This is a genomic window from Paenarthrobacter sp. TE4293 (assembly GCF_050435325.1).
In the GTDB taxonomy this organism is placed as follows: domain Bacteria; phylum Actinomycetota; class Actinomycetes; order Actinomycetales; family Micrococcaceae; genus Arthrobacter; species Arthrobacter nitroguajacolicus_C.
Genome location: NZ_JBNJRY010000002.1, coordinates 173015 through 287921, shown reverse-complemented (window position 1 = coordinate 287921; position 114907 = coordinate 173015). Strand labels below are relative to the sequence as shown.

110 protein-coding genes, 1 tRNA gene and 1 riboswitch (2 of these 112 cut by a window edge) are annotated in these 114907 nt (G+C 63.6%); of the genes, 64 read left to right on the top strand and 47 right to left on the bottom strand.

What is annotated here, in order from left to right; translation table 11 throughout:
• Both QF015_RS04700 and QF015_RS04695 read left to right on the top strand, forming a co-directional pair.
• Positions 1-590: the 3' portion of a phosphonatase-like hydrolase gene (locus QF015_RS04700; RefSeq protein WP_429387357.1), read on the top strand. Its footprint begins 82 nt before the window's first position; 590 of the gene's 672 nt are visible here — the last part of the coding sequence; its start codon lies off the left edge, out of view; the stop codon is at positions 588-590.
• A gap of 46 nt (positions 591-636) precedes the next feature.
• A complete protein-coding gene (locus QF015_RS04695) occupies positions 637-1077 on the top strand; it encodes a DoxX family protein (RefSeq protein WP_429387355.1) in 441 nt (146 codons plus the stop codon).
• A gap of 63 nt (positions 1078-1140) precedes the next feature.
• On the opposite strand, the gene QF015_RS04690 is transcribed toward QF015_RS04695, so the two are convergent.
• Both QF015_RS04690 and QF015_RS04685 read right to left on the bottom strand, forming a co-directional pair.
• Positions 1141-2211: a Gfo/Idh/MocA family protein gene (locus QF015_RS04690; protein WP_429387354.1), complete on the bottom strand. Its 1071-nt coding sequence runs from the start codon at positions 2209-2211 to the stop codon at positions 1141-1143.
• Positions 2212-2239: 28 nt separating this feature from the next.
• Positions 2240-3148 carry a hypothetical protein gene (locus QF015_RS04685; protein ID WP_429387352.1) on the bottom strand — a complete coding sequence of 303 codons (909 nt, stop codon included), beginning with the start codon at positions 3146-3148 and terminating at the stop codon, positions 2240-2242.
• Positions 3149-3372: 224 nt separating this feature from the next.
• Here QF015_RS04685 and QF015_RS04680 point away from each other — a divergent pair, with 224 nt between their 5' ends.
• From QF015_RS04680 to QF015_RS04670, 3 genes are read left to right on the top strand one after another with little or no spacing between them, the layout of a single operon-like run.
• Positions 3373-4470, top strand: coding sequence for a biotin/lipoyl-binding protein (locus tag QF015_RS04680; protein WP_429387350.1), 1098 nt, complete (start codon positions 3373-3375; stop codon positions 4468-4470).
• Positions 4471-4474: 4 nt separating this feature from the next.
• Entirely contained in the window at positions 4475-5251 is a 777-nt protein-coding gene (locus QF015_RS04675; protein WP_429387348.1) for an ABC transporter ATP-binding protein, read from the top strand.
• Positions 5248-6429, top strand: a complete 1182-nt coding sequence (locus QF015_RS04670; RefSeq protein ID WP_429387346.1) for an ABC transporter permease — start codon at positions 5248-5250, stop codon at positions 6427-6429. The genes QF015_RS04675 and QF015_RS04670 overlap by 4 nt, the downstream gene beginning before the upstream one ends.
• Here QF015_RS04670 and QF015_RS04665 read toward each other — a convergent pair.
• The 6 genes from QF015_RS04665 to QF015_RS04640 all read right to left on the bottom strand — a co-directional run bounded on the left by QF015_RS04665 (position 6407) and on the right by QF015_RS04640 (position 14125).
• A complete protein-coding gene (locus QF015_RS04665; RefSeq protein ID WP_310201866.1) occupies positions 6407-7099 on the bottom strand; it encodes an ABC transporter ATP-binding protein in 693 nt (230 codons plus the stop codon). The two genes, QF015_RS04670 and QF015_RS04665, sit on opposite strands and share 23 nt — an antisense overlap.
• A 2-nt stretch (positions 7100-7101) precedes the next feature.
• Positions 7102-8556 (bottom strand): ABC transporter permease, encoded by a 1455-nt coding sequence (locus QF015_RS04660; protein WP_310201864.1) that lies wholly within the window; start codon positions 8554-8556, stop codon positions 7102-7104.
• Between the two features lie 227 nt (positions 8557-8783).
• The gene (locus QF015_RS04655) at positions 8784-9881 is read right to left on the bottom strand and encodes a substrate-binding domain-containing protein (RefSeq protein WP_310201862.1); all 1098 of its coding nucleotides are present in this window, start codon (positions 9879-9881) and stop codon (positions 8784-8786) included.
• A 54-nt stretch (positions 9882-9935) separates the two neighbouring features.
• Positions 9936-11204 (bottom strand): multiple monosaccharide ABC transporter permease, encoded by a 1269-nt coding sequence (gene mmsB, locus QF015_RS04650; RefSeq protein WP_310201861.1) that lies wholly within the window; start codon positions 11202-11204, stop codon positions 9936-9938.
• 44 nt (positions 11205-11248) lie between these two features.
• A complete protein-coding gene (gene mmsA / locus QF015_RS04645; RefSeq protein WP_310201859.1) occupies positions 11249-12805 on the bottom strand; it encodes a multiple monosaccharide ABC transporter ATP-binding protein in 1557 nt (518 codons plus the stop codon).
• Between the two features lie 129 nt (positions 12806-12934).
• Complete coding sequence (locus tag QF015_RS04640; RefSeq protein ID WP_310201857.1) at positions 12935-14125, bottom strand: ROK family transcriptional regulator; 1191 nt, start codon at positions 14123-14125, stop codon at positions 12935-12937.
• A 308-nt stretch (positions 14126-14433) separates the two neighbouring features.
• Between QF015_RS04640 and QF015_RS04635 the strand changes: the two genes are divergently transcribed.
• The gene (locus QF015_RS04635; protein ID WP_429387341.1) at positions 14434-15282 is read left to right on the top strand and encodes a carbon-nitrogen hydrolase family protein; all 849 of its coding nucleotides are present in this window, start codon (positions 14434-14436) and stop codon (positions 15280-15282) included.
• 194 nt (positions 15283-15476) lie between these two features.
• Here QF015_RS04635 and QF015_RS04630 read toward each other — a convergent pair whose 3' ends face one another.
• From QF015_RS04630 to alr, 4 genes are all read right to left on the bottom strand, one after another.
• A complete protein-coding gene (locus QF015_RS04630) occupies positions 15477-16163 on the bottom strand; it encodes a hypothetical protein (RefSeq protein WP_310201855.1) in 687 nt (228 codons plus the stop codon).
• Between the two features lie 382 nt (positions 16164-16545).
• A complete protein-coding gene (locus QF015_RS04625; RefSeq protein WP_429387340.1) occupies positions 16546-17865 on the bottom strand; it encodes an MFS transporter in 1320 nt (439 codons plus the stop codon).
• A 341-nt stretch (positions 17866-18206) separates the two neighbouring features.
• Positions 18207-19814: a PucR family transcriptional regulator ligand-binding domain-containing protein gene (locus QF015_RS04620; RefSeq protein WP_429387338.1), complete on the bottom strand. Its 1608-nt coding sequence runs from the start codon at positions 19812-19814 to the stop codon at positions 18207-18209.
• Positions 19804-21051, bottom strand: coding sequence for an alanine racemase (gene alr / locus QF015_RS04615; RefSeq protein ID WP_429387336.1), 1248 nt, complete (start codon positions 21049-21051; stop codon positions 19804-19806). Before alr ends, QF015_RS04620 begins: the two co-directional genes overlap by 11 nt.
• Before the next feature lie 194 nt (positions 21052-21245).
• On the opposite strand from alr, the gene QF015_RS04610 reads away from it, so the two are divergent.
• Complete coding sequence (locus QF015_RS04610; RefSeq protein WP_429387802.1) at positions 21246-22676, top strand: amino acid permease; 1431 nt, start codon at positions 21246-21248, stop codon at positions 22674-22676.
• Positions 22673-24385 carry a flavin monoamine oxidase family protein gene (locus tag QF015_RS04605; protein WP_429387334.1) on the top strand — a complete coding sequence of 571 codons (1713 nt, stop codon included), beginning with the start codon at positions 22673-22675 and terminating at the stop codon, positions 24383-24385. The genes QF015_RS04610 and QF015_RS04605 overlap by 4 nt, the downstream gene beginning before the upstream one ends.
• Positions 24386-24470: 85 nt before the next feature.
• Here the strand turns inward: QF015_RS04605 and QF015_RS04600 are convergent, their stop codons facing one another.
• The 3 genes from QF015_RS04600 to purU are packed head-to-tail and all read right to left on the bottom strand — an operon-like array spanning position 24471 to position 26545.
• Positions 24471-24989 carry a gamma carbonic anhydrase family protein gene (locus QF015_RS04600; RefSeq protein WP_310201840.1) on the bottom strand — a complete coding sequence of 173 codons (519 nt, stop codon included), beginning with the start codon at positions 24987-24989 and terminating at the stop codon, positions 24471-24473.
• A 20-nt stretch (positions 24990-25009) separates the two neighbouring features.
• Positions 25010-25672 carry a class I SAM-dependent methyltransferase gene (locus QF015_RS04595; RefSeq protein ID WP_429387332.1) on the bottom strand — a complete coding sequence of 221 codons (663 nt, stop codon included), beginning with the start codon at positions 25670-25672 and terminating at the stop codon, positions 25010-25012.
• A 21-nt stretch (positions 25673-25693) separates the two neighbouring features.
• A complete protein-coding gene (gene purU, locus QF015_RS04590) occupies positions 25694-26545 on the bottom strand; it encodes a formyltetrahydrofolate deformylase (RefSeq protein WP_310201837.1) in 852 nt (283 codons plus the stop codon).
• A gap of 35 nt (positions 26546-26580) precedes the next feature.
• A riboswitch (ZMP/ZTP riboswitch) is annotated at positions 26581-26666 on the top strand.
• Between the two features lie 115 nt (positions 26667-26781).
• Between purU and glyA the strand changes: the two genes are divergently transcribed.
• The 8 genes from glyA (at position 26782) to QF015_RS04550 (ending at position 34284) form a co-directional block, all read left to right on the top strand.
• A complete protein-coding gene (glyA, locus tag QF015_RS04585) occupies positions 26782-28077 on the top strand; it encodes a serine hydroxymethyltransferase (RefSeq protein WP_429387330.1) in 1296 nt (431 codons plus the stop codon).
• A 133-nt stretch (positions 28078-28210) separates the two neighbouring features.
• Complete coding sequence (locus QF015_RS04580) at positions 28211-29104, top strand: bifunctional methylenetetrahydrofolate dehydrogenase/methenyltetrahydrofolate cyclohydrolase (protein ID WP_310201835.1); 894 nt, start codon at positions 28211-28213, stop codon at positions 29102-29104.
• Between the two features lie 200 nt (positions 29105-29304).
• Positions 29305-30381, top strand: a complete 1077-nt coding sequence (locus tag QF015_RS04575) for a sensor histidine kinase (RefSeq protein WP_429387328.1) — start codon at positions 29305-29307, stop codon at positions 30379-30381.
• Positions 30378-31043, top strand: a complete 666-nt coding sequence (locus tag QF015_RS04570) for a response regulator (RefSeq protein WP_429387326.1) — start codon at positions 30378-30380, stop codon at positions 31041-31043. The genes QF015_RS04575 and QF015_RS04570 overlap by 4 nt, the downstream gene beginning before the upstream one ends.
• 151 nt (positions 31044-31194) lie before the next feature.
• Positions 31195-31515 (top strand): SHOCT domain-containing protein, encoded by a 321-nt coding sequence (locus QF015_RS04565; protein WP_310201829.1) that lies wholly within the window; start codon positions 31195-31197, stop codon positions 31513-31515.
• A gap of 153 nt (positions 31516-31668) precedes the next feature.
• Positions 31669-32598, top strand: a complete 930-nt coding sequence (locus tag QF015_RS04560; RefSeq protein WP_310201826.1) for an ABC transporter ATP-binding protein — start codon at positions 31669-31671, stop codon at positions 32596-32598.
• 16 nt (positions 32599-32614) lie between these two features.
• Complete coding sequence (locus QF015_RS04555; RefSeq protein ID WP_310202467.1) at positions 32615-33454, top strand: ABC transporter permease; 840 nt, start codon at positions 32615-32617, stop codon at positions 33452-33454.
• On the top strand, positions 33451-34284 hold the full coding sequence (locus tag QF015_RS04550; RefSeq protein ID WP_011773963.1) for an ABC transporter permease: 834 nt from the start codon (positions 33451-33453) through the stop codon (positions 34282-34284). Before QF015_RS04555 ends, QF015_RS04550 begins: the two co-directional genes overlap by 4 nt.
• Positions 34285-34308: 24 nt before the next feature.
• On the opposite strand, the gene QF015_RS04545 is transcribed toward QF015_RS04550, so the two are convergent.
• Both QF015_RS04545 and QF015_RS04540 read right to left on the bottom strand, forming a co-directional pair.
• Positions 34309-34797, bottom strand: a complete 489-nt coding sequence (locus tag QF015_RS04545; RefSeq protein ID WP_429387323.1) for a pyridoxamine 5'-phosphate oxidase family protein — start codon at positions 34795-34797, stop codon at positions 34309-34311.
• A gap of 80 nt (positions 34798-34877) precedes the next feature.
• Entirely contained in the window at positions 34878-35339 is a 462-nt protein-coding gene (locus tag QF015_RS04540; protein WP_310201820.1) for a pyridoxamine 5'-phosphate oxidase family protein, read from the bottom strand.
• Between the two features lie 143 nt (positions 35340-35482).
• Here QF015_RS04540 and QF015_RS04535 point away from each other — a divergent pair, with 143 nt between their 5' ends.
• From QF015_RS04535 to QF015_RS04510, 6 genes are read left to right on the top strand one after another with little or no spacing between them, the layout of a single operon-like run.
• On the top strand, positions 35483-36049 hold the full coding sequence (locus tag QF015_RS04535) for a hypothetical protein (protein ID WP_310201818.1): 567 nt from the start codon (positions 35483-35485) through the stop codon (positions 36047-36049).
• A 10-nt stretch (positions 36050-36059) separates the two neighbouring features.
• A complete protein-coding gene (locus QF015_RS04530; protein WP_310201816.1) occupies positions 36060-36893 on the top strand; it encodes an exodeoxyribonuclease III in 834 nt (277 codons plus the stop codon).
• 20 nt (positions 36894-36913) lie between these two features.
• Entirely contained in the window at positions 36914-38038 is a 1125-nt protein-coding gene (trpS, locus tag QF015_RS04525) for a tryptophan--tRNA ligase (RefSeq protein WP_429387320.1), read from the top strand.
• Positions 38039-38042: 4 nt separating this feature from the next.
• Positions 38043-38720, top strand: a complete 678-nt coding sequence (locus QF015_RS04520; RefSeq protein ID WP_310201812.1) for a 2'-5' RNA ligase family protein — start codon at positions 38043-38045, stop codon at positions 38718-38720.
• Positions 38647-39732: a YihY/virulence factor BrkB family protein gene (locus tag QF015_RS04515; protein WP_429387318.1), complete on the top strand. Its 1086-nt coding sequence runs from the start codon at positions 38647-38649 to the stop codon at positions 39730-39732. The genes QF015_RS04520 and QF015_RS04515 overlap by 74 nt, the downstream gene beginning before the upstream one ends.
• Positions 39733-39754: 22 nt before the next feature.
• Positions 39755-39907 carry a hypothetical protein gene (locus QF015_RS04510; protein ID WP_310201808.1) on the top strand — a complete coding sequence of 51 codons (153 nt, stop codon included), beginning with the start codon at positions 39755-39757 and terminating at the stop codon, positions 39905-39907.
• Between the two features lie 23 nt (positions 39908-39930).
• Here the strand turns inward: QF015_RS04510 and QF015_RS04505 are convergent, their stop codons facing one another.
• Positions 39931-42162, bottom strand: coding sequence for a hypothetical protein (locus tag QF015_RS04505; protein WP_429387316.1), 2232 nt, complete (start codon positions 42160-42162; stop codon positions 39931-39933).
• 123 nt (positions 42163-42285) lie between these two features.
• Entirely contained in the window at positions 42286-43236 is a 951-nt protein-coding gene (locus QF015_RS04500) for a glycoside hydrolase family 43 protein (RefSeq protein ID WP_429387314.1), read from the bottom strand.
• Between the two features lie 109 nt (positions 43237-43345).
• Here QF015_RS04500 and QF015_RS04495 point away from each other — a divergent pair, with 109 nt between their 5' ends.
• Positions 43346-44647 (top strand): ABC transporter substrate-binding protein, encoded by a 1302-nt coding sequence (locus QF015_RS04495; RefSeq protein ID WP_429387313.1) that lies wholly within the window; start codon positions 43346-43348, stop codon positions 44645-44647.
• 4 nt (positions 44648-44651) lie between these two features.
• Here QF015_RS04495 and QF015_RS04490 read toward each other — a convergent pair whose 3' ends face one another.
• The 5 genes from QF015_RS04490 to sdhC form a co-directional block, all read right to left on the bottom strand.
• Positions 44652-45428, bottom strand: a complete 777-nt coding sequence (locus QF015_RS04490) for an alpha/beta hydrolase family protein (RefSeq protein WP_310201800.1) — start codon at positions 45426-45428, stop codon at positions 44652-44654.
• A gap of 114 nt (positions 45429-45542) precedes the next feature.
• A complete protein-coding gene (locus tag QF015_RS04485) occupies positions 45543-46325 on the bottom strand; it encodes a succinate dehydrogenase iron-sulfur subunit (RefSeq protein WP_026542862.1) in 783 nt (260 codons plus the stop codon).
• The gene (gene sdhA, locus QF015_RS04480) at positions 46325-48124 is read right to left on the bottom strand and encodes a succinate dehydrogenase flavoprotein subunit (RefSeq protein WP_429387310.1); all 1800 of its coding nucleotides are present in this window, start codon (positions 48122-48124) and stop codon (positions 46325-46327) included. The genes QF015_RS04485 and sdhA overlap by 1 nt, the downstream gene beginning before the upstream one ends.
• 97 nt (positions 48125-48221) lie before the next feature.
• Positions 48222-48698, bottom strand: a complete 477-nt coding sequence (locus QF015_RS04475) for a succinate dehydrogenase hydrophobic membrane anchor subunit (protein ID WP_026542860.1) — start codon at positions 48696-48698, stop codon at positions 48222-48224.
• 3 nt (positions 48699-48701) lie between these two features.
• A complete protein-coding gene (gene sdhC / locus QF015_RS04470; protein WP_089594138.1) occupies positions 48702-49082 on the bottom strand; it encodes a succinate dehydrogenase, cytochrome b556 subunit in 381 nt (126 codons plus the stop codon).
• A gap of 289 nt (positions 49083-49371) precedes the next feature.
• Here sdhC and QF015_RS04465 point away from each other — a divergent pair, with 289 nt between their 5' ends.
• From QF015_RS04465 to QF015_RS04345, 25 genes are all read left to right on the top strand, one after another.
• Entirely contained in the window at positions 49372-50469 is a 1098-nt protein-coding gene (locus QF015_RS04465; protein ID WP_429387801.1) for a mannose-1-phosphate guanylyltransferase, read from the top strand.
• A 110-nt stretch (positions 50470-50579) separates the two neighbouring features.
• Entirely contained in the window at positions 50580-51785 is a 1206-nt protein-coding gene (locus tag QF015_RS04460; RefSeq protein WP_310201794.1) for an amidohydrolase, read from the top strand.
• Between the two features lie 112 nt (positions 51786-51897).
• A complete protein-coding gene (locus QF015_RS04455; RefSeq protein WP_310201792.1) occupies positions 51898-52332 on the top strand; it encodes a MarR family winged helix-turn-helix transcriptional regulator in 435 nt (144 codons plus the stop codon).
• Positions 52333-52386: 54 nt separating this feature from the next.
• Positions 52387-52818 carry an organic hydroperoxide resistance protein gene (locus tag QF015_RS04450; protein WP_429387307.1) on the top strand — a complete coding sequence of 144 codons (432 nt, stop codon included), beginning with the start codon at positions 52387-52389 and terminating at the stop codon, positions 52816-52818.
• The gene (locus QF015_RS04445) at positions 52815-53828 is read left to right on the top strand and encodes an NADP-dependent oxidoreductase (RefSeq protein ID WP_310201788.1); all 1014 of its coding nucleotides are present in this window, start codon (positions 52815-52817) and stop codon (positions 53826-53828) included. Before QF015_RS04450 ends, QF015_RS04445 begins: the two co-directional genes overlap by 4 nt.
• A 245-nt stretch (positions 53829-54073) precedes the next feature.
• Positions 54074-55180: a BMP family lipoprotein gene (locus QF015_RS04440; RefSeq protein ID WP_429387305.1), complete on the top strand. Its 1107-nt coding sequence runs from the start codon at positions 54074-54076 to the stop codon at positions 55178-55180.
• A 133-nt stretch (positions 55181-55313) separates the two neighbouring features.
• Entirely contained in the window at positions 55314-56831 is a 1518-nt protein-coding gene (locus tag QF015_RS04435; protein WP_310201784.1) for an ABC transporter ATP-binding protein, read from the top strand.
• Positions 56824-58161 carry an ABC transporter permease gene (locus tag QF015_RS04430; protein ID WP_429387302.1) on the top strand — a complete coding sequence of 446 codons (1338 nt, stop codon included), beginning with the start codon at positions 56824-56826 and terminating at the stop codon, positions 58159-58161. Before QF015_RS04435 ends, QF015_RS04430 begins: the two co-directional genes overlap by 8 nt.
• Positions 58158-59447 (top strand): ABC transporter permease, encoded by a 1290-nt coding sequence (locus QF015_RS04425; protein WP_310201780.1) that lies wholly within the window; start codon positions 58158-58160, stop codon positions 59445-59447. Before QF015_RS04430 ends, QF015_RS04425 begins: the two co-directional genes overlap by 4 nt.
• 2 nt (positions 59448-59449) lie before the next feature.
• A complete protein-coding gene (locus QF015_RS04420; protein WP_429387299.1) occupies positions 59450-59854 on the top strand; it encodes a cytidine deaminase in 405 nt (134 codons plus the stop codon).
• Positions 59851-61161: a thymidine phosphorylase gene (locus tag QF015_RS04415; RefSeq protein WP_429387296.1), complete on the top strand. Its 1311-nt coding sequence runs from the start codon at positions 59851-59853 to the stop codon at positions 61159-61161. The genes QF015_RS04420 and QF015_RS04415 overlap by 4 nt, the downstream gene beginning before the upstream one ends.
• 89 nt (positions 61162-61250) lie before the next feature.
• A complete protein-coding gene (locus QF015_RS04410) occupies positions 61251-61901 on the top strand; it encodes a DedA family protein (RefSeq protein ID WP_429387294.1) in 651 nt (216 codons plus the stop codon).
• 193 nt (positions 61902-62094) lie between these two features.
• On the top strand, positions 62095-62775 hold the full coding sequence (locus QF015_RS04405) for a DedA family protein (RefSeq protein WP_310202465.1): 681 nt from the start codon (positions 62095-62097) through the stop codon (positions 62773-62775).
• A 37-nt stretch (positions 62776-62812) separates the two neighbouring features.
• Positions 62813-63955, top strand: a complete 1143-nt coding sequence (locus QF015_RS04400; protein WP_310201772.1) for an adenosine deaminase — start codon at positions 62813-62815, stop codon at positions 63953-63955.
• Complete coding sequence (locus tag QF015_RS04395) at positions 63933-64646, top strand: MazG nucleotide pyrophosphohydrolase domain-containing protein (protein WP_429387292.1); 714 nt, start codon at positions 63933-63935, stop codon at positions 64644-64646. Before QF015_RS04400 ends, QF015_RS04395 begins: the two co-directional genes overlap by 23 nt.
• Before the next feature lie 116 nt (positions 64647-64762).
• The gene (eno, locus tag QF015_RS04390; protein ID WP_429387289.1) at positions 64763-66043 is read left to right on the top strand and encodes a phosphopyruvate hydratase; all 1281 of its coding nucleotides are present in this window, start codon (positions 64763-64765) and stop codon (positions 66041-66043) included.
• Between the two features lie 131 nt (positions 66044-66174).
• Positions 66175-66975 carry a septum formation initiator family protein gene (locus tag QF015_RS04385; RefSeq protein WP_429387287.1) on the top strand — a complete coding sequence of 267 codons (801 nt, stop codon included), beginning with the start codon at positions 66175-66177 and terminating at the stop codon, positions 66973-66975.
• A gap of 68 nt (positions 66976-67043) precedes the next feature.
• Positions 67044-67727 carry a DUF501 domain-containing protein gene (locus tag QF015_RS04380; RefSeq protein ID WP_310201764.1) on the top strand — a complete coding sequence of 228 codons (684 nt, stop codon included), beginning with the start codon at positions 67044-67046 and terminating at the stop codon, positions 67725-67727.
• Positions 67724-68680 carry a Ppx/GppA phosphatase family protein gene (locus QF015_RS04375; protein ID WP_310201762.1) on the top strand — a complete coding sequence of 319 codons (957 nt, stop codon included), beginning with the start codon at positions 67724-67726 and terminating at the stop codon, positions 68678-68680. The genes QF015_RS04380 and QF015_RS04375 overlap by 4 nt, the downstream gene beginning before the upstream one ends.
• On the top strand, positions 68677-70068 hold the full coding sequence (locus QF015_RS04370; RefSeq protein WP_429387285.1) for a S8 family serine peptidase: 1392 nt from the start codon (positions 68677-68679) through the stop codon (positions 70066-70068). The genes QF015_RS04375 and QF015_RS04370 overlap by 4 nt, the downstream gene beginning before the upstream one ends.
• A gap of 38 nt (positions 70069-70106) precedes the next feature.
• Positions 70107-71561, top strand: a complete 1455-nt coding sequence (locus tag QF015_RS04365; RefSeq protein WP_310201758.1) for an NAD(P)/FAD-dependent oxidoreductase — start codon at positions 70107-70109, stop codon at positions 71559-71561.
• 90 nt (positions 71562-71651) lie between these two features.
• Positions 71652-72572: an N-acetyltransferase gene (locus tag QF015_RS04360; RefSeq protein WP_429387283.1), complete on the top strand. Its 921-nt coding sequence runs from the start codon at positions 71652-71654 to the stop codon at positions 72570-72572.
• A gap of 21 nt (positions 72573-72593) precedes the next feature.
• Positions 72594-72667: transfer RNA gene (locus tag QF015_RS04355), tRNA-Leu, on the top strand.
• A 222-nt stretch (positions 72668-72889) separates the two neighbouring features.
• A complete protein-coding gene (locus QF015_RS04350) occupies positions 72890-74248 on the top strand; it encodes an ABC transporter substrate-binding protein (RefSeq protein ID WP_310201754.1) in 1359 nt (452 codons plus the stop codon).
• Positions 74249-74390: 142 nt separating this feature from the next.
• The gene (locus QF015_RS04345) at positions 74391-75329 is read left to right on the top strand and encodes a lipid kinase (protein ID WP_429387280.1); all 939 of its coding nucleotides are present in this window, start codon (positions 74391-74393) and stop codon (positions 75327-75329) included.
• 55 nt (positions 75330-75384) lie between these two features.
• Here the strand turns inward: QF015_RS04345 and QF015_RS04340 are convergent, their stop codons facing one another.
• The 4 genes from QF015_RS04340 to QF015_RS04325 are packed head-to-tail and all read right to left on the bottom strand — an operon-like array spanning position 75385 to position 79396.
• Positions 75385-76155, bottom strand: coding sequence for an ABC transporter ATP-binding protein (locus QF015_RS04340; RefSeq protein WP_310201750.1), 771 nt, complete (start codon positions 76153-76155; stop codon positions 75385-75387).
• A complete protein-coding gene (locus tag QF015_RS04335; protein ID WP_310201748.1) occupies positions 76152-77144 on the bottom strand; it encodes an ABC transporter ATP-binding protein in 993 nt (330 codons plus the stop codon). The genes QF015_RS04340 and QF015_RS04335 overlap by 4 nt, the downstream gene beginning before the upstream one ends.
• A complete protein-coding gene (locus QF015_RS04330) occupies positions 77141-78109 on the bottom strand; it encodes a branched-chain amino acid ABC transporter permease (RefSeq protein ID WP_310201747.1) in 969 nt (322 codons plus the stop codon). The genes QF015_RS04335 and QF015_RS04330 overlap by 4 nt, the downstream gene beginning before the upstream one ends.
• A 9-nt stretch (positions 78110-78118) precedes the next feature.
• Positions 78119-79396, bottom strand: coding sequence for a branched-chain amino acid ABC transporter permease (locus QF015_RS04325; protein WP_310201745.1), 1278 nt, complete (start codon positions 79394-79396; stop codon positions 78119-78121).
• Positions 79397-79871: 475 nt separating this feature from the next.
• Between QF015_RS04325 and QF015_RS04320 the strand changes: the two genes are divergently transcribed.
• Entirely contained in the window at positions 79872-80780 is a 909-nt protein-coding gene (locus QF015_RS04320) for a Bax inhibitor-1/YccA family protein (protein WP_429387275.1), read from the top strand.
• Positions 80781-80899: 119 nt separating this feature from the next.
• Here QF015_RS04320 and QF015_RS04315 read toward each other — a convergent pair whose 3' ends face one another.
• Genes QF015_RS04315 through galT form a run of 3 tightly spaced genes read right to left on the bottom strand, consistent with a single transcriptional unit; the run spans position 80900 to position 84476 of the window.
• On the bottom strand, positions 80900-82138 hold the full coding sequence (locus QF015_RS04315) for an acetyl-CoA C-acetyltransferase (protein WP_310201741.1): 1239 nt from the start codon (positions 82136-82138) through the stop codon (positions 80900-80902).
• Positions 82139-82167: 29 nt separating this feature from the next.
• A complete protein-coding gene (gene galK / locus QF015_RS04310) occupies positions 82168-83328 on the bottom strand; it encodes a galactokinase (protein ID WP_429387272.1) in 1161 nt (386 codons plus the stop codon).
• Positions 83325-84476, bottom strand: coding sequence for a galactose-1-phosphate uridylyltransferase (gene galT / locus QF015_RS04305; protein ID WP_429387271.1), 1152 nt, complete (start codon positions 84474-84476; stop codon positions 83325-83327). The genes galK and galT overlap by 4 nt, the downstream gene beginning before the upstream one ends.
• A 98-nt stretch (positions 84477-84574) precedes the next feature.
• On the opposite strand from galT, the gene QF015_RS04300 reads away from it, so the two are divergent.
• The 4 genes from QF015_RS04300 (at position 84575) to QF015_RS04285 (ending at position 88746) form a co-directional block, all read left to right on the top strand.
• Positions 84575-85525 carry an aldose 1-epimerase family protein gene (locus tag QF015_RS04300; protein ID WP_429387268.1) on the top strand — a complete coding sequence of 317 codons (951 nt, stop codon included), beginning with the start codon at positions 84575-84577 and terminating at the stop codon, positions 85523-85525.
• A gap of 63 nt (positions 85526-85588) precedes the next feature.
• Entirely contained in the window at positions 85589-86869 is a 1281-nt protein-coding gene (locus QF015_RS04295) for an AI-2E family transporter (protein WP_310201733.1), read from the top strand.
• 3 nt (positions 86870-86872) lie between these two features.
• On the top strand, positions 86873-88111 hold the full coding sequence (gene ilvA, locus QF015_RS04290) for a threonine ammonia-lyase (protein ID WP_310201731.1): 1239 nt from the start codon (positions 86873-86875) through the stop codon (positions 88109-88111).
• 14 nt (positions 88112-88125) lie between these two features.
• On the top strand, positions 88126-88746 hold the full coding sequence (locus tag QF015_RS04285; protein WP_310201729.1) for a rhomboid family intramembrane serine protease: 621 nt from the start codon (positions 88126-88128) through the stop codon (positions 88744-88746).
• Between the two features lie 139 nt (positions 88747-88885).
• Here the strand turns inward: QF015_RS04285 and greA are convergent, their stop codons facing one another.
• Together greA and QF015_RS04275 are read right to left on the bottom strand one after the other, a co-directional pair.
• A complete protein-coding gene (gene greA / locus QF015_RS04280; RefSeq protein ID WP_026542824.1) occupies positions 88886-89380 on the bottom strand; it encodes a transcription elongation factor GreA in 495 nt (164 codons plus the stop codon).
• A 153-nt stretch (positions 89381-89533) separates the two neighbouring features.
• Positions 89534-89992: a DUF4307 domain-containing protein gene (locus QF015_RS04275; RefSeq protein WP_429387264.1), complete on the bottom strand. Its 459-nt coding sequence runs from the start codon at positions 89990-89992 to the stop codon at positions 89534-89536.
• 74 nt (positions 89993-90066) lie between these two features.
• Between QF015_RS04275 and mca the strand changes: the two genes are divergently transcribed.
• The 3 genes from mca to QF015_RS04260 all read left to right on the top strand — a co-directional run bounded on the left by mca (position 90067) and on the right by QF015_RS04260 (position 93565).
• On the top strand, positions 90067-90972 hold the full coding sequence (mca, locus tag QF015_RS04270) for a mycothiol conjugate amidase Mca (protein ID WP_310201724.1): 906 nt from the start codon (positions 90067-90069) through the stop codon (positions 90970-90972).
• A gap of 105 nt (positions 90973-91077) precedes the next feature.
• A complete protein-coding gene (locus QF015_RS04265) occupies positions 91078-91431 on the top strand; it encodes a hypothetical protein (protein WP_429387262.1) in 354 nt (117 codons plus the stop codon).
• On the top strand, positions 91409-93565 hold the full coding sequence (locus QF015_RS04260) for a thioredoxin domain-containing protein (RefSeq protein WP_310201720.1): 2157 nt from the start codon (positions 91409-91411) through the stop codon (positions 93563-93565). The genes QF015_RS04265 and QF015_RS04260 overlap by 23 nt, the downstream gene beginning before the upstream one ends.
• Positions 93566-93580: 15 nt before the next feature.
• On the opposite strand, the gene trhA is transcribed toward QF015_RS04260, so the two are convergent.
• Positions 93581-94222 carry a PAQR family membrane homeostasis protein TrhA gene (trhA, locus tag QF015_RS04255; protein ID WP_429387258.1) on the bottom strand — a complete coding sequence of 214 codons (642 nt, stop codon included), beginning with the start codon at positions 94220-94222 and terminating at the stop codon, positions 93581-93583.
• 107 nt (positions 94223-94329) lie between these two features.
• Here trhA and QF015_RS04250 point away from each other — a divergent pair, with 107 nt between their 5' ends.
• Positions 94330-95136, top strand: a complete 807-nt coding sequence (locus QF015_RS04250; protein ID WP_310201716.1) for an isoprenyl transferase — start codon at positions 94330-94332, stop codon at positions 95134-95136.
• 237 nt (positions 95137-95373) lie between these two features.
• Positions 95374-96768, top strand: a complete 1395-nt coding sequence (locus QF015_RS04245; protein ID WP_310201714.1) for a PhoH family protein — start codon at positions 95374-95376, stop codon at positions 96766-96768.
• A 168-nt stretch (positions 96769-96936) separates the two neighbouring features.
• Here QF015_RS04245 and QF015_RS04240 read toward each other — a convergent pair whose 3' ends face one another.
• Positions 96937-97581, bottom strand: a complete 645-nt coding sequence (locus QF015_RS04240; protein WP_429387254.1) for a GNAT family N-acetyltransferase — start codon at positions 97579-97581, stop codon at positions 96937-96939.
• 101 nt (positions 97582-97682) lie between these two features.
• Entirely contained in the window at positions 97683-98444 is a 762-nt protein-coding gene (locus QF015_RS04235) for a hypothetical protein (protein WP_429387252.1), read from the bottom strand.
• Positions 98445-98505: 61 nt separating this feature from the next.
• Here QF015_RS04235 and QF015_RS04230 point away from each other — a divergent pair, with 61 nt between their 5' ends.
• From QF015_RS04230 to QF015_RS04220, 3 genes are all read left to right on the top strand, one after another.
• Entirely contained in the window at positions 98506-99054 is a 549-nt protein-coding gene (locus tag QF015_RS04230; RefSeq protein WP_429387250.1) for a prepilin peptidase, read from the top strand.
• Positions 99055-99176: 122 nt separating this feature from the next.
• The gene (locus tag QF015_RS04225; protein ID WP_429387798.1) at positions 99177-99743 is read left to right on the top strand and encodes an META domain-containing protein; all 567 of its coding nucleotides are present in this window, start codon (positions 99177-99179) and stop codon (positions 99741-99743) included.
• A gap of 4 nt (positions 99744-99747) precedes the next feature.
• Complete coding sequence (locus tag QF015_RS04220; RefSeq protein ID WP_429387248.1) at positions 99748-100224, top strand: NUDIX hydrolase; 477 nt, start codon at positions 99748-99750, stop codon at positions 100222-100224.
• 2 nt (positions 100225-100226) lie between these two features.
• Here QF015_RS04220 and QF015_RS04215 read toward each other — a convergent pair whose 3' ends face one another.
• From QF015_RS04215 to QF015_RS04195, 5 genes are all read right to left on the bottom strand, one after another.
• On the bottom strand, positions 100227-101897 hold the full coding sequence (locus tag QF015_RS04215) for an MDR family MFS transporter (protein WP_310201704.1): 1671 nt from the start codon (positions 101895-101897) through the stop codon (positions 100227-100229).
• Complete coding sequence (locus tag QF015_RS04210) at positions 101894-102580, bottom strand: TetR/AcrR family transcriptional regulator (RefSeq protein ID WP_429387246.1); 687 nt, start codon at positions 102578-102580, stop codon at positions 101894-101896. The genes QF015_RS04215 and QF015_RS04210 overlap by 4 nt, the downstream gene beginning before the upstream one ends.
• 183 nt (positions 102581-102763) lie before the next feature.
• The gene (locus QF015_RS04205; protein WP_310201700.1) at positions 102764-104191 is read right to left on the bottom strand and encodes a class II fumarate hydratase; all 1428 of its coding nucleotides are present in this window, start codon (positions 104189-104191) and stop codon (positions 102764-102766) included.
• Between the two features lie 87 nt (positions 104192-104278).
• Complete coding sequence (locus tag QF015_RS04200; RefSeq protein ID WP_310201698.1) at positions 104279-104893, bottom strand: carbonic anhydrase; 615 nt, start codon at positions 104891-104893, stop codon at positions 104279-104281.
• A gap of 51 nt (positions 104894-104944) precedes the next feature.
• The gene (locus QF015_RS04195; RefSeq protein WP_429387243.1) at positions 104945-105640 is read right to left on the bottom strand and encodes a DUF4245 domain-containing protein; all 696 of its coding nucleotides are present in this window, start codon (positions 105638-105640) and stop codon (positions 104945-104947) included.
• 199 nt (positions 105641-105839) lie between these two features.
• On the opposite strand from QF015_RS04195, the gene glpX reads away from it, so the two are divergent.
• Positions 105840-106862: a class II fructose-bisphosphatase gene (gene glpX, locus QF015_RS04190; RefSeq protein ID WP_310202461.1), complete on the top strand. Its 1023-nt coding sequence runs from the start codon at positions 105840-105842 to the stop codon at positions 106860-106862.
• Positions 106863-107108: 246 nt separating this feature from the next.
• On the opposite strand, the gene QF015_RS04185 is transcribed toward glpX, so the two are convergent.
• Genes QF015_RS04185 through QF015_RS04165 form a run of 5 tightly spaced genes read right to left on the bottom strand, consistent with a single transcriptional unit; the run spans position 107109 to position 112735 of the window.
• The gene (locus QF015_RS04185; protein ID WP_429387241.1) at positions 107109-108044 is read right to left on the bottom strand and encodes a lipid II:glycine glycyltransferase FemX; all 936 of its coding nucleotides are present in this window, start codon (positions 108042-108044) and stop codon (positions 107109-107111) included.
• A 3-nt stretch (positions 108045-108047) separates the two neighbouring features.
• Positions 108048-109298 (bottom strand): mannose-6-phosphate isomerase, class I, encoded by a 1251-nt coding sequence (manA, locus tag QF015_RS04180; protein ID WP_429387240.1) that lies wholly within the window; start codon positions 109296-109298, stop codon positions 108048-108050.
• 52 nt (positions 109299-109350) lie between these two features.
• On the bottom strand, positions 109351-110967 hold the full coding sequence (locus tag QF015_RS04175) for an LCP family protein (protein WP_429387796.1): 1617 nt from the start codon (positions 110965-110967) through the stop codon (positions 109351-109353).
• Positions 110968-110987: 20 nt separating this feature from the next.
• Complete coding sequence (purE, locus tag QF015_RS04170) at positions 110988-111551, bottom strand: 5-(carboxyamino)imidazole ribonucleotide mutase (protein WP_310201691.1); 564 nt, start codon at positions 111549-111551, stop codon at positions 110988-110990.
• Complete coding sequence (locus QF015_RS04165) at positions 111548-112735, bottom strand: 5-(carboxyamino)imidazole ribonucleotide synthase (protein WP_310201689.1); 1188 nt, start codon at positions 112733-112735, stop codon at positions 111548-111550. The genes purE and QF015_RS04165 overlap by 4 nt, the downstream gene beginning before the upstream one ends.
• Before the next feature lie 191 nt (positions 112736-112926).
• Between QF015_RS04165 and QF015_RS04160 the strand changes: the two genes are divergently transcribed.
• A complete protein-coding gene (locus QF015_RS04160; protein ID WP_310201687.1) occupies positions 112927-113496 on the top strand; it encodes a GtrA family protein in 570 nt (189 codons plus the stop codon).
• On the opposite strand, the gene QF015_RS04155 is transcribed toward QF015_RS04160, so the two are convergent.
• Complete coding sequence (locus QF015_RS04155; RefSeq protein ID WP_310201685.1) at positions 113483-114178, bottom strand: TIGR03089 family protein; 696 nt, start codon at positions 114176-114178, stop codon at positions 113483-113485. The genes QF015_RS04160 and QF015_RS04155 overlap by 14 nt on opposite strands.
• 378 nt (positions 114179-114556) lie before the next feature.
• Between QF015_RS04155 and QF015_RS04150 the strand changes: the two genes are divergently transcribed.
• Positions 114557-114907 carry the 5' portion of a WhiB family transcriptional regulator gene (locus tag QF015_RS04150; RefSeq protein WP_429387237.1) on the top strand. 195 nt of this gene lie beyond the right edge of the window, so the window shows 351 of its 546 coding nt (coding positions 1-351); it begins with the start codon at positions 114557-114559; its stop codon lies beyond the right edge, outside the window.

Sequence of the window (114907 nt, the reverse complement as noted above, 5' to 3'; positions counted from 1 at the left end):
TTGAGGAAACCGGTGTCACCACCACACCCGAGGCCGTGCAGGAATGGATGGGCGCGGACAAGGTTGAAGCCATCACCGCTCTCATCGAGGCCGGTGGAGGCACTGCCCATCCCGCCACCGTGGCAGCCGCGTTCAAGCGTTTCAAGGAATTGCTCGTCGAGTTCTACGACGCCAACCCGCCCGTCGCACTGGAAGGCGTTGAGGACGCGTTCCGCGAGCTCCGCAGCCAGGGCATCAAAGTGGCGCTCACGACCGGTTTCTCCCGCGACGTCGCCGAGCCTCTCTTGGAGCGGCTGGGCTGGAGCGTGGACGAGGACAACCTGCTGGACACCGTCGTATGCTCCGACGATGTCGCCGCGGGCCGGCCCGCACCGCACATGATCCACCGGGCCATGGAACTGACCGGAGTGCAGGATGTCCGCGCTGTCATCGCCGCGGGGGACACGGTGAATGACCTCGCCGCCGCGAACAACGCCGGCGTGACCGCCGTCGGCGTCCTGACGGGCAAGCTGGGCCGCGACGATCTGGCCGCGCACCCGCACCACCACATCCTGGACGGTGTGAAGGACATTCCCGCGCTGCTTTCCTGACGTCCGGCGTTTGGCTCGCAGCGCCAGGCATGGAAGATTGGAAGGCGTGAAATTCCTTCACCCCTCACCCAAGTCCTCCGCCCGCGGCGTCACCATCCTGCGGGTGGTCTTTGGCGCGCTGATCCTGGTCCACGGTATCCAGAAGCTCCTGGCCGGGCACGCCGCGTTTGCTGCGTCGGTGGCTGCCATGGGCGTGCAGAAGCCGGAAATTGTGGCGTGGCTGGTCATCGCCGGCGAAGTGGGGCTTGGACTCCTGCTGGTGCTGGGGGCGCTGACCCGGGTGGCCGGCTTCCTCGCAGCGATCATGTTCGCAGGGATCTGGTTCGTGACAGAAGCGGGAAAGCCGCTGCTCACGGACAAGGCAGGCGTGACTGCCGAGCTCCTGATTATCTACGCAGCCATCTCGGTGGCTTTCGTGTTCCTGGGACCCGGTGCTTTGTCCGTGGACCGCAAACTCGCGCGGCAGCCCGCCCGCCAAGGACGTTAACGCACCTGGGTTAACTCACGACGGCGGCACGCGGCGCCGGGAGCAGCTCACCCCGGTGGCGGATCACCGCGCGTCGTTCGGGTACCGGATGCCGAGCTGGGAACGAACACCGTCGAAGAGGCGCATGACGTTGATGGAGTCCTCCAACGGCATCACTGGACTTTCAAGGAGCCCCTGCTGCACGCAGCGTGTCACTTCCCGGAGTTCGTAGGTGTAGCCGATGCCTACGACGTCAAAGTGCTCGTGCCGGGGCTCATCCCAACCGACGCGGATCACCAGTTCCCTCGGGTTGTTCACCGAGCCGACGGTCTGCAGGTACCCCAGCCCGCCGGCGACAGTGGCTGTTCGGGGTCCGTGCGCCATGAGTGACGACGTCAGCTGAACCTGGGCGCCGCTGGAATAGCCCAAGGTCAGGGCATTCTGGGTGTCCACGCCGTCCTCGTTGAGGGTGCCGATCGCGGTCACCGATTGCGGGAAGCCCAGTGTTCCCAAGGCCCAGAGCAGCGGGTAGACGGTGATATCCAAAAGTGCGCCGCCGCCATCGTTGAGCGCCCAGATACGCGCCGCGGGATCATAGGGCGCAGGGAAGCCGAGGTCCGCGCTGACCCAGTGGATCTGTCCGAGTTCGCCGGAGGCCGCGATCTCGAAGGCCCGCTGCATGCTCGGCAGGAAACGGCTCCACACGGCCTCCATGAAGAACACGTTGTTCTCCCGGGCCAGGTTCACCAGTTCAGTGGCCTCCCGGGCGTTGATGGTGAGGGCCTTCTCGCAGAGCACGTGCTTGCCGGCGCGCAAGGCCGCCGATGCGATCTGGAAGTGCTGGGCATGGGGCGTGGCCACGTAGACCACATCCACCGCAGGATCGTCGCAGAGCCGCTGGTAGCCGGGAATACCGCCGTCGTCCCCGTATCCCTTGGCGAAACCCAGCGTGTGCGCGAAAGCTTCCGCGGCGGCCTGGGTCCGGGAACTCACGGCGTAAAGCTCCGCGTCTTCCAGCAGTGCCAGGTCCTGGGAAACGCTGTTGGCGATGTTTCCCGTGGAAACCACTCCCCATCGCAACGGACGGCCAGTGGCCGACTTGGGATCCTGGTTGGTCTGGGTGGACAGCCATGGCACGGCGATAGGGAGAGTCATGTCTGACATCCTCTCATTTCGGCCGCCGCTAGCTGGGAAGTTGCAGTTGCTCCAGGTCAGCCAAGGTTCCCGTTGATTCGAACGTCAGCCTGACATTGACGTTGTACGCGCCAGGCCTTCCAAGGTCCGGTATCCAAACTTCAGCGACGCCGGCGTCATGGTTCGTGGTGGCCACGATCCTGTAGGCGAGGTTCTCAGCTTTCCAGCTTTCGGAGATATCAACGCCATCCAGGGACCAGGTCAGGAGCATCGGTACGTGGGCCAGTCCCGCGAGGTCCAGTCTCACGGCGACAGTCCACCCGAGGGGGTCCTTTCCCTGGGTACCGTCGATGACCAGCACTTCCTCCAAGGCCTTGACCAGTTCTGCTGCCACTTGGGCGGGTGGAAGCAGTTCGCCGGCGTCGTTGACGGTCACCGGTGGGAGGAGCGCGGGAAGGACTATGAGGGCTCCGGGAACGTAGCCTTCCAACACTTTCTGTTCCTTCACAGCGGACCGATACTCCTCCGGCGGACGGGAAGTGATCTTGGTTGCCATGGTGGGCGAGCCAGTGGACGTGCCCTGGGTGGTTGATGTTGTCACGGGGGTTGTGGGAAGAGTGGGGGTGATGGTCGCCGTGGACGTCGTCGGAGGAGCCGTGGTGGGCGGAACAGTGGTGGGAGTCGGCTTTGTGGTGCCGGTAGACGCGGCACGATCAACGGAATACGGCTCAAGGGCGGCTGCTGCGGCCGGGTTGAGTGTCAGATCCTTGCCCAAGTCAGCCGGGGCGAACGCCGCAAGCGAGGTCTGCTTAATGATGGTGAGCGATTCGATGTCGGCAACATCTTCGGTATTGGGCGGAATGATCCGGTCCCACAGGGCGATGATGCTGATGAGGGCTGCGGCAATGGCTCCCGCGGTAATGATCCATGTCTTGCCGCGTCGATGCCAGGGAGTCATTTTTCCTTTTTTCTTGTGTGCGGACACGCCCGCCACCTCCTGCCCCTGCTCACAGATTGCTCCCGCGCCGGAGCAGCGTCAACCCTGCGCGGCGATGAATCCCCGGCGACACGTAAGCATTCTGTCAAGTCACAGGAATGCCCCGCCGGCGGAATTTCCTCGCCTAGGCTTAGGCCATCATCCCTCGCAGAGGTTCTGTGGGGAGTTACCGAAATGGAGCAGGGATGGGTATTTTTCGGCGCGTCATTTTGCCGGTTGCCTGGTTGTTGGTTTTCGCGATTATCGCGGTGGCGTTGGTCAAGATCGCTTTTGTCGATGGTCTTGAAGCGTCCGGATCCGAGCCGGCGCCGCTGGCCCAGGTGGACATCCCGGTGGTCCCCGCCACCCGCGCCACTGTGACCAACACCGTGCAGATCAAGGGAACCGTCCAGAGCGACGCCGCCGACACCGTCCGGAGCACGTCCGCAGGCAAGGTCATCAAGATCTTTGTTGAACAAGGTGCTTCCGTGGCCAAGGGCGATGCCCTCTTCCAGGTCAAAGCGGAGCGGGCAGTCCAGGCACCACAGGTCTCCAAGGACGGCACGCCCAGTACACCCAAACCCGTGTACGACTACTTCAATATCGTTGCTCCGAGCGCTGGAACTTTGCAGTCCCTGACCACCCTCCTTGACCAACAGGTGACCGTGGGCGAGTCCGTGGGCACCATCGATCCCGGAACCTACACCGTGGCGGGCTCCGTTACAGCCGCCCAGCAGTACCGCCTGCTCGGCAAGCCCGGCCCCGCGGAGATTGCCTTGGTGGGCGGACCGGCGCCGTTCCAGTGCACCGAGGTGACGCTGAAGAACAACACGTCCGACGACGGCGGAGCGGCCACCGGCGGTTCGGCCACCGGAGGCGGAGGTGCCGGAATGGGCGTGGGCGCAGCGATCGCGGGACCTGGCGCCGGCGGGAGCCAGCCGGAAGAAGGTGGAACTCCCACGGGAACGCTGAGCTGTGCGGTCCCTTCAGACCAGCAGGTCTTCGCAGGGCTGGGAGCCACCATGACGGTTAGTGCTGGAGTGGCCCCCGACGTGGTGACGGTTCCGTTGACCTCCGTCAAGGGCAGCGTCAAGGACGGAATCGTCTGGATTGCCGGGCCAGGCGGAACAGGCGCTGCGCCCGAGCAGCGCACGGTCCAACTGGGCCTTAACGACGGAAGCGTTGTGGAAGTGACCTCTGGCCTGGCCGAAGGCGAGCAGGTCCTGGAGTTCGTTCCCGGTGCTCCGGCTGCCCCCGACCCCATGATGGGGCCGGGCCAGGTCGCCTACGCTCCGGCGGGCTAGGGCCATGGAAGAAGCATGGGAACGGCCACGTCGGGAAACCGCCAAGGTAACTGCCGAGGAAGCTGCCAAGGAAGCGCTGGTCAGCCTGCGATCAGTGACCCGGTCTGTCACGCTGCCGGATGAGCAGCAGCTGCATATCCTCAGGGGCATCGACCTCGAGGTGTACAGCGGCGATCACACCGCAATCGTCGGCCGTTCCGGTTGCGGCAAATCGACGCTGCTGAATTTGCTCGGCCTGCTGGACGTCCCAACGTCGGGGGAGCTGGAGTTCCTCGGCCAACCCGCGGACCGGCTCGGCAACAACGCCCGGGCACGCCTGCGCGGCTCCACCGTGGGCTTTGTGTTCCAGCAGTTCAACCTGTTGCCCGGACGCAGCGCCCTGGACAACGTGATCACCCCGTTGTTCTACGCCAAGGGCAAGGAGTTCTGGCGCCGCCGGGAGATCGCCATGGACATGCTGGACCGCGTGGGCCTCGCCGCCCGGGCCAACACCATGCCCAACATGCTCTCCGGCGGCGAGCAGCAGCGTGTAGCGATTGCCCGTGCCTTGGTCCGGAGGCCACGGCTCATCCTGGCTGATGAACCCACGGGAGCACTGGATGTGGAAACCGGCCAGTCCGTCATGGCACTGCTGGACACCGTCGCCACGGAAACCGCGGCAGCTTTGGTGACCATCACCCACGACACCAACGTGGCAGCCCTGGCCCGGGCCTGTTACCGGCTGGACTCCGGCGTGCTCAGTCCACTGTCGGTTCCCGCAGCAGCAGGTGTCAGCGCATGACCGGCTTTGTTTCCACGCTGGTTGAAGCGTGGCAGGAACTTCGCATCAATAAAGTCCGGATCCTCTTGGCCCTGATGGGCGTGGCGTTGTCCGTAGCGGCGTTGACCTCCGTGGTGGGCGTCGGAAATCTGGCCCGTGAAGGCTACAAGGTACAGTCCGAACGAAACGGCGGCCGGGTGGCAACGTTGTCGCTGAGCGTCAACGGACCAACCATGCCGGACCCGGCGAAACTCGAAAAGGCGTACCAAGGGATCCAGCAGCGCTACGGCATCACCACTTCCACCCACGTCGGCCAGACGCAAGCCGGCTTTCAATTTCCCCGCGGCGTGACCGCCGTGAGCATGACCATCGTGGACATCGGCTACGGCATCATCCACCGGGTTCCGCTCCAACAGGGAAGCTGGTTCGCTGCCGATGACGGTCAAAGGCTCGCACCCGCCGTCGTGGTTTCCGAGTCCTTCTACAACCAGGCGGGCAGGCCCAACCTCACCACCCATCCCACGGTGAGCATCCCCGGTGACCGGCCAGCTACGGCGGTGATTATCGGCGTCGTCCCTGATACGTACCCCGATACGCCGCCGTCCGCGTTCATCCTCAGTGAGGGTGCGGCCATGACGGGGATGGAACCGCAGACGTCCCAGTTTAAGATGTGGGTGGGCGAGGAGCAGTCCGACGCACTCAAAGCGGCGATCTCCGCCGACCTCCAAGGCCAGTTTCCCGGCTATTACGCCCAAGCCGACCGCATGGACTATGCGGCCTGGGGCGACCCTTTGGCTCCCGTGCAGTTGGTGGTGGGCGGTGTAGCCGGCTTGGTCCTGCTGCTCGGCGCCGTGGGGATGCTGAACATCTCCATGGTCACTGTGCGCTACAGGGTCCGCGAGATCGGCATCCGCCGCAGCTTCGGAGCAACGTCGGGCCGGATCTTTGTAGGCGTCATGATGGAATCCGTGGTGGCCACCGCGGTCGCCGGCGTGGCCGGGGTCATGCTGGCGGTCGCGGTGGTCAAGCACCCGTGGATTGAATCGAAGGTTGCGCCCGGCCTCACCGAGTACCCGGCATTCCCCATCGACGCCGCGCTCCTCGGGTTCGGTGCGGCTGTCCTGGTGGGCGCACTCGCCGGAGCGATCCCTGCGCTCGTGGCGGTGCGCGTCAAGGTCATCGACGCGATCCGGTTCTGACCTCCTCGGTGAGCCTGCCCTGCTGAAGCCGGAAGCAACGCTCGGTTTTCTGCGCCAGGCTGCGGTCGTGCGTGACCACCAGGATGGTGGTGTTGTGGTCGCGGCTCAGTGAGCTGAGCAGTTCGATGATGTGCTCGCCGGTTTGCTCATCCAGGTTGCCGGTGGGCTCATCGGCGAGGATCAGCTTCGGCTCGTTGGCCAGTGCGCGGGCGATCGCCACGCGCTGTTGCTCCCCACCGGACAGCCGGTTGGTCCGCCGGGAGTGCTTCTCGGGATCCAGCTGTACCTGCTCCAGCAGTTCCCTGGCCCGCTGCAGGCGCGCTGCCTTGCGGACACCCGCGAATTCCATGGGCAGCATGACGTTGTCCACAGCGCTGAGGTTGGGGATCAGGTTGAACTGCTGGAACACGAAGCCGATGTCGCGTCGACGGTACTCGGTCAGCTTGCCGTCCGGCAGTCCCGCCAGGCTGACGCCATCCACGACGACGTCACCTGAACTGGGCTTATCCAGCGCACCCAGGAGGGACAACAGCGTGCTCTTGCCGCTGCCGCTCTTGCCCACGATGGACGCCAGCGAACCCTTTTCGAGTTCGAAGCTCACACCGTTGACGGGTTTGATGGTCCGGTCACCGGACTTGAACTGACGGACCAGGTCCTTGACTACGATCACGGCTATTCTCCTCGGAGTACTTCAATGGGACGGATACGGGCTGTGAGCAATGCCGGGACCAGCGCACCGATGATCGCCACGGCAAACACGGCTGCGATGCCCGCGGCGAGCACACCGGGGGAGACGCTCGCGGTCACGGAGGTGAGCAGTTGCGACGCGCCACCGAACGGGCCGCCTTGTCCGCCGCCCGGGAAGCCGCCGCCACCAGGAACCGCGCCGTTTGGCATGGCCCCAGCGAGACCGCCGCCGCGCTGGGTGGTGGTTGCCGCCGTCGTGGTGGTGTTTGAACTGATGAGGGCGGATGCGATGCCGCCGCTGGCCAGAGAGGCAATCACCGCACCCACCACGCTGCCGAGGGCCACCAGAACCAGCGACTCGAGGACGAACTGGAGGCCGATGGTGCGGTTGCGGGCCCCGATCGCCTTCAGGACGCCAATTTCGCGGCGGCGCTCGCGGACCAGCATGACCATGATGAGCAGGATGATGATGCCGGCGGTGGCCAGGGCTGCGATGAACGCGATCAACGAAATGTTCTTGACGCTGTCCAGGGAACTGACGGCGGTTTCGAGGTTGCGCTGGCCTTGGGTCACGTCGGCTTTGTCCGTGCCCAGTGCTTCCTGGACGGCAGTCTTGGTGCTGTCCACGTTCTCCATGCTGTTGACCGTGACGATCATGGTGGACAGCTCATCCGGGGTTTCGGCCAGCGTCTGGGCTTCGGGGAGGGTGACGTAGACGGCGTTGTTGCCGAACGTGGTGCCGGCGTCGAAGATACCTGCCACGGTGAAGGTCTTGTCCTGGATGGTGAACGTGGAACCGACTGTCAGGCTGTTCTTCTCCGCAAGCGAGGTACCCACCAGTGCCTTGGCTTCGGCTGCGGCGTAGTCGCCCAGTCCAGTGCCGCTGGTGATGTTCAAGGCCTTGCCCGTGCTGTCGACCTCGGCGCCGATACCTGTTGCCGTGATCGGTAGAGTACGCGCGGGCTGAGTGGTCGTCCCGGTGCTGCCGGTGGTACCGCTCGCATTGTTGCGGTTGCCGAGCGTCCCGGCGTCGACGGCGGCAGTCAGGCTGGTGCTGACCGTCGCCTGCTGGCCGCCGGGGCCGAAGCCGCCGCCCGGGCCCTGCTGGGTGGTTCCGGTGGTTGAATCCGTGGTTGCTGTTTGGAGACGCAGTGCCTTGGTACCCACCACGGAGGTCACATTGGCGACCGACGCTGCAGTCTTAGCCTCCGCCGTCGTGAGTGGTTCGCCGCCGCCTTCAAAGCCTTGGCCGCCTGCCGGATTAACCGTCAAGGTGGTACCCACGGAAGCGTTGAGCTCCTGGACCTTGGCCCCCACGGCCTGGTTGGCCACGAGCATGGCCAGGGCCAAGCCGATGGCGACAGCCAGTACGGCCACCACCGCAGCCGTTCTGATTTTGTTGCGGAAGGCATTGCCTACGCTTCGGGCAAGGACGCTCACGTTTCTCCTCTTGACCTGCAGGTTTGTTGGACCCGCTGGACGCGGGCCGCAGATCCAAGACTGCTGAGTGCTGCTGTGCGGCACACCAGCCGAAGCTATGCGTGGGCTGTGAAAGCAGTTCCGGGTGCCTTCCGAAGGTAAAGCGAAAGCCAGAAGGCAAAGCGAAAGCCCCGGCCCGCCAGTGGCGGACCGGGGCTAGCTGTACTGCGGTATTACAGGGTGTTCAGTTACTTGGTGATCGGGCCGAGTACCGGATCGTCAACGTAAGCGGTCTTCACGTTCTCTGCGGTCACGATCTGCGGAGGCAGCAGGAACGCCGGAACGGTCTTGACACCGTTGTTGTAGGAGTCCTTGTCGTTGATTTCCAGTTCCTTGCCGGCCTGGAGGTCCTTCACCATGGTGATGGCGTGCTCAACGAGCTTGCGGGTGTCCTTGTTGATGGTGGAGTACTGCTCGCCTGCGATGATCGACTTCACGGACTCAACTTCGGAGTCCTGGCCGGTGACCACGGGGAGCGGCTTGCCGGCGGCCTTGACGGACGTCAGCACTGCACGGGCCAGGGTGTCGTTCGGGGACAGGACGCCGTCCAGGGAAGCGGTGCCGTAGCTGCCGGTGAGCAGCGTGTCAGCGCGACGCTGGGCGTTTTCTGCCTTCCAACCCTGGGTAACAGCCTGCTCGAACGAGGTCTGGCCGGAGACTACCTTGAGGGTGCCGTCGTCGATCTTCGGCTTCAGGACGCTCATGGCGCCGTCGAAGAAGACCTTCGCGTTGGCATCATCCGGGGAGCCGGCGAAGAGTTCGATGTTGTACGGGCCGGAAGGCTTCTTGGCCTTCATGCCGTCCAACAGGGCCTGGCCCTGCAGTTCACCAACCTTGAAGTTGTCGTAGGCCACGTAGTAGTCCACGTTCTCGGTGTTGAGGAGCAGACGGTCGTAGGCGATGACTGTGGCGCCGGACTCCTTGGCCTGCTGGAGCTGCGTACCCAGCTGGGCGCCGTCGATGGCTCCCACGATGATGACCTTGGCGCCCTTGGTGACCATGGCACTGATCTGGTTCTGCTGCTCGGAAACGCCGCCGTTGGCGAACTGGACGTCCGCCTTGAAGCCGGCGCCCGTGAGGCCGTCGTTGAACAGCTTCTCCGCGAGGACCCAGTTTTCACTGGTCTTCTGCGGAAGTGCGACGCCGATCAGCGAGTCCTTGGGGAACGCTTCCCCGCCTGCTGTGCTGCTGCTTGAGCCGCTGTCAGTGCGGCCGCAGGCTGTCAGCGCCAGTGCCGCGATGGCAGCGACTGCTGCTGCCTTTCCTGCTTTACCAAACATTCGCATATCTTGGTTCACTTTCTGTGGGGGTGGGGTGGAGCGAGTCTGTCAGGAAGCGGATTACGCTTCCTTGGAAATGACCTCTTTGGTGGAGGTGGTTTCGTCGGGCTTGATCTCGTTGTTGCGCTGGAAGTTCTTCATCAGCAGGCCGGTGATGGACCGCTTGCCCTGCGACTTGTTGTAAACATCGAAGGCGACGGCGGCCAGGAGCACCAGGCCCTTGATGATCTGGGTGAGGTCGGCGCCAACGCCCAGGAGCTGGAGGCCGTTGTTGAGGACGGCCATGACCAGGCCGCCGACGATCGAGCCAATCACGGTACCGACACCACCGGTGACGGCAGCGCCACCGATGAAGACGGCTGCAATGGCGTCCAGTTCCCAACCGACGCCGTCGAACGGGCCGGAAGCTGTGGAACGACCAACGAAGATCATGCCTGCCAAGCCGGCAAGGACGGACATGTTCAGCATGACCAGGAAGTTGACCTTTTTGGACTGCACACCGGACAGCTCGGCTGCGTGGCGGTTGCCACCCACGGCGTAGACGTGGCGGCCCAGGACGGTCTTGTCGGCGATGAAACCGTAGATGAGGACCAGGACGGCCAGGATCAGGCCGGGGATAGGGAAGGAAGTGCCGGGGCGGCCGGTGGCGAACAGGTACGTGGCGTAGAGGATTGCGCCGCAGATCAGGACCAGCTTGGTGACCTCGACCCAGAGCTCGGGAACGTCGGCGCCAAGTGCCTTAGCGGTAGCGCGGGCACGCAGGGACATGATGATCACGAAGGCCACGGCGATCAGGCCGAGCAGCACGGTGAGGTTGTTGAAGCCGGTTTCCGGTCCAATCTCCGGCAGGTAGCCGGAACCGAGGAACTGGAACTCTTTGGGGACGGGGATGGTGTTGGACTTACCGACGAACTGGTTGAACCCGCGGAACAGGAGCATGCCGGCCAGGGTCACGATGAAGGCAGGGATGCCCACATACGCCACCCAGAACCCTTGCCAGGCGCCGATCACGGCTCCCAGGACCAGTCCGAAGAGCACACCTGCCCACCAGGGGAAACCCCAGTCCCGCATGGCAAGGGCCACGAAGACGCCAACAAAGGCGGCAACGGAACCCACGGAAAGGTCGATGTGGCCGGCGATGATGACCAGGACCATGCCGATGGCCAGGATCAGGATGTAGGAGTTGCCGTTGAACAGGTTGATCACATTGCCGGGGGTGAGCGTACGGCCCTCGGTGAAGATCTGGAAGAAGACGATAAGTGCCACCAGGGCGAAGATCATGCCGAACTGGCGGGTATTGCCACCAAATAGCTTCTTGAGCGCGTTCATTGTTTTGGTCCTTGTGTCAGGAAGGGGCGAGGCTGGGCCAACGGTCAGGCGGTTTTGCGGGCGGAAGTCATGAGCTTCATGAGGCTTTCCTGGCTTGCTTCGTTCTTGTCCAGGACGCCGGTGATGGCGCCTTCGAAGATGGTGTAAATGCGGTCGGACAGGCCCAGGAGCTCGGGAAGCTCCGAGGAAATGACAATCACTCCCTTGCCTTGGTTGGCCAGCCTCTGGATGATGCCGTAGATCTCGTACTTGGCACCGACATCGATTCCGCGGGTAGGTTCATCCAGGATCAAGAGGTCGGGATCAGTGAACATCCACTTGGCCAGCACCACTTTTTGCTGGTTGCCACCGGAGAGTTTGGCTACGCCTTCCTCAACCGACGGGGTCTTGGTCCGCAGCGATTTCCGGTACTCCTCGGCAACGGAGAATTCCTTGCGGGTATCCACCACTGAGTAGTTGCTGATCTTGTCCAGGGCCGCGGCAACGGTGGTGGTCTTGATATCGTCCAGCAGGTTCAGGCCCAGCGACTTGCGGTCTTCCGTGACGTAGCCAAGGCCGGCATCAATCGCCTGGCGGACGCTGCGGAGATTGACAGGCTTGCCGTCTTTGTAGACCTGGCCCTTGATGAAGCGGCCGTAGGAGTGTCCGAACAGCGAGCGGGCCAGTTCCGTGCGGCCGGCGCCCATGAGTCCGGCGAAGCCGACGATTTCGCCGCGGCGTACGTAGAAGTTCGAGCCCTTGCAGATCAGGCGGTCCTGGATCTGCGGATGTCCCACAGTCCAGTCCTTGACCTCGAAGAAGACTTCGCCGATCTTGGGTTCGTGATCCGGGAAACGGGACTCGAGCGTCCGGCCAACCATGCCCTTGATGATGCGGTCCTCATCAACACCGTCCCGCTTGACGTTGAGCGTCTCGATCGACTTTCCGTCGCGGATGATGGTGATCTCGTCCGCGATCTGTTCGATCTCGTTGAGCTTGTGGGAGATGATGATCGAGGTGATGCCCCGGCCCTTGAGGCCCAGGATCAGGTCCAGCAAGTGCTGGGAGTCCGACTCGTTCAGCGCTGCGGTGGGCTCATCCAGGATCAGCAGGCGAACGGACTTGTTCAAAGCCTTGGCAATTTCCACCAGCTGCTGCTTGCCCACGCCGATTTCCTTGATGGGGGTATCGGGATCGTCCCGAAGACCCACGCGGGCCAGCAGTTCCAGAGAGCGCTTGCGGGCCTCGGCCCAGTCAATGACTCCCCACTTGGTGGGTTCGTTGCCCAGGAAGATGTTCTCCATGATGGACAGTTCCGGGATCAACGCCAGTTCCTGGTGGATGATCACGATGCCGGCGGCTTCGCTTGCGCGGATGTCCTTGAACTGCTGCGTTTCGGCCTGGTACACGATGTCGCCTGTGTAGCTCCCATACCCATAAACGCCGGAGAGGACCTTCATGAGCGTGGATTTGCCGGCGCCGTTTTCGCCACAGATTGCGTGGATTTCGCCGGCCATCACGCGCAGGTTCACATTCGACAAGGCCTTCACGCCCGGGAATTCCTTCGTGATCGAGCGCATCTCCAAAAGGATGGGATCACCTTGCGTGTCGAGGGATGTCATCAGCCCTTACGCCTCCAATGCATGACTTCGTTGTCGGCTCCGCAATGGCGGAGCTGTCTGATGAAAAAGTAAACTGGATCACCTATCTTGTCGTCAAGACTTGAACGCATGATCCAGCTAACGATTTCGTTACCTACCGGTAATACCTGCGTGCTGGAACACCAAAGCGGCCGCGCCCAAGGCTTCTGCGCGTGCCCCCAGGGAGGACATGGCGAGGTGTGTTGTCTCACCCACCACCGGTACGGCATGCCGCACCAGGCCCCTGCGAATGGGGTCCAGAAGAAGGTCGCCAAGGCCGGCCAAGGGGCCTCCCACCACGATCACCTCAGGGTTGATCAGGTTGGAGACGTTGCCCAAAGCGCGTCCCACCGCAAGTCCGGCGTCGTCCACCACGCGCTGGGTTGCGGAGTCGCCGGCGAGGCAATTGCGGACGATGTCCTGGGGTGTCAGCAGCGTCTCCTGACCGCGTCCCAGCAGCTCGATCATGGTGGTGGTGGACGCTATCGTTTCGAGGCAACCCCGGTTCCCACAGCGGCACACCAAGCCATGTTCGTGGATGGTTGCGTGGCCGATTTCTCCGGTGATGCCCACGTTGCCGTAGTACGGGAATCCGTTGAGGATCAGGCCTGCGCCGATGCCCGAACCGATCTTGAGGAACATCAGATTCGAGACCCCGCTGTGAGGGCCCCAGGTCACTTCGGACAACGCGCCAAGGTTGGCATCGTTGTCAACAAATACGGGGCAATTCAGTGCTTCCTCCAGCCTGCGGAGGATGTCGATGCCTACCCATTCGGGCAAGATGGCGCCCTGTGCCACGGTGCCGCTTCGCCGGTCGATAGGGCCGGGAATGCCTGCGCCAGCACCCACCACGGCGGTGCGGTCGATGCCGTTCTCTTGCAGAAGTCGTTCCAGCAGGCGGACTGCTGCGGCGATACCTTCTTCGGCTTGGTGGCCGAGTGGCAACTCGATGTAATCCTCGGCAATGACGTGATAGCCCAGGGAAGCCAGAACCACCCGCAAGTGGCGTCGCCCAAAGTCGATGCCGACGGCGACCGCACCGTTGCTGTTCAGCCGTACGTTGGTTGCCCGGCGCCCGGAACTGGTGGTCGGCTCCGTGGAGACGAGGCCGGCGTCCTGCATGATTTTCACGATGTTGGAAACCGTCGCGGTGGAGAGTCCTGTCTGCCGCGAAAGTTCAGCCTGCGTGGACGGCCCGCTCAACAGGCACTCAATAATGCGCTGCTGATTGAGGTGGCGGAGCGCGGACTGCGAGCCGGGTTTTCTGGGGTGGCTCTTCGTTGAGCGCTGCGTTGCGGGCATGACAAGAAGATTGCCCCACAAGGAACGTTGTAGTCAAGAAGTGAACACAAGGAGTCAACTGTCCGCGACATACTCCAACGCAAGAACATGGAATATATACCCCTTGTGAGGCCCGCTATGCACGCTATGAACGAGGATTTTCCTGTAGAGCGGGCCCCGCAACGGGAGAAGTTGCGGGCATTGCGTCCCGTTCCATGAGCGTGCGGGTCCAAATGCCCCACTCCACGCCCGGTTGCCGCGCCTACTCTGGAACCAGGAAATATCCGGGGACTCGTGAGCTCCGGGATCAGGCGACAACCAAGGTGGTAATGATGCTGCTCTCAGTCCTGCAGGCGAACGCTTCCGTCATGGACGTTGCTGCGAACCTGCGCACAATCGAGGACGCTGCCCAGCGCGCCGCCCAGGCGGGAGCCGGCCTGCTGCTCACCCCCGAGCTGTTCCCGGTGGGCTACGCTCCGCTGCGGCTCCACGCTGAACTGGACCCCTCGACGCTTCCCGCGATCCGTGAGCGCCTCGCCGACATCGCGCGCCGGCACAGTATCGGGCTGGTCTACAGCCTTCCAGCCGTCAGTCGGCCCGAGTCGGCGCACGACGACGACGCGCAGCCGGCTGACGCCCGCAACGGCTGGCACATCACGGCTACTCTGCTGGACGCCGCAGGCGCGGAGGTGCTCACCTACGCGAAGGTGCACCTCTTTGGCGCCGAGGAACACAAAGCGTTCGTGGCCGCCCAAGAACCTCCCGCCGTCGTGGATTTCAACGGGATCCGCACGTCGATGCTCATCTGCTACGACGTCGAGTTCCCGGAAGCCGTGCGCGCTGCCGCCATCCGCGGTGCCGAGCTTCTGCTGGTGCCAACAGCTCTTTCTGCCGGGTTCGACAACGTCCCGCAGGTTCTCATCCGGGCCCGCGCCCTGGAAAGCCAACTCAACGTGGCCTACGCCAACCACAGCGGGCATGAGGACATCTACAACTTCCTGGGCGGCAGCGTGGTGGCCGGCCCTGACGGGTCGTTGCTGGCCGCGGCGGGGGAGTCCCCAACGTTGCTGTTCGCGGAGGTCGGCACGGACACGGTGAAAGCCGCGCGCGACGAAGTCCCGTACCTGCGGGAACGCCGTCCTGAGCTTTACGACCGTTGGGAGCACGGCGGCTCCTGAGACGGCGTGCTGTGTAGCGTTTAGGGCATTTTGCGGTCGGGTCTTACAAGAATTCCGGTTTCCGGGATGGCAGAGATTCGCGGGCTCCGGAGGTGTTCAACGCCTGCTTGACCAGAACCAGGGACGACGAACCATGACCAGGAAAGTCGTGTTTCCGTCGGATTTCGATGACTATTCCTGCTGGCGTGTGACCGTTAGCTCCGGGTCGTGAATTGGACTTGGATGTGCTTGAGTTCAGTGCGTGGAAGCACTGCGGTGACGACGCCGCCTCCTGCCAGTCGGGCTCCGATGCCGTAGACGAACGGGTCCGTGTCGACCTCCGCGCCGGGCACATCGATTCCGTTGATTATGGTCCTGGCTTGGCCGTTGACCATCCGGCCGGTTACTGGGGGTGGGTGTTGGTCCCACGGTTTGCTGCCCGGCCAGAGCGCCTGCCGGTACTGGTTCATAAGGATGTGGTTGACATGGTCAGCCAGGAGGCTTTGAACTGAAGAGCGCTCGGACGGCTCACGGTGCCAGGTGGTTCGCACAGCCTCCCAAAGTTGCGGATAGCGCATTCGCTCCACTTGCTCGATCAGCCAAGGGGGCCGGGGCCATGGCGGAACTTCCTCAATCGATCTGCGTGTCTTCTCATCGAGGTCCGCCAGGTTAATGCGGTCTGAGTGGTCATCCGGGTTTCGCCAGAGCGTGTAGGTGATGCTCGCCGTCATTTCGCCGTATCCGCGATCATCCAAGGTGTAGGTCAGACCGACGGAGTCCGTGTCCTCCAGCGAGGGTTGGGGTATGAGCCCCAGCACCGGAGTAGGCATGAGTTTCAGGTTCTCGACCCATTCGGAACGGGGATCGGGGGCGTCCTCGGGAAGAATGCCAGCCGGTCTCATGCCTCGACTATGAACCAAATGAGGGCACCCTGTAAACGGGAACGCGTTTCGGCTTCCATGTCCGGCAATGGATCCTCGCCGCCCCGCACGTAAGAGGCGCAGCCGAGCCCGCCCAGAGATGGTTGCCCCGATAGGCGACCGGGTCGTATTGATAGCGGCCGCCGGCTTAAGGCCTTCCGGAAGCATGCGGTGCCCCTGGAAGCCTCCAGACTGATAGTTGATTCTGAGGCGGCGTCGATGTTGTGTTCGGATGCGGGAACTTTTCTGCGGGCATCGGACGCTACTAGTGCCTGAAAGCTTCATCGCTCTGCAACGAGCTGGCATTCCCGCCGTTGCAAGACCTGGCCCGGGACGCGGGGACGGTCTCCGTTCAGTCACGGTGTCAGTGTGAGAAGTCCGCTGAGATCTCGGCGAGGGTACGACCCTTCGTTTCAGGAGCGAGCCATTGCGAGAGGAGCGCCCCGAGCAGGGCGATTACGGCGGCTACCACCATGGTTAGGCCCATGCCGAAAGTGCTGATCGACCACGGCAGGGCGAACGTGCCGAGTGCGGCTCCGATGCGGCTGAAAGCCGCGGCAAACCCCATGCCCACGCCGCGGAGGTGCCCTGGGAATACTTCGGCCGGATAGACCTGGGTCATTGTGGTGTAGCCGGCATTGAAGAACGAGAAGGCGAGGAACAGGACCAGCACCAGGATCGCTGGTGCGTCCGCCCAGACTCCGATGACCAGTAGGATGCCTGCGCAGAGCCACTGCCCGGGCACGGTGAGGATGCGACGGCCGAGCCTGTCAACCAGAAGTACGGTGGTGACGACGCCCGCGGCTGCGAGTGCGGACAGTCCGACGCCGCCCGCCCACCCGCCGCCGAGGCCGATCTCTTTGAGCACATCGTCGGCAAAGGTGGCGATGGCGAAGTACGGTGTGACCGCGCAGAACCAGAAACCTGCGGTGAAGAGCGTGGTGCGCCAGTATTGCTTGGAAAACAGCATTCCGAAGGAGGCGTTCTTGATTTTGGTTTTGCTCTCCGCGGCTTGGGCCTCCTGGATCATTCTCAGATCCATCTCTTCGGTAATGCTCTCGCGCATCTGGGGCGATTCGACGTACTTGCGTGCGATCGCGAGTGCTTCGTCATGCCGTCCCTTAGTGATGAGCCAGCTTGGTGATTCGGGCAGGCCCAAGCGGGCGACGAACAGGACGAGCGCAAGTATGGTGCTGGTGCCGATGACGAGGCGCCATGGGGTGCCGGCGTCGTGCAGGACCGTGCCCACGATGAAGGCCACCATGAAGCCGACGTACCAGGCGATCAGAGTCAGCCCGAGCAACCTACCGCGGAGCTTGGGAGGGGAGAACTCCGAGAGCAAGGGCCCTCCGATTGAGTACTCGCCGCCAATTGCGACACCCATGAAGAACCGGATGATGGCCAGTTGGATCACGGCCCCGTCTCCGGAGGTTATGAAGAATTGGGCCGCGGAAGCGATCAGGAACAGGCCCATATCCACGAGGAACATGGGCTTGCGTCCAAATTTGTCTGTAGCCCAGCCAGCCAGTGGGGAGCCTACGAAAATTCCGACCAGGGGACCTGCTGCGATCATGCCGAGTGATAGTTCGTTGAGCTGGAGGTCTGTCCGCATGAGTCCGGCTACGGGTCCGATGATTCCGAGGATGTAGCCGTCGAGGAACATCCCGCCGATGAAGACAGCCACAAGCCGCACCATAAAACGGCGTTTGAACGTGGAGCTTGTCTCTTCTGAGCTGGAGGGGTGGACAGCTGCCGTCGCCCTGCTCGGATGATTCATTGAGATATGTTCCCTTCTGGCTTCAGCGCGAATCGCTGACGGCACCAGGGCGCCGCTTCCTGACGTTCGGACTGACGCAGTCCTTGGCAGCCGACGAGCGATGCTGGACTGGCATGACGCCAGCCGATACGGGGCCGGCGAGGTGATGACGGCGTCGTCACAACCCAGAGTCGATGGTGGCAGGATGTGACATACGACTCATATATTAGAACTTTAAGGGCACGTTCCACCCCAGTCAAGCTTTTTGCCTAAGAGACGTTCTCCGGGGAGGCTGCCACCAACTCCTCCGTGTACTGCAACGCGATCCACAGCTCGGCGCGCACCTGTGCCTGGTTGAGGTCCATGTCCAGCAACTCGCCGAGCACACCGATCTGCCGCCGCACACTGTTCCTGTGCAGCCCAAGAAGTTTGGCTGAACCATCCCAACTGCCGTTTTCGCTGAGCCAGCCGCGCAGGACGGCCAGCAGCGGATCGCGCCGGTCCGGTTCAAGCGAAAGCACTGGTGCGAGGAGCCGTTCGGCCAACATGGTTCCGGCTTCCCGTCCCAGGAGCCCGGCAACGGACCACGTCACTTCATCCACGCGGGCGCTCTTGCCGGTGGAGAGGACGCGGCTGCGGAGGGAACCGGCACGTTGGTAGGCCGCTGTGAGGCCAAGGAGTTCGGTCGGTTCCCCAATCACCAGTCGCCATCCCAGCTTCTCGATGTCAGCCAGCAACGCGTCGTCCACTTTCAGCCGGGTGATCGCTGCGAAACCATAGTCGGTGATCTCCACGAGCTTGGTGTCGAACAGCCGCCGCCACTGCAACAGCTCACGAACCGGCCCATCGTCAGCCGCGCCATCCACCCGGACGCCCTGGACCACCCGCATCTGCCCTGACCGGGTGGAGGACAAACTCTGCGCCAGCAGATCTTTGAGCCCGTTGATGTGCTTCGTCCCGCCTGACACCAATGAGTCCGGGTGCAGCAGCACCGCCGTCGCCAGTTGGCTCGGGGCCAGCGATCCGCTGGTCCGCTGCCGCACCAGCAGCTCCAACAGACCCACAGCCGCTTGCACCACGTTGTTCTGTGCCGGCGTCAGGGGTGCGTCCGAACCGAGGATCAGTGCACCGAGGTTGGCGTCCTTGGTGCTGCGCAGCGGGTGCCCGAACACCAATGCCGACCCCGGCTGCTCAAAACCGTCCATCTCCACGCGTGGACCGCTGCCGGACAGCAGCCGCTCCAGCATGGGTGCCAGCAATGAATGATCGACGCCGGTGCTTCCGCCGGCATTATGCCCGCGGGCCCTGACCCGCCCGTCTGCGCCAACAAGGACAGCCCACACCGGGACCCTTTGCACCAGCGCTGCGAGAAGTTCGTGTTCCGGTCTGGGGGAGAGGACTGCCCGCATGAGTTGGCGGTTGGTCTCGGCCAGCTGGCGGAAGACCCTGGCGTTGTCCGACTCCAGGAGCTGTGAGAACTCCAGCCCGATCGCAGCGAACGGCACGGACTCCGGTACCTCGAAAAGGGTGAGGTTGTGCTTGCGGCAGGCGTCGAGCAGGACCTGGGGAACGGCGTCGAAATAGGGCCTGATGCCGAACCCGAGCGCCGCGACTTTCGCCTCGACCAGCCGCCGTACATAGGCATCAACCTTGGCCGCCGAGCCACCCTTCCCGAGGAAAGGCAGCCCGGCGGTGAGCAGGAACTCGCCCTCCGGGAGGTAGGGCGTGGGGTCTTCGAGCTCGCTCGGTTCCACCCACCGCAGCAGCGAGGCGCCGCTGCCGCCGTCGTGAAGGATTTTTAACTCCGGCGGCAGCTGCTCCACAAACTGGTCGAGCGTGACGAAACTCAGGCGGGCGGTGGCGGGCTCAGGCGACATTGCCCCGCCCGTCGGTTGCCGTTTCCTGGTAGTCGGGGCACTCGTAGGCGCTGTTCTGGTCGGTGGCGCTGGCGTAAGCGCGGGGCAGGCGAGGCGCGATCCTGTTGATGATCTCGTCGCCGTGGCTGCCGATCGCGGCACCCCAGTCGTCGGCGCTCGCCGCCCCGGTGGACGGATCGCCGAACAACACCGCGGTATCGCCGACGTCGATTCCCGACGCATCCGGGCCCAGGTCCACCATGAACTGATCCATGCAGACCTTGCCGATCACCGGCACGCTGCGGCCCCCGATGTTCACCACGGATCGGCCACTGATGCCCTTGGGGATGCCGTCCGCGTAGCCGAGCGGGATGAGGCCGAGGTAGCGCGGCTCGTACGTAATGGCTTGGTGCTCGTAGCTCACGCCAGTGCCGGCCGGGACTTTCTTGACCATGACCAGGGGTGCCGTCACGCTGAGTGCGGGGCGCAATCCGAAGTCCGCCGGATCCAGATGATCAGCCGGGGCGAGGCCGTAGATGGCCAGGCCCGCGCGGACCATGTCGAAGTGGAATTCCGGCCGGTCCAGGATGTTGGCTGAACTGGAAACGTGCCGGAGTCCGGGGTCCAGCCCGGCTTCCCGTGCCTCGCTGACGGCATCCTCGAACTCCGCCACGGCAGTGGCATTGCCTGGATGGGCGGGGACATCGGCCCAGGCCAGGTGGGTCCAGAGACCCCGGACTCGCAGGGTGCCGTCCAGTTCCGCCTTGCGGGCTTGGGCGACGAGATCTGCCCAATCCTCCTTGCGCGCACCACCACGGCTCAGGCCGCTGTCCAATTCCAAATGCACGACGGCGGGACGGCCGAGGCGTTTCGCGATCCCTGCCAGCACCTCAAGTTGGCTGACGCTGCCGAGGGAGACATCGATGTCGTTTTCGAGCGCCTCAAGAATGGTGGAGCTTGTCTGGGATGCCAGATACAGCCAGGAAAGGATAGGTACTGTGATTCCCGCTTGGCGGAGAGTTATGGCTTCCGTGAGCTGGGCGGTTCCCAGCCAATCCGCCCCGGCGTCTATTGCGGTACGGGCCACTTCCACCAGCCCATGGCCATAGGCGTTCCCCTTCACCACTGCCATGAAATGCGGCGCCTCGGTGCGCTCCTTCAAAGCTTTGACATTGTCTGAAATCGCGGACAGGTCCACGGTGACCTGGCCCGATAGGGCGGCCGAAGCGGCCGCTTGATAGTGTGCATTACGTCTCATGGTTGAACACTATAGGTCATTTTGCACCGTGGTGAGAGGTGGCTCACATGCCAGTCTTGTGGAGGGGAAATCGAAACTACTTGGAAGGGACGTCAAGGGTGACTGTGCCTGTGAACACCGAAAACTCAGCGGCGGTGAGCGTCACGAGGCCTGGCCTCGGTGCGCAACTCCTGCGCCGCAAGCCAATCGGCCAGATGGTCAACGAAGCTGGAAGCGGCGAGGGCGGAACGCCCCTGGTCCGCAGCTTCGGCGTCCTCCAGCTGACCATGATCAGCGTTGGCGCCACTCTTGGCACCGGCATCCTGGTGATCCTTGGCGAATCTGTGCCTCTGGCAGGACCGGCCATCTGGATCTCGTTCGTCATCGCCGGCCTCGCAGCGCTGCTCTCCGCAGTGTCCTACGCCGAAATGGCCGGACTGGTTCCGGTGGCTGGATCCAGCTACTCCTACTCCTACGCCACGATGGGTGAAGGCATGGCCTGGATCTGTGGCTGGTGCCTCGTGCTGGAGTACGCGGTCTCTGTGGCGGCCGTAGCCGTTGGTGCAGGGCAGTACGTGAACGAGACCCTCGCCGCCTTCGGCCAATTCCTGCCGGATGCAATGAGCCAGCCGCCAGGCGACGGTGGCCTGGTGAACGTGCCGGCCATGGTCATCGTGGTCCTGGCCATGATCCTGCTGGTCCGCGGCGCCCGCGAGAGTGCCTGGATCAACACGGCGATCGTGATCATCAAGGTGGGCATCCTGATCTTCTTCTGCGCCGTGGCCTTCACCGCCTTCAACGCAGGCAATTTTGAACCACTCCTGCCCATGGGCGCCGCAGGCGTTTCCGCCGCCGCGTCCAGTGTCTTCTTCTCCTACATCGGCTTCGATGCCGCCTCCACTGCCGGCGAGGAAGCGAAGAACCCCAAGCGTGATCTTCCCCGCGCGATCATGCTCTCCATGGTGATCGTCACCAGCATCTACGTCCTGGTTGCTGTTGCAGCCATCGGCGCCCGCCCGTGGGGCTGGTTCGACGGTACGGAAGCTGCACTGGTGCAGATCCTGCACGAAATCACCGGTCAGCCGTGGATTGCCCTGGTTTTCTCCATCGGCGCGGTACTGGCCATCGCCAGCATCGTCCTGACCGTCCTGTACGGCCAGACCCGCATCATGCTCTCCATGTCCCGCGATGGCATGGTTCCCAAGATCTTCGGCCGTGTCTCCCGCCGTACCGGCACCCCGGTGGCCGGAACGCTGATCATCGGCACCGCCGTCGCCCTTACTGCCGGCCTGGTCCCGCTGGGTGCGCTGGCAGACGCCACCAGCATCGGCACGTTGTTTGCCTTTGCCTTGGTCAACGTGGCCGTGATCTACCTGCGGCGCAACCGCCCGGACCTCGAGCGGAGCTTCCGGGTTCCGCTGTACCCCATCACTCCAATACTGGGCACTGTGATGTGCGCCTACTTGATGCTCAACCTCGGCGCCGACACCTGGATCACCTTCGGGGTCTGGATGCTGGTGGGCATCGCCGTATACCTCGGCTATGGACGCCGGAACTCCAAGGTAGCCGCGCTCAGCGAGCGGGACTACCGTGAAATGACCACCAGGGCCGTGAGCCCGGAATCTGTGAAAGCAGCAAACTCATGACCATCGCCACCGAACTCCCGCTCATTGATAAACCAGGCGCATCCGGCGAGGACGCAGCCGCCGAGGCGCCCATCACCATGCTGAACCCGGACTTTCCTTTCAGCTACGACCACTACCTGGCACACCCTGACGGACTGGGCTCAGTCCCCGAGGAGCTCTACGGCACGGAAGTGGCCATCATCGGCGCCGGGCTGTCCGGGCTCGTTACCGCCTACGAACTCATGAAACTGGGCCTGAAGCCCGTCATCTACGAGGCCGACCAGATCGGTGGCCGTCTCCGCACTGCGAGCTTCCCCTCGGCCCCCGGCGTTGTGGCTGACCTCGGCGGCATGCGGTTCCCGGTTTCCGGCAAGGCGTTCTACCACTACGTGGACCTGCTCGGCCTGGACACCAACGACTTCCCCAACCCGATGGCACCGGCGACCTCCAGCACGGTGATCGAACTCGCAGGCAAGAAGCATTACGCCACCACGGCAGATGAACTGCCGGAGTTCTTCCGTGAAGTGGCCGATGCCTGGAAGGCCGCCGTCAACGACGGCGCCGCGTTCGCCGAAATGCAGGAAGCCATCAAAGCCCGCGACACCAAGCGGATCAAGGAACTGTGGAACGCGCTCCTGCCGGAACTCGACGAGCAGACGTTCTACGGCTTCATCGCCGCCAGCAAGTCCTTCAAGGAAGCCGGTTTCGCCCACCGGGAGGCATTCGGCCAGGTCGGGTTCGGCACGGGTGGATGGGACACCGACTTCCCCAACTCCATCCTCGAAATCCTCCGGGTCGTGTACACGGACGCAGACGATCAGCACCGCTCCATTGCGGGAGGAGCGCAAAGGCTCCCCGAGGCACTCTGGAACCACGCGCCGTCGGACCTCAAGCACTGGCCCCAGGGCACCTCACTGGCATCCCTGCACAGCGGTTCACCGCGCGGCGCCGTAGACAACATCCGCCGGGCAGAGAACGGCGACCTCGTGGTCCGCGAGAACTGGGGACGCGAAGCCACGTACCAGGCCGTCGTCACCACCTGCCAGTCATGGCTGCTGTCCACCCGCATCCACACCGAGGAAGCGCTCTTCCCCGCCGAGATGTGGACGGCAATCGAACGCTCGCACTACATGCAGTCGTCCAAGACGTTCGTCATGGTGGACCGGCCTTTCTGGAAGGACATCGACCCCGAAACCGGCCGCGAAGTCCTGTCCATGACGCTCACCGACCGCCTCAACCGGGCCACCTACTTGCTCGACGACGGTCCGGACAAACCCGCTGTGATGCTCCTGTCCTACACATGGAACGATGACGCCCTGAAATGGCTGGCCCTCAGCGCCGAGGAGCGCGTCAAGCTCATGCTGCACTCACTGGAGCAGATCTATCCGGGCGTGGACATCGCCAGCCATATCGTCGGCCAGCCGATCACAGTGTCCTGGGAGGCCGACCCGAACTTCATGGGCGCCTTCAAGGCCAATCTGCCGGGCCATTACCGGTACCAGCAACGCCTGTTCACCCACTTCAAGCAGGACCAGCTGCCCGGGCACCAGCGCGGTATTTTCCTGGCCGGTGACGACGTGTCCTTCACCGCCGGCTGGGCCGAGGGTGCAGTGACCACGGGGCTTAATGCTGTGTGGGGCGTAGTGAACCACCTTGGCGGCACGTCCGCCGTCGGAAACCCCGGCCCCGGCGACCTGTTGGATGAGCTCGGCCCGATCAGCCTGGACTAAACCCGCCACGACCCTTGCGTTGCGAGGCCCGCTCTGCACCTAATAACCTCCGGTTTGGGTGCAGAGCGGGCCTCGCATTCGTGCTTTAAGCGTGCATTTCCCGGTGCGCCGCTGCGAGTTCCTTGTAATGGGCTGCGTTGTGCTTCACGCCCTCGAACTCTTCGTCGGTGAGTTCACGGCGAACCTTGGCTGGAACGCCGGCCACGAGGGAGCGCGGGGGAATTACGGTGCCCTCCAGGACCACGGCTCCGGCCGCAATGAGCGAGCCCGTGCCAATCACTGCCCCGTTGAGGATGGTGGCGCTCATACCGATGAGGCAGTCGTCCTCCACCGTGCAGCCGTGGACCACTGCGCTGTGCCCTACGGAAACGCGCTCACCCACAGTGCAAGGGAAGCCGGGGTCTGCGTGGAGGACCACGTTGTCCTGGAGGTTGGAGCCTGCACCCACGCTGATCGCGGCGGTGTCTGCACGGACGGAGACGCCGTAGAAAGCGCTGGAGTCCTGGGCCAAGGTGGCCTTGCCGATGATGGAGGCCGTGGGCGCCACGAAGACGGATTCATGGATGGCCGGGGTGTCCCCGGCGAAAGTATAAGAGGGAGCCATAGGGCCCAGCATATTTCCAACTAGGGTGCAGGGGTGCGGAGGACCAGGAATTGGTAGTGCTGCACCCAGTTGCCCGCACCCGGGCCGGACTCCACGCCAACGCCCTCGGGCCAGATGCGGAAGTGCTCAATCGTGCCGTGCCCGCCGAAGATCCGCCGCACCGTGTCGTCACTGCGGCGGCTGAAGAAGCGCCGCGGTTCCTCGAGGTCCTCCGGGTTCAGGACTTCGTCGTCGTCACCTGACCAGAGTCCGACGGCGATCGGCGCACCAGGTGCGGTGACCCGCACGAGTTCGCGGACGACGTCGTGGATTCCGCTGTTGGGGACATGCAGGAGGGTGCTCATCGTCCACGCGGCAGGGAATACTGCATCGGGAAACGGGAGGCTCCGACCGCTCGCAACCGACACCTCAAGTCCGGCAGAGCGCGCCCTATGAATGCTCTCCGACGACAGATCCACTCCGGTGTAGTGCAGGCCCGCCCGGACAAACTCCACGCCCTCAACACCCGTGCCGCAGCCCAGCTCCAGCAAGGAATGCCGGTGCTCGGACTTCAGCAGTTGGATGAACCACTCCCGGCATTCAACGCGATGAGGAGTCAAAGGCCGGGTGTTCCGGACCGGAGCCTGGCGGTCATAGAAAACCGCCAGGTCAGCTTCGTGATCGGCCTCGGGAATGCCGTGCATACCCCCAGCTTAGAAGTGGTGCTAGTTGAACACCACGGTGCGGGTGCCGTCCAACAGCACCCGGTGTTCGGCGTGCCACTGGACTGCCTGCGCCAGCGTGCGGCCCTCTACGTCGCGGCCCATCTGGACGAACTGCGCGGCCGTGCGCGCGTGGTCCACGCGGATGACTTCCTGCTCGATGATCGGACCCTCGTCGAGGTCGGCCGTTACATAGTGGGCCGTAGCGCCGATGATCTTCACGCCGCGCGCATGCGCTTGGTGGTACGGCTTGGCGCCCTTGAATGACGGGAGGAACGAGTGGTGGATGTTGATGGCCTTGCCGTTCAACTCAGTGCAGAGGTTGTTGGAAAGGACCTGCATATAGCGGGCCAGGACGGTCAATTCCACGTCGTGTTCGGCGATGAGCTTCAGCAGCGCAGCCTCGGCCTGCGGCTTGGTTTCCGGCGTCACCGGGATGTGGTGGAAGGGGATGCCGTAGAAGTTGGCCAGCTCTTCGAGATCGCGGTGGTTGGACACGATGGCGGGAACCTCAATGGGCAAGGTTCCGGTGCGCTGCTGGAACAGGAGGTCGTTGAGGCAGTGGGCGTCCTTGGAGCACAGGATGATGGTGCGGACCTTTTCACCGACGGGGTTGATCTGCCAGGTCATGCCGAAGGATTCGGCCACCGGTCGCAGGGCAGAGGCCAGTTCGTCCTGGGTGCTCGACGTCGTTGCCTCCACGCGCATGAAGAAGTTGCCGGTGGTGGGGCTTCCGTACTGCTGCGAATCGGCGATATTGCAGCCTGCCTCAAGCAGTGCTCCCGCGACAGCGTGGACGATGCCGGGGCGGTCGGGGCAGGAGAGGGTCACAACGAAAGCGGTGGAGTCAGTCACACGGTCAAGCCTACCTGTGCTGCCTTGTTGTACTGTTAACGGGTCGCAACTGGCGTTGGGTGGACTACCACCAGGGAGCGGCAATCACGAAGACCACGGATCGTACGCCTGGGCCGAGGGTCATGTCTTACCGCAGCACGCACGTGACCGATCCCTCCGTAACCAAGGGGACGCGGGAATGCTGCTGCCGGTAGCCTGACCTGTAGCACCACCCGTTGCCTAGCCAGGAGATCTCCGTGTCTACCACAACCACTTCCGCGTCTGTCAGCAACCAGTCGCTTGCCGATCTCGATCCCGAGATCGCAGCAGTACTCAACCAGGAACTCGGCCGCCAGCGCGGCACCCTGGAAATGATTGCGTCCGAAAACTTCGCCCCCCGCGCCGTCATGGAAGCCCAGGGCTCGGTCCTGACCAACAAGTACGCCGAGGGCTACCCGGGCCGCCGCTACTACGGCGGTTGTGAGTACGTCGACGTCGCCGAGCAGCTCGCCATCGACCGCGTCAAGGAACTCTTCGGCGCGGAGTACGCCAACGTCCAGCCGCACTCCGGTGCCCAGGCAAACGCTGCAGCGCTCTCCGCCATGATCACCCCGGGTGACAAGATCCTCGGCCTGTCCTTGGCTCACGGTGGACACCTGACCCACGGCATGAAGCTCAACTTCTCCGGCAAGCTTTACAACGTAGCGGCTTACCAGGTTGAAGAAGACAACTTCCGCATCGACATGGACAAGCTCCGTGAGCAGGCCATCGCCGAGAAGCCGCAGGTCATCATCGCCGGGTGGTCCGCCTACCCGCGTCACCTCGACTTCGCCGCCTTCCGCTCCATCGCCGACGAAGTTGGCGCTCTCCTGTGGACGGACATGGCACACTTCGCCGGCCTCGTTGCAGCAGGCCTGCACCCGAGCCCGGTCCCGCACTCCGACGTCGTCACCTCCACCGTGCACAAGACCCTGGCCGGCCCCCGTTCCGGTGTGATCCTTGGCAAGCAGGAGTGGGCCAAGAAGCTCAACTCCAGCGTCTTCCCGGGCCAGCAGGGCGGGCCGCTCATGCACGTGATCGCCGCCAAGGCTGTTGCCTTCAAGATCGCAGGCAGCGAAGAGTTCAAGGAGCGCCAGGAGCGCGTTCTCGAAGGTGCCAGGATCATCGCTGACCGCCTGAACCAGGCCGACGTCGCCGAAGCCGGCGTCTCGGTCCTCACCGGCGGCACCGACGTTCACCTGGTCCTGGTTGACCTGCGCAACTCGCAGCTGGACGGCCAGCAGGCCGAAGACCTCCTGCACTCCGTGGGCATCACCGTGAACCGCAACGCTGTTCCGTTCGACCCCCGCCCGCCGATGGTCACCTCCGGCCTCCGCATCGGTACGCCGGCCCTGGCTACCCGCGGATTCGGTGCCACCGAGTTCACCGAGGTTGCCGAGATCATCGCCACCGCACTGAAGGCGGGCGCCGCCGCCGACGTCGAAAGCCTCCAGGCCCGCGTCGACAAGCTGGCCGCTGACTTCCCGCTGTACCCGCAGCACGAGCAGTGGTAAATCCGCGTTTCCGCGGATAAAGAAAGCATCACCCGGGCATTGAACCGGAGCTGACGGGATCCGCCGCCACATCTTCGGCGGCGGATCCCGTTGGCATGAGCCAACAGGTCACCCACCAGAAAGAGCAGATGGAATGACACAGTCCACCGCACAGATCCTTGACGGCAAGGCCACCGCCGCAGCCATCAAGGCAGAACTGACCACTCGCGTTTCCGTCCTCGCCGCCAAGGGAATCGTCCCCGGCCTGGGCACCATCCTGGTGGGTTCGGACCCCGGAAGCACCTGGTACGTCGGCGGCAAGCACAAGGACTGCGCCGAGGTTGGCATCCAGTCCATCCGCCGCGACCTCCCCGAGGACATCAGCCAGGAGGACCTCCTGAAGGTTGTCCAGGAACTCAACGAGAACCCGGAATGCACCGGCTACATCGTCCAGCTTCCGCTGCCCAAGCACATCGACCAGGACGTCATTCTCGAGGCTATGGACCCGGAGAAGGACGCCGATGGCCTGCACCCGATGAACCTTGGCCGGCTGGTGGCCAACGTCAACGGCGAGATGAAGTCCCCGCTGCCCTGCACGCCCAAGGGCTGCGTAGAGCTGCTCCGCCGCCACAACATTGAACTCAAGGGCAAGCGTGTCCTGGTGGTCGGCCGCGGCGTGACCATCGGCCGCCCGATCGGCCTCCTGCTCACCCGCAAGGAAGTCAACGCCACGGTCATCCTCGCCCACACCGGAACGGTGGACCTGCCGGCGGAACTGAAACAGGCCGACGTCGTGATTGCTGCCGCAGGCGTGCCGCACATGATCAAGGCTGAAGACCTCAAGCCGGGCGCCATCGTGCTCGACGTCGGCGTCAGCCGCGTGGACGACGGCAACGGCAAGGCTGTTGTCACCGGAGATGTGGACCCGGCCGCCGCCGACGTCGCCGCCTGGCTGTCCCCGAACCCGGGCGGCGTGGGCCCGATGACCCGCGCCATGCTGCTCGCGAACGTCGTGGAGAGCGCGGAACGCCAGGCTGGTATCGCCTAGTCCCCGCGAACACAGCAGGGCGCCTACTCCTCCGGGAGTAGGCGCCCTGCTCCGTTAACCCGACGACGCCGGACAAGCACCAAAGCTAGGCTCTGTGTATGCAGCCCCCTTTCCCTCAGTCCGGGCGGCGTCCGGGGCCCACGCGAGTCCCAGGGCAACGCCGGTTCGCTGGTCCGCCCACGAGTTTCATCGTCATCACGGTGGCCGTAGTCCAAATGGTGGGGACACTGTTTTCCGCCGGCCACCAGGATGCTCCGCGGCCCCTGGATGCGCTTGCGGTCCTGCTGCTCCTGGCCGGACCGGCGGGCTTGGCGTTCCGGAGGCGCGCGCCTCACGTGATGCTCCCCGTCGCGCTCCTTGCCACCGGAACGTACTTGGCGTTGGGCTACGCCTGGGGTCCGATCGTGCTGTCCCTGGCGTTGGCCATTGTCCTGACCGCCGCCGCGGGTCTTCGCTGGCAAGCCTGGACGGGTGCCGGAATCGCAGCCGCGGCGGTGGTCGCGGGTACTGCCATGACTGGCGACGACAGCTGGCCGGTGCGTGCCTCCGCGGGCGTGGCGTGGGCAGCGATCCTGGTCCTCATCGGGCAAGGCTTCCGACGTCGGAGCGAACGTTTGGCGGAATACCGGCGGCGCCACGAGGAAGCGCAGAAGGCCGAGCGCGACGAATACAGGCTCACCCTCGCCCGGGACATTCACGACGTCGTGGCGCACTCGTTGTCCATGATCAACGTGCAAGCGTCGGTGGCGCTCCACGTCGGTGCCGACGATCCGGAGAAGCTCAGGCCCGCCCTTGAAGCGATCAAGGCTGCCAGCAAGGAGTCGCTCACCGAAGTCCGCCAGCTCCTCGGCGTACTGCGGGAGGATGTCCCTCTGGCCCCGGCAGCGAGGCCCACCCTGGCCCGAATCCCGGAGTTGGTGAAGAATGCGGAGCTGGGTGGCCTCCGTGTCACGCTGCGGGACGACTCGGACCACCAGATCATCGGCCCGGCCCAGCAGGAGGCCGCGTACCGGATCATCCAGGAAGCCCTGACCAACGTCGGGAGGCACTCAGGTGCCCAATCCGCCGTCGTGCATGTCGCCCAAGCCGCCGGTCTGCTGACCGTGACCGTAGACGACGACGGCGGTGGCATGCGTGGAGCGCTCCCCGGCAACGGGCTCACGGGGATGCGGGAGAGGGCGGTCGCCTTAGGCGGGACGCTAGCTGTCCATGAACTGGAACCCGGCCTCCGCATCGAAGCCACCCTGCCGACAGAACCACAAGGAAACCTCCCATGATCCGCATCCTCCTCGCCGACGACCAGACCCTCATCCGCGCAGGCTTCCGTGCCCTCCTGGACGCGGAGCCGGACATGGAAGTGGTGGCCGAGGCCGGCACGGGCAGTGACGCTGTTCGCCTGGCCGCCCGCGACAAGCCGGACGTCATCCTCATGGACATCCGCATGCCGGACGACGACGGCCTGACCGCCAGCCGCAAGATTCTGGCCGATCCCAACCTGACAGGCACGCGCATCATCATCCTGACCACTTTCGAACTCGACGAGTACATTGCCGAAGCCGTGCGGGCCGGTGCCGCGGGTTTCCTGGTCAAGGACACAGAGCCCGCCGAACTTATCCGGGCCGTCAGGGTGGTCTACGACGGTGATGCACTGCTCTCACCGTCCGTGACCCGGCGCATCATGGCCCAGCTCGCGTCCCAGAGCCGGGCAGCCGCAAAAGTGGTGCCCTTGGCCCAGGTGACAGACCGGGAGCGGGAAGTGCTGGCTCTGGTAGGGGAGGGCCTGAACAATGCCGAAATCGCGGAACGCCTCTTCATCACGCCCCTGACCGCAAAGACCCACGTTTCACGCATCATGACCAAGCTGATGGTCCGCGACCGCTCCCAACTGGTGGTGCTGGCGTACGAATCGGGCGTGGTGAAGCCCGGCTGGAGCAGCTGATCCGCCAGAAGCCGTCTCCCGGCGGAGTAGCGCTGCGGCCCAAGGTGACTCCCGACGGCGGACGCCTCACGGTCCGCTGATCGGCAGACTCGAACCAGAGCCGAAAGACGGTTCACGCCGGGCACCGGCGGAGAGAGTTTGGATCACCGACATGTTCACAGCATTCACTTCCATCGTTGGGGAGACCACGACGCCCGGGGGAGCGCTGGCACAGGTGCCGGCCGCCGTCGCCGCGCATGGTCCGTGGGGAGACGGCGCAGCCTGGCCGTTCTTCCTGTTGTTCCCGCTGTTCTGGATCCTCGTGATCGGCACGCTCATTTTCGTGGGCCGCCGTACCTGGCGTCGAAACCATCACTGGGCCGCAACGCAAGGCGCCGAGAGTGTGCTGCGCGAGCGTTATGCGCGCGGCGAGATTGACGAGACCGAGTTCCGCCAGCGGTTGGAGGTCCTGCGCTCGCAGCCCAGCACCTAACCGATCCCAACGGAAATGAGAGGGTTCTTGCAGGAATATCTGCAAGAGCCCTTTCACATGTCAGTGGGCGCTACTAGTCTGCTGAGGGTGCACAATGAAGCAACACGCTCTCCGACACCCACACCGTCAGAATCGTCGCAAGCCAGCCTCGACATGAACCGACCCACCGTCATCAGCGCGCGGAACCTCACCAAGGCTTATGGTGACCTCACCGCCGTGGACAACATCTCCTTCGACGTACCGGCAGGGGAGTCCTTTGGCCTCCTGGGCCCCAACGGTGCCGGCAAATCGACCACCATGAAAATGATCGGTGGCGTATCCCAGCGCACCTCGGGCACGCTCACCATCATGGGCCTGGACCCGGAGTCGCACGGCCCGGAAGTCAGGGCGCACCTGGGCGTCGTTCCCCAGCAGGACAACCTCGACGAAGAGTTGAAAGTCCGCGAGAACCTGATCGTCTACGGCCGCTACTTTGGCTTGCCGATGAGCTACCTGAAGCCGAAAGCCGACGAGCTCCTTGAGTTTGCGCAGCTGACGGACAAGGCCAACGCCAAGGTTGACGCGCTCTCCGGCGGCATGAAGCGGCGCCTCACCATCGCCCGGTCCCTCATCAACGAGCCCCGGATCCTGCTCCTTGATGAACCCACCACCGGCCTCGATCCGCAAGCCCGCCACATCCTCTGGGACCGCCTGTTCCGGCTCAAGGAAAACGGCGTCACCCTCATCCTCACCACGCACTACATGGACGAAGCCGAGCAACTCTGCGACCGCCTGATCGTGGTGGACAAAGGCCGCATTATGGCCGAGGGTTCGCCCGCCAGCCTCATTCGCGAGCACTCGTCGCGCGAGGTACTCGAGCTCAGGTTCGGGTCCGAGCGGAACGCAACCATCGGCGTCGAACTCCATGGCATCGGCGAACGGCTGGAGACGCTGCCCGACCGCGTGCTCATCTACACGCACGACGGCGAGGCCGCGTTGGAACAGGTCCATGCGCGGGGGCTGCGTCCCATGACGTCGCTGGTGCGACGCTCCTCGCTGGAGGACGTGTTCCTTCGGCTCACAGGGAGGAGCCTCGTTGACTGACCCGGCGAACCAGCCAATCACGACGGCGGCGCCTCCGTTGCGGGCCCACCCACCTGAGGTTTCGGCCGCCAGGGCGCGGCGCTGGGGAGCGTTCTTCTACGCCGAGCAAGTGCTCCGGGTCATGCGCAATTACGGCTGGTCCGTGATCCTCTACAGCGTGGGGCAGCCTGTCGCGTACCTGTTCGCCATGGGAGTCGGCCTGGCCAGCTTGGTGGATGCCAACAGCGAGTCCGCTTTCGGTGGGGTCAGCTACCTGGAGTTCGTGGCTCCGGCGCTGTTGGTCTCTGCTGCGGTGATGACGGCCTCCGGCGAATTCTCGTATCCGATCATGGACGGCTTCAAATGGCGCAGGGTGTTCTACGGCCCCCACGCCTCACCGCTGGTTCCCGAACAAATCGCAAGCGGACACATCATGGCCAGCACCCTCAGGTTCCTCCTGCAATCGCTGGTGTACTTTGCGGTGGTCGCCATGTTCGGCGCTTCACCGAGTCCTTGGGGGTGGGTTGCGGCCCTTATTGCCACCGTATCTGCGTTGTCCTTCGGCCTGCCATTGATGGCCTACGCCGCGAGCATCACCCAGGACAAGGGCCAGTTCGCGCTGGTTCAGCGGTTCATCGTGATGCCGTTGTTCCTGTTCTCCGGGACGTTCTTCCCGCTCGATTCGCTGCCGCTCGCAGTCAGGTGGATCGGGTGGATATCCCCGGTGTGGCATGGAACTGAGCTGGGCAGGGTGTTCACCTACGGCATGGACCAGGACCCGGTGCTGACCATCATCCACGTCGTGTTCCTGCTGGCGACCGCCACTGTTGGCTGGTTGCTGGTCCGCCGCCAGTTCGTGAAAAGGATGGGCTCATGAGCGTCCTGACGGGTGGCCACAGCGCCACGGATCTTGCGCGTGAGCGGAAGTTCGGTTCCCTCTACTCGCGCAATGCCAAGGCCGTCGTGGGCCGCGGATTGATGGCGGCCAAGTCCAGCACGTGGCTGGTGATGGTCTCAGGTTTCTTCGAGCCAGTGCTGTTCCTGCTGGCCATGGGCGTGGGAATGGGCTCGATTGTGGGCACGGTGCAAGGCCCGGGCGGCGAGGAAATCAGTTACGCGGCCTACATTGCCCCGGCGCTGCTGGCCGTTTCGGCGATGAACGGAGCCATCTATGACTCCACGTGGAACGTCTTCTTCAAGATGAACTTCGCCAAGCTGTACCAGGGGATGCTCTACACCTCGCTGGGGCCGCTGGACGTAGCGATCGGCGAGATTTTCCTGGCTCTCCTTCGGGGCCTGCTGTATGCCACGGGATTCACCGCTGTCATGGGGGTGATGGGACTCCTCACCAGTTGGTGGGCCATCCTGGTCATTCCTGCGTCGGTACTGATCGCCTTCGGCTTCGCGAGTTTCGGGATGGGCATCACCAGCTTCATGAAGACGTTCCAGCAAATGGACTGGATCAACTTCTTCCTGCTGCCCATGTTCCTGTTCAGCGCCACGTTCTACCCGCTCAGCGTCTACCCGCAGGTCATCCAGTGGTTCATCCAGGCGATGCCCCTGTGGCATGGCGTGGAGTTGCTGCGGCAGATCAGTGTGGGGTCGTTCAGCCCGGCCACCGCTATCCACGTGGGCTACTACGTGGTGATGATTGCGCTGGGTATCATGCTGACCACCGGAAGGCTGCGCCAGTTGTTCCTCAAGTAGGGACAGCCGGCGCAGCCCCGGGAGTTACTCGAAGGAAGTCCGCCGGGCATCATTCGTTCTTGTCTTCCACAGATCTGGTGGATTGACCTTGAACCGGCGCCCTGTCAGCGCCTTCGGTATAAGCCTGATGTAGTTGTCTTTCGGCCCTGGTTGCCAAGGCTCAAGCCCCAGAGCATCGACTTCTGCTGTTTCGTCCGGATCAGTCATCAGCTCCGTATCGCCGCGGGCCACCACGCTCCAGGCTTCGCCCGTGGCGGCGTCGTATCCGTCAATTTCCAGCACGGCCGGCCGGGAGGCTTGTGCGCCCCACAGCTTCCGCCCAGGGCTGCTGCGGAACACGGGGTTGCGCTGAAACAGGACGTAATTTACCGGGAAGATCTCCGGATGGTCATCCACTATCAGGCCAATACGGCCGATGGTTTCAGCGGCCAGCAGATCCCAGCAGGCGTTGAAGGGCAGGTCCTGGACTTCATGGTGCGTGGATGAGCTGCCGATGTCCGGGGAGTCATTCATTATTACCTCTCGTAACCGCTTGGCTCGTGCATGGGTTCCGTGGCCTTGGGACGCCTCAACTGCGGCGTCGGGCGCAGGATTTATGGTGCCGTCTCGGGTTCCCTGGCCGGCCACCAACGCTTTGAATCGCTGATGACAAACCGCCGTCCGGTGAGCTCAGTGGGCGTGATGCGAAACAGAAAATCCTTGGTCCCTGGTTCCCATGGCGATAGATCGTGGGCTGCGCTTTCCTGGCTGGGGTCATCGGAGGGGATGGCTTCCGGCAGTCCTTTGGCTACGACGCTCCACGCAATGGTTCCGTAGGAATTGAAGCCGTCTGCTTCCAAGGCAACAGGCTCTGCGCCCATCAGTGCGTCCATTTTGGTTCCCGGCGCGGTCCTCAAGATCAAGGTCCCATCCTCCGGAAAATAGTTGACGGGAAAGATCTCGGGACCCGAACTGCCGGACAGAGCCAGCCGTCCCAAGGAGTTGGAACGCAGGAGTCTCCAACATTCGTGAACTTTCAGGATCTGTACCTCAGGTGGGTCTTCAACCGTGCTCATGTGCCGAGCATACATAGCGGGAGGGCGGAGACCTAGGGTGCCCAAGCCAACCGTCGCCACTAACTCAATTTTGCCCTTGAAACTCTGTTCGCCGTCCGTGGAAGCGGGCACAGGCACCTTTGCGCATTTGAGAGAATGGGTGCATGCAATCTCTCGGTGACCCGCACCCGTCCACGTCCCCCGCCGGTAAAGGCATCTTCAAGGGCTTCCGCATTGGCGGCCTGGGGATGACCGTCGTCATCATCGCGTTCCTGGTGGCCGTGATCTTTGCGGCCAACCAGAACGACGTTGTGGGCTGGGTCGTCGCAGTCGTGGCCTTCGGATGGCTGGCGCTGGCCACGTTCGTGGTGCTCAGCATCCGCAGGGCCGCGCAGCGTGCCGGTGCAAAGCTGACCGAAGCGCAAAATGCCTTCAACGCCGCAGCCGGCCGCGCGCCGTCGTCGTCCGCTGCTGACAGTGGCGGCACGCGCGTAGTAGCCGAACGCAGCAAGGCTGACGAGGTGCGCGACCTCAAACTGGACCACTCGTTCAAGATCGTCCAGGTACAGGTCCGTGTCGTCGATGAGGAGCGGGCCAAGGGCGGTGCTGCTGATCAGGACACCATCAACCGCGCGCTGGAAACCATCGCCATTACGGCCACCAACGCGCGCGACATGATCAAGTCCTCCGGCGGCTCGGACGAGCCCGTCGCCGGCACCATCATCGACTAGAGTGGACCGGGTGAGTACGGCATTGAAGAAGGACTTCCTTCGCATCGCGTCAGTTAACGTCAATGGCCTGCGGGCTGCCTACAAGAACGGCATGGCGGAATGGCTGGAGCCACGCGAGGTAGACATCCTCTGCCTGCAGGAAGTCCGCGCACCTGATGACATCGTCAGGAAGCTGATCGGCGAAGGCTGGCACATTCTCCACACCGAGGCTGAGGCCAAGGGCCGGGCCGGCGTTGCCATTGCTTCCCGCGAGGAGCCCACGGCCACCCGCGTCGGCATCGGCGACGACTACTTCGACACTTCCGGACGCTGGGTTGAGGCCGACTACACCGTCAGGAACAGTGCCGGCGAAGCCACCACGCTCACCGTCGTCAGCGCCTATGTGCACTCCGGAGAAGTGGGAACCCCCAAGCAGGACGACAAGTTCCGCTTCCTCGACGCCATGATTGTCCGCTTGCCCGAGCTCGCCAAGCACAGCGACCACGCTTTGGTGGTGGGCGACCTCAACGTCGGACACACAGAACTCGACATCAAGAACTGGAAGGGCAACGTCAAGCGTGCCGGCTTCCTCCCGGAGGAGCGTGCATACTTTGACCGCTTCCTCGGCGAAGAAATCGGATGGAGGGATGTCCACAGGGGCCTGGCAGGAAACGTCGCCGGCCCCTACACCTGGTGGTCCCAGCGCGGTAAGGCCTTTGACACTGACACAGGCTGGCGCATCGACTACCACCTGGCCACACCGGGCCTCGCTGCAGCCGCTTTCTCGGCTGTCGTGGACCGGGCGCCTTCGTGGGACACCCGCTTCTCCGACCACGCACCGCTGGTAGTCGACTACCGGCTCTAAGCTCCTTAAGGTATTCCTCCATGACTAGTTCCACCACGACTGAAACCGGCGCTTCCGTTGACGCTGCCGCCGAGCCGAAGCCGGTGACGTCCACCAAGCCGGCAGTTGGCGCCAAGCACCGCGTCCTGTCCGGCATGCAGCCCTCCGCCGACTCCCTGCACCTGGGCAACTACCTCGGCGCGCTGGTCAACTGGGTACGGATGCAGGACGAGTACGACGCCGTCTTCTTCATTCCGGACCTGCACGCCATCACCGTCCCCCAGGATCCGGCAGAACTTGCCCGCCGCACCCGGGTCACCGCAGCCCAGTACATCGCCGGCGGCGTGGACGTGGACAAGTGCACCTTGTTCGTCCAGTCGCAGGTCCCCGAACATGCCCAGCTCGCGTGGGTTCTGAACTGCATCACCGGCATGGGTGAAGCCAGCCGTATGACCCAGTTCAAGGACAAGGCGCAGAAGCAGGGTTCGGACCACGCCAGCGTGGGCCTGTTCACCTACCCCATCCTGCAGGCCGCGGACATCCTCCTGTACCAGCCGCATGGCGTGCCCGTGGGCGAGGACCAGCGCCAGCACGTTGAACTGAGCCGGGACCTCGCCAACCGCTTCAACAGCCGGTTCGGGGAGACCTTCCAGGTTCCCGAAGCCTTCATCCAGAAGGAATCGGCAAAGATCTACGATCTCCAGAACCCGAACGCCAAGATGTCCAAGTCTGCGGAATCACCCGCCGGACTGATTAACCTCCTGGATGATTCCAAGACTGTAGCCAAGCGGATCAAGTCGGCCGTTACGGACACCGAGACCGAGATCCGCTACGACCGTGAGAACAAGCCAGGTGTTTCCAACCTGCTGACCATCTACTCGGCCATCAGCGGAACACCGGTAGAGAAGATCGTGGCTGACTACCAAGGCAAGATGTACGGCCACCTTAAGGTCGACCTCGCGGAACTCGTCTCCGGACACTTGGCACCAATCCGGGAACGTGCCAACGAACTCCTGGCCGATCCCGCGGAACTCGATCGCCTCCTGGCCCTCGGCGCGGACAAGGCACGCGAGATTGCCTCAGCCACCCTCGCAGATGTCTATTCCAAGGTCGGCTTCCTGCCGTACCGGGGGGACACCAACCGAAGCGAACAGGGAGTCCGCTAACTCCATGTGCTCTGCTGGCCAGCTCAACGTCAAGACCGACACCCGCAAGGGTGTCGGTCCGGACGACTCTCGCCAGACCGCTGTCACCGGCACCGACTGCGGTGCCGGTGACACCATGTGCGTGGGCGTTATCCTCGGTTTTCCGCCGGAGATTGCCCGCGAGTTGCAGGAATGGCGGGCCTCCTTCGGTGATCCGATGGCCGAGGTCATTCCTGCCCACATCACGCTGATTACCACCACGCCCACCCAGGACTGGGCCGCGACCCGGGAACATGTCCGGGAAGTCGCACGGACACAGGAACCGTTCCACATCACGATTTCCGGCACGGGTTCCTTCCGGCCTGTCTCACCGGTGGTGTTCGTGAATGTGGAAGAAGGCTTTGAAGAGTGCGTGCAATTGCACGAAAAGCTTCAAACCGGCCCCCTGGAACGGATGCTGCCCTTCCCGTACCACCCGCACGTCACTGTGGCGCACGATGTGGCGCAGGAAAATCTTGACGAGGCCGAAACGGTCCTCAGAGATTACCGGGCGACCTTCCCTGTGGTTAGCATGGGACTTTACGAGCACGACACCAATGGAATTTGGCAGCTACGGGAAGAGCTCGACTTTGGCGGCGATACTGACGAAGAACAGCAAACGGATTCACGCCACGCAGGCGGACGCTCCTCCGCTTCCAACTGAGCTGGCCAAACTCAAACTTGAGCTGCTCCGCAAGAGGCAGGAATGGGGCCAGGCCAAACGTGCCGGTGAGGGCCTGCCGAAGAAAGCCGGAGCATTCTTTGCCCTCTTCATGGCCAGGCTGAACACCAACCGGGCCATGCGTTCCTTCCAGCACTACTCCCGGCAGCATGGGCCGCTGTTGAGTGCGGGCATTGGCTTCAACATGTTCTTCTCCGTGACAGGTCTGCTCACCACCGGCTTTGCGGTTGCGGGAATTGTTTTGGGGGGAAGCCCTGCGCTTCAGGACGCGGTCATCGACAGCGTCGCCGCGGCGGCCCCCGGACTCCTTCAAGTGGATGGCGGCGAAGGGCTGGTGGATCCGCAGTCATTGCTCAACCCGTCCGGACTTGGCTGGACAGCCCTGATCGCGGCGGTAGTCACCGTCTTCATCTCCCTGGGCTGGATAGCAAGCATCCGTGAGGGCATCCGGGGGATCATGAACGCCGATCCCTTGGTACGTAATGCTGTCCTCCAGAAGCTCATCGACGCCGGTACCCTGTTGCTCCTTGGAGTCATTCTGGTCATCAGCGCAGGCGCCTCCCTGATTTTTGGGACAGCGGCCGACTGGTTCATCGGTTTGCTGAAGTTGGACGAGGCAGTGGCCGCACCTATCGCCGCCACCGTCAAGATTGTGGTTCCCCTCCTGCTGAACTGCGCGACGGCGGCAGTACTGTTCCGTATCGCCGCCGGCCTGAAGCTGGGGAGGCGGGCGTTCCTTGAAACGGTGGTGCTCGCCGGCGTAGGGACGACTGTCCTTCAACTTTTCAGTACCGAGCTCCTGGCCCGGTCAGGAAACAACCCCGTTTTGGCTTCCTTTGCCATCATCATTGGCCTGCTGATCTGGTTCAACCTGGTGAGCCAGGTGTATCTCGTCTCGGCATCGTGGTCCGCCATTCGCGAGGCTGATACTGAGTCAGGCGAGACTCCGCGTAAGAAGGTCCTCGGGTCGCGCCGCGTGGCGCCCCGTACCTGACAGTCGTTTCCAGGGAGATGCCATGAACAATCAACTGTGGATCGGCTGCCTCCTCGGGGCTGCCGTGGGTTTGATCGTTGGGCAGCTGATCTTCAATTCACCCTTCCTGGGAATCCTCATCGGACTCGGGCTTGGTGCCTTGGCAGGGGCCGCGACGGGACCCCGCCGCGGATAGGGCGGTTGGGCCCGTTCCTGAGGCTAGGGGGCCCTAACCAGCCCTTCCCATACCACGGTCCAGTCGGCTGGAAACCCGGGGGCATGGCGGTCCGGGCCGTTGTCCCATCCAGCTGCCATGAGAGCGACAGCGGCGAGCAGCCCACCATTGCCTGGCAGGTAGAGCGGCAACGAGTCCGTCTGGCGGTTGTGCCCGTTGGGCAGGACCGTGTTCTTGCCCGCGCTCAGGAGGAGCGCATCCACTGCGGCCTCCGGGTCCTCAAGCCGTGCTGCGGTCATGGCCATCACCGGGTAGTCCCAGCCCCATGTACTGCCCCAGTCCCAGTCGGCCAGGACATCCGTCAGGGTGGCACGCATGATCTCCGGATCAATGATGTCAGTGCGGGGGAGGACACCGAGGGCGCACAGCATGGAAGGGTGATCCGTGCGGATAGTGAACGGCTCGACGTCGATCGCAGCATAGATGCCGTCAACCACCCGGGGCGGCACCATGCCTTCAGCTACTGCCGACCATCCCTCCACAGGCTCCAACCCGAGACGTTCCCGCCACGATGCTGCCGTTCGCAAGGCCCACTGCCAGTAGGCAAGCTCAAAGGTGGGATTGGTGACCTTTGCCCTGATGGAACCATAGCTTTCCTGCGCCGGAATGAGGGGCGGCCCCAGCTCGAACCCGCGGGTCGTGGGGTGCGCAAAGCTGGCCATGAAGGCAGCTGACTCGAACACGATCTCCGCGAATTCCTCGAGGACGTCACGGCTGGGATGTGCCCGGTACACCAGCTCGGCCAAGTGGATGGGATGGGGCTGCTGCCAGATCAGGAAGGTCCCGATAGGGCTCGGGCTTTCCCGGCCGTCAGGTCCCACCTGCTTGGGCCAGCGGACGCCGTCGAAACCCTGCGCTTTGGCGGTCTGGCGTGAGGTCTCCAGGACGCTCGAGTACCACCGCAACGACGGCAGGAGCAGCTCCGCCCTGTTCCAGTGTGCAAAGTGTGCGGCGTGCCACCAGTGCATTTCCACGTGGAAGCGTCCCCGCCACGAGTTGCATACGAGCCCCGTTTCCTGCGGCGGCAACGAACCCGAACAATTGATCGCGGTCAGGTACTGGGACAGGACGATCCTGCGTTCCAACTCTTTGGCGCGGGGATCATCGGTGGAGTCAAGCTCGATCGCCCCACCCGATGACCAAAAATCCGGCCAAGAGGTCCCGGACGCTGAGATGACAGCTCGTGCAGGTGAAAGCTCGACGCCGTCACGCCCCTCAGCGGGGCCGCTCACCTGAGGGGCCGCTATGGTCGGCCGGTTGTTGCCTCGTGGAAGGCAGTCACCGTCCGCGGTGGATTCGAAGGCAACGGAGAAGTCCAGGACCGTGGAGGTGTCCGGGCTTCCGGCCTGGATGGGGAAGATTCGGAGCTGGTGGCGATCGGTGTACTCCACTGCCAGGTTGGCGCCGGTGATCACCACCTGGTAGCGGGAATCGTCGAGTTCACGGTGGACACGCCAGGCCTTCGCGCCCGGGTGGGTTTCCGAGGTGGTGGGCTCGGCGAGCGTGGTGCTGTGGGCATCCGGCCGGTTCCAGTCCGCAGCGTCGTGCCAGGCCTCGGAACCGTAAGGGAAGCCGATGCCGACCACCAGGCCGGCAGCAAGCGCCGACGACTCCACGCGGAAGCCGAGCTCGTCCCGGGCGGGGTGGCACGCCGTCGTCACGGAGACGGGATATCCGGCCAGGGTAAAGCGGCTGGTCACTGTACCCGTCCAGAGGTCGAGCGTTTGCTCTGTGTCGGCGAGGTCGGCCGGTGTGAGGGGACGGTCGGTGCCGTCCCTCCTCCACCGGAACCCGATGCGCCCCAGATCGAGTCGATGCGCGTTGGCACGCAACCAGGTTTCGCCCAAGGAGGTGTCGGTTTCACGGTCGTTGACGATGTCGCCCACCATGTCCACGTAAGGGACCGGCCCCCGCGGGGAGTCGTAGAGGACAGTGGAGCCGGCGAGGTCATACGTCTGGGCAGGTGGAACGGAATGCCAACCCCACTGCGCCTGTGTACCCAGCAGCGTTCCCGGAGGCAGGTCATCACGCGCTCCCACGGGATAGTCCGTGGGGAGCGACTGCAGTCCGGTGAGATCCATGGTGAAGGCAAACTCGCCGTTGCCCACGGAGACGGGGCCTCGCGGATCCAGGTGCTGCTGCCGGACATTGTGTCGCTGGACCAGAATCCTGCGATCAATTGCCGGGGATTCCGAAGTCTTGCTGTGGCTGTGCACTGTGCACGCCCTCCTGATGCTGTCTGCTGTGACTGCTGCTGGGGATTATCCGGTCAAATCGGGTATCGGGGCCGGCTCCCCTGAGTGGTTGGGCCTGTAGGTGAAACCGTTTTCCGAAACGATTCAATACTTGTTCCTGCGTGAGTAGCTGTCAACCCTGGCATCTTCGCTGCCGTCGGCGGGCGCCAGAACTACCGTCTCTTCGCGTTCCAGCAGCGGGAAGAAGGCTGCCCGCTCGTCGGGTGTCTTGTTGGGCTGGTGCAAGGTAAGGAACAGGCTCCCATCCAGGCGGCGGCCGATCATTCCATGACCGCCGTCTGTGCTCCAGAGTGGTTCGGATTCCTGGGTCCACGGGCCCAGGATCGTTCCCGATTCGCTGCGGGCAATACCCATGGCGTAGCCGTGGTCGCCGAAGCTGGACCACAGCATGATGAGCCTGCCGCTGCTGAGTGGGAACAGGAAGGGACCATCCGTGACGTATACGGGAAACTCGCGGTCTTTTACCGAAGGGACGTCCAGCGCGCGGGACCACGGAGCCTCCGAGGCGCTGAAGAGGAAGATGGGCACGCCAACAGCCTCCCGAAGGTCCGGACTGAGCCGCTGGGCCATCATGGTGCCGTCGTGCACCTGCTTCCACTCGTGGCAAAAGACCATCCAGGGAGCCCCCTCCCCGTCCACATGGAGCGTGCCGTCCAGGCACTGCCAGTTACCTGGAGTGACGGGCCCCTCACTCCACGGCGCGTAGGGCCCCTCTGGTTTTTCGGCCGCAAGTATTTGCGTTCCCCGGAGAGTGCCGGGCGCGATGAAGGTGGCGAACATAAAATAGCGCCCTTGGTACTCATGAACCTCAGGAGCCCAGTACTGCTCCTGGCTCCAGAATCCGCGCGGCGGTCGGAACGCCTCAAGGGGACCCTCCCAGGCGACAAGGTCGCTGCTTCGGTAGCAGTCGAATCCTGTTGCCTGCCCGGACCAGATGTTCTTATCGGTGCTGCCGAAGAGCAGGTAGCTGCCGGATGCCCGGTGCGTGAGTACGAACGGATCCCGGATCTGGATCTGGTCCAAGCGCAAGGCCAAGTTGGTCTCCTCGGTGAAACAAATAGTTCATATCCAAAACTATTGACGAACATACACCATCTTGATACGTTTCAGGAACCGTTTTCTGAGCCTGAAAGAAGCTTACCCAATGACGCGTAAATCCCTCCGGCATATCCGCAAGTCCATAGCCTTCGTAGCAGCCGTCAGCATGTTCGGCCTGACGGCTGCCTGTTCCAGCCCATCATCCAACCAAGCCGAGGACGGCCCTGTGGAGATCCGGTTCTCGTGGTGGGGCAACGCCACCCGTGCCGAACTGACCAACAAGGCCATCAAGGAATTCGAGGCTGCCAACCCCAACATCAAGGTCAAGCCGGAGTACGGCGACATTGGCGGCTACTTTGACAAACTGGCCACCCAGGTAGCTGCCAACGACGCTCCCGATGTCATAACCATGGGCGGCGCCTACCCTGCCGAGTACGCCAACCGGGGCGCACTGCTGGACCTGTCCGAGGTTGACGGGTCCTTGGACCTCTCCAAAATGGATCAGGGAGCCCTGGAAAACGGGCAGGTCCAAGGCAAGCAGTACGGCGTTTCGACCGGTGCCAACGCGCTGGCAATCGTCGTCAACCCGGCCGTTTTCCAAGCGGCGGGTGTTGCCCTGCCGGACGATAGCACATGGTCCTGGGACGACTTTGCCAAGACCGCAGAGGACATCACCGCCAAGAGCCCCAAGGGTACGTACGGCACCGCGACTGTCCTCACCCATGATTCCCTGGACGCCTTCGCCCGCCAGCGCGGAAAGTCGCTCTACACCCAGGACGGCCAACTGGGCCTGGACAAAGAAACTGTGCAGGACTATTTCGACTTTTCCCTGAAGCTCAGTGAATCAGGTGCCGCCCCCAGCGCCTCGGAGACCGTGGAGAAACTCAACGTCAGCACGGAACAGACGCTCATGGGCATGGGCCAGGCAGGAATGATGCTCACTTGGACCAACTCACTGACAGCCCTGAGCAAAGCCTCCGGTGCAGAGCTGAAACTCCTCAAGCTCCCTGGCGAGACTCCCACACCTGGAATCTGGCTGCAGTCTTCGCAGTTCTATACGATCTCGGCCCGCAGCAAACACACGGACGCTGCAGCCAAACTGGTCAGCTTCCTGGTAAATAATGAAGCCGCTGCGAAGATCATCCAGAGCGACCGTGGCGTGCCCAGCAACTCCGGGATGCGCACGGCCATCCAGGATCTGCTGACACCGCAGGGCAAGGTGGAAGCCGCCTACATCGACCAGATCGGCAAGATGGACTTCGCGCCGACGTTCATCGGCCCCACCGGGTCCACTGCCGTTTCTGAGATTACGGCGCGCATCAACACCGAGGTATTGTTCAAGCGGCTGACTCCGGAAAAGGCGGCGGAGCAGTGGCTCAGCGAAAGCAAGGCCGCCATCGGCAAATAGCCTGTCAGCCGGCGTCGGGGACTTCCAGGTAGGGGTCCGCCCATGCGCTGATGATGCGGGCAACCCGTGCTGCCTGGCCCTTCCCGGTCAGGAGATGTTCGCTGCCTTCCAGGGAAATGAAGCTCCGGGGGTGCCGGGCAGTACGGAAGATCTCACTGGCGTTGTCGATTCCCACTGTGTTGTCGGTGGGGGAGTGCATCACCATCAGCGGCTTGTGGAGGGTGCGGATGCAGTCGCGCAGATCAGCGCGTTCCACGTCCTCCACAAAGTGGCGGCGAACCTCCATGGGGCGTCCGCCGAGGTCCACCACCGCGCTGCCATCGCGCAGGATGGCGTCAATTTCAGTGTCGAACATGTGCTCAACATGCTTTGGTTCGTACGGTGCCCCGACCGTCACCACGGCGTTCAGGCCGGGGATGTCGCGGGCCGCAGCCAACACCGCTGCACCGCCGAAAGAGTGTCCCACCAGCAACGAGATTCCCCGGCCCTGTTCCCGCATGAACTCCGACGCCAGGATGGTGTCGGCCACCTTCACACTGAACGATCCCGCCGACCATTCACCGGCTGAGCCTCCCAGGCCCAGGTTGTCGAAGCGCAGCATTCCCACGCCCTGCTCGGCCAGCCCCTTGCAGATGCGGGAGGCGGCAGGGCTGTCCTTGCCGAGAGTCAGGCCATGCGAGTACAGGCCCCAGCCCCGAACAGGGCCCTCGGGCACATCCACGATGCCTGCCAGCGTGTCGCCGGTGCTTCCCGTGAAGCTGATCTTCTCAGAGCGTGACACGCTGTCTCCTGGTAATTAGAGGGCCGGTTGCGGCCAGTGATTAACGACGACGGCGCCGTCACCATGAGTGGTGAGCGGCGCCGTCGTCGTACTGTTCTTTGGGTGAACGGCTGACTAGATCTTGCGGGACAGGATGGCCTGCTTGACCTCTGCGATGGCCTGTGTCACCTGGATGCCACGCGGGCATGCTTCCGAGCAGTTGAAGGTGGTGCGGCAACGCCACACGCCTTCCTTGTCGTTGAGGATCTCCAAGCGCATGTCGCCGGCGTCATCACGGGAATCGAAGATGAAGCGGTGTGCGTTGACGATCGCTGCCGGACCAAAGTACTGACCATCGGTCCAGAAGACCGGGCAGGAAGAGGTGCAGGCAGCGCACAGGATGCACTTGGTGGTGTCGTCAAAGCGCTCACGGTCCTCAACGGACTGCAGGCGTTCCTTGGTGGGCTCGTGGCCCTTGTTGATGAGGAACGGCATGACTTCGCGGAAGGACTGGAAGAAGGGTTCCATGTCCACGATCAGGTCCTTCTCCACGGGGAGGCCCTTGATCGGCTCGACGGTGATGGGCTTGGTGGTGTCCAGGTCCTTCAGCAGCGTCTTGCAGGCGAGACGGTTGCGGCCGTTGATGCGCATGGCATCGGAACCGCAAACGCCGTGGGCACAGGAGCGGCGGAAGGAAACGCTGCCGTCGATCTCCCACTTGACCTTGTGCAGGGCATCCAACACGCGGTCCGTGCCGTACATGGTCAGTTTGTAGTCATCCCAGCGTGCCTCGTCCGAGATCTCGGGGTCGTAGCGGCGCACGCGGAGCGTGATGTGGAACGTGGGGATTTCACCGTCGCCGGCGACGCTTGCCGGGAGCTCGATCTTGGAAGCGGGCTCTGCCATTTCGGTCGTCATTAGTACTTACGCTCCATCGGCTCGTAACGGGTGAAGATGACGGGCTTCGTCTCAAGACGGATGCCCGCGACGGATTCCGCGGAGGAATCTACGGTGACGGAATTGTCCAGGTAAGCCATGGAGTGCTTCATGAACTTTTCGTCGTTGCGGTCCGGGAAGTCCTCGCGGTAGTGGCCACCGCGCGACTCTTCACGGTGCAGTGCGCCCACGGTCATGACCTTGGCCATGTCCAGGAGGAAGCCCAGTTCCACGGCTTCCAGGAGGTCCAGGTTGAAGCGCTTGCCCTTGTCCTGAACGGTGACGTGCTTGTACCGCTCTTCGAAGGACGCGATGTCGCGAAGGACCTGCTCCAGGGATTCCTTGGTACGGAACACCTGCATGTTGGCATCCATGGTGTCCTGCAGTTCTTTGCGGATCTGAGCAACACGCTCGGTGCCGTTGCCGTTCAGCAGTCCGTCCAGGATTCCGCGGGTCATTGCCTCGGGGTCCTCGGGCAGCTCGACGAAGTCGGCCGTCTTGGAGTACTCCGCAGCGGCGATGCCGGCGCGCTTGCCGAACACGTTGATGTCCAGGAGCGAGTTGGTGCCGAGACGGTTCGATCCGTGGACGGACACACAGGCAACTTCACCCGCAGCGTAGAGGCCCGGGACGATCGTGTCGTTGTCCTGGAGAACCTCAGTGGTGATGTTGGTGGGGATGCCACCCATGGCGTAGTGGGCCGTGGGGAAGACGGGCACCGGATCCGTGAACGGCTCCACACCAAGGTAGGTGCGGGCGAACTCGGTGATGTCCGGAAGCTTGGCTTCGATGTGTGCCGGTTCAAGGTGGGTCAGGTCCAGGAGGACGTAGTCCTTGTTCGGGCCACAGCCGCGGCCTTCACGCACTTCGTTCGCCATGGCGCGGGCCACGATGTCACGGGGTGCGAGGTCCTTGATGGTGGGGGCGTAGCGCTCCATGAAGCGCTCACCTTCGGAGTTTCGCAGGATGGCACCTTCACCACGTGCACCCTCGGTGAGGAGGATGCCCAGGCCGGCCAGGCCGGTCGGGTGGAACTGGAAGAACTCCATGTCTTCCAGGGGGATGCCGCGGCGGAACGCGATGCCCATGCCGTCGCCCGTGAGCGTGTGGGCGTTGGATGTGGTCTTGAAGACCTTGCCCGCACCGCCGGAAGCGAAGACCACGGACTTGGCCTGGAAGACGTGAAGTTCGCCCGAGGCGAGGTCGTAGGAGACCACGCCGGCAACGCGCTTCTGCTTGTACGGGGTACCGTCCTCGCGCACTGCGTCTTCTTCGACGATCAGCAGGTCCAGGACGTAGTACTCGTTGTAGAACTCAACGTTGTGCTTGACGCAGTTTTGGTACAGCGTCTGCAGGATCATGTGGCCCGTGCGGTCGGCTGCGTAACATGCGCGGCGGACAGGAGCCTTGCCGTGGTCACGGGTGTGGCCACCGAAGCGGCGCTGGTCAATCCGGCCCTCGGGCGTGCGGTTAAACGGCAGACCCATCTTTTCCAGGTCCAGCACGGCGTCAATGGCTTCCTTCGCCATGACCTCGGCTGCGTCCTGGTCAACCAGGTAGTCGCCACCCTTGATGGTGTCAAAGGTGTGCCATTCCCAGTTGTCTTCTTCGACGTTGGCCAGTGCTGCACACATACCACCCTGGGCTGCACCTGTGTGCGAGCGGGTGGGGTAGAGCTTGGTCAGTACCGCTGTGCGTGCGCGCTGACCGGACTCGATCGCGGCGCGCATGCCGGCGCCACCTGCACCGACAATGACGACGTCGTACTTATGGACCTGCATACCAGATGCTCTCTCTTTCAAAATTCAGATGGTCGGCGGAGGCTGCTCCGCTACGTCAGGCGAACCGGTTCACTCCAAGGGAGTGCCGGCGTCGCCGCTACGGGGCCGGGCAGAATCCGCCAGGAAGCTGAACGCCGTCGACGACGGGGCACGGGTTGAAGGTGAAGATCACCAGCGTGCCGAGGATGATGATGACCAGGGTGGCCGCGTAGAGGACCATCTTGAGCCAGAAGCGCGTGGAATCCTTCTCGGCGTAGTCATTGATGATGGTGCGGACGCCGTTGGTGCCGTGCAGCATGGCAAGCCACAGCATGGCGAGGTCCCAGAACTGCCAGAACGGATCAGCCCACTTGCCGGCAACAAAGCCGAAATCGATGGCGTGGATGCCCTCGCCCACCAGCAGGTTAACGAAGAGGTGGCCGAAGATCAGCACCACCAGGACGATGCCGGAGAGGCGCATGAAGAGCCAGGCGATCATTTCGAAGTTGCCGCGGCTGGAGCCGGTGCGGTTGTACTTCGGAGCGATCTTCCCGGAACCGATTTTGCCGCTGCGCGGGCTTTCGATGGTTGTCATGGCTTAGTGGCCTCCCAGCGCGAGTGAAAGGTGGCGGATGGCGAAGCCGGCGAACGTGACCAGCCACAGCGCAAGCACGATCCACAGCATCTGGCGCTGGTACTTCGCGCCCTTCTTCCAGAAGTCGATGGCGATCACGCGCAGGCCGTTGAAGGCGTGGAAGATGATCGCTGCGACCAGGCCCGTTTCACCCAGGGCCATGAGGGGGTTCTTGTAAGCGCCAATGACGGCGGTGTAGGCCTCAGGGGACACACGCACCAATGAGGTGTCCAGCACATGGACCAACAAGAAGAAAAAGATCACTACACCTGTAATGCGGTGTCCAACCCAGGACCACATGCCTTCACGGCCGCGGTACAAGGTGCCAGCTGGTTTTGTCGGCACTGATTAAACCTTCCTGCAACACAGCGGCGCTGGCATGGGATCCACGCGGGGGGAACGCCTGCTGCGAGAGCACTCGTAGCTCACGCCTAAATCTAGGCTTCGCTCACAGCATATTCAATTTAGGACGGGCTTCTCTGCTTGTTAATTCCATGTTTCCTGCCAGTATTCAGGCGATTTTGCCTGCTTCCTGAGACGAACACCACATGCGTGGCGTACTGCGGGGCTTCGGGCTTGCGTCGGATAAAGTGTTGCGGTGAGTACAGAAGACGCGAAATACCCGGAATCGCCCATGAACCGCTTCCATGCGGTTATTCCGGCCGGCGGTGTGGGGACCCGGTTGTGGCCGCTCTCGCGGGCCGCTGCGCCCAAGTTCCTCCATGACCTGACCGGTTCCGGCAGTACCTTGTTGAGGGCCACCTACGACCGCCTTCAGCCCTTGGCAGGTGAACGGGTGCTCGTCGTGACGGGCGAGGCGCACCGTGCCGCTGTTTGCCGCCAGCTCCCGGAGATCGGCGACGACGAGCTGGTGCTCGAAAGCGAACCCAAGGACTCCGGTGCTGCCATCGGCTTGGCCGCCGCCATCCTGTATCGGCGCGATCCGGACACCATCATGGGTTCCTTCGCCGCGGACCAGGTCATCAGCCCGGACCACCTCTTCCAGGAAACGGTGCGCGAGGCGATCTACACAGCTGCCATGGGGAAGATCGTCACCATCGGCATCAAGCCCACGCACCCTTCCACTGGCTTCGGATACATCCGCTCGGGCGCTGCCCTCCACGTGGATGGAGCTCCGAACGCGCTTGCCGTGGCCGAGTTCGTCGAGAAGCCCAGCCAGGAAGTTGCCAACAAATACGTAGAAGCCGGGGACTACGTCTGGAATGCCGGCATGTTCGTCGCTCCCGTGGCACTCATGCTCAAGCACCTCGAAGCGAACCAGCCGGAGCTCTTCGCGGGCCTCCAGGAAATCGCCGAGGCCTGGGACACGCCGCAGCGTGCCGAAGTAACGGCGCGCATTTGGCCGACCCTGCCCAAGATTGCCATTGATTACGCAGTCGCCGAGCCAGCAGCGGCGGCCGGCGATGTCGCCGTCGTGCCTGGCACCTTCCGCTGGGACGACGTCGGTGACTTTGCCGCGATCGGCCGCCTGAACAACGCCGGCGACGTCGACGAAGTGACGGTGCTCGGTGAGGGCGCGCGCGTCTTCGCGGAGAATGCCAGCGGTGTGGTGGTCTCCGATACCAAGCGCGTGATTGCACTGATCGGTATCAAGGACGTCGTCATCGTGGACACTTTGGACGCGCTCCTGGTGACCACCAAGGAACACGCCCAGCTGGTCAAGGGCACCGTTGACGCCCTCAAAGCCAGCGGCGACACGGACGTGCTGTAACGCATCTGCTTATACCGTGAGCCACCTCTTTGGTTGTCCTGCGCCTGAACGCAGCGTAACCAAGAGGTGGCTTTCGTTCTTCGGGTGCCGCGGATGGCTAGAGTTGTGACGTGCGCAATTACACGACTGAAACCGAGCCCGCTCCCGTTGTGAGTCCTTGGGTTGATGAACTGCTTCCCGGACTCATCGATTTCCGGCGTGACCTCCATGCGCACCCGGAGCTGTCCTTCAAGGAATTCCGCACCACGGACAAGCTGGCGGAGCGCCTTGAAGCGGCCGGCCTGAAGCCCCGGCGGCTGGAAGGAACCGGGCTGACCGTCGACGTGGGGGAGGGGCCCATCGCCACAGCCCTCCGCGGGGACATCGACGCATTGCCGATCATCGAAGAAACCGGCCTGCCGTTCGCGTCCAAGAACCACGGTGTGACCCACGCCTGCGGCCACGACGTCCACACCACCGCCATGCTCGGCATTGCCCTGACGCTGCAGCGGATGCACAAGAACAATCCTCTGGGCGGCACGGTCCGGATCATCTTCCAGCCTGCCGAGGAAACCATGCCTGGCGGCGCACTGTCCTGCATCGAGCAGGGAGTGCTTGAAGGCGTGCCGCGCATTCTGGCACTGCATTGCGATCCCCGGATCAACGTGGGCCAGATCGGCACCCGCATCGGGGCCATCACGTCTGCCTCGGACACGATCAAGATCGAACTTTCCGGCCGTGGCGGACACACGTCCCGGCCACATCTGACCGAAGACCTGGTGTTCGCACTGGCCCAAATCGCGGTCAACGTGCCGGCTGTCCTTTCCCGCCGGGTGGACGTCCGCAGCGGCGTTTCGGTGGTCTGGGGCCAAATTTCAGCGGGTTCGGCGCCCAATGCCATTCCCGGCACGGGTTACATGGCCGGCACCATGCGCTGCCTCGACCGCGACGCCTGGCACAGTGCCGGCGAGCTGCTGGACGACGTGGTCAGGCAGGTTGCTGCACCGTATGGCGTGGACGTGCACCTTGAGCACACCCGCGGCGTGCCTCCCGTGGTGAACTCCGAGCATGAGACTGCCCTGATTGAAGCCTCCGCTCGTGCTGAATTGGGCGAGCACGCCGTGGTCCTCACGCCGCAGTCCATGGGTGGCGAGGATTTTGCGTGGTTCCTGGCGGACCTCCCCGGTGCCATGATGCGCCTGGGGACGCACACTCCGGGCGGGGAGGAATATGACCTCCACCGAGGTGACTTCATCGTGGACGAACGCGCCCTTGGCTATGCGATCCGCGTCCTGACCGCGGCAGCCCTCCGCACCATCCGCGACCTCGAGCAGTAAGCCCAACTGCGTCGCATTTAGGGCTCTCGTGAGCACCTGAATGCGACTCAGTGGGGTGCTTTCCCCCCCCAATGAGTTGTGCACAATTGAATTGTGCACTATCGTTTTATCCATGAGTGATGCACCCCGCCTCCGCCACCAGGTTTGCTTTGCGCTGTACTCGGCATCCAAAGCTGCGACCGCGGTTTACCGCCCCGTGCTGGAAGAGCTCGGCCTGACGTACCCGCAATACCTGGTGATGCTGGTCCTGTGGGAGCAGGAGCCACGGAGCGTTCGCGACCTCGGCGCTGAATTGGGTCTGGACTCCGGCACATTGTCACCCCTCCTGAAGCGCCTCGAAGGCCTGGGCCTGGTGGAACGCCGCCGCTCCGCCGAGGACGAGCGCCGGGTGGACGTGGTACTGACCGACGCCGGAACCGCGTTGAGCGGCCGCGCCCAGGCCGTGCCCCAGCGCCTCGCCGACGCCGCCGGCCTCTCTGCCGGCGAAATCGAGCAACTGCATGCCACCCTCGGCAAGCTCACGGCAGCCCTGAACAGCTCACTCTGACAGCCTCCCGGAAGACCCCGGGCCATCCATTCCCCGAAGAGAAACGGAAACACCATGAAGACTCTTTACACTGCCGAGGCACTGGCCTCCGGCGAAGGCCGCGACGGCAACGCCCGCACCAATGACGGCAAGCTGGATGTAGCACTCGCCAGCCCCGTGGAACTGGGCGGCAACGGCGAAGGCACCAACCCGGAGCAGCTGTTCGCAGCGGGCTACGCTGCCTGCTTCCACTCCGCCCTCCGCCTGGTAGGCCGCAAGGAGCGCGTCGACCTCAGCGAATCCGCCGTTGCTGCCAAGATCCACTTCGGCGCGTTGACGGACAGCGAAGGCTACGGCCTGGCAGCGGAGCTCGAGATCGCACTGCCCGCCCTGGACCGCGACACGGCAGAACAGCTGATGGCCAAGGCGCACCAGATCTGCCCCTACTCCAACGCAACCCGCGGCAACATGGCCGTGGACCTCAAGCTCGTCGAGTTCGCAGCATGAGCGCCGCCGCAACGGAAACCCGCGAAATCCAGCTGGCCTCCCGCCCCGTAGGGCGCCCCGCTCCGGAGAACTTCCGGCTCGCAACGGCACAGCTCCCCGAGCTCGCCGAGGGACAGCTCCTGGTCAAGAACCAGTTCATGTCCGTGGACCCCTACATGCGCGGCCGCATGAACGACGTCAAGTCCTACTCGGCGCCGTTCCGCCTCGATGCAGCGCTCGACGGCGGTGCGGTCGGCGAGGTGATCGCGTCCCGTTCGGACGCGCACAAGGTGGGTGACGTCGTCGTGCATCAACTCGGGTGGCGTGAGCACGCAGTGGTGGACGCGGCGGCCACGACCCCGGTCCCCAGCGGGCTGGCGCCAACCTCAGCATTCCTTGGTGCGCTGGGCATGACCGGGCTGACTGCCTATGCCGGACTGCTCAAGGTGGCAGAGTTCAAAGAAGGCGAGGTCGTCTTCGTGTCCGGAGCGGCAGGCGCCGTCGGTTCGATGGTTGGCCAGATCGCCAAGGCCATGGGCGCTTCCAAAGTCATCGGCAGTGCCGGATCGCCGGAGAAGGTCGCCCGCCTGCTGGAGCTCGGCTTTGACGCCGCCTTCAACTACAACGACGCCCCCGTGCTGGAGCAGCTCCGTGAAGCAGCGGGGGAGCGCGGCATCGACGTGTACTTCGACAACGTCGGTGGCGAGCACCTGGAAGCAGCCCTCGCCACGCTGACCGTCGGTGGTCGGGTGGCCATGTGCGGCGCCATCGCACAGTACAACTCCACGGAGCCCCCGGTTGCCCCGCGAAACCTGGCGGTGGCCATCGGCAAGCAGCTCACCCTGCGCGGATTCCTGGTGGGCGGACAACGACAGCACGCCGCTGAGTTCGCGCAGAAGATGGCCGGCTGGCTCGCCGACGGCAGTGTCAGCTACGACGAGACCATCGTGGATGGACTGGAGAATGCGCCGCAGGCCTTCATTGATCTCCTGGACGGTGCGAACACCGGGAAGATGCTGGTCCGCCTCTAATCCACGGATAAACACCGTGTGACTTGCACACCCGGCTACTGCTTGGTAACAAAAGGTCAACAATCTGACCTGGAGTGATCATTTGTGGTAGCTGGGTGTGTTCCAGGCCACTAGTGTTGGTGTCATCAATGCGCTTAGGCGCAGCTGCGAGCATCAGTGAAAACAGAATTTCTGCCTCAGGTATAGGAAACGGACACTCATTGACCATCCGTCGTAGCGCCAATCACTTTCTTCCTGGAGGAAAATTGAAGAAACCACTGCGTGCCACCCTGAAGCGCGGTTCAATGGCCGGTGTTGCAACCGTCGGCGCAGCAGCGCTCCTGCTGACCGGCTGTGGCCAGGCTCCCGACGCCGGATCCGGCGCCGCCACCAAGAGCGACTTTGTCGGATGCATCGTGTCCGACTCCGGCGGATTCGATGACCAGTCCTTCAACCAGTCCTCATTCGAAGGCCTCAAGAAGTCCGAGAAGGACCTTGGCATCACGGTGAAGTCCGCCGAATCCAAGGCCAACAGCGACTTCGAGACCAACCTCAACGGCATGGTCTCCGCTGGCTGCAACCTGACGGTTACCGTCGGCTTCCTCCTGGGCGATGCCACCAAGGCTGCTGCCGAGAAGAACACGGACAAGCACTTCGCCATCATCGACTTCGCCTACGACGCCCCCATCGCCAACGTGAAGCCGGTTGTCTACGACACCGCCCAGGCCGCCTACCTGGCAGGCTATGCCGCTGCTGCGACCACCAAGACCGGCAAGGTGGGTACGTTCGGCGGCATCAAGATCCCCACGGTCACCATCTTCATGGACGGCTTCTACGACGGCGTCCAGGCCTACAACAAGGCCAAGAACAAGACCGTCCAGGTTGTCGGCTGGGACAAGAACACCCAGGACGGTTCCTTCACGGGTGACTTCGAAAAGCAGGACACCGGCAAGCAGGTCACCATCAACCTGCTGGACCAGGGCGCGGACATCGTCATGCCCGTGGCCGGCCCGGTGGGCAAGGGTGCAGGCGCTGCACTCAAGGAAGCCAAGGCTGCCGGCAAGGACGTCAAGCTGATCTGGGTTGACTCCGATGGCTACCTGACGGCTCCCGAGTACAAGGACCTCATGCTGACCTCCGTGGTCAAGCAGATGGGCGAGGCCGTTGAGGCCGTGGTCAAGGATGACACCGAAGGCAAGTTCAGCAACGACGCCTACGTGGGCACCCTGGAGAACGACGGCGTTGCCATCGCTCCGTTCCACGACCTCGATTCTGCAGTTTCTGCCGAAACCAAGTCCGAACTCGACGCCCTGAAGGCCGACATCGTGTCCGGCAAGCTGGTAGTCGAATCGAAGGCAAGCCCTAAGAAGTAAGCAATTCCTGGACGCGCCGCCAGTACCGAGCCCCGGTACTGGCGGCGCGTTTTTGCCCTGACTAGGCTGAACCCAAAGCTCGTGGCTTTGGAGCTGTTCAGCTGTCCCTCGGACTCACAGAACGGTGGGAGTTGTGAAACTCGAATTGAAGGGGATCTCGAAAGCCTTCGGGACCTTCTACGCCAACCAAGACATAGACCTCGTGGTCGAATCCGGCCAGATCCACTGCCTTCTCGGCGAAAATGGCGCCGGTAAATCAACCCTCATGAACGTGCTGTACGGGCTGTATGAACCCACGGCAGGCCAGATCCTGGTGGATGACCAAACGGTCGCTTTCCGCGGACCCGGTGATGCCATGGCGGCAGGCATCGGCATGGTCCATCAGCACTTCATGCTGGTCCCCGTCTTCACGGTGGCAGAAAACGTGGCCCTCGGTGCAGAACCAACCACGTTCGGCGGTGTACTCAGCATCGACGAAACCCGGAAGAAGATCCGGGAAATATCCGACCAATACGGCTTCGACGTCGATCCCGACGCCTTGGTGGAGGACCTCCCCGTGGGTGTCCAGCAGCGCGTCGAGATCATCAAGGCGCTGGTCCGCGAAGCCAAGGTCCTGATTCTGGACGAACCCACGGCTGTGCTGACTCCGCAGGAAACCGATGAGCTTCTGGACATCATGCGCCAGCTCAAGGCCGGCGGCACGTCCATCGTCTTCATTTCCCACAAGCTGCGCGAAGTGAAGGCGGTATCCGATGTCATCACCGTCATCCGCCGCGGAAAAGTAGTGGGGGACGCTCCTCCATCGGCCTCGGCTACGGAGTTGGCCTCCATGATGGTGGGCCGTCCCGTCAGCCTGAGCCTCAACAAGGCTGCCGCCCAACCGAAGGAAACCACCTTCGTGGTGGAGAACCTGACGGTCCGCGCTGCCAACGGCACCAATGTGGTGGACGGAATCAGCTTCGACATCGCCCAGGGTGAGATCCTGGCCATCGCCGGCGTCCAGGGCAACGGCCAAACAGAACTGACCGAAGCCATCCTCGGCGTGCAGGAGCACGTCACAGGTTCGGTGACATTGGATGGCCGGCAGTTGCTGGGCCTCCCGGTCAAGGACGTGCTGCGCTCCGGCGTCGGCTTTGTCCCCGAAGACCGTACCGTGGACGGACTGGTGGGTCCGTTCTCGGTGGCCGAGAACCTGGTGCTGGACCTCTATGATCAAGCGCCCTTCGCCAGCGGCATCGGCATGAAGCCCGCGAAGGTCATGGAAAACGCCAAGGCAAAGATCGATGAGTTCGACATCCGCACACCCTCAGCGGGGGCTGCTGCCGGAACACTGTCCGGCGGCAACCAGCAGAAGGTCGTCATGGCCCGGGAGTTGTCCAGGCCATTGCGGTTGTTCATCGCCAGCCAGCCGACCCGTGGCGTGGACGTTGGCTCCATCGAGTTCCTGCACAAGCGGATCGTTGCCGAACGCGACGTCGGAACCCCGGTCATGATCGTTTCCACTGAACTTGACGAAGTCATTGAGCTCGCAGACCGGATTGCCGTGCTCTACAAGGGCAAGCTCGTGGGCATCGTTCCTGCTGGAACGCCCCGTGACACCCTCGGCTTGATGATGGCCGGCGTCGGCCCTGAAGGAGGCTCCGATGACTGAAAACCAGTCCAAGAACGAGCAAAAACCCGCCGAGTCCACAGCGGAACTCCGCGCGGCGGATGTCTCGCTCGATACCGCAGGCGGGATGCTGGAGCCGTCGATCGTCCCGGTTTCTTCCCAAAGCGGAGACTCAGGGGTGCAGCAGGGCAGCCTCATCCGCCGCATCGTGATGGGCAACGGATTTGTGTCCGTCCTGGCCGTCATTGTGGCGCTGTTCCTGGGCGGCCTGTTGATCGCCAGCACGGATGCCCAGGTCGCCAAGACCGCCGGCTACTTGTTCGCTCGGCCCACGGACTTCCTGAGCGCCTTGTGGTCCGCCATGACGGAGAGCTACGCGGCCCTGTTCCAGGGCGCTGTTTTCAATCCGCGTGAGGGCTTTAAGCCTTTGCTGGAAACCATGACCGTGGCAACCCCGTTGATCTGTGCCGGCCTCGGTGTTGCTTTGGCATTCCGTGCCGGCCTGTTCAACATCGGTGCGCAGGGCCAGATCATCATCAGCGCCACGCTCGCCGCCTATGTCGGGTTCGCCTGGCACCTGCCGTTTGGCCTGCACTTGCTGGTGGTCATCATCATGGGCGTTCTGGGCGGTGCCGCATGGGGCGCCATCGTAGGCATCCTCAAAGCCCGGACCGGCGCGCATGAAGTCATCGTGACCATCATGCTCAATTACGTAGCCTTGTTCCTGCTGGACTTCCTGCTGAACACGTCGGCGTTCCGGCGGCCGGGGGACAACAGCCCCATCTCGCCCCGCCTCGACGAATCGGCCACGTATCCAGTCCTCATCCCCGGATCCCGTCTCCACGTGGGCTTCCTGGTGGCAATAGCGCTGACCTACGGCGTGTGGTGGCTGCTGAACCGTTCCACCATCGGCTTCGAGTTCCGCGCAGTGGGTGCCAATCCCGTCGCAGCACGGACCGCGGGCGTCAAGGTACCCCGCGCCACGATCCTGGTGATGGCCATGGCCGGTGCCCTCGCTGCTTTCGGCGGCGTGGCGCAGGTGGCCGGTACCGAAAAGGTCCTGACAGGCGGCGTCGCTGCCCAGATCGGCTTCGACGCGATCACCGTGGCCCTGCTGGGCCGCAGTACACCGTGGGGAACGTTCTTCGCCGGCCTCCTGTTCGGAGCCTTCCGCGCAGGGGCGGTCCAGATGCAGATCCAGACGGGCACGCCCATCGACATCGTGCTGGTGGTGCAGTCGCTGATCGTCCTCTTCATCGCGGCCCCGCCGCTCATCCGGTCGATCTTCCGGCTCGAGCCCAAGAAGAAGACCAAGACACCCAAAGCGGCTCCCAAGGCTGCCCTCGTCAACGCCTCCGGAGGTGCCAAATGAGCGCGACAACCACCGCTCCGAAGTCGGGTTCAACGGCCCTGCCGGCTTTCAAGCCTTCCATGAAGGTCCCGCTGTCGCTTGGCATCCTGGCGCTCATCGCCCTGGTCTTCTTCGGCTTCCTGGGCCCGGACCAAACAGCGGAGATGAAGATCAGCGACGCCGGCGACGCTGTAGCAGTCCCGGCCCTCATGATTCCCGGGCAGGTGGGCGGCATCGTCTTTGGCATTCTCCTGCTTGCCATGGCCGCCTATTCGATCTACCTCTGGACACAGGGGGAACGTTCACCCAAATGGCTTCCCATCGCGTTTGCCGTGGTGTTCGTGTTCGCCTTGCTCGTCTGGATTGTGGCCGGCGCACGGCAGCCGTCCATTTCGTTGGCGGGCCTGGTTGCAGGTTCGGTAACGCTGGCCGTGCCGCTCGTTTTCGGCTCCTTGTCAGGTGTGCTGTGTGAGCGGGTGGGCGTGGTCAACATCGCCATTGAAGGCCAACTGCTGGGCGGGGCCTTCACGGCCGCACTGGTAGCCACCATGACCGGCAGCCCCTACATCGGCCTGATCGCGGCGGCTGCTGCCGGTGCCGCGGTGTCCATGGTGCTGGCGGTCTTCAGCATCAAGTACCTCGTCAACCAGATCATTGTGGGCGTCGTCCTCAACGTCCTGGTTTCCGGCCTGACGGGCTTCCTGTACGGCACGTTGATGGTTCCCAACAAGGAACAGTTCAACACCCCGGGCCGCCTCGATATCCTGCCGATCCCGTTCCTCTCGGACATTCCCATCATTGGGCCCATCCTTTTCGAGCAGTCCATCGCCGGGTACCTCATGTACATCGCCGTTGCCGTGGTGTGGTTCGGCTTGTTCAAGACCCGTTGGGGCCTGCGGGTCCGCGCGGTCGGTGAGCACCCGCAGGCTGCCGACACCCTGGGCATCAATGTCAATGCCACCCGCTTCTGGAACGTCACGTTGGGCGGTGCCATCGCAGGTATCGGTGGGGCCGTCTTCACTTTGGTGACCATCGACTCGTTCACCAAGGACATCTCCGGCGGCCGCGGCTTCATCGCCTTGGCAGCTTTGATCTTTGGCCGGTGGAACCCGATCGGTGCCTTCCTGGCATCGCTGCTGTTTGGTTTTGCCTACAACCTCCAGTCCATCCTGGGCATCATCGGCACTCCGGTGCCCAGCCAGTTCATGGCCATGCTGCCGTACCTGGTGACCATCTTCGCCGTCGCAGGTTTGGTGGGTAAGTCGCGGCCACCGGCCGCAAGCGGCATACCGTACGTGAAGGGTTGACGATGCCGGCGAATGACGTCGATTGGCATGCACTCGAAGAGGCGGCAAAGCAGGCCATGAGCCATGCATACGCGCCGTACTCCAAGTTCCCGGTGGGGGCTGCAGCCCTCACCGAGGACGGCCGGATCGTGACCGGCTGCAACGTGGAGAACGCCAGCTACGGGCTGACCCTCTGCGCCGAATGTGCTCTGGTGGGCCAGCTTCACATGACCGGCGGCGGCAGGCTCGCCGCATTCTATTGCGTGGATGGCCAAGGCAACATCCTGATGCCGTGCGGGCGCTGCCGCCAGCTCCTGTACGAATTCCGGGCGCCCGGAATGCAGCTCATGACCACGCAGGGCATCAAAACCATGGACCAGGTGCTGCCTGACGCCTTTGGTCCCGAAAACCTGGAGGAAACCACGTGACCAGCACTGAAGCGTTCGACGCCGTCCAGATCATTTCCATCAAACGGGACAAAGGCACGCTCACTCCTGAGCAGATCGACTGGACCATCGACGCCTACACCCGCGGCGTCATTGCAGAAGAACAGATGGCCGCGCTCAACATGGCCATCCTCCTGAACGGAATGGACCGTGCGGAGATATCGCAATGGACGTCAGCGATGATCGCCTCGGGGGAGCGGATGGACTTTTCGTCCCTGACAAGGCCCGACGGCGGCATGAAGGCTACCAGCGACAAGCACTCCACCGGGGGTGTCGGGGATAAGATCACGCTGCCGCTGGCACCATTGGTGGCTGTCTTCGGCGTTGCGGTACCGCAGCTCTCGGGCCGCGGACTGGGCCACACCGGCGGCACGCTGGACAAGCTCGAAGCCATCCCCGGCTGGCGGGCCAATCTGAGCAACGACGAGATCATGGCGCAGCTGCAGGACGTTGGCGCCGTCATTTGCGCGGCAGGCTCCGGGCTGGCTCCAGCCGACAAGAAACTGTATGCGCTGCGCGACGTCACGGGCACGGTGGAAGCCATCCCCCTGATCGCGTCGTCGATCATGAGCAAGAAGATCGCCGAAGGCACGGGCTCGTTGGTGCTGGACGTCAAGGTGGGCTCCGGCGCTTTCATGAAGGATGAGGCCCGCGCCCGCGAGCTTGCCGAGACCATGGTGGCCCTGGGCAAGGACGCGGGTGTGCACACCGTTGCGCTGATTACGGACATGTCCACGCCGCTCGGATTGACGGCCGGAAACGCGATCGAAGTCGAGGAGTCCGTGGAGGTCCTCGCGGGCGGCGGTCCGGAAGACGTCGTCGAACTGACCATCCGCCTGGCTGAAGAGATGCTGGCAGGTGCCGGCATCCACGACGCCGATCCGGCGGCGGCGCTGAAGGACGGGCGCGCCATGGATGTGTGGAACCGGATGATCGCAGCCCAAGGCGGAGACCCGCGGGCTGAGCTTCCGGTGGCGAAGGATTCCGAGGTCATTTACGCTCCCGCGGACGGTGTCCTGGTGGAATTGGACGCGCTGTCGGTTGGTGTTGCTGCCTGGCGCCTCGGCGCTGGCCGGGCACGCAAGGAAGATCAGGTCCAGGCCGGTGCCGGTGTGCGGCTGCACGCAAAGCCCGGCGCGCTGGTCCGGGCCGGTGAGCCGTTGATGACCCTCCTGACGGATACTCCGGAAAAGTTCGACCGGGCCAAGGAAGCGCTCCAGGACGCCGTGGTGATCGCCCCTGAGGGTTCACGCCCGGCGCATCAGCTCATCATCGACCGCATCGCCTAGGCTTAAGTGTTCCGGGCGGTCCTACACGGGACGGTCCGGAACACCAAGCCATCCGGCACCTGCGGGGAGCCGGCTACGTTAAGGAATTCGTGCAGGGCATCAACGATTTCATCCTCGCCGCGGCAGGGCAGCCATGGGTCTTGTTCCTGGTGCTTGCCTGCTGCGTGATCGATGGCTTCTTCCCGCCCATCCCCAGCGAATCCGTCGTCGTGGGCCTCAGCGCCGTCTCAGGCAGCAGCGGCTCACCGAACGTATGGTTGCTGGGCCTCATGGCCGCCCTGGGAGCGTTTTCCGGCGACAACATCGCATACATCATCGGCCACCGCATTGGTATCCAGCGGTGGCGTTGGATGAGGACCCAGCGCATGCAGGGCGCCTTCCGCTGGGCAGGCAACGAACTCCGACGACGGTCGGCCTCGCTCATCATGGTGGCCCGCTTTATCCCCATCGGCAGGGTGGCCGTCAACCTGACGGCCGGTGCAACCCACTTCAACCATCGGCGCTTTGTGGCCCTGACCGCCATGTCCGCTGTCTTGTGGGCGAGCTATTCGGTTGTCCTCGGGTACTTCTTCGGGGTTTGGTTCGAACACAACCACCTGCTGGGTGCCGTCATCGCGATAGTTGTCGCCGTGATCCTGGGCGTCATCATCGACCGCATCATCAGCCGGGTCCGTGGATCCGTGCCCCTGGACCGGAAAAACATTCCCGGGGAAGAGGTCCCGCCTCCACCCACGGTATGACGCCGGGGGCTCCGCAAGATCAGTCCCGCGGTTGACGACGGAACCGCCACAGCGCCAGTAGCGTTATACGTGTGATCCCAAGGCTGGGGCGTAGCGAACGACGTCCTGGCCGTGGGACACTAAGAGCGACTTTGGTCACAGTGTCAAGTCATATTCGTCTAGGAGCTACCACCGCGTGGAGTCTTTGAACCAAATGCTCGAGCATGCAGCCGGGCAGCCATGGATTTACCCGGTACTCCTGGTGTTCTTCTTCATTGACGGATTTGCCACCATCCTGCCCAGTGAAACAGCCATTGTGGGGCTTTCAGCGCTGTCCCTTCACAGCGGAGAGCCCAACCTGTGGATCCTCGGAACAACGGCCCTTATCGGTGCGATGGCCGGCGACAACATGGCGTACATGCTGGGCCGGAAAATTGGCCTCACCCGTTGGAAGTGGATGCGCCGTCCCAAGGTCCAGAAGATGTTTGCCTGGGCACAGTATGAGCTGGACAAGCGCGGCGCGGTCCTCATTTTCACGGCCCGCTACATCCCCTGGGGACGCGTGGCCGTGAACTACGTGGCCGGACAAACCGGATTCCGCCACCGGACGTTCTTCCTCTTGGATGCCTTCGCTTGTGTCACCTGGGTGGGCTACTCCATCGGCATCGGGCTCCTCGCCGGACAGTGGGTACACAACAACCCGCTGCTGGGTGTGGGCATCGCTGTGGCGTTCGCCGTGGTTCTCGGCATCGTGGTGGACCACGCATTGCGTTGGTGGCATAAGCACCTTGAGAAGAAGGACCACGCCAAAGAGGCCGCTGCCGGCAACGAAGCGGCGGTGGATCCCGCCGAAAAGGCGATTGCCGGCGTCGACCTCTCCAAGCCGGCAGGCTAGACACGCCCTGGGCGGTGGTGGGGACTACAGTTGATACGTGACTGAGCCCATACTTGACGCCGCCCCTGCCCTCGACTTCGACCTGAAAAGCCTCCCCAAGGTTTCTCTCCATGACCATCTGGACGGGGGCCTCCGTCCAGCCACCATCATCGAGCTTGCTGAAGCGGTCGGCCACACGCTGCCGTCCACCGACGCTGTTGCACTGGGTGAATGGTTCCGCGAGTCCGCCGACTCCGGCTCGCTGGTCCGCTACCTTGAAACGTTCGACCACACCATTGCTGTCATGCAGACCAAGGAAGGCCTGTTCAGGGTCGCCAAGGAATTCGTGGAAGACCTTGCCGAGGACGGAGTGGTGTACGGCGAAGTCCGCTGGGCACCGGAGCAGCACCTGCAGAAGGGCCTCACCCTCGACGAGGTCGTGGAAGCCGTCCAGACCGGTCTGGAGGCCGGTGTCGACGCTGCTGAGGAGCGCGGCCAGCAAATCCAGGTCGGCCAGCTCATCACCGCCATGCGCCACGCTGACCGTGGCCAGGAGATCGCAGAGCTCGCCGTCCGCCACCGCGCCAACGGTGCTGTCGGGTTCGACATCGCGGGTGCCGAAGATGGGTTCCTGCCCTCCCGTTTCAAGGACGCTTTCACCTATCTCGCTGAAAACAACTTCCCGGCCACCGTCCACGCAGGTGAGGCGGCAGGCCTCGAGAGCATCCAGTCCGCTTTGGTTGACGGCCGTGCCCTGCGCCTCGGCCATGGCGTGCGCATCGCCGAGGACATCTCGGTGGAGTTCGAGGACAACTCCGACGACGACGGCGAAGACACCATCGGCATGGTGACCATTGGCAGCGTGGCCGCGTGGGTGCGCGACCGTGGAATCGCCCTGGAGATCTGCCCGTCGTCCAACTTGCAGACCGGCGCCATTTCCGGCTTCGGCGAGGGCATCGAAAGCCACCCCGTGGACATGCTGTTCCAGCTCGGTTTCAACGTCACCATCAACACCGACAACCGCCTTATGAGTGGTGTCACCCTGACGGATGAGTTCGAGCTGCTCGTGGAAACCTTCGACTACGACCTCGATGACCTGCTTGAACTGACGCTCAACGCCGCCGAAGCTGCCTTCCTGCCGCTGGACGAGCGCGAAGCCCTGGTCGAGTACATCAACGATGCCTACGCCAACCTCGGCTAACGATCCTGGTCTCCCTGACCGGGCTTGCGAGGTTGGGGAGCTGCTGGGGACGATCGCTGCGCTGCGTGAACACTGCCCTTGGATGGGCGCGCTGACGCACGAGTCCCTGGTGGAATACCTGATCGAAGAAGCCTATGAAGTCGTGGATTCGATCGAGGCCGGTGACTCCCCGGTGAGGGACCACGAGCTCCGCGGCGAGCTGGGTGATGTACTGCTTCAGGTAGTACTCCACGCCCGGCTCGCCGAGGAGCGCGGCAGCTTCGATTTCGCCGACGTGGTGCGCAGCATCAACGCCAAGATGGTCCGGCGAAACCAGCACGTCTTCAAGGCCGATGGTTCCCTGCGGGAGACTTTCCCGGCCAGCGTCGAAGAAATCATCGTCAAGTGGGATGCCGCCAAACGTGCGGAGAAGCCCGGGCGGCAGGACCCTTTCGAGGGCATTCCGCCGCACCTTCCCGCGTTGGCGGCCGCACAGAAATCCTTGGACAGGGCAGCCCGCGCAGGGTTGACGGTTGACGCGCACTGCCCCGCGGCCGCAGTCGGACTTCCTGTCAGCCCGGCTTCGGAAGAAGCGCTGGGTGGGCTGTTGCTCGCCATCGTCGCGGACGCCAGGGAACAGGGCTTTGACGCCGAGCGGGCACTCCGTGCAGCCGTTCGATCGTTCCAGAACAGCCAGGCGCAGCCTTCATGACGTGAGCCGTTGGAAGCCGTGCCGTAACCTAAGCCACTCTCGACTACGCTAGTAGCGACGAGGACGTTGAGAATTTCCCTCCACATTCCTGTAATTCGCCCATAAGGAGCACATCCATGGCGCTTATCGATGCCATCCACGCACGCGAGATCCTTGATTCCCGCGGAAACCCGACCGTAGAAGTTGAGGTCCTGCTCTCCGACGGCCAGATCGGCCGCGCAGCAGTTCCCTCCGGTGCCTCCACCGGCGAGCACGAAGCCGTTGAGCTTCGCGACGGCGACAAGGGCCGTTACCTCGGCAAGGGTGTCCAGAAGGCCGTTGACGCCGTCATCGACGAGATCTCCCCGGCCCTGATTGGTTTCGACGCCACTGACCAGCGCAGCATTGACCAGGCCATGATCGACCTGGACGGCACCCCCAACAAGGGCAAGCTGGGCGCCAACGCCATTCTGGGCGTTTCCCTGGCCGTCGCCAACGCTGCAGCAGCCTCGGCCGACCTGCCGCTGTACAAGTACCTGGGCGGCCCGAACGCCCACGTCCTGCCGGTTCCGCTGATGAACATCCTCAACGGTGGCTCGCACGCGGACTCCGACGTGGACATCCAGGAATTCATGATCGCCCCGATCGGTGCCGAGACCTTCTCCGAAGGCCTGCGCTGGGGCGTTGAGGTCTACCACAACCTCAAGGCTGTCCTCCAGGAAAAGGGCCTCTCCACGGGCCTCGGCGATGAGGGTGGCTTCGCCCCCAACCTGCCGTCCAACCGCGCTGCACTGGACCTGATCCAGGAAGCCATCAAGAACGCCGGCTACACCCCGGGCACAGACATCGCCCTGGCACTGGACGTTGCATCCTCCGAGTTCTTCAAGGACGGTGCCTACCAGTTCGAGGGCAAGGCACTTTCTGCCACCGAGATGAGTGCCTACTACGCTGGGCTCGTTGCGGACTACCCGCTGGTTTCCATCGAGGACCCGCTGGACGAGAACGACTGGGAAGGCTGGAAGACCCTCACCGACACCATCGGCGACAAGGTCCAGCTGGTGGGCGACGACCTCTTCGTCACCAACCCGGTCCGCCTGCAGCAGGGCATCGATTCTGCTACGGCCAACTCCCTCCTGGTCAAGGTCAACCAGATCGGTTCCCTGACCGAGACGCTGGACGCCGTTTCCCTGGCCCAGCGCTCCGGTTACACCACCATCACCTCGCACCGCTCCGGCGAAACCGAGGACACCACCATTGCTGACATCGCCGTTGCCACCAACGCGGGCCAGATCAAGACCGGTGCCCCGGCCCGCTCCGAGCGCGTCGCAAAGTACAACCAGCTGCTGCGCATCGAGGAAGAACTCGACGACGCCGCACGTTACGCCGGCCGCAGCGCGTTCCCGCGTTTCAAGGGCTAGCCTTCAGCGAAAACCGGTAACCGGTGGCTATGGTGGAATGACCATGGCCGCCGGTTCCGTTTAACGCTGGCATGGTCAGAACAGCAAGCGCAGCAACCCGCCAGGCAAGCACCGGGCATTACAGGAGTGTCATGGCCACCCGTCGTCCAAAGGTCCCCAGGGCCGACGCCCTCGGCAGCCACTCCAGTGCAGGCCGCCCCTCCAGCGACACCCGCGCCGCCGGAGCCGGTCCTCGAACTGCCCCCAAGGGCACCGCCGACGCAGGGGCGATGGGCCACGGTTCCAACGGCGGCGATGTCATCAAGGCCGAGTTTGGCGGCACACGCACCGCCGCAAAACCCTCGACGCCGGCAGAGGGCGCCAACGCGCCTGCCGCCGCCCGGGGGGCCGCCGCTCCGAAGAATACGGCGGCCGGTAAGACGCCCTCTGCCAAGACCACAGCAGGCAGGTCCACGGCAGGCAAGTCCACGGCAGGCAAGACACCTGCCGGCAAGGCCCCGGCCAGCAAGTCCGCGGCCAAGGATGACCACGACCTTGACCCCGTACCGGCCAAGGCCTTTTCCGGCAGGATGCTGGCGCTGGCCGTGGTAATGATTGCCATCACCATCATGCTTGCGCCGACAGTGAAGATCTTCCTGGAGAAACGCGCCGAAATTTCCGCGCTGGAGGCTGAGATCGCCGGCCGGAAAGCCGAGCAAACCGAGCTCAACAAGCAGCTTTCCCGATGGCAGGATCCCAACTACGTGAAACAGCAGGCCCGCGACCGCATTAACATGGTTATGCCGGGTGAAACGGGTTACTGGGTGTTTGGGGGAGAAGAAGCCGCCGGCACGCCGGGTGGCCGCACCGGCTCCGGATCGTCTGCAAACCCGGAGAACCTGCCTTGGGTGGATGCCCTCTGGGAGTCAATCAGACGATCGGCAACTGACTAGACGCGGTGCCCGCCGCCGTCGTGTCCGCACGGGACACGGCACCAAGGGCAGGAAGGGTGGCAGCGCAAGTGGAAGAGAACACGGCAGCCGTGCCGCAGGAATCCCGCCAGCCATCAGCACACGATCTTGAGGTCCTGAGCCGCCAGCTCGGTCGACCGGTCCGGGACGTCGTTGAGATCCCCGCACGCTGCGTGTGCGGCAACCCGTTGGTGGCGGCCACCGCTCCGCGGCTTAGCAACGGAACACCGTTTCCCACCACGTTCTACCTGACCCACCCGGTGATTACCTCCGCGGTATCGCGGCTGGAAGCGGGCGGGCTCATGAACCGGATGAACGACCGCCTGACCGCAGACCACGATCTGGCCGACGCCTACCAGGGCGCCCACGAGGCCTACCTGCAGGCCCGTAACGACATCGCCGACCGGTCCGGAACGGGCGCTGTGCCCGAAATCGACGGCATCTCGGCCGGCGGCATGCCCACCCGCGTGAAGTGCCTGCATGTCTTGGTGGGCCACTCGTTGGCAGCAGGGCCGGGAGTGAACCCGCTGGGGGACGAGGCACTGGACGCCATCACCGAATGGTGGACCAAGGACCGCTGCTACTGCGACGGCGCCTGGGACACTGCGGGCGAGGCTCCTTCCAGGGACCTCAGCCGGCACGGCCCGCAGGGGTTGCCGGACATCGTGGGGCGCCCCGCGCCGGTGCGGAAATCGAAGACGGAAACCCCAAGCCACCAGGAAGGCACTGCATGAGCCGCGTGGCAGCAATTGACTGCGGAACCAACTCGATCCGCCTCCTGATCGCCGATGCTGCGGCGGACGGCGCACCGGGCCCCTTGGCCGACGTCGTTCGTGAAATGCGTGTGGTTCGCCTTGGCCAAGGTGTCGACGCAACGGGAGAACTGGCCCCCGAGGCTTTGGAACGCACGTTCGCAGCGACGCGTGACTACGCCGAGTTGATCAGAGTCCACGGCGCCGGGCGCGTCCGTTTTGCGGCCACGTCCGCAACCCGCGACGCCCGTAACCGCCAGGTTTTCGTTGACGGCATCCGGGACCTGCTGGGTGTTGAACCTGAAGTCATTTCCGGTGACGAGGAAGCTGCGCTGTCCTTCGCCGGTGCCAGCAGCGTCCTGCCGGCGACGGGCGAGGACCCCATCCTGGTGGTGGACCTCGGCGGCGGCAGCACCGAGTTTGTCCTGGGTGACTCCCACGGCGTGATCGCGGCCCGGTCGGTGGATATCGGCTGCGTGAGGCTCACTGAACGCCACCTTCGCAACGATCCCCCCACAGCCGCGCAGATCACCGCAGCAGAGGCCGACGTCGACGCCGCACTTGACCTTGCCGCGCAAACGGTCCCGCTTGACCGCGCCACAGCTGTGGTGGGCGTGGCAGGTTCCATCACCACCATCACGGCACACGCGCTGGGCTTGAGCGAATACCAGCCGGACCGGATCCACGGTGCGTCCCTGGATCTCGAAACCATCAGTGATGCCTGCACCAGCCTGCTGGAAATGACGCGGGACGAGCGCGCAACGCTTCCCTACATGCACCCGGGCCGCGTGGACGTCATCGGCGCAGGTGCACTGGTGTGGCGCCGTATCCTGGAGCGCCTGGCCAGCGTCAGCGATGGCAGGATCGCTGCGGCAGTCTCCAGCGAGCATGACATCCTCGACGGCATTGCGCTGAGCATCCGGGACGCCGAATGACGTTGCCTTTCCGCCGCACGCTCTCCGCCGCCCTGGCCGCGGCATTGGCAGGCGGAGCGCTTGCGGGTGCGTTGTTGACGGCTCCTGCGGCCTCCGCGGATGCCTGGCGCGATAAGGAGTTCTGGCTGAAGGAAACGGGAGTCACCAACGCCTGGCAGGTTTCCAAAGGCACCGGAGTCAAGGTTGCCATCATCGACAGCGGCATTGACGGAAACCACCCGGACCTGAAAGGCGCGGTGGTGGGCGGGACCGACGTGTCGGGGGCCGGGGCACCCAACGGGCAGAAGAGCATCGGCGCCAAGACCGAGCATGGCACCCTGGTGGCCACGATGCTGGCCGGCCGCGGCCACACGACCCCGACGGCGTCGCCCTCACCGACGGCATCGGCAACTCCACCGGGGCCCCCCACCGTACCGCCGGCCGGGGGACCGGACGGGATTACCGGCGTCGCGCCTGAAGCGGAGATCCTTGCGGTCTCAACCTGGCTCGGCTCACCCAACCCGGGTGGAAAAACGGACCAGGAGCAAATTCCGGATGCCGTTCGCTGGGCGGTGGACAATGGCGCCAAGGTCATCAACATCTCCCTGGGCAGCACTTCGCCGGACTGGCCGCAGAGCTGGGACGCAGCATTCCTCTATGCGGAGCAGAAGGATGTAGTGATCGTCGCCGCGGCGGGCAACCGTGTGGGCGGCAACGTGCAGGTCGGCGCCCCGGCGACCATTCCGGGCGTCCTGACGGTTGCCGGACTTGACGGTGAGGGGCGCGCCAGCGTGGACTCCTCGTCCCAGGGCATCAGTATCGGCGTAGCGGCACCGGCCGAGAAGCTGGTGGGCGGCATTCCCGGGGGCGGGTATGCCGAGTGGGCGGGCACGTCCGGTGCTGCCCCCATCGTTTCCGGCGTGGCGGCCCTCATCCGGTCCAAGTGGCCGGAGATGAGCGCCACCCAGGTCATCAACAGGATTGTCAGCACAGCCAAGGACGCGGGAGCTCCGGGCAAGGACCCCCTCTACGGTTACGGCATCCTCAACGCCGAGGCGGCCCTGAAGGAAGACGTGCCCGCCACCAGCAGCAATCCGCTGGGTTCCATTGCCGACTGGATCCGCGTCCACCGCCGCGGGGACTTCAGCACGCCGTCGCAGGCACCGGTGGCGAGTCCCACCAGTGCTGCACCGACGTTGGCCGATCCGACCGTCCCGGCTGCGAAGACGCCGGCGACCGTCGACGACGCACTGCCCGCCGCCGTCGTGCTGGGCTTCGGCGCCCTCTTCATAGCCTTGGTGACCGGTGCCGCGATTCAGTTGCGGAAGGTCTCCAAAAACCCTCCGGCTGTGCCCGAGGAGGCCGAAACAGGGGTGTTGGAAGCGGTTGATCCGCCCACCAAGAAGTAGTTAGTGAAGATTTTCACAAAGTACTGTACTCTGGACTCATGGCAACCACCCCAGAGCTCATTGACCGTCCCCGGGTTCTCGTCGTCGGCGGCGGCTACGTCGGCCTGTACGTAGCACTCAAACTGCAGAAGAAGATCGCGAACGCCGGTGGCATCGTCACCGTCGTTGATCCACTGCCGTACATGACCTACCAGCCCTTCCTCCCGGAAGTAGCCGGTGGCAACATCGAGGCACGCCACGCCGTCGTCTCCCACCGTCAGCACCTGAAGCAGACTGAGCTCATCCAGGGCCGCGTCACCAGCATCGACCACGCCAACCGCACCGCGGTCATCGCCCCGTCCGACGGCGGCGAAAACTTCGAAATCCCGTACTTCGACGTCGTCATCGCAGCAGGCGCCATCACCCGTACCTTCCCCATCAAGGGCCTCGCGGACAAGGGCATCGGCCTGAAGACCATCGAGGAAGCCGTTGCACTGCGCAACAAGGTGCTGGAGCGCATTGAAGCCGCTTCCACCATGACCGACCCCGCAGAGCGCGCCAAGGCCCTCACCTTCGTGGTTGTCGGTGGCGGCTTTGCCGGCATCGAGTGCCTCACCGAAATGGAAGACCTCGCCCGCGCCGCGGTCCGCAACAACCCGCGCATCCGCCAGGAAGAAATCCGCTTCATCCTGGTCGAAGCCATGGGTCGCATCATGCCCGAGGTCACCGCATCGCAGGCCGAGTGGGTCGTTGAGCACCTCCGCAGCCGCGGCATCGAAGTCCTGTTGAACACCTCCCTGGACAGCGCCGAGGGCAACCTCAAGCTGATCAACCTCCCGGACAAGACCCCGGCGCAGGAAGTTGAAGCTGACACCCTGGTGTGGGCTGCCGGTGTGCAGGCCAACCCGATGATCCGCTCCACGGACTTCCCGCTGGAACCCCGTGGCCGCGTCCGCGTCCTTCCGGACCTGCGCATCGCCGGCGACGAAGGCATCGTCGAGAACGCCTGGGCTGCCGGCGACATCGCCGCCGTGCCGGACCTCACGGGCAAGGGCCTGCCGGACGGTACTTGCGTACCCAACGCCCAGCACGCTCTCCGCCAGGCCAAGAAGCTCGCCAAGAACCTGTGGGCTTCCCGCTGGGACAAGCCGCTGCACGACTACAAGCACAAGAACCTTGGCGCTGTGGCCGGCTTCGGCGAGTGGAAGGGTGTCGCGAACATCAACCTGCTCGGCCGCATCGGCCTCAAGGGCGGCCTCGCCTGGCTGGCACACCGTGGCTACCACGGCATGGCCATGCCCACGGTTGAGCGCAAGTTCCGCGTGGTCTTCGGCTGGATCCTGGCCTTCTTCGCCGGCCGCGACACCACGCAGCTGATCGACCTCGACAACCCGCGCGGTGCCTTCGTTGCCGCGGCGACGCCGGCTCCCAAGCCTGCAGCTGCTCCGGCACCTGTTGAGGCCAAGCCTGCTGCCGAGGAAGCCAAGACTCCGGTAACTGCTGACGCCAAGTAGTACCCGCGCGACGGCGGCCACCTCCTTTCGGGGAAGTGGTCGCCGTCGGCGTTTAAGCAGGTGCGCCTGTGGCGCCCCTAGACTGTTGCCATGTCCGGTGAAACCGATCTGAAGACGCTCCTGGAATCGCTCCACCCCATAGCCCGCGACGGAGACTACGTGTACGCCCTATGGCCCCATGGCCGGCCATTGGAGGGTGGGATCGAAGCGGCGGTCCGCGAAGCGGAAGGCCTTACGGTGGTGCTTCGCCGGGACGAAGCCGACTCGTTGGGCCTCAGCTATGACTTCGTCGCCACGTGGATCACACTCCAGGTCCATTCGGCCCTTGAAGCAGTGGGGCTGACGGCCGCCGTAAGTGCAGCACTGACCCACGCCGGGATCAGCTGCAACGTCCTGGCTGGTTTCCACCACGACCATCTCTTGGTGCCGTCCGCCGATGCGGGCCGGGCCATGGATGTGCTCCGGCTCCTTGCGCGGGGCGTTGTCCTGCGGCCCGAGCGGCCGGAGGACCGCGAAGAGATCCTGGAACTGACTGCCCAGGCCTTCTCCATATCGCCGGTGACCGGTGAGCCCGTGGAAGGCACCCCGATTGAAGTTGGGCTGCTGCGCGAGCTGTTTGAATGCGACGAATACCTTCCGGAGTTCAGCATCGTGGCCGATATGGGCGGCGAGATCATAGGTTATGCCATCAGCACGCGGGGCTGGATCGGGGATCTGGAGCTCATTGCCCTGGGCCCCATCGGCGTGCTTCCTCCCTTCCAGAAGCGTGGCGTCGGTTCAGCACTGATGCGGGAGACGGCCGCCCGTGCCACTGCCGCAGGAGAGCCCGGCATTGCCCTGCTCGGCAGCCCCCTCTATTACCCCCGTTTCGGCTACGTGCCGGCAACGTCCCTGGGGGTGCAACCGCCCGAGCCGGTGTGGGGCGACCACTTCCAGTTACTGACGCTTCCGGGATGGCCCGACGGCGTCCGCGGCACCTTCCGCTATGCCGCGCCCTTCAACGGCCTGTAGCTGGGATACCATGGTGCGGGCGCCCCAGTAGCCCAATTGGCAGAGGCAGCGGACTTAAAATCCGCGTGTTGTGGGTTCGAGTCCCACCTGGGGCACAACAGCAGGTGAGAGCGTATTCTCCCTTCCGCTGTGCGTGTGACGTTCTCCGCGCAAATTCCCAGCCGGCTCGTAGATTCCCCACAGGCAACGAGTGTTATAGGGATGTGACCTGAATCACTTATGTTCGCCGGGCAATTGCACTAGTTTGAGTCTTAATCAGGAACACCTGAGTAATCGCATCAAAGGCAGTTCGCACCTTTCGATCGAGGAGACAACGCATGTTTGATCTTTCCCCAGCGGCGCCCCGAGCCGCCAAGCTAACAGCGCTTGGCATTGGGGTCGCTCTCTTGGCCACAGCCTGTGGTGGGTCGTCAACGCCCACGCAGACCGGGTCTTCATCCGCGACCTCCGCAGCGGGCATTTCATGCCCGGCGCCGAGCAGCGGGGCAGGAGCCGGCAACAGCCAGGCTGCCGCCACCACGGGACCTGTACCTCCCTCGACTACCACCACTGATACTCCACTGAAACTTGGATCGCTCCTGCCGACAACGGGGTCGCTGGCGTTCCTCGGCCCACCCGAAATTGCCGGCGTCAACCTCGGCATCAAGGAAGTCAACGACGCCGGCGGCGTCCTTGGCGCTCCGGTCTCGGTCGTTCACCGTGACTCCGGCGATACCAAGACGGATATCGCCACGCAGTCCACCACGGCGCTCCTCGGCCAGGGCGTCAGCGCTGTCATCGGCGCTGCATCTTCAGGCGTGTCCAAGACGGTCATCAACCAGATCACCGGCGCGGGAGTCATCCAGTTCTCGCCGGCAAACACGTCGCCCGACTTCACCACGTGGGACGACAAGGGCCTGTTCTGGCGTACCGCTCCCTCCGACGTCCTCCAGGGCAAGGTCCTGGGCAACTACATGGCCACCTGTGGCGCCCAGACCGTTGGCATGATCGTTCTGAACGACGCTTACGGAACCGGCCTCCAGAAGAACGTCAAGGAAGCCTTCGAGGCAGCCGGGGGCAAGGTCGTTGCTGAGGAACTCTTCAACGAAGGCGATTCCCAGTTCAGCAGCCAGGTAGACAAGGTCCTCGCGGCCAAGCCGGATGCCATCGCGCTGATCACCTTCGACCAGGCCAAGAGCATCGTCCCCCTGATCACCGGCAAGGGCATCAAGCCCACGCAGCTGTTCATGGTTGACGGCAACACCTCCGACTACAGCAAGGACTTCCAGGCCGGCACCATGAAGGGCGCACAGGGAACCATTCCCGGTACGTTCGCCAAGGACGACTTCAAGAAGAAGCTCCTCGCCATCGATCCCGCCCTGAAGGACTACAGCTACGCAGGCGAGTCCTACGACGCCGTGAACCTGATCTCCCTGGCTTCTGAGGCAGCCAAGAGCACCAAGGGCACGGAGATCGCAGCCAAGCTGAAGGAAGTCTCTGAAGGCGGCGAGAAGTGCACCAGCTTCGCTGCTTGTGTCACGCTCCTCCGCGAAGGCAAGGACATCGACTACGACGGCCAGTCCGGTCCGGTCACGTTCTCCGACGCAGGTGACCCCACCGAGGCGTACATCGGTATCTACGAATACCAGGACAACAACACCTACAAGCCGGTCCGTGAAGAGTTCGGCAAGCTCTAAGCCAAACGCAGCTTAGACCGCAGTCAGAACGGGCTCCCTTCCTCACGAGGAAGGGGGCCCGTTCTGCGTCAACCCCGTTCTGTGTCAGCCCCGTTGAGCGTCAACAAAGCTCCTCCACAGGCAGTGGACCTACCATGTCCACATGACGCCAACCCTCGAAGCCCGCTCCATCGCTGTAGTCATCAATGCCGGTTCTCGTAAAGGATCCGCAGTCCCTGCGTTGGTAACCCAGAGCCTTGCCAACGTGGAGCTCCCGGTCTCCGCGGTGTATACGGTGCCCGCGGGTGGGGACATCGGCCAGGTCCTCAAACAGGCTGTGAACGATGGCCATGATTTTTTGGTGGTGGGAGGAGGCGACGGAACGATTGCCTCCGCGGCCGGAATAGTAGCCGGTACCGACGTCGTGCTGGGTGTGCTGCCCTTGGGAACCGCCAATGACCTTGCCAGAACGCTGGAAATTCCCCGGGACCTGGGCGGCGCCTGCGCTGCCCTCGCCAACGGCAAAGTAGTGGATATCGACCTCGGACGGGCCAACGGCCGGCCCTTCCTCAATGTGGCGTCAGCGGGCCTGTCCGTAGCAGTCACCCAGACCCTCAATCCTCGCCTCAAACGGCTCGCAGGCCCACTGGCGTACGGCGTGGCTACCCTGCAGTCGTATGCGGGCCACCAGCCCTTCCACGCCCGCCTGGAGTTCCCCGAGGGTGACCACAAACCCGCGGAATTGGAGAACCTGCTTCAGGTGGCAGTGGGTAACGGAAGGTATTACGGCGGCGGCAACGCTGTCTCCCCGACGGCGGGGATCGACGATCACACCTTGGACATCTATGCGATCATGGCGGCGCCGCTAAGAGAGCAGCTAAAGATTGCGCGGTCATTCAAGAACGGCACATTTGTGGCGCACCCCAAGGTCTACCACCTGACCAGCCGGAATGTGCGGCTGGTGACCGATCCGCCGCTGCCGGTCAACCTCGACGGAGAGATTGCGACCAGCACACCCACGGACTTCACGGTTGAGCGTAATGCGGTGCATGTTGTGGTGCCGCGCCACAGCAGCAGCGCCACCTTTGAAGGGCGCGGCTGAAAACAGCGAAGGCCTGGTCCGGTGACACCGGACCAGGCCTTCGGGACTGACGGAGCTAGACCTCGTCCGCCAGGGTGCCCAGGTAGAGCTGGATGACCTTGGGGTCCTTCATGAGCTCACGGCCTGTGCCCGTGTAAGCGTCCTTGCCCTGGTCCAGGACATAGCCGCGGTCGCAGATCTGCAGGCAGCGCCGGGCATTCTGTTCCACCATGATCACCGAGACACCTGCGCGGTTGATCTCGTGGACCCTGAGGAAGGTCTCGTCCTGTTTGACGGGGGAGAGGCCTGCCGAGGGCTCGTCGAGGAGCAGTACAGCCGGATCCATCATGAGAGCCCTGCCCATGGCCACCATCTGGCGTTCACCGCCGGAAAGGGACCCTGCACGTTGCGCGCGTCGCTTTGCCAGCTCCGGGAAGAGACTGGTGACAAAGTCGAAGCGCTCCGCAAAGGCCTTGGGGCGCTGGAACATGCCCATCTGGAGGTTTTCTTCGATGGTCAGCGCAGCGAACACGTTATTGGTCTGCGGCACGAAGCCCACGCCTTGGGTAACCAGCTTGTTGGCTTTCAGCCCTGTGAGGTCCTGGCCCCGCACCACGACGGTGCCGGAGTGCACCTTCACCAGGCCGAACATGGCCTTCAGGAGTGTGGACTTACCGGCGCCGTTCGGGCCGATGATGCCAATCAACTCACCCTTGCGGGCCTCGATGCTGCAGCCGTTGAGGATGTTGACGCCGGGAATGTACCCGGCCACGAGGTTGGTGACTTTGACGACCGAATCTCCTGCCGAAGCATCTGCCGGAGCGGGCATTGCACTGGTGCTGCTCATTTCCCGTCCTCCTTCTTGGTTTCGACGATGTCGGACAAAATGCCGGCGTCTTCCGTACCCACTACCGATTCTTCATCGGCCTCGAGTTCTGCCTCGAGCACCTTGATGCCTTCAGCGTCGCCGAGGTCGACATCGTGGTGCGCGCCAAGGTAGGCGTCGATTACGGCCGGGTTCTTCATGACCTCGCCCGGAGGCCCTTCGGCCACCACCTTGCCTTCCGCCATGACCACTACCCAGTCCGCAATGTGCCGGACCATGTTCATGTCGTGCTCGACGAAGAGCACCGTCATGCCCTCCGCCTTGAGGTTCTTGATGTGGTCCAGCAGGGACTGCGTCAGCGCGGGGTTCACGCCGGCCATGGGCTCGTCGAGCATCACCAGCTTGGGCCGAACCATCAGGGACCGGGCCATCTCCAGGAGCTTACGCTGGCCACCCGAGAGGGAGGCAGCGTAGTCGTCCTTTTTGGCGTCCAGCTTGAACTTCTCCAACAGGAGGTTGGCTTGGGCCGTGATCTCTTTTTCGCGGCCTCCCCACATCCCTTTGAAGAGGGCCTTGGAAAGCCGTTCCCCGGGCTGGTCGGCCGCGCCGAGACGCATGTTTTCCATGACGGTCAGCTTGCCCATGACCTTTGTCAGCTGGAACGTGCGGACCATGCCCATCCGTGCCACCTTGTAGGAGGAGACGCCGGCCAGGCTGTTGCCTTCGAACTGCCACTTTCCCGTGTTGGGAGTGTCAAAGCCGGTGAGCAGGTTGAACAGCGTGGTCTTGCCTGCACCGTTGGGGCCGATCAAGGCCGTGATCTTGTGGCGCGGGATCTCAAGGTACTCCACGTCCACGGCGTTGATGCCGCCAAAGGACCGGGTGACATCCTCCGCCACCACGATGGGATCGCGCTTCTTGCAGCCGGGGGTATTTTCCCCGACGGCGATGGGCCGCGAATCGGTCATGTAGTCGATATTTTCGGTGTTGCGTTCGTTCGTCTCACTCATGCGAAAGCAAGCTCCTTCTTATTGCCGAAGACGCCTTGCGGGCGGAAGATCATCAGGAGCATCAGTGCGATGCCCACCAGGATGTAGCGCAGCTGGCCGGCCTGGACGGTGGTGAGCCACGTGATGACCCCTGATTCGATAAGGCCGTAGAGCAGGCTCTGGGTCAGTGACAGGACAACCCAGAAGATCATGGCTCCGATGACCGGCCCCAGAACGGTGGCCATGCCGCCGAGCAGCAGGCAGGTCCACAGGAAGAACGTTAGTTCAGTGCCGTAGTTGGACGGCTGGACAGCACCGCGGGGGAGCGTGAAGATCATGCCCGCCAAGGCGCCCAGCACACCACCGATGATCAGTGCCTGCATCTTGTAGGCATAAACGTTCTTGCCCAGCGAGCGGACAGCGTTCTCGTCTTCGCGGATGCCCTTCAGGACACGGCCCCAGGGGCTGCGCATGAGCAGCCACACCAGTACACAACAAACGATCACCAAGCCCCATCCCACAACGCGGATGAAGAAATCGCGGTTGTTCATGCCCATGTAGGACCCCTCGGGGAAGGGGTTCATGGCGTAGAACGTGTTTTCAAAGGCCGCCAAACCGTTGGCAGAGCCCGTGACCTTGGTGAGTTGGTTGGTCGTGACCACGTAACGGACAATTTCGGCCGCTGCGATGGTGACAATGGCCAGGTAATCGGCCCTCAGGCGGAGTGTGGGGATACCGAGGATGAAAGCGAAGATCACCGAACACAGGATGGAGATGATCAGGGCCAGGAAGAACGGCGCGTCAAACGTGAGGGTGGAGATGGCAAAACCATAGGCGCCCACCGCCATGAAGCCGGCCTGGCCGAAGTTCAGCAGGCCTGAGTAGCCGAAGTGCACCGCAAGGCCCAGAGCGGCAAGTGCGTACGCCGCCGTCGTCGGGCTGAATAATTCGCCAAGGGCGCTGGAGAAAATAAATCCGAAGTCCATGGCCCGCTCCTAACCCACACGCTCACGCCGGCCGAGGATACCCTGCGGTCGGAACAGAAGAACAACAATCATGATGAACAGCGCACCGACGTACTTGAGGTCGGCGGGAAGGCCGAACACGGTAGTCAGTTCCACGAAGATGCCGACGACGATCGAGCCGATCAAGGCACCGAAGACGGTTCCCAAACCACCGAGCGTGACGCCGGCGAAGATGAGAAGCAGGATCTGGGAGCCCATGTCGAAGGTGACGCCTGGGCGGTAGTAGGCCCACAGGATGCCACCGAGGGAGGCGAGGACGCCTCCGACGATCCACACGATGCGGATGACTGAGTCGACGTCGATGCCGGACGCAGCTGCCAGTGCGGGGTTGTCCGCCACGGCGCGGGTTGCCTTGCCGAGACGGGTCTTCAGCAGGACGATGCCGATCAGGGCGATCACCACGGCACTGATAACCAGTGACCAGAGGTTGTTCGGGGAGATGGACACAGGCCCGATCTGGATTTCCGCGCTTTGTGCGCCGGGCAATTGCTGGGTTGCGCCACCGAAGAAGAACTGGATGACGTAGCGGATGGCCAACGCGAGGCCGATGCTGACGATCATCATGGGGACCAGGCCCGAGCCGCGTTTTCTCAATGGACGCCAGAGCCCGGCGTCCTGGACGTAGCCGAAGAGCCCGCCACCTACCAGGGCAAGCAGGATGGCAAGCCAGAAGGGCAGCCCGAAGCCGTTGAACATGAAGACGAGGACAGCGCCCAGGGTCACCATTTCACCGTGGGCGAAGTTGGTCAGGCCTGTCGTTCCGAAGATCAGGGAGAGTCCGACGGAGGCGAGGGCAAGGAGGAGGCCGAAGCTCAGGCCCGCTACGAGGCGGTTGAGGAGGTTCTGGCCAAAGTCCTGTTGCTGCACCACGATGCCTTTACCGAAGGCGAAGATCACCGACAGGTTCGATGTCTGGCTGAACGTGACGTCGCGTGGATTGTCCTGGCCGTCAGCGAGTTTGATGCCATCCGGCAAGGTGGAGGTATCCAACTCAATGGTGTAGGTGCCCTGGACGGGAACGCCGATGCTCCATGCTCCGTTGGCGCCGGACGTGGCCTCGCCTTCAAAACCGTTGCCTGAAGCCTTGATTTTGACTCCGGGTATGGGGGCCCGGGCGTCGTCGCGGAGGAACCCGCTGATGTTGTTTTGGAAATTCGTCGCTGATGGCGAAGGCGATGGGGTGGTTGCCTCCGCCGCAGGGGCGGCGATCAACAGAACAGCGATGAGGGAAGCGAAAAGCGCCCCCACGACTCTCTGTAGTCCCTTGGACCGTCTGATGGACGGGTCGCGCAGTGTGCTTCTCAAAATGGAAACCTCCACAGTGGGGGTGGTCCCGGCTGCGCCATTGCAGCCGGTGCGAACGGTAAATGGGGCTTGTGAACAGTTCTTGCCTAGCTGCCTCGATTGTGATCTAAGTCACCCATGTGTGGCCTATGTTACCGCTCGCCGGACTGAATAAATGCCCAGTTCGGGGGTGCAAACATCGCGATCGGATAACAACTGTGAAGCTATGGGCAACCTGTGGTGAAGCTCCGCTTAAGTAAACCTTTGTTGTTTGAGGGTGTTTCTAAACGTTCGGACGGGTCCCCGCCGCTCCCACTCTTCCGTTTTCGTGTCACGGTTGCGTTTCGGCTGGGTGAACAAGGGAACTTTCCCTGCCCTGGACTCGTGGTAATTGGTACCGTGAACTATCACTTAGCCCTTTTTCAGGAGGACACCCGCAATGGCACTTGGCGGAAACCCAGTCTTCAACGGAAAGAATTTCCGTGGAGCAAAGCAGGCCCCGCCTGTACCGCAAAATCCCTACGGCCAGCAATTTAACACTGCAGGCCGGGCGCCCGGACAGGTCATGGACGGTCAAGCCGCATGGTCGGCCCAGCAGCAGAGCATGACCAGCGAGCAACTGCAGCAGATGTACAACCAGCCCGCTGCCGGCCCCGCCGACACCGGCCGTATGACCTATGACGACGTCATCATGAAGACCGTCGCCTGCCTCGTGGTCCTGGTGCTCGGTGCCGGCGTCACGCTGTTCGTGGCTCCCGGACTGTCGACCATGCTGATGATCGTTGGTGCGCTGGGCGGATTCGTTCTTGCCCTGGTCAACACCTTCAAGAAGCAGCCTTCACCGGCCCTGATCCTTGCTTATGCCGGACTTGAGGGCCTGTTCCTCGGTGGCCTCACCCGCATCCTCGATGGGATGTACCCCGGGGTCGGCCTCCAGGCCGTCATCGGAACCCTGGCAGTCTTCGGCGTCACGCTGGTGCTGTTCAGGAGCGGCAAGGTCCGCGCCACTCCCAAGATGGTGCGATTCTTCATGATCGCCACCATCGGCTACGCGGTCTTCGCCCTGATCAATATGGTCATGATGTGGACCGGCGCTGTGCAGGAGCCCTTCGGCTTGCGGACCAGCATGACGATTGCGGGCATCCCGCTCGGTGTCTTCATCGGTATCCTGGCCATCGGGCTGGCAGCCTTCTCGCTGATCATGGACTTCACCAGCATCGAGGAAGGCGTTCGTGCAGGCGCACCGGAACGCTACTCCTGGGTCGCAGCTTTCGGCCTGACGGTCACCCTGGTGTGGCTGTACGTCGAAATCATTCGACTGCTGGCCATCCTGCGAGGCGACGACTAGCAACGAACAGAAAGCCCCGAAGATTCGTCTTCGGGGCTTTTTGTGTCTTCGAGCGGGGATCCCGGCTGAAAGGGCAAAGAGCCGGGATCCGCCCCCTCGCGTCAGTTCAGCCGGGCAGGCTAGCGCAGCCGCTCGAAAACCACGGCCATTCCCTGCCCGCCGCCAACGCACAAGGTGGCCAGCCCCAGTGTTCCATCGCGTTCCTTCAGCCCGTTCAGCAGCGTGCTGGTCATCCGCGCCCCGGTCATGCCAAAGGGGTGTCCCAGGGCGATGGCGCCCCCGTGGACATTGAGCTTGGCGGGGTCGATGCCCAGTTCCCGTGCACTCGCCACGACCTGCACGGCGAAGGCTTCGTTCAGTTCCACGAGGTCGATGTCGTCCATGGTCAGCCCGGCCAGCGCCAGGGCACGCCGGGTCGACTCAACGGGGCCCATGCCCATGAGTTCGGGGGAGAGGGCGCTCACTCCCGTGGACACCACCCGGGCGAGGGGTTCGAGGCCCAATTCGCGGGCGCGTGTATCGCTCATGACCACTATGGCGGCGGCTCCGTCGTTGAGTGGGCACGCATTGCCGGCGGTGACTGTCCCCTCGGAACGGAAAACGGGCTGTAATGCGGAGACAGCCTCGAGCGTGACGCCGGCGCGGGGAGAATCGTCCTTATCCACCACGACCCCGTCCTTGCGGGTGTACGGAGTGATATCCCGGCGGTAGAACCCGGAGGCGATGGCTGCCTCGGCGCGGTTCTGGCTCAGGACGCCCCATTCATCCTGTTCAGCTTTGCTGATGCCGTACGTGGTGGCCACGTTCTCTGCGGTCTGGCCCATGGAGATGTAGATGTCCGGAAGCCGGCCACCCAACCGGGGGTCGGTCCACGGAATGTTGGATGCCGCACGGGCTGCCGTACGTTGCGCCGCCGCATTGAAGAGCGGGTTGTGGTTGGCGGAGTCCGTTTCGCCGGCGCCCGCCCAGTCCTGGTATCGGGAGACGCTCTCCACTCCCGCGGAGACGATCGCGCTGGCTTCCCCGGATCTGATGGCGTGGAAGGCCATCCTCAGGGTTTGCAGGCTCGAGGCACAGAAGCGGTTGATGGTGGCCGCCGGCACCTGGTCCAACCCGGCGAGGACGGCAACCACCCGTGCCATGTTGGAACCGGCTTCCCCGCTGGGTTCAGCGCAGCCCAGCAGGAGATCGTCCAGGCCCTGCCCTTCCCCGGCTCCGGGATCAAACCCGGGAAGCTTGGCAAGGGCGGCCTGCACCATGGCGGTGGCGAGGTCGTCGGGGCGTTCGTCCTTGAGGGAGCCCTTGAAGGCCCGTCCAATCGGGCTTCTGGCAGTGGAAACAATGACAGCCTCAGTCATGGGCACAGCTTACGCCCGCCGCCTGTTGATCAGGCCAGACGGCGGGCGCCTGCCGCCGGGGTCACCGTAAAGATGTCAGGTGCCGTGAAGCCGGCCCCGGCGAAGGAGCGTACGACGGCGTCCCGCACCTGCTGCTCCTGGCCCACCGGGGTCAAGGCGATGGCTGAGCCGCCGAACCCGCCGCCGGTCATGCGGGCGCCGATGGCACCGTTGGCCCGCGAGGTGTCCACCGCGAGGTCAAGTTCAGGGCAGGAGATCTCAAAATCGTCGCGCATGGAAACATGGCTCGCATCCAGCAGGGCGCCAATGCTGGCGGGCCCTTGGCTGGCCAGGACTTCCACTGTCTGCAGCACGCGGTCATTTTCGGTGACAACGTGGCGGACGCGCTTCAGCGTGGTTTCATCCAGCAGGCCGGAAGCTTCCTCCAAGCGTTCCACACCGACGTCGCGCAGTGCTGTGACGCCCAGGATCTCGGCACCCAACTCGCAGGAGGCGCGGCGTGACGCGTAACCGCCGTCGGCATGCGAGTGTGACACCTTGGTGTCAATGACCAGCAGGACCAGCCCTGAAGCTTCGGCGTCGAACGGGACCAGGTCCACGTGTTGATCGCGGCAATCCAGGAACACGGCATGTCCCTTGGCGCCGCGGAGGGAAGCTGATTGGTCCATGATGCCGGTGGGTGCGCCGACGTACACGTTTTCGGCCCGCTGGGTGGCGAGCACCAGGTCTTCGGCAGTGAAACCGGCGCCGGTCAACTCGTTGAGTGCAGAGATGACCGCGCATTCGATGGCGTGGGACGACGAAAGGCCGGCGCCAAGGGGTACATCGGAGTCAAGCAGCAAGTCGAAGCCCGGCACGTCAATACCGCGCTCCTTCAAAGCCCAGGCAACACCGAGCGGGTAGCGGGACCAGCCTGCTCCAGAGCCCGGCTCCAGATCTGAAAGGTCGGCCTCCACCAGCCCGTGCCCGCCGAAGGTGGACAACAAGCGCACCGTGGAGTCGCCGCGGAGGCGCAACGCCACCTTGGCCGTCCTGTCGATGGCGAAGGGCAGGACGAAGCCCTCGTTGTAGTCCGTGTGCTCACCGATCAGGTTGACGCGTCCCGGCGCCTGCCACACGCCGTCGGGAGTTGCACCGAACGTTTCCTCGAAGCGGGCGGCGAGGACGCCGGACTCGGTGGTGGTTGTCATGCTCGGGTGCCTTCCAGGGTCTTGGTGGAAGCCGGCGCTGCGGCGACGCTGCGGAGGCGCTCCGCCACGGCTTCCGGGGTGGTGTCGTTGATGAACGCTCCCATGGCGGCCTCTGAGCCGGCAAGGTACTTGAGCTTATCGGCCGCGCGGCGGGGAGAGGTCAACTGCAAGTGAAGCTGACCCGCAGGACGAAGGGCCGGATCCAACGGGGCTTGGTGCCATGCGGAGATGTACGGCATGGGGGTGGGGTAGAGGGCGTCGAGGCGCTTGAGCAGGTCAAGGTAGACGTGGGAAAGCTCATCTCGTTCCGCCCCCGTCAGCGCGGCGAGGTCCGGGACGCTGCGGTGGGGAACGAGATGGATTTCCAAGGGCCAGCGCGCGGCGAAGGGAACGTAGGCGCTGAAGTGTTCGGCCTCCAGCACCATGCGGCTGCCGTCTTCGCGTTCGGCCCTCAGGAGCGAGGCGGCGAGCGTCTCCTTCGCGTCGACGTCGTCGTAATACTTCCGGGCGACAGCACCGAGCTGGGCGGCGCGCGGTGTGACGTAGGGGTAGGCGTAGATCTGGCCGTGTGGGTGGTGCAAAGTGACACCGATGTCGGCGCCGCGGTTCTCGAACGGGAACACCTGCCTGATGCCCGGCAGTGCGCTGAGCGCTTCTGTCCGCTGCGCCCAGGCTTCGATGACCGTCCGGGCGCGTGTTTCGCCAAGCTCAGCGAAGGAGCCGGTGTGCCGGGGGGTAAAGGCAACCACTTCGCAGCGTCCGTACGCGGGGCCGGACGTGCCGTGTCCGCTGCTGCCCGGCCCGGGAAGTGGGGGAATGTCGCCCACAGCTGGGCCCAGAGAGGGGAAGCGGTTCTCGAACACCACGACGTCGTAGTCCGAAGCCGGGATCTCCGATGGGTTCGCCGCGGTGGTCGGGCAAATGGGGCACTGGTCTGCGGGAGGCAGGTGCGTCCGTGCCTGGCGGTGGGCGGCGACGGCCACCCAGTCACCCGAAAGGGCATCGTACCTGACTTCGCCGGGCTCGCCACGGGCCGGAAGGTGGCGGTGGTCCACCAACAATTCCGGTGTCCGCTCCGGAGTTCCGGGGTCATCGAAGTAGATCAGCTCTCGGCTGTCCGCAAGGCGGGTGCTGGTGATGCGACTCATGAATCCATTATTCCACGAGTGACCAAAAACGCATAGTTTCTAACAAAAGCTAACATTGTCCGCGCCTCGCTGCTTCCGTGATGCAGTACGGTATTGCCATGCCTGCCTCGCCATCTTCCGCCGATCGCACCCTCCCCTCCGAGTCCCGCCGCTTTGCCACGGGCCGCCAATTCGAGCTTCGCAGGGGCGATGCGCTCGCCGTGATCACCGAACTGGCCGCCGGCCTCCGCTTGTACTCCCGCGGCGGCGTGCAGTTGACGGAAAGCTACGGGGACGACCAGATTTCCCCCGGCGCCACGGGCATTACCTTGGCCCCCTGGGCCAACCGGGTGGAAGACGGGGTCTGGTACCTCGACGGCAAGAAGCAGCAACTCGACATCACCGAGGTCTCCCGTAACAACGCCAGCCACGGGCTCCTGCGGAACGCCGCCTACTCACTGGTGGACGAATCAGAATTCAGCGTGACGCTCGAAGCCACCATTTTCCCGCAGCACGGCTACCCGTTTCTGGTGCGGCACCGGGTTCGCTATGAGTTGGATGAAGACCTGGGGCTTCGCGTTTCGCAGTCGCTGGTCAATGAATCCCAAGCCAGTGCGCCCTTCGTCCTTGGCGCACACCCTTACCTGCGCCTCGGCGACGTCGCACCTGAGGACCTGGTCCTGACGGTGCAGGCCCAAACCCGGCTGGTGGCCGATGAGCGTCTGATTCCCCGCAGTACCGCCCCGGCGGATGGGCCCTACGATCTTTCGGCCGGAGCGTCGGTGGGGAACCTGTTGATTGACGTCGCCTTGACGGATTTGGCGTACGACGGCGGCGTGGCCCGCCACACGCTGACTGCCCCCGATGGCCGCAGCGTCAGCCTTGAGCAGGACGAGAACTGCCAATACGTCCATGTTTTCGTCACTGACACTTTCCCTGGCCGGTCCAAAGCCGTGGCTCTGGAACCGATGACAGGCCCGGCCAACGCCTTCAACAGCGGCGATGGCCTGCGATGGGTGCCAGTTGGTGAGTCGTTCACTATGACATGGGGGATCACTGCATCGCTCTAAGGCTTTTGTGCTTGCTCCGCGGGCCGGTTTCCCATACGGCGTGCCCTGCGGAATTATGGGTTCATGACGCCAACACCGGACGCCAAATCCCGCTCTGACCGCCAAATCGCCGAAGACATCCCTTACGGGGTGCGCATTGCTGCTGCCTGGTCGTGGCGGGCGGGACTGATCCTGCTCATGATCGGCGCGCTCGTTTGGCTGCTGGGCAAAGTCAGCTTCCTCATCATCCCGGTCATGGTTGCTGCCTTGCTGGCCGGTCTGCTGTATCCGGTGGTGGCGTGGCTGCGCAACCGCAAGGTGCCCAATGGGGCCGCCGTCGCTATCACCGTGGTGGGCTTCATCGGCGTCATCGCCGGCGCGCTCGCCTTGGTGGGCCGGCAGCTGGTCTCCGGCTTCGGCGAGCTCTGGCAGGAGGCCTTGGCGGGAATCCAGCAAATCCAGACGTGGCTGGCCGATGGTCCCCTCCATCTGACCGCTGACCAAATCGACCAGTACATTGCCGACGGCGCAAATGCCCTGCAAAACAACAGCAGCAGCATCCTCAGCGGCGCCCTGTCCTTCGGCAGCACCGCCGGGCACTTTGCCGCAGGACTTGTCCTGGCACTGTTCATCCTCATTTTCTTCCTGCTCGAAGGCAGCAGGATCTGGGGCTTCCTGGTGCGCCTCCTGCCCAAGGCCGCCCGACGGGCCACCGATGGTGCCGGGCGCCGCGGGTGGACATCCATGGTCAGCTACGTGCGCATCCAGATGTTCGTGGCGTTCGTGGACGCCGTGGGCATCGGCGTTGGTGCCGCCATCATCCAGGTTCCGCTGGCGCTTCCCTTGGCGGTCCTGGTGTTCATCGGCTCCTTCATTCCGGTGGTCGGTGCCTTGGTGACCGGGGCCATTGCGGTGCTGCTGGCACTCGTCGCCAACGGGCCCATCAACGCGCTCATCATGCTGGCAATCGTCCTGCTGGTCCAGCAGCTCGAAAGTCACATCCTGCAGCCCCTGGTGATGGGCAAGGCCGTGGCGCTGCACCCGGTCGCCGTGATCCTCTCAGTGGCGGCAGGCTCCTACCTCGCCGGCATCCCGGGAGCGCTGTTCGCAGTCCCGCTGCTTGCCGTAGTAAACACGGCCGTTCGGTACATTGCAGGCCGGACGTGGGAACATGATGAAGGATTGGGCGGTGTGGAGACACAACCGGCAGTTGCTTCCACGGGGCACGGCGGAGACGCCAACTTCAAGGATGTGCACCTTCCACTGCCCGAATCCCGCCTCGGTAGAGGCATCGCAGGCAAGAACAAGGCCGCAGGAAGCTCCTCTGCTGAGGGCCCTGCTGCCGACACCACCAAAGGAGAATAGTCAGTGAATACCCTCGAAACCCTGCCCGTCACGCTGGACGATGTCCTTAAGGCGCAGGAGCTGCTCGAGGGCATTATTACCAAGACTCCGGTGGAGTCGTCCCGTGCTCTTGGCAGCCTCGTGGGCGGCAACGTCTTTTTCAAGTGTGAGAACCTGCAGCGCGCCGGTTCCTTCAAGGTCCGGGGCGCCTACGTACGCATGGCCCGCCTGACAGAGGACGAAAAGAAGCGTGGCGTGGTGGCGGCCTCCGCAGGCAACCACGCCCAGGGCGTGGCGGTAGCCGCGAAGAGCCTGGGCATCAACGCCCGCATTTACATGCCACTCGGTGTGGCGCTGCCCAAGCTGGCCGCCACCCGCAGCCATGGCGCCGAGGTTGTCCTGCATGGCCACAACGTGGACGAAGCGTTGGCGGAAGCGCAGCGCTACGCCAATGAAACCGGGGCGGTGTTCGTGCACCCCTTCGACAATGTGGACGTCGTTGCGGGCCAGGGAACCATCGGGCTCGAGATCCTGGAGCAGATTCCCACCGTGGACACCATCCTCATGGGCGTGGGCGGCGGCGGACTCCTGGCCGGGGTTGCGGTAGCCATCAAAGCCAAGGCCAAGGAGCTTGGCCGTGAGATCCGGGTGATCGGCGTCCAGGCTGAAAACGCTGCCGCCTACCCTCCATCGCTCGCTGCCGACGCGCTGGTGCCGCTCAAGAAGGTCACCACGATGGCTGACGGCATCGCCGTGGGCCGGCCGGGCCAGCTGCCCTTCAGCATCATCCGCGAGCTCGTGGACGATGTTGTTACTGTCAGCGAAGATTCCCTCGCACGGGCGCTGATCTTCCTCCTCGAGCGGGCCAAGATGGTGGTTGAGCCCGCCGGTGCGGTCGGAGTAGCCGCGCTGATGGATGGCAAGATTGAGAACCCGGGGAACACCGCCGTCGTACTGTCCGGCGGCAACATCGATCCCATGCTCATGCTCAAAGTCATCCAGCGCGGTCTGTCGGCCGCTGGCCGGTTCATGACCGTCCGCATGATGCTGGATGACCGACCCGGTTCCTTGGCTACGATCGCGCGCATCATTGCCGAAAACGATGCCAACGTCACCGGGCTGGACCACACCCGCCTGGGCGGTTCCATCAGCATGGGAGACGTCTCCATCACCATCAACCTGGAAACCAAGGGCCACGAACACGGCGAACAGGTCCTCGGCGCACTGCGGGCCGAGGGCTTCCAGCCGATCGTGGTGCACTGACGGGAGGAGCGCCCATGGTGCTGGGAACGCCTGAAGGGTCCAAGGAAGAGGCCCGGGAGTCGCTTGCTGGACGGGCCAAGGGCGGGCTGCTGTTCATGGGCGGCTTCGTCATCCTGCTCTACGTCATCGAGATCCTGAACACGTTGATGCGTCACGGCCTGAACTCCACTTTCGGCCTGCGCTCCCGCTCCATGGACGGCGTGCTGGACATCCTGACGTTCCCGCTGCTCCACGCGAACTTCAACCACCTGCTCTCCAACACGCTGCCCCTGATCATCTTCGGCTTCCTGGTGTTCCTGTCCGGCATCCGTGTCTTCATCACGGCATTGGCCTTCAGCTGGCTGGGGTCCGGGCTCGCGGTGTGGCTCATTGGCGGGGGAGGGGTGACGGTGGGGGCGTCCGGTTTGGTGTTCGGATTTTTCGCGTTCCTGCTGGTCCGTGGATTCTTCAACCGGAACTGGTGGCAGATCCTGCTCTCCGTGGTGCTCTTCATGGCTTACGGCAGCATCCTGTTCGGGGTGCTGCCGACGGTAATGGGCTACGTTTCCTGGCAGGCGCACCTCGGCGGAGCGGTCGGCGGCATCGTTGCAGCGGTCTTGTTACGTCCCAAGTCCACGGCCCTCCAACCCAACTAGCTGACAGCCAGCGTCCTCACGGGCCCTCACAGCGACGTTTGCTGTCACCTGGTTGGGCAGGCATTTGGAACAAAAACGCCGGCCCACCCCGCGAAAGGGGTGGGCCGGCGTGGTTTATTCAGTTCAGGTGCGCCGCTTCTTAGGCGACGTAAGGCTTGGCGGAAACGATCTCCACCGGGATTTCCTTGCCGTTGGGGGCGACATAGCTCAGGCTGTCGCCTTCCTTGTGCCCGATGATGGCTGCACCCAGGGGTGACTTCTCGCTGAAGACGTCCAGATCGGAGTCCCCGGCGATTTCGCGGGAGCCCAGCAGGAACGTCTCTTCGTCGCCGGCGATGCGGGCAACAACCAGCATGCCGGGCTCGACGATTCCGTCATCGGCCGGTGCTTCGCCAACCTGGGCATCACGCAGGAGTGCGGTGAGCTGGCGGATGCGGGCCTCGATCTTGCCCTGCTCTTCCTTGGCTGCGTGGTAGCCGCCGTTTTCCTTCAGGTCGCCTTCCTGGCGGGCAGCTTCGATCTTCTGGACGATTTCCGCCCGGCCAGCGCCGGAAAGGTGGTCCAGCTCAGCCTGCAAGCGGTCGAAAGCTTCCTGGGTAAGCCAAGCCGCAGTGGCGCTGTTGGTGGTAGACACGGATTTCTCCTCTAGATCTGACAAATGCAAAAGACCCCGCCGAGATGGCCACTAGTGGAACTCAGTAACCAACTTAACGGGGTGAAGGTTTCATCCATTGTAGTAAATCCTCTGGATGAACCCAAACTGGGTGAGTCATGGGTCACACGATCGTTATTTACCGCTGTCCACGATCCAGCAATTGTCCACCACGCCCGAGACCGCTGGCGACTCAGTACGCAGGACCGTGCGCTGGACGGTGGTACTGCCGCCGTCGGGGTCGTCCTGGGGATCGTTGGGTCCAATCTCGACCACCTTCCATCCCACCACCGCGAACTTGGAATCCAAGGCCTTGATGGCACATTTGGCGGTGGCTCCGGGGTACTTGGTGACCTGGTAATCGACCTCTGCCTGGGTGCCGTCCACAGTGCTGTACCCGATGTCCTTGAACGTGACCGGAGCCTGTGCGGAACCCGTTGCCACATACGCGGCGAAGCCAATCCCGACGACCAGGGCGCCGATGATGATGTTCCGCTTGGTTTTGCGGGTCATGGCGCGCTTTTGACCACCGTAGCGATTGGCTAGGCTGGTGCTTGCCGGTACTTGGGTGGCCGATAGGTCCTCTGAAGTCACCCGTCCAGTTTAGTGCCGATCCCGGCGCCCCATCACCGCCCACCCAGCTTGATCCACGAAAGAGGAGCCGTCACGTGACAGCGTCCAGCAGTTCCGACCAGCAGCTGCGGCTGCTCGCCGTCCATGCCCACCCGGATGATGAGTCCAGCAAGGGTGCGGCAACCATGGCAATGTACGCCGCCGCGGGAGTAGACGTCATGGTCGCTACATGCACAGATGGCTCGCGCGGTGACATCCAGAACCCGGCCATGGAGGCCGATCCGCACCCGAAGCGGGATATGGCCGGCGCACGCCGCCTGGAGATGGCAAACGCGGCCGCGGTCCTGGGCATCCAGCAACGATGGCTGGGATTCGTTGACTCCGGCCTGCCCGAGGGCGATCCCCTTCCGCCCTTGCCGCCCGGATGCTTTGCACTCCAGCCCCTGGAGCGTGCCACGGCGCCCTTGGTCCGGCTGGTACGCAGCTTCAAGCCGCACGTGATCATCAGCTACGACGAAAACGGTGGCTACCCTCACCCGGACCACATCATGGCCCACAAGGTAGCGGTGGAAGCCTTCGACGCGGCCGGTGACGCGGACCGCTACCCGGGCATGGGGGAGCCGTGGGCACCGAGCAAGCTCTACTATGACCGCGCCTTCAGCCCCGAGCGGTTCCGTGCGCTGCACTTCGCGTTGGAGGAAGCGGGCCTGCAATCTCCCTACGCCGAGCGGCTGGCGGCCTGGCTGGAAGCCGATGCCGAAGGGCACGCCCCCGTTCCTCCGGGGCATCAGACCACCACCCAGGTGGATTGCGGCGATTTCTTCGAAGCGAGGGACGATGCCCTTCGGGCGCACCGGACGCAGATCGATCCCCTCGGGTTCTTCTTCGCGGTTTCACCGGATCTTCAGCGGACGGCGTGGCCGTGGGAGGACTACACCCTGATCAAGTCCACCGTCCCGTCCGAACTGCCGGAAAAGGACCTGTTCGCGGGGATAAGATAGGAACTCCGGCAGTTTCTATCGCCCGTAGAAGTTGCAGCCAGTCCCACCCGGTTCCGGTTACGTGCTGACTGCCGGCATGCATCAGCTCCCATAGAAGGTTTGAACGTGCACCACTTGATTCTCGCCCTGACCGTCACTCCGTCGCCCAACCCCTCGGGCACGCTGCGGCCCGGCCTGTCCGAGGACCAGGTGACACCCGGCACATGGGGCTTTGTCCTCACGGCCTTCATCGTCATCCTGACCACGTTCCTGATTGTGGACATGGTTCGCCGCATCCGGCGCGTCCGTTACCGGGCACAGGTTGAGGAAGCGCGCCTGGCTGCTGAGGAAGAGGCCGGCAACCCAGCCGAGGGCCCCGCAGCCGGCGGAGCCTCCGCCGGTCCCGCCGGCGGAGCCTCCGCCGGTCCCGCCGGCGGCGCCTCCGACGAGAACGACGATGCCGGTCCCCGGACCCGCTGACGCCACCGGTAACGGTTCGCCCTGGGCAAGCAATGCCCTGGGCTCGGAACCTTCTGCGTATTTGCGGCAGCACGCGGACAATCCCGTGTTTTGGCGTCCGTTCGGCGACGAAGCTTTTGCTTTCGCCGCCGAACGTGATGTCCCGGTTTTCCTGTCCATCGGCTATGCGGCATGCCATTGGTGCCACGTCATGGCCCACGAGTCCTTCGAAGACCAGGAAACAGCCGATTACTTGAATGCGCACTTCGTCCCGGTCAAGGTTGACCGCGAAGAACGCCCGGATGTCGACTCCGTGTACATGGCCGCGACCCAGGCCATCAGTGGCGAAGGCGGCTGGCCGATGTCCGTCTTCCTCACCCCGGACGGGCTCGCCTTCCACGCAGGAACGTACTTCCCGCCCATTCCCCTGCCTGGCCGGCCTTCCTTCCGCAACGTCCTTGAAGCCGTCCACGAGGCCTGGGTGGAGCGCCGCGAAGGGGTGGAGCAAAACGCCCGCGGACTGGCCGCCACCCTGGCCAACGCACAACTTTCCGGGATAGTTCATCTCGATGGTCCGCCGGAGGTGCTGGATGCCGGCCTGCTCCCTGAGGCTGTAGCCGTTCTGGCCCGCTCTGAAGACCCCGACGCCGGCGGGTTCGGCAGCGCCCCCAAGTTCCCGCCGTCGGCGGTCCTTGAGTTCCTGATCCGGCACGCGGCTGTACCGTCCGAAACAGCGGACGCCGCCAAGGATACGGCTGGACGCGCCTTGGCGGGCATGGCCCGCTCGGCTTTACGCGACCAACTCGACGGCGGATTCGCCCGCTACTCGGTCACGGCTGACTGGTCTGTCCCGCACTTCGAGAAAATGCTCTACGACAATGCGCAGTTGCTCCGGGTTTACGCGCACTGGGTGCGGTTGGGCGGCAACGACGTCTATTCGGCAGTCGAGGCTAAAGCTGCAGCCTCAGCGTGCGCGGACTGGATGCTGGAGTCCCTGCGCCTCCCGTCCGGTGCCCTGGCATCATCGCTGGACGCCGACACGGTCGTGGACGGAGTACATCACGAAGGCGCCACGTATCTGTGGACCCTGGCATCTTTGGCGGAGGCGCTGGAACCCGGCGACGCCGCGGCGGTGGCGCGCATGATGAACATTGGTGTCGAGGGGACGGTGTCGGAGCTTGGCTCGCCGCTTCATCCCGGCCGGAAGCTGTCCGACGCCGACGGCCGGCTCTGGGAGCGGGTCGTGCCCGCCTTGAAGGCCGCCCGCGGGCTCCGGGACCAGCCAGCCAGGGATGACAAGGTGGTGGCCGGGTGGAATGGGCTCGCCGTGGCTGGTCTTGCCGAGGCAGGCGCCATCCTGGGCCGTCCGGACCTGATAGAGGCGGCTGGAAACGTGGCAGAGTACCTCGCCGTGGTCCACTGGGAAGGTCTTTCACGCACGCTGGGCCGGGTCTCCCATGATTCCCAGGCGCGCGGAATCGGTGGGCTCCTGGAGGACTATGCCTTCTGCGCCGAGGGCTTCCTGGCCCTGTACGCCGTGACGGGAACCAAACGCTGGTACCTGCTCGCGGAAGAGCTGGTCCTCGCTGCGTGTTCACGGTTCGTGGAGGATGGACACCTTGCCGACTCGACGGGGGAGTCTGCGCAGGTCTTCAACGCCCAGGGTCAGCACGCAGCGCTGGACCCCTTCGACAACGCCACACCCAGCGGAGCGGCAGGCTTCGCCGGGGTTCTCCTGTCCTACGCTGCCTACTCCGGATCCCACGAGCACCGGCTCATGGCGGGCAACATCCTTGGCCTGCTCCCGCCTCTCGCCACCCAGGCGCCGCGCGTCGCCGGTTGGCTCCTGGCCACCGCCCAAGCCGCTCTCGCCGGCCCCGTGGAGGCAGCCGTGGCCGGTCCGGATTCGCCGCTGAAGCGCGAACTGCACCGAGCGCTGCTGACGTCTCCCAGCCCTGGGCTGGTGGTCGCGTTGCAGGCGGACGACGCCGGGTCCCCGGCCGGGGACCATGACGTGCCACTGCTTCTCCACAGGTCAGGGTCGCCGGACGGCTCCCCGCAGGTCTACCTGTGCCGGGACATGGTATGTGAAAGGCCGCTGGGGGATGTGGCAGCCGTCCTGTCGCGCCTGAACGCGATGGGATCGGGCGACTGACAGGATCCGTGCTGTCTAGCTCAGCACAGCAATCATGATCGCGATGAAGTGGGCCGCGAAGGCCAGCACCGTGAAGGCATGGAAGAGTTCGTGGAAGCCGAAGTGCTTCAGGCTGAAGTTCGGCTTCTTGAGGGCGTAGAACACGGCGCCCGCGATGTACAAGGCGCCCCCGACGCAGATCAGGATCGCGGCTGGGGCGTTCGCGGCGAAGAATTGCGGCAGGTAGAACAAGGCTCCACAGCCCAACGCGATGTAGACGGGGACGTACAGCCAGCGCGGAGCGTGTGTCCAGAGAATCCTGAAGAGCACGCCGACGATCGCCCCGGACCACACGAGCCACAACAGGGTGACAGCCTCGGAGCGTTCCAGCAGGGACCAGGCAAGTGGGGTGTAGCTGCCGGCGATAACCAGCATGATGTTGGTGTGGTCCAGCCGTTTGAGGACCATACGGACCTTGGGGGACCAGTTGCCCCGGTGATAGACGGCGCTGACGCCGAACAAAAGGAAGCCGGTCAACGCATAGATGGCTGACGTGATTTTGCGATCTGGTGTGGGGGCGAGTGCCACCAGGAGGATGCCTGCAGCCAGGGCAAAAGGAGCCGCCACAGCGTGGATCCACCCGCGCCAGACGGGCTTGGTTTCGAGGAGCTCAGCCATGGTTAAACCATAACTTACGTTCCAGTAAGTTACCGCAGGGTAACAAGACGGCGAGGGATTTTGACGCCCGACTGCACCGGCTCCCCATCTCGGGAAGGTAGCCTTGGATGTGCGTCGTCGTCGTACAAGCAAGGAAGTCAGGTGAGAGTCCGGTGGAGCTGCCCGGTTTCCTCTATGGCTTCTATGAGCGCAAGCTCCTGCGTTCCCTGAAGCAGGACCAGATCCCGCGGCATATCGGCGTCATGGTCGACGGCAACCGTCGGTGGGCACGCCAATTCAACGCACCCACCAGCCAGGGGCACCAGGCCGGGGCCGATAAAATCCATGAATTCCTCGGCTGGTGCCAGGAGCTTGGCGTCAAAGTCGTGACGCTCTACATGCTTTCCACGGACAATATGAACCGTTCCGGTGAAGAGCTGGACCTCCTCATGGGCATCATCGCCAACACCATGGACCGCCTGGATGAAGACGAAGACGTCTCAGTCCACGCCATGGGTGCCCCCGAGCTCCTCCCGGACTACCTCGCCGAACGGCTCAACAAGCTGACCTCGCGCACGCCGGTGCACGAAAAGATCCACGTAAATGTTGCCGTGGGCTATGGTGGCCGCCGGGAAATCGTCGACGCCGTCCGGGAACTCCTGCACGATGCCGTCGCCAAGGGACGGACCATGACCGAGGTCGCAGATGAACTTTCGGTGGACGACATCTCCCGCTTCCTCTACACGCGGGGCCAGCCCGATCCTGACCTGGTCATCCGCACCTCAGGCGAGCAGCGGCTCTCCGGCTTCCTCATGTGGCAAAGTGCCTACAGCGAGTTCTACTTCTGTGAGGCATTGTGGCCGGCATTCCGCAAGGTCGATTTCCTGCGCGCGCTCCGGGACTATGCCGGGCGCCAGCGCCGGTACGGAACCTAGGTGCGCTCCGGTTCATGAGGAATTAATCAGCCGGACATACGACTTGCCGACTCACGTAGCGGAATTTCTTGTGAGTGGGATTACGTTAAACCCATCAGCAGGCAAAACCGCCCGCTGATCGGGGAGGCCAGTATATGGAGCGGAACATCGCACCAGTTACATGGAAGGCCGCGCCCGGCCTTCCGGCCGAGCCGCTTCACCATTAGGCCGGGCGAACTGCCCGGGGCTGGAGTCGATGTGGCTATTTCTGAGCAACTGCCCGCAATGGTTTCCGACGGGGAAAGTGCAGCTACCTCTCGCACCAAGCGGGTCCCACAACCAGCGCGGACGGAAACGTCCGTCACAGGCCGCAGCTACGTGATTGATACGTCCGTCCTGCTGTCCGATCCCCATGCGTTGTTGCGATTCGCTGAACACGAAGTCATCGTCCCCATTGTGGTCATCAGCGAACTGGAAGGAAAACGCCACGACCCCGAGCTCGGGTACTTCGCCCGGAAAGCATTGCGGCTCCTGGACGATCTGAGGATCGAACATGGTGGCCTGGACCGGTCCATTCCCATCGGGAACGACGGCGGAATGCTCCGGGTGGAAATGAACCACATTTCCCCGGACGTGCTGCCGGCAGGATTCCGTGGCGGTGACAACGACAGCCGCATCCTGGCTGTGGCCAAGAACCTGGCCAATGAGGGCCACAACGTCACCGTGGTCTCCAAGGACCTGCCCATGCGCGTCAAGGCATCCGCCATGGGGCTGCAAGCTGACGAATACCGCAACGAACTCGTCAAGGATTCCGGCTGGACCGGAATGGCCGAGGTGGAAGCGAACGACGATGAAATCACCACCCTCTACGGGCACGAACCAGTCTTCATCCCTGCCGCCGCCGAACTCCCCGTCAACACCGGGCTGGTCCTCCTCTCCAACCGCGGCTCCGCCTTGGGCAGGGTAGGCGCCGACAAGCAGGTCCGCCTCGTCAAGGGCGACCGTGACGTCTTCGGACTCCACGGACGCTCGGCCGAACAGCGGCTCGCCATCGACATGCTCATGGACCCCGCCGTCGGCATCGTCTCCATCGGAGGACGGGCCGGTACCGGCAAGTCCGCACTGGCCCTCTGTGCAGGACTGGAAGCCGTCCTGGAACGCCGCGAGCACCGCAAGGTCGTGGTGTTCCGTCCCCTGTACGCCGTGGGCGGCCAGGAACTCGGATACCTCCCGGGCTCCGAATCCGAAAAAATGAACCCGTGGGCCCAGGCAGTGTTCGACACCCTGGGCGCACTGGTGAGCCAGGAAGTCGTCGAGGAGGTCATGGACCGGGGAATGCTCGAAGTCCTGCCCCTGACCCACATCCGTGGACGTTCGCTGCACGACGCCTTCGTGATCGTCGACGAAGCCCAGTCACTGGAGAAGAACGTCCTCCTCACTGTCATGAGCCGCATCGGACAAAATTCCAAGATCGTCCTCACCCACGACGTCGCCCAACGCGACAACCTCCGGGTTGGACGCCACGACGGTGTCGCAGCGGTGGTCGAGACGCTCAAGGGACACCCGCTGTTCGGGCACATCACGCTGACCAGGTCCGAGAGGTCGCCGATTGCTGCTCTGGTGACGGAGTTGCTCGAAGGGGCTGAGATCTAAGCTGCGTTTGCTGAGGGCCGTGGTCCGGTTCGCCGGGCCACGGCCCTTCGCCGTCGCTTGGACACAACGCAAAAGGACCCCGAAGGTCGCTGGACGACCTTCGGGGTCCGATGCGTTGCGATGCGCCCCTTTCCGGGAGGCCGCAGCCGCGCTCTTGCCGGAGAGCCGTTAGAGCTTGAGGTACGTTCTCAGTTCTTCGTGGCCTTGGACTTTGAGGGTCCAGTTGGGGCGTTTGAAGGTTTCCGGGGTGAGGCGGACTTTTTGGACTTCCTGGACTTTGTCCCCCCAGCCGTCGCGGAAGATGCCATTGGGTTCATAGCCCAGGCTGGTGGAGACCCCCAGGGATTGTTGGTTCCAGGAGGCCGCTTCGGACTCGGCGACTTCGGCGCCCAGGTCATCGAAAGCGAAGCTGACGACGGCGGCGCGCATCTCCTTGCCGAAGCCCTGGCCTTGCGCGGACTGCTTGAGCCAGGATCCCGTACTCACTGTCTTGAGGGTCTTGAAGTTCTTGGCGCCGATGTCCTGGACTCCCAGGAAGTCCTCCTCGTGCCACACGGCGAGGAGGAGGGTCCAGGAGTCCTCGGTGAAGTTCGCCCGGCAGCGCCAGTACCACTGGGCCATGTTGGGGGCGAGCTCGTCGGCCGGCAGGTCGGTCCACGGGGTGCTGAACGGGCTCTTGCCTGGCTCGTGGACTCCGGAACGCGCGGCCGCCACGGCGGCGGGGATGTCGTCGTCGAAAACTGGACGGATGGTCAACCTCGGGGTGGTGAGGGTGAGTCCGAACGGGGGCCAGATATCTGCCAGGGGTGTCATCGCCGTAGCTTAGCCCGGCAAGGCGGGCCAGGCGAGTCACATCGCAGGCAGGCCCTATGTCACGGGCGCTTTCCCACGATGCCTGCCGAGGGCACCGGTTTTCAGGCGGCCGGGCCGATGTCCCACGGGATGTGGCGGCGTACGTCAGTGAGGTTCATGGACTCCGCCAGGAACAGATCGTCCAGCATGTACTCGTCCACGGCCAGAACCTTCAGCCAATGGCCTTTTCCCGAAGAGTCCCCGTCCAGGCTTTGGCTGGCAACGCAAACCCCAGTGCCGACGTCGATCCTTATCAGCGTCCGGCCGGGGTGGACCAACGGCGCTGCCGGGTCCGAGGGAACATAGGTCCTGCTGCGCGTGACAATCGTTTCCAACGCTGGGCGGCCCTCGTGGTCAACCTCCCTCGGCGGCTCAAGGAAGACACGGTTGGTGTCCGGAAATTCCAAAGGGACCGGCGCGTTCCCTGCCAGTTCCACGGGATCGAGAGCGGCAGCAAGGCGCCCATTGCCGAACGAGGGCTCACCGTAGGCGGCCTCCGGGCGCCGTCGGACCAGGCCGGCGTCGTCATATACGGGCGTCACCAGGTGGGCAGGAAGCAACCATGAGCGGCGTGTTGAGGAAACGTACAGGTCATCCCGGGAGTCATTGATGCCGGTGGTGCTGTGCAGCAGTTGGCCGTCCGGTGTTTCCAGGCGAAGAGCGCCCGGTCGCCTCAACCACGCGCGGACCATGGTGGCTCCCGTCCCCGGCCGTTCCAGGTACTCGAAGCGTAGACTCGTCCATTTCCACGGCGAAGAACGGCAGAGATTCCGGAAGGTGGAGGACAAGTCGAATCCCGGTCCTCCTGCACTGTAGCTCCCCATATCCACAGTTTACCCAGTCGTTCAAGCGGGCCTGGCGGCCAAAGCGGGATAGCATCCGAGAGTGATCCGACGACTCTCCGACCTCTGGGACGCCAGTCCGCTGGGCTTCTGGCTGCTGACGGCCGCGTGCCTGTACTTCCTGGTGATGGCTGTTCAGCTCACGGTGATCGACGTGCGGAGCCACCTGTTGCCGAACCGCATCGTTTTCCCTTCGTACGCCGTAGCAGGGGTGTTGTTGCTGGCGGTATCCCTCCTGGCATTCTTCGCTGGAACGGGCCAGGACCACCTGTCTGCGGACGTGTTCGCGGTGCCTGGAATCCGGGTCCTCGCTGGAGGGGCCGTCCTGTGGCTCTTCTATTTCGTGCTGCGGATCATCCATCCGCCCGGCATGGGCTTTGGTGACGTCAAGCTGGCTGGTGTGTTGGGGCTTTACCTGGGCTACCTGGGGTGGAGCCACGTGTTCGCAGGGACGTTCGCCGCTTTTGTCCTGGGCGGTCTGTGGAGCCTGGCCATCCTGCTGACACGCCGCGGCACGTTGCGTTCGGCCATTCCTTTTGGCCCGTTCATGCTGGCGGGGGCGGGAACTGCCATGGTGCTCTTACCCGCATGACGACTCCAACTGCGGCCGAACTGCAACCGTCGTCGTATTTTCGCGTTCACCGCACTGCGGCATGCTTAGCCCAGCGGGTGTTTGCCTGTGCATGACGGTGGCAGGAGGGTGCTGTGCGACGGATGAGCTGGGGGTTCTTTCTGGGAGCCTCCCTTTCCTGTGGGCTCCTGCTGGCTGGATGCGCGCAGACAATCAACAGTCCTGACGTCACCGCCGTGTCCAGCAGCCAGCCTGGCACTGCGCTGCAGCCTGCCACTACGCTGCAGCCTGCCACTACGCTGCAGCCCGGCGCTGCCGAACAGCCGTATCCCACCCAGGGGCCGGAGACCCCCTGCGAAGGAGGGCCGTTGGGCTGTGCCGAATATACGACCGTGCGGGGAACCGACGCCACAGGAAACGTGGCGTGGCTCGAATCGGAACCGCTGAGGGTCAGCTCGCGGCACGCCAACGGCCAGTGGACCCTCTTCGTTCACACCCCGTGCAATCACCTGCAGGTTGCAGTTTCGGTGCAGGCTAATGTCATGACGCAGCTTTGGATGGCCGCCACCGACAGGGGCTGCGAAGGGCCAACAGCCAGTTACCAAGCGTGGACAGAGAAGCTCTTTGAGCAACCCGTCCAGTGGAAGCTCGACGGCGACGTCCTCACCTTGCGCAACTCACATGCCACGATCGAATTTAAGGAAAGCTGACACCATGGGTGCACCGGAATTCGTGCTCAAACTGAGGGAAAAGATCGGCAACGATCCTCTCTGGCTTCCGGCCGTGCGGGGAGTGGTCTTCGATGACGAAGGCAGGGTGCTGCTGGGCCAGCGTGCCGACAACGGTCACTGGGCACTGATCACCGGCATGCTGGAACCGGGGGAGCATCCCGCGCCCGGGCTGGTCCGGGAAATCTTCGAGGAAACCGCTGTGGTGGCGGAGACCGAGCGGATCATCGGCGTCGGGGTGGTAGGGCCGGTGACCTTCCCCAACGGTGACGTCTGCGATTTCCTGGACATTACTTTCCGGTGCCGTTACGTGTCGGGGGAAGCCCGGGTGAACGACGACGAATCGCTCGCCGTCGGATGGTTCGCGCTGGATGACCTACCGGACATGAGCGCGGGAAACCTTGAAGCAATCAGGCTTGCCACGGAGCCCGAAGGCCCCGTGGCGTACCAGTTGGAGGACTGACGCTACTGCCGTGCGGCCCCGGTGCGGTCCTTATCAGGGCCGTCCGAAGCGGCCAGACCGGCTTCCAGCTTGGCAGTTTCCAGGCGTTCTGCCTCGAGACGGTCAGCTTCCGCGCCGCCCACAGCTTCACCGCGTGCCACCATGCCGGCGGTGTCGGAGAGGGGGATCTGCTTGAGCGTGATGGCGAGGATGAGAGCGATGGCGATGAACGGCACCAGGTACCAGAAGACAGGTGCCAGTGAGTTGGCGTAAGCGTTGACGATGGCGTCCCGCAACTGCTCAGGCAGCTGAGACAACGCCTGCGGATCCAGCGTGCTGGTGGACTGGGAAGCCTGCTCCGCGGAAGCACCGGCACCCGTGAACGCTTCGGTCAACGAAGCAGACAAACGGTTGGTGAAAATCGCACCGAACACGGCGACGCCGAGCGAAGCACCCACCTCACGGAAGTAGTTGTTGGTGCTGGTGGCCGTGCCGATCTGGTCAGCCGGCACGGAGTTCTGCACCACCAGGACGATGACCTGCATGATCAAGCCCAGGCCCGCGCCGAAAATGAACAGCTGGACACAAATGACCCAGATGGGGGTTGATGCCGCCAGCGTGGTCAGCCACAGCATCGCAGCGATCGTGAGGGCCGCGCCAAGGATCGGGTACATCTTGTACTTGCCGGTCTTGGAGATGCGGATACCGGAGTAGATGGACGTGCCCATCAGGCCCACCATCATCGGCAGCATCAGCAAGCCTGATTCGGCAGCTGACGTGCCTGAGGACATCTGCAGGAACGTGGGAACGAAGGCGATCGCAGCGAACATGCCCAGGCCAAGGGTAAAACCGATGGCTGTTGCGTTGATGAAGATCGGGTTCTTGAACAGGCTCAGGGGAATGATGGGATCCTCGGCACGCCGTTCAACCATCACGAAGGCAAAGGCCGCCAGGACCATGCCTGCGCCAAAGGCCCAGGTAAGCGGCGAATCCCAGCCTTCATCCTTCTTGCCACCGAAGTCGGTGAAGAAGATGAGGCAGGTGGTGGCTGCGGAGAGGAAGAGGACACCCAGGATGTCGATCTTCTTTTCGGCTTTCTTGTTCGGCAGGGTCAGGGTGAACCAGGCCGTGATGAACGCAGCGATGCCGATGGGGATGTTGATGTAGAAGGCCCATTCCCAGGTGAGGTGGTCCACGAAGAACCCGCCCAGCAGCGGACCGGCCACAGCGGAAAGACCGAAGATGGCACCCAGCGGACCCATGTACTTGCCGCGCTCCTTGGCAGGCACGATGTCGGCGATGATGGCCTGCGAGAGGATCATGAGGCCGCCGCCGCCCAAGCCCTGGATGGCCCGGAAGATCACGAAGCCCCAGAAGTCAGTAGCGAACGCACAACCCACGGAGGCCAGGGTGAACAGGGCAATGGCGATCAGGAACAGGTTGCGGCGCCCGAGGATGTCACCGAATTTGCCGTAGATGGGCATCACGATGGTGGTCGCAAGGAGGTATGCCGTGGTGATCCAGGCCTGGTGCTCCACGCCACCCAGTTTGCCCACGATAGTGGGCATGGCGGTGGAGACGATGGTCTGGTCGAGGCTGGACAGGAGCATGCCTGCGATCAGCGCAGAGAAGATGATCCAGATTCTCTTCTGGGTCAGCAGCAGGGGTTCCGCTGCTTTCGTAAGTGTACTCATGCGGGGTCCTTCGGGGTTTCAAGGGGGTTGGGGCCCAGTTGCTGGCTCGTGGCCAGGGGTTGGGCAAAGAGTTTGCGTGCGGCGTTGAGGTTCTGTTCGAGGATCCCGCGGTAGGGGCGGGTGTTGTCCTCCGAGAAAAATTGCTGTGCTGTCTTTTTGGAGACTGCCCCGAACAGCACGGTCGCGGTCAGGACTTCGGGGTGCTCGGGATCCAGTCCTTCACGGGCGGCCACGAGCGCTGCGAACTGACGTTCGCGGGCCTCCCCTTCCAGAGTGAGCCGGGCCAGGAGTTGCGGTTCGGCGGTGATGGCGGCGATGAACTGTTGGACTTCGGTACGGCTGATGGAGGAACGCTCCATCAGGTTCACCGTCAGGACATGCAGCGCCGCGAGGAGCGTTTCAGAGATGCTGCCGGACGTGCGGGAGGGATTTCGGTTGAACGCCTCCAGCGCCTCTTCAGGGAGTTCGTCGGAAAACGAGCCGATCACGGCGTCTTCCTTGGAGTGGAAGTAGTTGAAGAAGGTCCGGCGCGAAATCCCGGCCGCTTCGCAGACTTCCTCGACCGTGAAACCGCTGAGGCCATGCTCCCCGGTCAGGGAACGCGCGACGGCGGTAATCGCCGTCCGCGTGGCGGCCCGCTTGCGCTCGCGGAGGCCGCCGTCGGTATTTGCACTATTGCTCACAAAGTAAAGTTTTGCACTCCAGGCAGAAAAGTGCAAAAAAGTTGAGTCTATGCCACGGCTGATGCCCATCAGGGCGGCTCTCCGGGGCATCAGCCGTACAAAAAACTCCGGGGACGCCGACGGCCGGTACCTTTCAGATGAAAGGTACCGGCCGCCGTCGTGCGTTGAGCGTTAGGCCAGGGGCTAGGCCTTGTGCGCCGGGGACGTCATGGTGGTGACGTCGAGGGCCTTGTCGAGCTCGGCCTCGGAGACCTTGCCTTCACCCTCGCCGACGAAGCCGAGCTTCTCGGTGGCCTGGCGGATGGTCAAGCCCTCCTTGACGGCGATCTTGGCGATCTTGGCGGCGTTCTCGTAGCCAATGAACTTGTTCAGCGGGGTCACGATCGAGGGGGAGGCTTCGGCCAGGAAGCGTGCGCGCTCAACGTTGGCCGTGATGCCGTCGATCATCTTGTCGGCCATGACGCGGCTGGTGTTGGCCAGCAGCCGGATGGATTCAAGAAGGTTGGCGGCCATGACGGGGATGCCCACGTTGAGTTCGAAGGCGCCGTTGGTGCCGGACCACGCAATGGCGGTGTCGTTGCCGATGACCTGGGCGCAGACCATGATGGAAGCTTCACAGATGACCGGGTTGACCTTGCCCGGCATGATCGATGAACCCGGCTGAAGGTCCGGAATGGCGATCTCGCCGAGGCCCGTGTTGGGGCCCGAGCCCATCCAGCGGAGGTCGTTGTTGATCTTCATGAAGGAGATCGCGATGTTGCGCAGCTGGCTGGAACCCTCGATGAGGCCATCGCGGTTCGCCTGTGCTTCAAAGTGGTCGCGGGCTTCGGTCAGGGGCAGGCCGGTGTCGGCGGCGAGCAATTCGATGACGCGCTCCGGGAAGCCGGCCGGGGTGTTGATGCCCGTGCCAACAGCGGTGCCACCGAGGGGAACTTCGGCAACGCGGGGGAGTGCTGCGTTGATGCGTTCGATGCCGTAGCGGACCTGCGCCGCATAACCACCGAACTCCTGGCCCAGTGTGACGGGCGTGGCGTCCATGAGGTGCGTGCGACCGGACTTGACGACGTCCTTGAATTCGGCGGACTTACGGTCCAGGGACGCTGCAAGGTACTCAAGGGCCGGGATCAGGTCATTGATCAGGGCCGAGGTAGCGGCGACGTGCACGGACGTCGGGAAGACATCGTTGGAGGACTGGGAAGCGTTGACGTGGTCGTTCGGGTGGACGACTTTGTCACTCCCGGCAGCCGCGAGGGCGCGCGAGGCAAGCTCGGCGATGACCTCGTTGGTGTTCATGTTGGAGGAAGTGCCCGAGCCGGTCTGGAAGACGTCAATCGGGAAGTCGCCGTCGTACTTGCCGGTGGCAACCTCATCGGCAGCGGCAGCGATGGCCTCGGCGAGCTCGCCATCGAGCACCCCCAGTTCGGCGTTCGCCAGTGCAGCGGCCTTCTTCACGCGGGCCAGGGCTTCGATGTGGGTGCGCTCGAGCGTCTTGCCGGAGATCGGGAAGTTCTCCACAGCACGCTGCGTCTGGGCGCGGTACAGGGCGTTCACGGGGACGCGAACTTCGCCCATCGTGTCATGTTCAATACGGAACTCAGTGGTGGAAGTCATGGGGCTAGCTTAGGGCGATTGGGCGCCGCACAGAAAACCCGGAGGGGAGTGCTACGTGCTCCGGCGCGGGGGCCGGAGCACGTGCTCCTAGAGCTTGCCGATCCCGGAAACGAGGGCTGCGCGGCCCTCGTCGAGCTTGTAGGACAGGCCGATGACGGCCACGCGGCCCTCGTCGATGGCGTCGGAAATCACACGCGAACTGTCAGCCAGCCGGGCCGCAGTCTGCTTGACGTGTTCCACCACCATGTCGTTGACGTCTTCCTGGCTGTTGCGCTTGGCCGTCAGGACCGAGGGCGTGATGCGCTCCACGAGGTCACGGATGAAGCCCGGAGGCATCTCGCCCGTTTCGACGGCAGCCTTGGTGGCCTTTACGGCACCACAGCTGTCGTGGCCCAGAATCACGATCAACGGAACACGGAGTTCGCTGATGCTGTATTCGAGGGAGCCAAGAACGGCGTCGTCAATGACCTGGCCGGCGGTGCGGACCACGAAGGCATCACCGAGGCCCAGGTCAAAGATGATTTCAGCCGCGAGCCGGGAATCCGAGCAGCCGAAGATGACGGCAAAGGGATTCTGGTTCTCGATGAGTGAAGATCGTCGCGAAGCATCCTGGTTGGGGTGCAGGGATTCGCCGGAAACAAAACGTTCGTTGCCCTCGCGGAGACGGCGCCACGCCAGGGCTGGAGTCAGGTAAGTAGGCACGAGCCTTACTTTACGACGCGGACAGGGCAGTCCGTGAAACTGTTGCGCCGGTTAAGCGGACGGTTGCGACGAAGGAGTGGCCGGTGCGGACGGCAGCGGGGCCTGCTCAACGGACTTCACGACGGCGGCCGCGAGCGTTGCGAACTCGTCCAGGCTTGCGGTGCCGCTCAGGATGATTGTCGTCCCGCGGTACTCCAGGACCATGCTTCGCTTTTCCTTGCCGGAATCCCGCAGCTCCCAGTCCTGGCCGCCGGCATTGCGCGTGCCGGTGACGGGAAGGTTATCTGTCTGCTGCAGCACCCAGGTGGGGTTGGCCTGGGCGGTTTGGGTCAGGCCGATGAAGGCCTCCTTGGGGGTCAGGAAACCAACCTCCCACGTCGGGACGCCACTTCCCGTTCCGGACTCCCAGCGGGCATAGTTCGGCCTGAACGCGGCACCGGTATCAGGAGTGGCCGGTGTGAATCCTGCCACACCTGCGGCGTTGCGGGCGATGGCCGACACGTCGACATTCGGCCTGAAACCCTCGCTTTTAGGTGCCGGGTTCATCAAAACGATGGGGAGGAAGGCCAGGACGCACAGCAGCAGGGCAATGACCATGCCGATGACCGAAGCGTTGGCCCGTTTGGCGGCCTTCGCTGCAATGACGGGTCTATAAGGGGCATCCGGGATTACCGGGGCATCGGTTGGATGGGCCGGTGCAGCATCAGGCTGGCTGTCTGCTGGGGGCTTGTCCTGCGTTTCACTCACCCTTCCATGGTCCCTTATCTCGGCAGGGAACACACATCCGGCAAGCTCATCGCTGGTATTGCGGACTGAGGTCATCCAACGACCCGCAACGGATGCGGCGACTATGATCGGTTGTAGAGGAACCCGGGTTGCCCTGTGCAACTGTGTCCGGTCCCGTGAATCGTCACTCGAAGAAGAGGTTCAAGTGTCTCCTGCACCAATGACCCAGCAGTATTCCACGATTTCGCCGTCGCTCGCCGTCGGCATCGACGAACCCGACCGCAACCTTGCGCTTGAACTCGTCCGCGTCACCGAGGCAGCGGCCATCGCCGGTGGCCACTGGGTAGGTTTCGGTGACAAAAACAAGGCAGACGGCGCCGCTGTCGACGCCATGCGTTCGTTCCTTCACACGGTCCACTTCAACGGCGTTGTGGTCATTGGTGAAGGCGAAAAAGACGAAGCTCCCATGCTGTTCAACGGCGAGCAGGTAGGTGACGGCACCGGCCCCGAGTGTGACGTCGCAGTCGATCCCATCGACGGAACCCGCCTGACTGCCCTCGGTATTAACAACGCCCTGGCTGTGTTGGCTGTTGCTGAGCGTGGGTCGATGTTCGACCCTTCCGCCGTGTTCTACATGGAGAAGCTCGTCACCGGCCCCGAAGCCGCGGACATGGTGGACCTCCGCCTGCCCGTCAAGCAGAACCTGCACCTCATTGCCAAGGCCAAGGGCGTCAAGGTCAACCAGCTCAACGTCATGATCCTTGACCGCGACCGCCACCGGCCCCTCGTGGAGGAAATCCGCGAAGCCGGTGCGCGCACCAAGTTCATCATGGACGGCGACGTTGCCGGTGCCATCGCGGCTGCCCGCTCCGGCACCGGGGTGGACGCCCTCATGGGCATCGGCGGCACCCCCGAAGGCATCGTTGCCGCCTGCGCCATCAAGTCCCTTGGTGGCGTCATCCAGGGCCGCCTGTGGCCTACGTCGGACGAAGAGAAGCAGAAGGCCATCGACGCCGGACACGACCTTGACCGGGTCCTGTCCACCAACGACCTCGTCACCTCGGACAACTGCTACTTCGCTGCCACCGGCATCACCGATGGCGATCTCCTCCACGGCGTGCGCTACCAGAAAGACCGCGTCATGACGCAGTCCATCGTGATGCGTTCCAAGTCCGGGACGGTCCGCTTTGTCGACGCCGAGCACCACGCGTCCAAGTGGGAGACGTACGCGCGCAAGCCGTAACCACCCCGTTGCTGTCGCGTCTTTGACGCGAAAGGCGCCCTATCGCTCTGCGGCTATCTCCTCGTACCTCGTCGATTTGATGCCGCTGACGCGATAGGGCGCTTTTCGCTGTCCGGATGCGATGGCCGCGGCTTCCGGCTTCGCGCTGTTGTGGGGTGGGTAGGGCAGAGCGCGGGGTGTGCCCTCACCACCCCACTTTGATGTGGGAACCCTGCCGACACGCCGTGAGCCACGGCGAGCCAGCGACTAGCGGAGCTTATCCCGCAGCGCCCTTGCCAGTTGGTAGGCGCCGTAGCGGATTTTGTTGACCGGGAGGTCCCAGGTGCCGGGGTAGGAGACCTCGCGGCCGCCGAAGGACTTCTTGAATGCCGTGAATCCGGCCCACTTGTGGTCCGGTTGGTCCTCGGGTGCCACGCCCCAGAGGTCCACGTGCTTGAGGCCCTTTTCCTTGGCATCGGCCATGAGCGTCACCAGGAGCGGGATGCCTGCACTGAGCTTGCGGTGGGTATCGTCCAGGGCCGCGTGGGCGTACACGCGGGTGTCGGCGGAGTCGTACGCGAAGGCAGCTGCGATCGGTTCACCCTCCAGTTCCGCTATGAACAGAGTTCCCGCGCCGGAGGGCAGCAGGGACGCGGCAACCTGGGTGAGGTACTCGTCGCTTTGGGGCTTGAACCCATTGCGGGCTGCCGTGAGGTGGAGGAAGTGCAGGAGCACCGAGATGTCCGCGGGATCCTGGGAAGCCCGGAACGTCACACCCTTCTTGTGGATGTTCCGGTACAGGTTCCTGTTGGTCGGCTTCATGCCGGCAAGGACGTCCTTGAAGTCGCCCTCCAGGTCCACGATCCAGCTGAGCTCGGGCTGCTGGTTGACCGGGGCGGGACGCAAGCCGCGCGCGCGAAGGAGGGGGCCGGCGTCGGACGCTGTGAAACCTGCTGCTGCGGGCTCCATCCTGACGAAGACCGCATGCTCCTTCTTCGCCAAGGCCACCAAGGCAGCAGTGGCGGCGTCGAACGCTTCGACGGACTCTGCTACAGGGCCATAGGGGGCATAAATGACCTTGCCGGCCGGGTTCTTCTCCTCGATCGCAAGGAAGCTCCAGCCCGGGCCGGACTGCTCATGGACGCGGCGTCCCAAGGAACGCTGGACAGCAGCCCACGACGACGTTTGCAGGAAAAACTCCATGCTTCAGTTCCCCAGCCCTGTGGTGACCGCGAAGGCGATGCTCGTCTCTGTGGCGCCTTGGACGGGGTGGACATTCACCGGAGCCTCGATGTCAGGAATGAAGGCGGCACCGCCGCGCTGGAGCAGGAGATCACTCTTGGGGGAGTCCAGCATCACCGAACCGGAAACAACCACGACGACGGCGGGTCCGGCTTGCGCCAGAGGAACCGGTTCGGAACCCGGGTCAAGTTCGATGCGCTGCAGCTGGAATTCCTTGAATGGCGGGCGGTACAGTTCCTGCCCGAACTCCGTGCCGGTTGCCTCAACGCGAGGCACTCCGAGGGCTTCAAACCGAACGGTCCTAAGCAGCTCGGGCACATCCACATGTTTGGGAGTGAGCCCGCCGCGCAGCACGTTGTCGGAGGAAGCCATGACTTCCACACCCAACCCGTGAAGGTAGGCGTGGATGTTGCCCGCGGGCAGGTAGACCACTTCGCCGGGCTCCAGGGACAGGTGGTTGAGCAGGAGCGAGATAAGCACGCCGGGATCCCCGGGGAAGGCCTCGTTGACGTCCAGCATGGCCGCCAGGGCTTCGCGGTGGGGCTCGAGCGGCGCGCCGGCGGACAGGACGGCAACTATCTCGTCGATGGCATCGGAGACCTGGCGGCCGCCCTGGATGAGGCGGCTGAAGGCCGCCTTCAGGGCAGAAGATTGATCAGTTTCACCGAGATCGGAGATGACGGCCTTCAGGACAGGAGGAACCTCGACTGCCGCCGAATCGAGGACATGGGCCAAATGCTCGAAGATGCTCCGGGAAGCCGCGGGAGAGCGGAACCCGCACAGTGCTTTGAACGGAGTGAGGGCAAAGATCATCTCCGGTTTGTGGTTGTCGTCGCGGTAGTTGCGGTTCGCGGCATCTGCAGGGATTCCGGCCGCATTCTCCCGGGCGAAACCTTCCCGGGCCTGCTCCAGGCTGGGGTGAACCTGCAAGGACAACGGCTTTTCAGCAGCCAGCAGTTTGGCTAGGAAGGGCAGGCGGGGCCCGAATTCGGCCAGGCTCTCCGAACCCAGGACGCGCTGGGGATCCGACTCGATCAGGGCGTTCAGCGGCTGTGTCACACCGTTCGGGTGAATGGCCGTGGAGGGGGAGTCAGGATGTGCTCCGATCCACATTTCAGCCTCGGGACTACCCGATGCCGGCCGCCCCAGCAAGCCTGCGATCGCCGTCGTCGAACCCCACGCGTAGGGTCGCAAAACATTCTCAATCTGGTACACGAAAGAAAGTCCTTATCGTTGCGCTGAACGTGGGGTAAAGCGTAGTTGCGGCCTACAGCGGGGCGCACTGGCCATTGGTGGCCACCAGGTCCCGGATGCCCTGCTCGTCACCCTGGGCTTTGAGGCCGTTCAAGAGTTCGATGGTGATCGGGGTGCCGTCAGGTGTGGTGGTGACCGGCGTAAAATCGGCCGACGGCGACGGCAATTGACTTGCGGGAAGAACCCCGGTTGGTGGTCCGGCAGCCACCATGGTGCCAGCCGCAGCACCGTTGGGGGTTACGACGGCGTCATCCGCCTTGGGGCCGTTGGAGGGCGCCAGGACTTCCTGGACCTTGGAATGGATCAGGTCGAAGTCCGGCACGGTGGAGAAGGACGCATCGAAGTCGGGAGGCCCGATGGTGAGGCGTTTGACGGGCTGGTTCTTTGACTTCAGCGCGAGGTCGACAAAGCTGCCCAGCTGGTTGGAGGAAATGTTGGAATCAACAACCTTGGTACCGGCGTTGGCGATGTCCTCGAACTTGGTGAGCAGGGTCGCCGGATCAAGTTGCTTGAGCATGGCCTGCTGCACGCACTGCTGGCGGGCGATGCGGGCGTAGTCATCCACGAATTCGCGGGAACGGCCGTACCAGAGGGCGTGGAAGCCATCCAGGTGCTGGTCTCCTGCAGGGATCCAGCCGTCGGGCATCCCGTGGATCCCGTTGGCCTCGTCGGTGACAGGACCACTGATGGGCACCCAGCCGCCCGCCTTGATGCGGATACCACCCATGGCGTCGATGAGCTTGGCGAAGCCGTCCATGTCCACCAGGACATAGGCCTGGACCGTAATGCCCAGCGTTCCGGAGACTGCCTCCAAAGTGGCCTGCGCGCCGGGATCGGCGACGCCGGGGTAGAGGTTCTGGTAGTTGTTGGTGACCTCGGTGTTGACTGCGTTGATGAGGCACTCGTCGCCGCAGTTGTAGCCCTCAGGGTAGATCTGGCGCATGGGCGAACCCTCGCTGAACTGGGCATTTTGGAGGTTGCGGGGGACCGAAACGATGGCGCTCTCGCCCGTTTTGGCGTCGACGCTGATGACGGAAAGGCTGTCCGGGCGGCGGCCCGTCCGGTCATCCCCGGCGTCACCGCCCATCATGAGGAAGTTGTAGCGGCCGTCCACCGGATCGATGGCAGGACCGGCGTCGAAGATGCTGCCGATCGCGTTGCGGCTCACGTTCAGGACGTAGGCGATGTAGCCCAGGGAACCACTGGCGATGACGGTGGAGGCAACCAGTACCACGGCAATGATGGGCCGCATTCCGGGGGCCAGCAGGGCCGGCCTGATGATCCGCAAGGTGTTGAGGAACAAGTAGGCCCAACAGAGCGCCAGGGCTACCAGGACCACAATGATGAAGAGCGAACCGACCGGATGGGTAAAAATGCTGAGCAGCAGGGTGCGGTTCACCAAGGCGATAACCAAGGTGAGCAGTGCCACGGCCCACACCGTGAGGGTGACGCGCAACGCCACCCGGCCGAGTTTCCGGTCCCCGGCAACGATCTGGGCGCTGCCAGGGATGAAAAGCGTGAGGAGGACCAGCACGAAGGCGCGTTTGGTCCGCACCGGGGCGCTGGCCCCGGACGGATAGCGGACGGGATCAGTCAGGGCGGAACCGTGCTGATTCTGAGTCTTGTGCATGGTAGTCAACCGCTGCCTTCCTAGCGGGAGCTCCGGGCTGAGGCGTTGGCTGCGGAGAAGACTTCTTCAACTTTGTGGCGGAGGTTTTCGCCCTTTTTGGTGGCCACGTCATTGAGCTCCTGGGCGAAGGCGAGCAGATCAGCGCGGAGCTTCGACGCCAGTTCATCCGTACCGGAGGCCAACATGCGGACGGCAAGGAGTCCTGCGTTGCGGGCGCCGGCAATGGACACCGTGGCGACAGGGACGCCGGCAGGCATCTGGACGATCGACAGCAGGGAGTCCATGCCATCCAGGGTTTTGAGGGGAACGGGGACGCCAATCACGGGCAGCGGTGTCACCGAGGCGAGCATGCCGGGAAGGTGGGCAGCGCCACCTGCGCCGGCGATGATGACGCGCAGCCCGCGCTCGTGGGCGGTCTGGCCGTAGCGGATCATCTCCGTGGGCATACGGTGTGCTGAAACGACGTCTGCTTCAAAGGGGATACCGAATTCGGCCAAGGCATCCGCGGCGGCCTCCATGACCGGCCAGTCGGAATCCGAACCCATCACGAGCCCGACCAGCGGGGCTGTTGCTTCTGACGTCATGCGGTCTCCTCAGGGGTGGTCTGCTCCGGCTTGCGGCCGTCACGGATGATGTTGGCTACGACGGTGGCGCGCTGGCGGACGGAATCAACGTCGGACACGGAGGTGCCCACGAGGTTCACGTGGCCGATCTTGCGGCCGGGACGGACGGACTTGCCGTAGGAGTGGACCTTGGCCGCGGGCTCGAAGGCCAAAGCCATGGGGAAGGCCTTGAAAAGGTCCTGGTTCTCGCCGCCAAGGAAGTTCTTCATGACGACCACAGGGGCCAACGCGTCGGTAGCGCCAAGGGGGAGGTCCAGGACAGCGCGAAGGTGTTGCTCGAACTGGCTGGTGATGGACCCGTCCTGCGTCCAGTGGCCCGTGTTGTGCGGCCGCATGGCCAGTTCGTTGATGAGGAAGCCTGCTCCGACGCCGGGGGTCTCAAACAGCTCCGCCGCCATGACACCGGTGACGCCGAGCTCGTTCGCGATGCGCAACGCAGCTTCCTCAGCTGCGGCTGCCACCTCCACCGGAATGTTCTGTGCCGGTGCGATGACCTCGTCGCAGACGCCGTCCACCTGGATGGTGTGGACCACGGGCCAAGCCCGGGATTCTCCGCTGGGCGTGCGGGCCACCAGTGCGGAGAGTTCGCGGCTGAAGTCCACCTTTGCCTCTGCCAGCAACGGGCTCATCGCCTGGAACCACCCGGCAGTGTCTGCTGCGTCATCGGCTGAATCGACGATCCTGACGCCCTTGCCGTCGTAACCGCCACGGGGTGTCTTCAGGACAACAGGCCAGCCGATACGGTCGCCGAAAGCTACCAGCTCGTCAACGCTGTTGACGGCGGACCACTCCGGGTTGGGAAGGCCGAGGCGGTCGATGGCGGCCCGCATCACCAGCTTGTCCTGGGCGTTCACCAAAGCGTCAGGGCCTGGTTGGACGTTGACGCCGGCATCCAGCAGCGCCTGCAGGTGTTCGGTGGGGACGTGCTCGTGGTCAAACGTCAGCACGTCCAGGCCCTTGGAGAACTCAAGGAGAGCGTCAAGGTCCTTGTAGTCGCCGATCGGGGCTGTGGCCACTGCGGCAACAGCCGAAACGTCCTCAGCCTCAGCCAAAACACGGAGTTCGAAGCCCAAGGCGGTAGCGGGCGGGGCCATCATTCGTGCGAGCTGGCCGCCGCCAACAACGCCAATTACTGGAAAAGTCACAAGGTTCAGCCTACCGAACCGGGGGCGGGATCACTGATTCTGCCGCCCCTTCGACCGCTTTTCCACAGCTTTTAACAGCGGCGGGGCGCCAGTATCGGCGTTCTCACAGGCACCTCAAAGGCAGTGTGGGAAAATCGGCGCTAAAATGGACGTGGCCCACCGGCCCACCTTTTCAACGGCCATGGAGGGTCATGATCACCACACTTGCAGATCGCATCCGCGGACTTGCGTCGCTTTTTTGGCGGGAAGTGGCAAAGTTCGGCGCCGTCGGCGGTGTTGCTTTTGTCATTGACTCGGCTGTCTTCATCTGGCTTTTCTCCGGGCCGATGCACGGCAGCGAAGTGTGGGCGAAGGCCCTGGCGACGATCGTCGCAAGCATTTTCTCCTGGGTTGCCAACCGTTTCTGGACGTTCCGCCACCGCAAGCAGGCGAATGTGGTCCGTGAGGCCGTGTTGTTCGCTGTCATGAACCTGGTAGGGCTGCTCATCGCCTCCGGTTGCGTGTGGTTTGCCAAGTACATCCTTGACCTCAACGACAAGCCTTCGCTGTTCATCGCAGGCAGCGTTGTGGGCCTGATTTTGGGGACCATCTTCCGCTTCTTTGCCTACCGCTTCTGGGTCTTCAATGAAGAACTGGACGCAGAGCCCGAATTCTCGCACGACCACGAGATCATCGACCTTCACCACAAGGCCAAGACGGGCGTGGAACCCGGTGCCGCCAACCCGGCGACCGGCGAATTCCCGTCCGTCAAGAACGGCTGACGCGCTCGTTCTCCAAAAGGTGACCGGTCACCTCGAGGTCCGGGTGCACCAGCACGACCGAACCATCCTGGTTCCACGCACCCAGGGAAGCCGACAAACCTGATTCCAAGCCATCCGCTGCCCGCACCAGCAAGCGAACGCCGGACTCCTGCGGTGCGGCAAACCCTTCGATGAGGGCGCCATGCTGCAGGGCAGTGGTGCCGCGGACGGCAGGCGAGTCCGCTGCAGGCTCGTTATGGGCCATGAAGACGTCGCCATGGGAGCGGACTTCCGCCGCGTAATCCACGACGCCGGAGGGCAGCTCACCCGGCCAGCGCATCGCAAGGGCGGCAAGCGGTACGGCGACGACCGCGTCGAAGCCGGCCCCGGCGCCGTCGTCGGGCCTGTCTGTCACCAGAAGATCCGCTGAGGTGTCGTCGAAGACCACTTCCATTCCGAGCTGCCATGCTGCCAGCGCCCAGACGAACGACTTCCAATGCGCAGGAAGGTCCAGTCGGATGGACATTCCAGGTTCTGCATCGAGCTCGTCCTGCAGGAGATTGCTGGTCTTGGCCACCCAGTTATCCAGGACGCGGCCGGAGAGCTCCACCCGCTCGGAGTCAGGCCCGTACCACGTGAGCCGTGGAGAGGTTGAATGGCCCGATCGCAGGGCGGTCATCAGGTTCGCTGCCGGGATGCTCATGCGTCAATCTTGCCACGGTGACCCCGTGCCGTCCTTGGGCTTATTGCCGGTATTGTGAAATGCGCCACAGGCCCCTTCGTCCAATCAATGGGCGCCTGACCTCGGCCGGCTTAATTTTCCGCGGAAATTCAATGAAAGTTCACGTAAATCGATTCAGGGCTCCCATTTGCCGCGGGGACACGCGGGGGCGCGGCAAAAATGTTGGGCGTGGCGCATCCCACGTTTCTACAGATTCTTGATTATTATTCCGGCGCGGCTTGACTGACGGGTAGTTACACGCGTGTAATTAGTAATCAAACGCCGCTGCACAGATGACCGGAACGTCGCCGGGAATCGGAAATACATCCACGCAGCAGCTGCAAAATCAGGAGGGACGCCATGGGGCAAGCGTTGCGTATCCAGGAAGATGCAGTCGTCGCAGAACATGCGTCGGTGAAATACCGTTCGCGGGAAGTACCGGGGGATTGGTACGTCGATCCGGCGGATCCGGAAGCGGCAGACCGCTACAACCAGAATGTGCAGGACTCTTTGGAGGATCAGGCAACGGCCCTCCTAGCCGCGCATGAGGCTCTGATCGGCGACCTGCCTGCTGGGCCGGACGAAGATGTGGATGACCCTCCCATGGAGCTGCGTCGTCCGACTGAAGCACCGGGGCAACCTGTATGGATCGGACTTCCGGGCCAAGGCGACTTCGATGACGAAGGTGAACTTGGTTGGCAGACTGACGCA

Coding starts and splice junctions, on each gene's coding strand:
- QF015_RS04315 (WP_310201741.1), bottom strand. CDS start 82,138: ATGACTGAGGCTGTCATTGTTTCCACTGCCAGAAGCCCGATTGGACGG.
- QF015_RS04535 (WP_310201818.1), top strand. CDS start 35,483: ATGCAATCTCTCGGTGACCCGCACCCGTCCACGTCCCCCGCCGGTAAA.
- QF015_RS04455 (WP_310201792.1), top strand. CDS start 51,898: ATGAGTGATGCACCCCGCCTCCGCCACCAGGTTTGCTTTGCGCTGTAC.
- QF015_RS04685 (WP_429387352.1), bottom strand. CDS start 3,148: ATGACTCCCTGGCATCGACGCGGCAAGACATGGATCATTACCGCGGGA.
- sdhA (WP_429387310.1), bottom strand. CDS start 48,124: ATGCAGGTCCATAAGTACGACGTCGTCATTGTCGGTGCAGGTGGCGCC.
- QF015_RS04600 (WP_310201840.1), bottom strand. CDS start 24,989: ATGGCTCCCTCTTATACTTTCGCCGGGGACACCCCGGCCATCCATGAA.
- mmsB (WP_310201861.1), bottom strand. CDS start 11,204: ATGAACGCGCTCAAGAAGCTATTTGGTGGCAATACCCGCCAGTTCGGC.
- QF015_RS04675 (WP_429387348.1), top strand. CDS start 4,475: ATGGAAGAAGCATGGGAACGGCCACGTCGGGAAACCGCCAAGGTAACT.
- QF015_RS04420 (WP_429387299.1), top strand. CDS start 59,450: ATGCCGGCGAATGACGTCGATTGGCATGCACTCGAAGAGGCGGCAAAG.
- galK (WP_429387272.1), bottom strand. CDS start 83,328: ATGACAACCACCACCGAGTCCGGCGTCCTCGCCGCCCGCTTCGAGGAA.
- QF015_RS04425 (WP_310201780.1), top strand. CDS start 58,158: ATGAGCGCGACAACCACCGCTCCGAAGTCGGGTTCAACGGCCCTGCCG.
- QF015_RS04215 (WP_310201704.1), bottom strand. CDS start 101,897: ATGAGTACACTTACGAAAGCAGCGGAACCCCTGCTGCTGACCCAGAAG.
- QF015_RS04295 (WP_310201733.1), top strand. CDS start 85,589: ATGACGCCAACACCGGACGCCAAATCCCGCTCTGACCGCCAAATCGCC.
- QF015_RS04445 (WP_310201788.1), top strand. CDS start 52,815: ATGAGCGCCGCCGCAACGGAAACCCGCGAAATCCAGCTGGCCTCCCGC.
- trpS (WP_429387320.1), top strand. CDS start 36,914: ATGACTAGTTCCACCACGACTGAAACCGGCGCTTCCGTTGACGCTGCC.
- QF015_RS04545 (WP_429387323.1), bottom strand. CDS start 34,797: ATGAATGACTCCCCGGACATCGGCAGCTCATCCACGCACCATGAAGTC.
- QF015_RS04485 (WP_026542862.1), bottom strand. CDS start 46,325: ATGACGACCGAAATGGCAGAGCCCGCTTCCAAGATCGAGCTCCCGGCA.
- eno (WP_429387289.1), top strand. CDS start 64,763: ATGGCGCTTATCGATGCCATCCACGCACGCGAGATCCTTGATTCCCGC.
- QF015_RS04365 (WP_310201758.1), top strand. CDS start 70,107: ATGGCAACCACCCCAGAGCTCATTGACCGTCCCCGGGTTCTCGTCGTC.
- QF015_RS04240 (WP_429387254.1), bottom strand. CDS start 97,581: ATGACACCCCTGGCAGATATCTGGCCCCCGTTCGGACTCACCCTCACC.
- QF015_RS04635 (WP_429387341.1), top strand. CDS start 14,434: ATGATGCTGCTCTCAGTCCTGCAGGCGAACGCTTCCGTCATGGACGTT.
- QF015_RS04350 (WP_310201754.1), top strand. CDS start 72,890: ATGTTTGATCTTTCCCCAGCGGCGCCCCGAGCCGCCAAGCTAACAGCG.
- QF015_RS04345 (WP_429387280.1), top strand. CDS start 74,391: ATGACGCCAACCCTCGAAGCCCGCTCCATCGCTGTAGTCATCAATGCC.
- QF015_RS04335 (WP_310201748.1), bottom strand. CDS start 77,144: ATGAGTGAGACGAACGAACGCAACACCGAAAATATCGACTACATGACC.
- QF015_RS04300 (WP_429387268.1), top strand. CDS start 84,575: ATGCCTGCCTCGCCATCTTCCGCCGATCGCACCCTCCCCTCCGAGTCC.
- QF015_RS04260 (WP_310201720.1), top strand. CDS start 91,409: ATGCCGGTCCCCGGACCCGCTGACGCCACCGGTAACGGTTCGCCCTGG.
- QF015_RS04495 (WP_429387313.1), top strand. CDS start 43,346: ATGACGCGTAAATCCCTCCGGCATATCCGCAAGTCCATAGCCTTCGTA.
- QF015_RS04250 (WP_310201716.1), top strand. CDS start 94,330: ATGTGCGTCGTCGTCGTACAAGCAAGGAAGTCAGGTGAGAGTCCGGTG.
- QF015_RS04155 (WP_310201685.1), bottom strand. CDS start 114,178: ATGAGCATCCCGGCAGCGAACCTGATGACCGCCCTGCGATCGGGCCAT.
- QF015_RS04655 (WP_310201862.1), bottom strand. CDS start 9,881: ATGCGAATGTTTGGTAAAGCAGGAAAGGCAGCAGCAGTCGCTGCCATC.
- QF015_RS04475 (WP_026542860.1), bottom strand. CDS start 48,698: ATGACAACCATCGAAAGCCCGCGCAGCGGCAAAATCGGTTCCGGGAAG.
- QF015_RS04385 (WP_429387287.1), top strand. CDS start 66,175: ATGGCCACCCGTCGTCCAAAGGTCCCCAGGGCCGACGCCCTCGGCAGC.
- QF015_RS04320 (WP_429387275.1), top strand. CDS start 79,872: ATGGCACTTGGCGGAAACCCAGTCTTCAACGGAAAGAATTTCCGTGGA.
- QF015_RS04630 (WP_310201855.1), bottom strand. CDS start 16,163: ATGAGACCGGCTGGCATTCTTCCCGAGGACGCCCCCGATCCCCGTTCC.
- QF015_RS04205 (WP_310201700.1), bottom strand. CDS start 104,191: ATGACTTCCACCACTGAGTTCCGTATTGAACATGACACGATGGGCGAA.
- QF015_RS04565 (WP_310201829.1), top strand. CDS start 31,195: ATGTTCACAGCATTCACTTCCATCGTTGGGGAGACCACGACGCCCGGG.
- QF015_RS04395 (WP_429387292.1), top strand. CDS start 63,933: ATGCCTACGCCAACCTCGGCTAACGATCCTGGTCTCCCTGACCGGGCT.
- QF015_RS04605 (WP_429387334.1), top strand. CDS start 22,673: ATGACCATCGCCACCGAACTCCCGCTCATTGATAAACCAGGCGCATCC.
- QF015_RS04235 (WP_429387252.1), bottom strand. CDS start 98,444: ATGGGGAGCTACAGTGCAGGAGGACCGGGATTCGACTTGTCCTCCACC.
- glpX (WP_310202461.1), top strand. CDS start 105,840: ATGACCCAGCAGTATTCCACGATTTCGCCGTCGCTCGCCGTCGGCATC.
- QF015_RS04640 (WP_310201857.1), bottom strand. CDS start 14,125: ATGCCCGCAACGCAGCGCTCAACGAAGAGCCACCCCAGAAAACCCGGC.
- QF015_RS04520 (WP_310201812.1), top strand. CDS start 38,043: ATGTGCTCTGCTGGCCAGCTCAACGTCAAGACCGACACCCGCAAGGGT.
- QF015_RS04540 (WP_310201820.1), bottom strand. CDS start 35,339: ATGAGCACGGTTGAAGACCCACCTGAGGTACAGATCCTGAAAGTTCAC.
- QF015_RS04450 (WP_429387307.1), top strand. CDS start 52,387: ATGAAGACTCTTTACACTGCCGAGGCACTGGCCTCCGGCGAAGGCCGC.
- alr (WP_429387336.1), bottom strand. CDS start 21,051: ATGAGACGTAATGCACACTATCAAGCGGCCGCTTCGGCCGCCCTATCG.
- QF015_RS04690 (WP_429387354.1), bottom strand. CDS start 2,211: ATGACTCTCCCTATCGCCGTGCCATGGCTGTCCACCCAGACCAACCAG.
- QF015_RS04360 (WP_429387283.1), top strand. CDS start 71,652: ATGTCCGGTGAAACCGATCTGAAGACGCTCCTGGAATCGCTCCACCCC.
- QF015_RS04465 (WP_429387801.1), top strand. CDS start 49,372: ATGAACCGCTTCCATGCGGTTATTCCGGCCGGCGGTGTGGGGACCCGG.
- QF015_RS04680 (WP_429387350.1), top strand. CDS start 3,373: ATGGGTATTTTTCGGCGCGTCATTTTGCCGGTTGCCTGGTTGTTGGTT.
- purE (WP_310201691.1), bottom strand. CDS start 111,551: ATGACGTCAGAAGCAACAGCCCCGCTGGTCGGGCTCGTGATGGGTTCG.
- QF015_RS04560 (WP_310201826.1), top strand. CDS start 31,669: ATGAACCGACCCACCGTCATCAGCGCGCGGAACCTCACCAAGGCTTAT.
- QF015_RS04570 (WP_429387326.1), top strand. CDS start 30,378: ATGATCCGCATCCTCCTCGCCGACGACCAGACCCTCATCCGCGCAGGC.
- QF015_RS04160 (WP_310201687.1), top strand. CDS start 112,927: ATGATCACCACACTTGCAGATCGCATCCGCGGACTTGCGTCGCTTTTT.
- QF015_RS04550 (WP_011773963.1), top strand. CDS start 33,451: ATGAGCGTCCTGACGGGTGGCCACAGCGCCACGGATCTTGCGCGTGAG.
- QF015_RS04185 (WP_429387241.1), bottom strand. CDS start 108,044: ATGGAGTTTTTCCTGCAAACGTCGTCGTGGGCTGCTGTCCAGCGTTCC.
- QF015_RS04580 (WP_310201835.1), top strand. CDS start 28,211: ATGACACAGTCCACCGCACAGATCCTTGACGGCAAGGCCACCGCCGCA.
- QF015_RS04510 (WP_310201808.1), top strand. CDS start 39,755: ATGAACAATCAACTGTGGATCGGCTGCCTCCTCGGGGCTGCCGTGGGT.
- galT (WP_429387271.1), bottom strand. CDS start 84,476: ATGAGTCGCATCACCAGCACCCGCCTTGCGGACAGCCGAGAGCTGATC.
- QF015_RS04175 (WP_429387796.1), bottom strand. CDS start 110,967: ATGCACAAGACTCAGAATCAGCACGGTTCCGCCCTGACTGATCCCGTC.
- QF015_RS04285 (WP_310201729.1), top strand. CDS start 88,126: ATGGTGCTGGGAACGCCTGAAGGGTCCAAGGAAGAGGCCCGGGAGTCG.
- QF015_RS04670 (WP_429387346.1), top strand. CDS start 5,248: ATGACCGGCTTTGTTTCCACGCTGGTTGAAGCGTGGCAGGAACTTCGC.
- mmsA (WP_310201859.1), bottom strand. CDS start 12,805: ATGACATCCCTCGACACGCAAGGTGATCCCATCCTTTTGGAGATGCGC.
- trhA (WP_429387258.1), bottom strand. CDS start 94,222: ATGGCTGAGCTCCTCGAAACCAAGCCCGTCTGGCGCGGGTGGATCCAC.
- QF015_RS04610 (WP_429387802.1), top strand. CDS start 21,246: ATGGTCAACGAAGCTGGAAGCGGCGAGGGCGGAACGCCCCTGGTCCGC.
- QF015_RS04375 (WP_310201762.1), top strand. CDS start 67,724: ATGAGCCGCGTGGCAGCAATTGACTGCGGAACCAACTCGATCCGCCTC.
- QF015_RS04405 (WP_310202465.1), top strand. CDS start 62,095: ATGCTCGAGCATGCAGCCGGGCAGCCATGGATTTACCCGGTACTCCTG.
- QF015_RS04340 (WP_310201750.1), bottom strand. CDS start 76,155: ATGAGCAGCACCAGTGCAATGCCCGCTCCGGCAGATGCTTCGGCAGGA.
- QF015_RS04330 (WP_310201747.1), bottom strand. CDS start 78,109: ATGGACTTCGGATTTATTTTCTCCAGCGCCCTTGGCGAATTATTCAGC.
- QF015_RS04225 (WP_429387798.1), top strand. CDS start 99,177: ATGAGCTGGGGGTTCTTTCTGGGAGCCTCCCTTTCCTGTGGGCTCCTG.
- QF015_RS04370 (WP_429387285.1), top strand. CDS start 68,677: ATGACGTTGCCTTTCCGCCGCACGCTCTCCGCCGCCCTGGCCGCGGCA.
- QF015_RS04220 (WP_429387248.1), top strand. CDS start 99,748: ATGGGTGCACCGGAATTCGTGCTCAAACTGAGGGAAAAGATCGGCAAC.
- QF015_RS04620 (WP_429387338.1), bottom strand. CDS start 19,814: ATGTCGCCTGAGCCCGCCACCGCCCGCCTGAGTTTCGTCACGCTCGAC.
- QF015_RS04595 (WP_429387332.1), bottom strand. CDS start 25,672: ATGCACGGCATTCCCGAGGCCGATCACGAAGCTGACCTGGCGGTTTTC.
- QF015_RS04430 (WP_429387302.1), top strand. CDS start 56,824: ATGACTGAAAACCAGTCCAAGAACGAGCAAAAACCCGCCGAGTCCACA.